This window comes from Xanthomonas sp. NCPPB 1325, from assembly GCF_041477645.2.
In the GTDB taxonomy this organism is placed as follows: domain Bacteria; phylum Pseudomonadota; class Gammaproteobacteria; order Xanthomonadales; family Xanthomonadaceae; genus Xanthomonas; species Xanthomonas cannabis.
Genome location: NZ_CM192985.1, coordinates 3,724,475 through 3,839,817, shown reverse-complemented (window position 1 = coordinate 3,839,817; position 115,343 = coordinate 3,724,475). Strand labels below are relative to the sequence as shown.

General features: G+C 65.2%; 85 protein-coding genes, 1 tRNA gene and 1 pseudogene (2 of these 87 running past the window's edge). 46 read left to right on the top strand and 41 right to left on the bottom strand.

Annotated features, from left to right (window positions below; genetic code table 11):
* The 3 genes from ACCQ10_RS16250 to ACCQ10_RS16240 all read right to left on the bottom strand — a co-directional run.
* Window positions 1–1,800, bottom strand: partial view of a TonB-dependent receptor gene (locus ACCQ10_RS16250; protein WP_372361279.1) — the 5' portion only. The gene continues 915 nt to the left of window position 1, outside the view; only the first 1,800 of its 2,715 coding nucleotides appear in the window; its start codon is at window positions 1,798–1,800; the stop codon falls past the left edge of the window.
* Window positions 1,801–1,931: 131 nt separating this feature from the next.
* The gene (locus ACCQ10_RS16245; RefSeq protein WP_372361278.1) at window positions 1,932–3,107 is read right to left on the bottom strand and encodes a phosphatidylinositol-specific phospholipase C1-like protein; all 1,176 of its coding nucleotides are present in this window, start codon (window positions 3,105–3,107) and stop codon (window positions 1,932–1,934) included.
* A gap of 135 nt (window positions 3,108–3,242) precedes the next feature.
* Complete coding sequence (locus ACCQ10_RS16240; protein WP_372361277.1) at window positions 3,243–5,201, bottom strand: acetyl-CoA hydrolase/transferase C-terminal domain-containing protein; 1,959 nt, start codon at window positions 5,199–5,201, stop codon at window positions 3,243–3,245.
* Window positions 5,202–5,338: 137 nt separating this feature from the next.
* On the opposite strand from ACCQ10_RS16240, the gene ACCQ10_RS16235 reads away from it, so the two are divergent.
* From ACCQ10_RS16235 to ACCQ10_RS16225, 3 genes are read left to right on the top strand one after another with little or no spacing between them, the layout of a single operon-like run.
* Window positions 5,339–5,704, top strand: coding sequence for a BlaI/MecI/CopY family transcriptional regulator (locus ACCQ10_RS16235; protein ID WP_372361276.1), 366 nt, complete (start codon window positions 5,339–5,341; stop codon window positions 5,702–5,704).
* A complete protein-coding gene (locus ACCQ10_RS16230) occupies window positions 5,694–6,980 on the top strand; it encodes a TonB family protein (protein WP_372361275.1) in 1,287 nt (428 codons plus the stop codon). The genes ACCQ10_RS16235 and ACCQ10_RS16230 overlap by 11 nt, the downstream gene beginning before the upstream one ends.
* Entirely contained in the window at window positions 6,977–7,558 is a 582-nt protein-coding gene (locus tag ACCQ10_RS16225) for a hypothetical protein (RefSeq protein ID WP_372361274.1), read from the top strand. The genes ACCQ10_RS16230 and ACCQ10_RS16225 overlap by 4 nt, the downstream gene beginning before the upstream one ends.
* Window positions 7,559–7,660: 102 nt before the next feature.
* Here the strand turns inward: ACCQ10_RS16225 and modC are convergent, their stop codons facing one another.
* The 8 genes from modC to ACCQ10_RS16185 all read right to left on the bottom strand — a co-directional run bounded on the left by modC (window position 7,661) and on the right by ACCQ10_RS16185 (window position 13,741).
* Window positions 7,661–8,275, bottom strand: coding sequence for a molybdenum ABC transporter ATP-binding protein (gene modC / locus ACCQ10_RS16220; RefSeq protein ID WP_039564329.1), 615 nt, complete (start codon window positions 8,273–8,275; stop codon window positions 7,661–7,663).
* Complete coding sequence (gene modB / locus ACCQ10_RS16215; protein ID WP_179455778.1) at window positions 8,275–8,961, bottom strand: molybdate ABC transporter permease subunit; 687 nt, start codon at window positions 8,959–8,961, stop codon at window positions 8,275–8,277. Before modB ends, modC begins: the two co-directional genes overlap by 1 nt.
* A 16-nt stretch (window positions 8,962–8,977) precedes the next feature.
* The gene (gene modA / locus ACCQ10_RS16210) at window positions 8,978–9,754 is read right to left on the bottom strand and encodes a molybdate ABC transporter substrate-binding protein (RefSeq protein ID WP_372361273.1); all 777 of its coding nucleotides are present in this window, start codon (window positions 9,752–9,754) and stop codon (window positions 8,978–8,980) included.
* 73 nt (window positions 9,755–9,827) lie between these two features.
* Window positions 9,828–10,652: an MBL fold metallo-hydrolase gene (locus tag ACCQ10_RS16205; protein WP_372361272.1), complete on the bottom strand. Its 825-nt coding sequence runs from the start codon at window positions 10,650–10,652 to the stop codon at window positions 9,828–9,830.
* A gap of 13 nt (window positions 10,653–10,665) precedes the next feature.
* A complete protein-coding gene (locus tag ACCQ10_RS16200; RefSeq protein ID WP_372363147.1) occupies window positions 10,666–11,439 on the bottom strand; it encodes a S1/P1 nuclease in 774 nt (257 codons plus the stop codon).
* Between the two features lie 126 nt (window positions 11,440–11,565).
* Window positions 11,566–12,180 (bottom strand): OmpW/AlkL family protein, encoded by a 615-nt coding sequence (locus ACCQ10_RS16195; protein ID WP_372361271.1) that lies wholly within the window; start codon window positions 12,178–12,180, stop codon window positions 11,566–11,568.
* Window positions 12,181–12,299: 119 nt separating this feature from the next.
* Window positions 12,300–12,923 carry an OmpW/AlkL family protein gene (locus tag ACCQ10_RS16190; RefSeq protein WP_372361270.1) on the bottom strand — a complete coding sequence of 208 codons (624 nt, stop codon included), beginning with the start codon at window positions 12,921–12,923 and terminating at the stop codon, window positions 12,300–12,302.
* A gap of 305 nt (window positions 12,924–13,228) precedes the next feature.
* Complete coding sequence (locus ACCQ10_RS16185; protein WP_372361269.1) at window positions 13,229–13,741, bottom strand: SgcJ/EcaC family oxidoreductase; 513 nt, start codon at window positions 13,739–13,741, stop codon at window positions 13,229–13,231.
* A gap of 429 nt (window positions 13,742–14,170) precedes the next feature.
* Here ACCQ10_RS16185 and gap point away from each other — a divergent pair, with 429 nt between their 5' ends.
* From gap to ACCQ10_RS16150, 7 genes are all read left to right on the top strand, one after another.
* Window positions 14,171–15,172 (top strand): type I glyceraldehyde-3-phosphate dehydrogenase, encoded by a 1,002-nt coding sequence (gap, locus tag ACCQ10_RS16180; RefSeq protein ID WP_039411059.1) that lies wholly within the window; start codon window positions 14,171–14,173, stop codon window positions 15,170–15,172.
* Window positions 15,173–15,511: 339 nt separating this feature from the next.
* Entirely contained in the window at window positions 15,512–18,367 is a 2,856-nt protein-coding gene (locus ACCQ10_RS16175) for a DUF2339 domain-containing protein (protein WP_372361268.1), read from the top strand.
* On the top strand, window positions 18,364–19,713 hold the full coding sequence (locus ACCQ10_RS16170) for a DUF3999 domain-containing protein (protein WP_372361267.1): 1,350 nt from the start codon (window positions 18,364–18,366) through the stop codon (window positions 19,711–19,713). The genes ACCQ10_RS16175 and ACCQ10_RS16170 overlap by 4 nt, the downstream gene beginning before the upstream one ends.
* A gap of 435 nt (window positions 19,714–20,148) precedes the next feature.
* Window positions 20,149–21,324, top strand: coding sequence for a phosphoglycerate kinase (locus ACCQ10_RS16165; protein WP_372361266.1), 1,176 nt, complete (start codon window positions 20,149–20,151; stop codon window positions 21,322–21,324).
* Window positions 21,321–21,968 carry an HAD-IA family hydrolase gene (locus ACCQ10_RS16160; RefSeq protein WP_166749189.1) on the top strand — a complete coding sequence of 216 codons (648 nt, stop codon included), beginning with the start codon at window positions 21,321–21,323 and terminating at the stop codon, window positions 21,966–21,968. The genes ACCQ10_RS16165 and ACCQ10_RS16160 overlap by 4 nt, the downstream gene beginning before the upstream one ends.
* 255 nt (window positions 21,969–22,223) lie before the next feature.
* Window positions 22,224–23,690, top strand: a complete 1,467-nt coding sequence (gene pyk, locus ACCQ10_RS16155) for a pyruvate kinase (protein ID WP_184438510.1) — start codon at window positions 22,224–22,226, stop codon at window positions 23,688–23,690.
* 660 nt (window positions 23,691–24,350) lie between these two features.
* Window positions 24,351–25,355 (top strand): class I fructose-bisphosphate aldolase, encoded by a 1,005-nt coding sequence (locus ACCQ10_RS16150; RefSeq protein ID WP_039411046.1) that lies wholly within the window; start codon window positions 24,351–24,353, stop codon window positions 25,353–25,355.
* Window positions 25,356–25,632: 277 nt separating this feature from the next.
* On the opposite strand, the gene ACCQ10_RS16145 is transcribed toward ACCQ10_RS16150, so the two are convergent.
* The 4 genes from ACCQ10_RS16145 to cobA form a co-directional block, all read right to left on the bottom strand.
* On the bottom strand, window positions 25,633–26,172 hold the full coding sequence (locus ACCQ10_RS16145) for an O-acetyl-ADP-ribose deacetylase (RefSeq protein ID WP_039411044.1): 540 nt from the start codon (window positions 26,170–26,172) through the stop codon (window positions 25,633–25,635).
* Window positions 26,173–26,439: 267 nt separating this feature from the next.
* Window positions 26,440–26,946, bottom strand: coding sequence for a methyltransferase family protein (locus tag ACCQ10_RS16140; RefSeq protein ID WP_039564334.1), 507 nt, complete (start codon window positions 26,944–26,946; stop codon window positions 26,440–26,442).
* Window positions 26,947–27,241: 295 nt separating this feature from the next.
* Entirely contained in the window at window positions 27,242–28,201 is a 960-nt protein-coding gene (cysK, locus tag ACCQ10_RS16135; protein ID WP_039415648.1) for a cysteine synthase A, read from the bottom strand.
* A gap of 16 nt (window positions 28,202–28,217) precedes the next feature.
* The gene (gene cobA, locus ACCQ10_RS16130) at window positions 28,218–29,423 is read right to left on the bottom strand and encodes a uroporphyrinogen-III C-methyltransferase (protein WP_372361265.1); all 1,206 of its coding nucleotides are present in this window, start codon (window positions 29,421–29,423) and stop codon (window positions 28,218–28,220) included.
* Window positions 29,424–29,585: 162 nt separating this feature from the next.
* Between cobA and ACCQ10_RS16125 the strand changes: the two genes are divergently transcribed.
* Together ACCQ10_RS16125 and ACCQ10_RS16120 are read left to right on the top strand one after the other, a co-directional pair.
* Entirely contained in the window at window positions 29,586–30,569 is a 984-nt protein-coding gene (locus ACCQ10_RS16125) for a LysR family transcriptional regulator (protein WP_039412418.1), read from the top strand.
* 8 nt (window positions 30,570–30,577) lie between these two features.
* The gene (locus ACCQ10_RS16120) at window positions 30,578–30,862 is read left to right on the top strand and encodes a hypothetical protein (protein ID WP_184556926.1); all 285 of its coding nucleotides are present in this window, start codon (window positions 30,578–30,580) and stop codon (window positions 30,860–30,862) included.
* Window positions 30,863–31,412: 550 nt separating this feature from the next.
* Here the strand turns inward: ACCQ10_RS16120 and ACCQ10_RS16115 are convergent.
* On the bottom strand, window positions 31,413–32,609 hold the full coding sequence (locus ACCQ10_RS16115; RefSeq protein WP_047693094.1) for a sensor histidine kinase: 1,197 nt from the start codon (window positions 32,607–32,609) through the stop codon (window positions 31,413–31,415).
* Window positions 32,610–32,933: 324 nt separating this feature from the next.
* On the opposite strand from ACCQ10_RS16115, the gene ACCQ10_RS16110 reads away from it, so the two are divergent.
* The 3 genes from ACCQ10_RS16110 to ACCQ10_RS16100 all read left to right on the top strand — a co-directional run bounded on the left by ACCQ10_RS16110 (window position 32,934) and on the right by ACCQ10_RS16100 (window position 37,155).
* Window positions 32,934–33,362: a DUF2946 family protein gene (locus tag ACCQ10_RS16110; protein WP_372361264.1), complete on the top strand. Its 429-nt coding sequence runs from the start codon at window positions 32,934–32,936 to the stop codon at window positions 33,360–33,362.
* Window positions 33,363–33,664: 302 nt separating this feature from the next.
* Window positions 33,665–35,692 (top strand): TonB-dependent receptor, encoded by a 2,028-nt coding sequence (locus ACCQ10_RS16105; protein WP_372361263.1) that lies wholly within the window; start codon window positions 33,665–33,667, stop codon window positions 35,690–35,692.
* Window positions 35,692–37,155: a PepSY-associated TM helix domain-containing protein gene (locus ACCQ10_RS16100; protein WP_372361262.1), complete on the top strand. Its 1,464-nt coding sequence runs from the start codon at window positions 35,692–35,694 to the stop codon at window positions 37,153–37,155. The genes ACCQ10_RS16105 and ACCQ10_RS16100 overlap by 1 nt, the downstream gene beginning before the upstream one ends.
* A 130-nt stretch (window positions 37,156–37,285) precedes the next feature.
* On the opposite strand, the gene ACCQ10_RS16095 is transcribed toward ACCQ10_RS16100, so the two are convergent.
* The 3 genes from ACCQ10_RS16095 to ACCQ10_RS16085 form a co-directional block, all read right to left on the bottom strand.
* Entirely contained in the window at window positions 37,286–38,011 is a 726-nt protein-coding gene (locus ACCQ10_RS16095) for a phosphoadenylyl-sulfate reductase (RefSeq protein WP_166744834.1), read from the bottom strand.
* Window positions 38,008–39,714, bottom strand: coding sequence for an assimilatory sulfite reductase (NADPH) hemoprotein subunit (gene cysI, locus ACCQ10_RS16090; protein WP_372361261.1), 1,707 nt, complete (start codon window positions 39,712–39,714; stop codon window positions 38,008–38,010). Before cysI ends, ACCQ10_RS16095 begins: the two co-directional genes overlap by 4 nt.
* Before the next feature lie 108 nt (window positions 39,715–39,822).
* Complete coding sequence (locus ACCQ10_RS16085; RefSeq protein WP_372361260.1) at window positions 39,823–41,670, bottom strand: assimilatory sulfite reductase (NADPH) flavoprotein subunit; 1,848 nt, start codon at window positions 41,668–41,670, stop codon at window positions 39,823–39,825.
* A gap of 179 nt (window positions 41,671–41,849) precedes the next feature.
* Here ACCQ10_RS16085 and cysD point away from each other — a divergent pair, with 179 nt between their 5' ends.
* The 7 genes from cysD to ACCQ10_RS16050 all read left to right on the top strand — a co-directional run bounded on the left by cysD (window position 41,850) and on the right by ACCQ10_RS16050 (window position 55,212).
* The gene (gene cysD, locus ACCQ10_RS16080) at window positions 41,850–42,758 is read left to right on the top strand and encodes a sulfate adenylyltransferase subunit CysD (RefSeq protein WP_372361259.1); all 909 of its coding nucleotides are present in this window, start codon (window positions 41,850–41,852) and stop codon (window positions 42,756–42,758) included.
* 62 nt (window positions 42,759–42,820) lie between these two features.
* Window positions 42,821–44,734: a sulfate adenylyltransferase subunit CysN gene (cysN, locus tag ACCQ10_RS16075; protein WP_372361258.1), complete on the top strand. Its 1,914-nt coding sequence runs from the start codon at window positions 42,821–42,823 to the stop codon at window positions 44,732–44,734.
* Window positions 44,735–44,986: 252 nt separating this feature from the next.
* Window positions 44,987–46,057, top strand: a complete 1,071-nt coding sequence (locus tag ACCQ10_RS16070) for an efflux RND transporter periplasmic adaptor subunit (protein ID WP_372361257.1) — start codon at window positions 44,987–44,989, stop codon at window positions 46,055–46,057.
* Window positions 46,054–49,179 (top strand): efflux RND transporter permease subunit, encoded by a 3,126-nt coding sequence (locus ACCQ10_RS16065; protein ID WP_372361256.1) that lies wholly within the window; start codon window positions 46,054–46,056, stop codon window positions 49,177–49,179. The genes ACCQ10_RS16070 and ACCQ10_RS16065 overlap by 4 nt, the downstream gene beginning before the upstream one ends.
* A 375-nt stretch (window positions 49,180–49,554) precedes the next feature.
* Window positions 49,555–52,230, top strand: coding sequence for a M1 family metallopeptidase (locus ACCQ10_RS16060; RefSeq protein WP_372361255.1), 2,676 nt, complete (start codon window positions 49,555–49,557; stop codon window positions 52,228–52,230).
* Window positions 52,231–52,783: 553 nt separating this feature from the next.
* Window positions 52,784–53,701 carry a TrmH family RNA methyltransferase gene (locus tag ACCQ10_RS16055; RefSeq protein ID WP_372361254.1) on the top strand — a complete coding sequence of 306 codons (918 nt, stop codon included), beginning with the start codon at window positions 52,784–52,786 and terminating at the stop codon, window positions 53,699–53,701.
* Window positions 53,701–55,212, top strand: coding sequence for a carboxylesterase/lipase family protein (locus tag ACCQ10_RS16050; protein WP_372361253.1), 1,512 nt, complete (start codon window positions 53,701–53,703; stop codon window positions 55,210–55,212). The genes ACCQ10_RS16055 and ACCQ10_RS16050 overlap by 1 nt, the downstream gene beginning before the upstream one ends.
* 41 nt (window positions 55,213–55,253) lie before the next feature.
* On the opposite strand, the gene ACCQ10_RS16045 is transcribed toward ACCQ10_RS16050, so the two are convergent.
* Window positions 55,254–56,600, bottom strand: coding sequence for a neprosin family prolyl endopeptidase (locus ACCQ10_RS16045; RefSeq protein WP_372361252.1), 1,347 nt, complete (start codon window positions 56,598–56,600; stop codon window positions 55,254–55,256).
* Window positions 56,601–57,123: 523 nt separating this feature from the next.
* Window positions 57,124–59,088 (bottom strand): glycoside hydrolase family 97 protein, encoded by a 1,965-nt coding sequence (locus ACCQ10_RS16040; protein WP_372361251.1) that lies wholly within the window; start codon window positions 59,086–59,088, stop codon window positions 57,124–57,126.
* A 218-nt stretch (window positions 59,089–59,306) separates the two neighbouring features.
* On the opposite strand from ACCQ10_RS16040, the gene ACCQ10_RS16035 reads away from it, so the two are divergent.
* From ACCQ10_RS16035 to ACCQ10_RS16025, 3 genes are all read left to right on the top strand, one after another.
* On the top strand, window positions 59,307–62,774 hold the full coding sequence (locus tag ACCQ10_RS16035) for a glycosyl hydrolase 2 galactose-binding domain-containing protein (protein ID WP_372361250.1): 3,468 nt from the start codon (window positions 59,307–59,309) through the stop codon (window positions 62,772–62,774).
* 143 nt (window positions 62,775–62,917) lie between these two features.
* A complete protein-coding gene (locus tag ACCQ10_RS16030; RefSeq protein ID WP_372361249.1) occupies window positions 62,918–65,854 on the top strand; it encodes a TonB-dependent receptor in 2,937 nt (978 codons plus the stop codon).
* A 758-nt stretch (window positions 65,855–66,612) separates the two neighbouring features.
* Window positions 66,613–68,244, top strand: a complete 1,632-nt coding sequence (locus ACCQ10_RS16025) for a glycoside hydrolase family 6 protein (RefSeq protein WP_506191976.1) — start codon at window positions 66,613–66,615, stop codon at window positions 68,242–68,244.
* Between the two features lie 388 nt (window positions 68,245–68,632).
* On the opposite strand, the gene ACCQ10_RS16020 is transcribed toward ACCQ10_RS16025, so the two are convergent.
* The 5 genes from ACCQ10_RS16020 to ACCQ10_RS16000 all read right to left on the bottom strand — a co-directional run bounded on the left by ACCQ10_RS16020 (window position 68,633) and on the right by ACCQ10_RS16000 (window position 72,968).
* Window positions 68,633–69,685, bottom strand: coding sequence for a LacI family DNA-binding transcriptional regulator (locus tag ACCQ10_RS16020; RefSeq protein WP_372361248.1), 1,053 nt, complete (start codon window positions 69,683–69,685; stop codon window positions 68,633–68,635).
* Window positions 69,686–69,737: 52 nt separating this feature from the next.
* Window positions 69,738–71,156 carry a M28 family peptidase gene (locus tag ACCQ10_RS16015; RefSeq protein ID WP_372361247.1) on the bottom strand — a complete coding sequence of 473 codons (1,419 nt, stop codon included), beginning with the start codon at window positions 71,154–71,156 and terminating at the stop codon, window positions 69,738–69,740.
* Window positions 71,157–71,263: 107 nt separating this feature from the next.
* On the bottom strand, window positions 71,264–71,695 hold the full coding sequence (gene mscL / locus ACCQ10_RS16010; RefSeq protein ID WP_372361246.1) for a large-conductance mechanosensitive channel protein MscL: 432 nt from the start codon (window positions 71,693–71,695) through the stop codon (window positions 71,264–71,266).
* Window positions 71,696–71,755: 60 nt separating this feature from the next.
* Window positions 71,756–72,469 carry a fumarylacetoacetate hydrolase family protein gene (locus tag ACCQ10_RS16005; RefSeq protein ID WP_372361245.1) on the bottom strand — a complete coding sequence of 238 codons (714 nt, stop codon included), beginning with the start codon at window positions 72,467–72,469 and terminating at the stop codon, window positions 71,756–71,758.
* Window positions 72,470–72,692: 223 nt separating this feature from the next.
* Window positions 72,693–72,968, bottom strand: a complete 276-nt coding sequence (locus tag ACCQ10_RS16000; protein WP_047693074.1) for a membrane protein — start codon at window positions 72,966–72,968, stop codon at window positions 72,693–72,695.
* A 252-nt stretch (window positions 72,969–73,220) separates the two neighbouring features.
* On the opposite strand from ACCQ10_RS16000, the gene ACCQ10_RS15995 reads away from it, so the two are divergent.
* Window positions 73,221–73,562 carry a Rieske (2Fe-2S) protein gene (locus tag ACCQ10_RS15995; protein WP_372361244.1) on the top strand — a complete coding sequence of 114 codons (342 nt, stop codon included), beginning with the start codon at window positions 73,221–73,223 and terminating at the stop codon, window positions 73,560–73,562.
* 158 nt (window positions 73,563–73,720) lie between these two features.
* Here the strand turns inward: ACCQ10_RS15995 and ACCQ10_RS15990 are convergent, their stop codons facing one another.
* The 4 genes from ACCQ10_RS15990 to thiS form a co-directional block, all read right to left on the bottom strand.
* The gene (locus ACCQ10_RS15990) at window positions 73,721–75,583 is read right to left on the bottom strand and encodes an SLC13 family permease (RefSeq protein ID WP_039405401.1); all 1,863 of its coding nucleotides are present in this window, start codon (window positions 75,581–75,583) and stop codon (window positions 73,721–73,723) included.
* A gap of 65 nt (window positions 75,584–75,648) precedes the next feature.
* Window positions 75,649–76,434 (bottom strand): tRNA (guanosine(46)-N7)-methyltransferase TrmB, encoded by a 786-nt coding sequence (trmB, locus tag ACCQ10_RS15985; protein WP_039405404.1) that lies wholly within the window; start codon window positions 76,432–76,434, stop codon window positions 75,649–75,651.
* Between the two features lie 252 nt (window positions 76,435–76,686).
* On the bottom strand, window positions 76,687–77,481 hold the full coding sequence (locus tag ACCQ10_RS15980; protein ID WP_372361243.1) for a thiazole synthase: 795 nt from the start codon (window positions 77,479–77,481) through the stop codon (window positions 76,687–76,689).
* A gap of 48 nt (window positions 77,482–77,529) precedes the next feature.
* On the bottom strand, window positions 77,530–77,730 hold the full coding sequence (gene thiS, locus ACCQ10_RS15975) for a sulfur carrier protein ThiS (RefSeq protein WP_039405410.1): 201 nt from the start codon (window positions 77,728–77,730) through the stop codon (window positions 77,530–77,532).
* Between the two features lie 155 nt (window positions 77,731–77,885).
* On the opposite strand from thiS, the gene ACCQ10_RS15970 reads away from it, so the two are divergent.
* The 5 genes from ACCQ10_RS15970 (at window position 77,886) to ACCQ10_RS15950 (ending at window position 82,134) form a co-directional block, all read left to right on the top strand.
* Window positions 77,886–79,703, top strand: coding sequence for an autotransporter outer membrane beta-barrel domain-containing protein (locus ACCQ10_RS15970; protein ID WP_506191965.1), 1,818 nt, complete (start codon window positions 77,886–77,888; stop codon window positions 79,701–79,703).
* 118 nt (window positions 79,704–79,821) lie between these two features.
* Window positions 79,822–79,895: transfer RNA gene (locus tag ACCQ10_RS15965), tRNA-Gly, on the top strand.
* A 406-nt stretch (window positions 79,896–80,301) separates the two neighbouring features.
* On the top strand, window positions 80,302–80,883 hold the full coding sequence (locus ACCQ10_RS15960; RefSeq protein WP_372361242.1) for an STN domain-containing protein: 582 nt from the start codon (window positions 80,302–80,304) through the stop codon (window positions 80,881–80,883).
* A 377-nt stretch (window positions 80,884–81,260) separates the two neighbouring features.
* Window positions 81,261–81,653, top strand: coding sequence for a hypothetical protein (locus ACCQ10_RS15955; protein ID WP_047693099.1), 393 nt, complete (start codon window positions 81,261–81,263; stop codon window positions 81,651–81,653).
* A gap of 88 nt (window positions 81,654–81,741) precedes the next feature.
* Window positions 81,742–82,134 (top strand): H-NS histone family protein, encoded by a 393-nt coding sequence (locus tag ACCQ10_RS15950; RefSeq protein ID WP_372361241.1) that lies wholly within the window; start codon window positions 81,742–81,744, stop codon window positions 82,132–82,134.
* A 355-nt stretch (window positions 82,135–82,489) separates the two neighbouring features.
* Here the strand turns inward: ACCQ10_RS15950 and glgX are convergent, their stop codons facing one another.
* On the bottom strand, window positions 82,490–84,622 hold the full coding sequence (glgX, locus tag ACCQ10_RS15945; protein ID WP_104579932.1) for a glycogen debranching protein GlgX: 2,133 nt from the start codon (window positions 84,620–84,622) through the stop codon (window positions 82,490–82,492).
* 498 nt (window positions 84,623–85,120) lie between these two features.
* On the opposite strand from glgX, the gene rimK reads away from it, so the two are divergent.
* The 3 genes from rimK to ACCQ10_RS15930 all read left to right on the top strand — a co-directional run bounded on the left by rimK (window position 85,121) and on the right by ACCQ10_RS15930 (window position 88,674).
* Complete coding sequence (gene rimK, locus ACCQ10_RS15940; protein WP_506191964.1) at window positions 85,121–85,996, top strand: 30S ribosomal protein S6--L-glutamate ligase; 876 nt, start codon at window positions 85,121–85,123, stop codon at window positions 85,994–85,996.
* Between the two features lie 676 nt (window positions 85,997–86,672).
* On the top strand, window positions 86,673–87,350 hold the full coding sequence (locus ACCQ10_RS15935) for a response regulator transcription factor (protein WP_003490678.1): 678 nt from the start codon (window positions 86,673–86,675) through the stop codon (window positions 87,348–87,350).
* Window positions 87,343–88,674, top strand: a complete 1,332-nt coding sequence (locus ACCQ10_RS15930; protein WP_047693007.1) for a sensor histidine kinase — start codon at window positions 87,343–87,345, stop codon at window positions 88,672–88,674. The genes ACCQ10_RS15935 and ACCQ10_RS15930 overlap by 8 nt, the downstream gene beginning before the upstream one ends.
* Before the next feature lie 100 nt (window positions 88,675–88,774).
* On the opposite strand, the gene ACCQ10_RS15925 is transcribed toward ACCQ10_RS15930, so the two are convergent.
* From ACCQ10_RS15925 to ACCQ10_RS15905, 5 genes are all read right to left on the bottom strand, one after another.
* A complete protein-coding gene (locus ACCQ10_RS15925; protein WP_372361239.1) occupies window positions 88,775–89,170 on the bottom strand; it encodes a SymE family type I addiction module toxin in 396 nt (131 codons plus the stop codon).
* Window positions 89,171–90,080: 910 nt separating this feature from the next.
* On the bottom strand, window positions 90,081–94,691 hold the full coding sequence (locus ACCQ10_RS15920) for an RHS repeat-associated core domain-containing protein (RefSeq protein WP_372361238.1): 4,611 nt from the start codon (window positions 94,689–94,691) through the stop codon (window positions 90,081–90,083).
* A 222-nt stretch (window positions 94,692–94,913) separates the two neighbouring features.
* Window positions 94,914–95,555 carry a dephospho-CoA kinase gene (gene coaE / locus ACCQ10_RS15915; RefSeq protein ID WP_372361237.1) on the bottom strand — a complete coding sequence of 214 codons (642 nt, stop codon included), beginning with the start codon at window positions 95,553–95,555 and terminating at the stop codon, window positions 94,914–94,916.
* A 13-nt stretch (window positions 95,556–95,568) separates the two neighbouring features.
* A complete protein-coding gene (locus ACCQ10_RS15910) occupies window positions 95,569–96,432 on the bottom strand; it encodes a prepilin peptidase (protein WP_372361236.1) in 864 nt (287 codons plus the stop codon).
* Window positions 96,433–96,438: 6 nt separating this feature from the next.
* Window positions 96,439–97,701 (bottom strand): type II secretion system F family protein, encoded by a 1,263-nt coding sequence (locus ACCQ10_RS15905; RefSeq protein ID WP_372361235.1) that lies wholly within the window; start codon window positions 97,699–97,701, stop codon window positions 96,439–96,441.
* Between the two features lie 325 nt (window positions 97,702–98,026).
* Here ACCQ10_RS15905 and ACCQ10_RS15900 point away from each other — a divergent pair, with 325 nt between their 5' ends.
* The 3 genes from ACCQ10_RS15900 to pilB all read left to right on the top strand — a co-directional run bounded on the left by ACCQ10_RS15900 (window position 98,027) and on the right by pilB (window position 100,875).
* Window positions 98,027–98,449, top strand: a complete 423-nt coding sequence (locus ACCQ10_RS15900; protein ID WP_323475831.1) for a pilin — start codon at window positions 98,027–98,029, stop codon at window positions 98,447–98,449.
* A gap of 132 nt (window positions 98,450–98,581) precedes the next feature.
* On the top strand, window positions 98,582–98,995 hold the full coding sequence (locus ACCQ10_RS15895) for a pilin (protein ID WP_372361234.1): 414 nt from the start codon (window positions 98,582–98,584) through the stop codon (window positions 98,993–98,995).
* A 149-nt stretch (window positions 98,996–99,144) separates the two neighbouring features.
* A complete protein-coding gene (pilB, locus tag ACCQ10_RS15890; RefSeq protein WP_506191963.1) occupies window positions 99,145–100,875 on the top strand; it encodes a type IV-A pilus assembly ATPase PilB in 1,731 nt (576 codons plus the stop codon).
* 175 nt (window positions 100,876–101,050) lie between these two features.
* Here the strand turns inward: pilB and ACCQ10_RS15885 are convergent, their stop codons facing one another.
* The 3 genes and pseudogenes from ACCQ10_RS15885 to ACCQ10_RS15875 form a co-directional block, all read right to left on the bottom strand.
* On the bottom strand, window positions 101,051–102,445 hold the full coding sequence (locus ACCQ10_RS15885) for a sigma-54-dependent transcriptional regulator (protein ID WP_372361233.1): 1,395 nt from the start codon (window positions 102,443–102,445) through the stop codon (window positions 101,051–101,053).
* Between the two features lie 283 nt (window positions 102,446–102,728).
* Window positions 102,729–102,908: pseudogene (locus ACCQ10_RS15880) on the bottom strand (hypothetical protein); the annotation flags it as partial.
* Window positions 102,909–102,993: 85 nt separating this feature from the next.
* The gene (locus tag ACCQ10_RS15875) at window positions 102,994–104,607 is read right to left on the bottom strand and encodes a sensor histidine kinase (protein ID WP_039405515.1); all 1,614 of its coding nucleotides are present in this window, start codon (window positions 104,605–104,607) and stop codon (window positions 102,994–102,996) included.
* Window positions 104,608–104,838: 231 nt separating this feature from the next.
* On the opposite strand from ACCQ10_RS15875, the gene sucC reads away from it, so the two are divergent.
* Genes sucC through ACCQ10_RS15850 form a run of 5 tightly spaced genes read left to right on the top strand, consistent with a single transcriptional unit; the run spans window position 104,839 to window position 110,061 of the window.
* Window positions 104,839–106,008, top strand: coding sequence for an ADP-forming succinate--CoA ligase subunit beta (sucC, locus tag ACCQ10_RS15870; RefSeq protein ID WP_039405518.1), 1,170 nt, complete (start codon window positions 104,839–104,841; stop codon window positions 106,006–106,008).
* 24 nt (window positions 106,009–106,032) lie between these two features.
* Entirely contained in the window at window positions 106,033–106,908 is an 876-nt protein-coding gene (gene sucD / locus ACCQ10_RS15865; protein WP_005921370.1) for a succinate--CoA ligase subunit alpha, read from the top strand.
* Between the two features lie 57 nt (window positions 106,909–106,965).
* Window positions 106,966–108,078, top strand: a complete 1,113-nt coding sequence (locus ACCQ10_RS15860; RefSeq protein ID WP_372361232.1) for a hypothetical protein — start codon at window positions 106,966–106,968, stop codon at window positions 108,076–108,078.
* The gene (locus tag ACCQ10_RS15855; RefSeq protein WP_372361231.1) at window positions 108,027–108,419 is read left to right on the top strand and encodes an endonuclease domain-containing protein; all 393 of its coding nucleotides are present in this window, start codon (window positions 108,027–108,029) and stop codon (window positions 108,417–108,419) included. The genes ACCQ10_RS15860 and ACCQ10_RS15855 overlap by 52 nt, the downstream gene beginning before the upstream one ends.
* A 1-nt stretch (window position 108,420) precedes the next feature.
* Complete coding sequence (locus ACCQ10_RS15850) at window positions 108,421–110,061, top strand: NAD+ synthase (protein ID WP_047695069.1); 1,641 nt, start codon at window positions 108,421–108,423, stop codon at window positions 110,059–110,061.
* Window positions 110,062–110,206: 145 nt separating this feature from the next.
* Here the strand turns inward: ACCQ10_RS15850 and ACCQ10_RS15845 are convergent, their stop codons facing one another.
* Window positions 110,207–111,088 carry an outer membrane protein assembly factor BamD gene (locus ACCQ10_RS15845; RefSeq protein ID WP_104579921.1) on the bottom strand — a complete coding sequence of 294 codons (882 nt, stop codon included), beginning with the start codon at window positions 111,086–111,088 and terminating at the stop codon, window positions 110,207–110,209.
* A gap of 120 nt (window positions 111,089–111,208) precedes the next feature.
* On the opposite strand from ACCQ10_RS15845, the gene rluD reads away from it, so the two are divergent.
* The 4 genes from rluD to ACCQ10_RS15825 are packed head-to-tail and all read left to right on the top strand — an operon-like array spanning window position 111,209 to window position 114,026.
* Complete coding sequence (rluD, locus tag ACCQ10_RS15840) at window positions 111,209–112,204, top strand: 23S rRNA pseudouridine(1911/1915/1917) synthase RluD (protein WP_039405553.1); 996 nt, start codon at window positions 111,209–111,211, stop codon at window positions 112,202–112,204.
* 1 nt (window position 112,205) lies between these two features.
* Window positions 112,206–113,018: a peptidoglycan editing factor PgeF gene (gene pgeF / locus ACCQ10_RS15835; RefSeq protein ID WP_372361230.1), complete on the top strand. Its 813-nt coding sequence runs from the start codon at window positions 112,206–112,208 to the stop codon at window positions 113,016–113,018.
* A 20-nt stretch (window positions 113,019–113,038) separates the two neighbouring features.
* Complete coding sequence (locus ACCQ10_RS15830; RefSeq protein ID WP_338121476.1) at window positions 113,039–113,545, top strand: DUF4166 domain-containing protein; 507 nt, start codon at window positions 113,039–113,041, stop codon at window positions 113,543–113,545.
* A gap of 58 nt (window positions 113,546–113,603) precedes the next feature.
* The gene (locus ACCQ10_RS15825) at window positions 113,604–114,026 is read left to right on the top strand and encodes a thiol-disulfide oxidoreductase DCC family protein (protein ID WP_372363143.1); all 423 of its coding nucleotides are present in this window, start codon (window positions 113,604–113,606) and stop codon (window positions 114,024–114,026) included.
* A 111-nt stretch (window positions 114,027–114,137) separates the two neighbouring features.
* Here the strand turns inward: ACCQ10_RS15825 and ACCQ10_RS15820 are convergent, their stop codons facing one another.
* On the bottom strand, window positions 114,138–115,343 hold the 3' portion of the coding sequence (locus ACCQ10_RS15820; protein ID WP_372361229.1) for a methyl-accepting chemotaxis protein. Its footprint extends 663 nt past the window's final position; the window shows 1,206 of its 1,869 coding nt (coding positions 664–1,869); its start codon lies off the right edge, out of view — the gene reads right to left on this strand; its stop codon occupies window positions 114,138–114,140.

Below are 115,343 nucleotides of genomic sequence, written 5' to 3'. Positions count from 1 at the left end.
GGTGACGCCATCGCCGCTGGACTGCCACGCATCGGCCGAGTAGCGGGTCAGTTCGTAACGCACGCCGGGCAGGATGCTCACCGAACCAAGGTGCAAGGCGGCCATCGCATAACCGGCGTAGATCGCCTCGGTGCTGGAGGTGGTGTTGGCGTTGTAGTCGTTGGCGGTGTAGCGGCCGGCGCCGTTCGGATCGTCGATGTATTTGTACGGCACGGCCTGGGCGCGCATCCAGCGGCGATCCAGCAGCTTGAACGGGCCGGCATAGTGGCCGTCGAATGCGTTGTAGGTCAGCCGCCCGGGGATCGCGCTCAGCGGCGGGCCGCCGGCGGTGGGGAATGCGTAATTGGGCCCGCCGAAATAGGGGCCGTTGGTGACGAAGTTGCCGTCCTTGTGGAAGAACGGATGATCGTACGCCTCCCGTGCCGAACGATCGGCCGACAGGCCCAGCTTGACGCTGTCCAGCACCGCACCGTCGGTGCGATAGGTGATGTCGGTGTGCGCATTGGCGCGGTTATCGTGGCTGCCGGCATCGTGGCCCTGCACCTTCCACAGCAATGACGAATCCAGGTCGTAGAAGAAGTCCTTCAAGGCCGGCGTGCTCGGGCCGATGCTCGGGTAGGTGGGGTCGCTGAGGTCGAAGGCGAAGCTGCCGGGAGTAAAGCCATACAGGCTGGCCGACACATAGTCCGGTCGATTGCGGGTGCCGCGGCCGAACGAGCTGCCGTAGTCGAGGCGCAGACGATCCCGGGTGGTCTGCCCGCCCAGCTGCAGCGTCGCCAGTGTCTCGTCGATGTCGTGGGTGTTGAAGTAGCCGCCGCGCACGGCGGTGGGCTGGGTGCGAACGGTCTCCAGGCGCGCGCTGGACTGATCCTGCTGGCCGGTGACGCCGTAGCTGCCATAGATGGCACGCGCATACAGGGCGCTGGTGTCGCCTTGCCAGTCCAGCGAGAGGCTGCCGCCGTAACGCTCGATCTGGCTGGTATAGAGGCTGTATTTGTAGCGGGTGCTGATCAACGGGCCGACGTTGCGCAGGTCGGTGGCGTCGGCAAGCGCCGGGTCGGCCGGAACGTATTTGCTGTTGGGCGCCGGGGCCTGCGCCATGTTGTTGTTCTTGCCGTAATACGCCGAGGCATACAGCCCGAACGCGTGCCCGTCGCCGAACATCCAGGCCAGCTCCTGCTGCACGGTGCCGCCGCCATCGGAACCGCCCAGATGCGAGGCCAATGCATTGAGCTGGCCGCGCGCGGTGGTCCTGGCATAGATATCCTGCGCGAAATCGAAGGCGTTCGGCGTGCGCATGTCGATGGCGCCGCCGATGGAATCGCCCGGCATATCGGGCGTGGGCGATTTGGACACCTGCACCGACTGGATGCCGAACGGCGCGAGCATGTTCAACGAGATCGCGCGCGTGGACGAGTCGGTTTCCGGCATGGCGAAGCCATTGAGCGTGTACGCGTTGTAGCTGGCGTCCATGCCGCGGATGCTGACGTAGGCATTTTCGCCGGTGGTGGCCTGGCCCAGATGCATGTCGCTGTAGGCCGACAAGCCCGGCATGTGCGAGACCACATCGGCGATGCCACCGGAAGGAATCGCGTCGATCTGCTGCTTGCTTATTACGCTGTTGACGCTGTTGGACAGGCGCTGCTCATTCAGCGATCCCGGCGCCGCGGCGTGGGTGGCTTGCACGTTGACCGAATCCAACGTGGTGGTGGTCAGCTCTGCAGCGTGTGCAAACGCTGGTGCGGAAAGCACCACGGCAATGGCACAGCTCAGGCGATGGAAGGGACGGAAAGACTGCATGCTGAGGGCTCGCGGAAGTGGGAAGGAGTGCCCGCATCTGGTGAACGGGCGCGGGCCTGGATCGCCGACGCCTTCCATTGCGACAGGTCTGATGCGTGGGGCAGCTGGCGCGTGTATGCGCGGTGCTGCGCTCACTGGCGCAGGTTGAGGCCGCTGCAGTGCACGCGCGGTCGCTGCGGATTACAGCGCGCCACCGCAGCGTGATCGAAGCGCACCACGTAGCCGTTATCGGCCGGCTCATTGATCGGGAAATCGGTACTGAGCAATTGCGCGCCGCTGGCCAGCATGGCATCGCGCCGGGAGGTGTCGTTGCGCTGCGCTTCTTTCAGGTCGGCATCGGTACGCGTACGCACCAGATAACCGGCCTTGACCAACTGCGCGATGTCATCGGCGGGGCCGTCGTTGCGCTCGACAAATGCCGCATCGTCCTCGCCCGGTACCGCGTTGGTGAAACACACGCGGCCGCGCAGCGATGGATGGCCGGGCAGGTAGCTGGCGCCTGCAGCGCGTTGGTCGAGCAGAAACACCACTTTGCCGCGCGCTTGATCCAACGACGGCCAGCCATGCGCGAGCACGCCTGCATTGAGGGTACGCGCGCTGCCCCGCACCTGATCGGGGCTGATGTACTCACCGGGCTGGAACACCGAGCGTAGTTCGGCATCCAGCGCATCCATCGCTTTTGTGTCGAACGGTTCGGGTTGCGTGGTGGGGAATGCCAGCGCTATCGGCGTCTGCTTGGTTTCCAGCAGGATGAAGATCGGCACATGACCCGGGTGCTGCTTCGACCAGGTGCGGATGTCCTGCAGGCAGGCAATCAACGGTTGGCAATTGCTGCGCTGGTCAAGATCCTGCACATGCATGACCTTGAAGCCCGGCGTCTCCATCACCCCGGCCGGCGCGCTTGCCGGTGCGGCCGGTAGTCCGGCTTTGGCGATCTGCGCGACGATGGACGGGTGCGCATAGCGCCCGCCCTGTGCATCGGCGAAGACGTCCAGCTCGAGTTGGCGCACGCCAGCGTCGAGTTGTTGCGTCAATGCGGGATGGCGGTAATCCAGTGCAGCAAACAGTGCCGGGTCCAGTTGCTTCAACACAGCCGCTTCGCTGGGTGCAAAGCCGGCGTGGTAGCTGTTGTGGCTGCCGATGTACTGCAGATCGGTGAGACGCGGCGCAGCTTGCGCGGCAACATTGCTCAGCACCAGCGCGGTGAAGAAGACGATACGCGTGGTGGTTCTTCGCTTCGCGCGCACCAGCTTCGGTTTGCGGGTGATGCCTGACGTGACAGCAGTAAAAGCGCCAAAAAGATGCATGCAGCACAGCCGGAAAGCGACGAGGTCGCCATCATCGCGGCCCAGCTTGACGCATCTCTTTCCGCAGTGTGTCCGTGATGCGTCAGGTCTTGCTGCAATCGGTTCGTGTCGTTTGCAACATCGTGACACTGTTTTTCATGGCGGGGCGGTCTGTTGCAGCGCATAGGTCAGCAACCGCGCCTGCACGCGGTCGCCCAGGCTGCGTGGCGCACGCAGCGCCATGCGTTGCAGGCAGGCAACATCATTCGCATCCGACGCTTTGCGTGGGAGCATTGCGCGGCACACCGTGGCGATTTTTCCGCCGGTGCCAGCTGTTGCGCATTTGAGCCAGCTCAATGCACGCAGCAGACGTTGCTCGATCTCGGTGAAGTCGCTGCCGAGCGGGTAATCGGGCAGGCTGCCGTCGCGTCGAAAAGGCGCCAGCGCCTGTTCCAGTGCCTGTGGCGTGTTGCGTTGCGCACGCGCGGGCAGCACCGGGTCGGTGCGCAGCTTGCGCGACTGTTTCGCCTGGGCAAGCAGCTCGTCCTGGAAGCGCGCATCGCAGATGGCGGCCATTTCCACCACGCAGTCCTGGTCGGTCTTGTGGCGCAGATCGGCGATGCCGTACTCAGTGATATAGAGGTCGCGCAGGTGGCGCGGGATAGTGGTGTGGCCGTAATTCCAGCGCACATTGCTGGCCGCATGTGTGCCGGTCTCGCGGGTGGAGCGCAGCATCAACGTGCTGCGTGCCTGCGGCAAGGCATGCGCCATCGCCACGAAGTTGTACTGCCCGCCCACGCCGGAGACCACGCGGCCATCGTCCAGGCCGTCGGACACCGCCGCGCCCAGCGCGGTGGCCATCATGCAGGAATTGAAGAAGCGCGCATCGTGGCGCTGCAAGCGCTCCAGCGCTTCATTGCCGCCGTAGAGCTGGTTGATCTGGCTGATGCGGCGCATGCCGATGGCAGCGCGCGTGACGGGCGGAAGGTCGCGCAGCCATTGATAGAAGTCCGGCGAGCCAAGATAGAACGCGCCATGCAGGAACTCGCCCTCCTGCGCCAGCCGCGCGTGGTCGGCAGCGTCGGCGCGGCCGTCGGCCATGCGCTGCATCAGCGGTAGATCGTCGTGCACCTTGCGGCGGATCACGCCACTGTCCACCAGTTGTTTGAAGCCTTCGTTGAGCATTTCGCTGCAGCCGTACAGGCCCACCTCAAACGGCGCCAGGCCACCGCTGGCGCGTACGGCAGGGTGCTGTTCCAGCTCCGGATCCAACGCCTGCAGCAGACGCCGATAGGTGGCGTTGTCGGTATGCCGCAGGACCAGCGCATGGCTCAGCGCGTCGGCCAGGGTGCCGATGCCGATCTGCAGCGTGCCGCCATCTCGTACCAGCGTGCTCGCATACAGGCCGATGGCGTAATCGACGCTGGTGACCGGCTGCCGCGGCAGCCCGAACAGCCGCGGCGACGGGCCGGGCAGGTCGATGACCAGGTCGAAGAACGCCGCATCCACCGCCGCCGTGCCGCCGATCCACGGCAGCTGTGGGTCCACTTCGGCCACCAGCAATGGACGCGGCAGGCCCAGCGCCTGCACCGCGTCCAGGGTGTCCTGGGTGATGTCGTTGTTGCACGACAACGACAGCCGCGCGCCGCCGGGTTCGCGTGCGACCTTCTGCACGATCAGGTTCGGCGCACGCTGTGCCACTGCCGCGGCGGCGTGGGTGTAATTGAGGCTGGTGTAGTCGGCCTGGGCCTGGCTGGAATGCAGCAACCCGCCGGACTGCATGTAGAACTCTTCCACCTGCACATGCGCGGGCAAGGCGTCGCGCAGCATCGCGTCCACATACGCCAGACGCGGGAACTCCTCGCCGAAGTGACGCGCAATGAACGGTGCGGCAAAACGCCCTTCCAGCCCCGCGCCCGGCCTGGGCGGGTTGAGCGAGAGCGCGGTGTACAGCGCCAGCGGCCGTGACGGGGTGTCCTTGAGTTGCGCGTACAGGGCGTTCAACAACCGGTGTGGTTTGCCGATGCCCAGTGGCGCGCCCACCCGGAGCGGGCCATCGATGCGTTGCAGGATCCGCTCCACGGCGGCGGACAGGCTGGTGAGGTGTTCGGTCATCGGTGCAGGGTAGCCGAGCCGATGGGAGAGCGCGTGTTGCAGAACCGGCGCGACAGCCGCACGCGATGGGCCTGGGTCAGCGCTTGACATGGGTTTCGTTTACGCGCGTAATCGCAAAAAATGACGGGCGTCATTGCATGGCGATCAGCGAGGCAGAGGCAGTGGTGATGCAGGTGCTGTGGGACCGCGCACCTCGGACCGCAGAAGAGGTAGTGGCGGCACTGGCAAGCACCGACTGGGCCGAGCCGACCATCAAGACCTTGCTCAACCGCCTGCTCACCAAGGGCGCCATCGCGGCGCAGAAGGACGGACGCAGATACCGTTACACCCCGGTGTTGCAGCGCGAGCACTGGGTGCAGCAGCAAAGCGAAGGATTGCTGCAGCGGTTGTTCGGCGGACGGGTAGCGCCGCTGGTGGCGCACTTCAGCGAGCGTGGAAAGCTCAGCGCGTCCGACATTGCCGAATTGAGGCGGCTGCTCAAGGAGTTGGACGATGAGTCTTGATCCCGTGCTGTGGCTGCGCACCGCGCTCTACACCACTGCAGCGCTGCTGGCCTGCCTGCTGCTGCGCCGGCCGCTGCGTGGCCGGCTCGGGGCAAGGGCCGCCTATGCACTCTGGGGCGCGGTGCCGCTGGCCCTGGTGGTGGCGTTGCTGCCAGGTCCCTCGATGGAGATGGCGCTGTTGAAGATGCCGGCGCTGGCGCCCGTGCCGGTTGCGGCGCATCCGGACGGGCAGGGGGCCGGCTGGCAGCGCATGTTGCTCAACGTGTGGCTGGCCGGTGCGCTGCTGACGGGCCTTTCCCTCTGGCGTGGACAGCGGCGTTTCGTGCGCAGCCTCGGGCCATTGCGTGCGCTGGACAGCACTGTGTGGGTTGCCACGCACGACGGCGGCCTTCCGGCGTCGCTGGGCATCTGGCGCCCGCGGATCGTGCTGCCGGGGGATTTCACCACGCGTTACAGCGCCGGGGAGCGTGCGTTGATCCTGGCGCACGAGCGCCTGCATCTGCGCCGCGGCGATCTGCATGCCAATCTGCTGGCCAGCGTGCTGCTCTGCCTCGGCTGGTTCCACCCCTTAGTGCATCTGGCATGGCGCGCATTTCGCCTGGATCAGGAGCTGGCCTGCGATGCAGCGGTTCTGGCACGCCATCCGGGCCAGCGCCGCCGCTATGCCGGTGCGATGCTCAAATGTCAGCTCGCCGGCAGCACCTCGCCGCTGGCCTGTCACTGGGCGGCGAGGCCTGCGTTGTTGCAGCGGCTGGCGGCCGTGCATGCGCCAGCGCCGGATGCGCGGCGTGCACGCCGGAACCTGCGCAGCGTGGTGGCGCTGACGCTTCTGGTCAGCGTCGGCGGCTGGTTGCTCCAGCCTGCGCCTGTGCAGGCCACGCGCGACCCTGCGGCTGCCTTCGACTACAGGACGATGCAGGCGCCGCGGTACCCGGCGAACGCGATCGCCGCCAATCTCGGTGGCGTTGTCGAACTGCAGATTGCGGTGAGCCCGCGTGGCGCGCCCGACCACATCGCCATCGTGCACAGCCGGCCCGCCGGCGTGTTCGATCAGGTGGTGCTGGAGGCCGCGCGTCACTGGCGCTTCCAGCCCGCGCTGGTGGATGGGCAGCCAGTGGCCGCGCAGATACGCGTGCCGGTGCGGTTCGATCCGGACCCGCCGGACCCGCCGGCCACTGACGCCGGTGCCGGCGGTGATGGTCGGCATGCTCCAGCGTCCGGGCGCCTTGCCGCCTGCGCGACAACCGGATGCGTACCGCAGGAGATGCGGCAATGAACGACCGGCGTGGGTGGTGGATTGTGGGTGTGCTGTTGATCAGCGGATGCGCCAGCCAGCCCGTGGCCGAGCCGCAGCGCAGCCAGCGCGAGGATTCGGTGGATCAGCGCATGTTGCCGTCGCAGTCGGGTGCGGGGAGCGCTTCCACCGCCTCCTACACGCTGTCGCAGACGCAGCGCTTTCGCATGCCACGCGCGCTGCGCAGCGAAACGCCGGCGCTGCCACCGGACTCGCCACGCCAGACCCTGCCGCCAACCACCGTGTGCGCGCATGTGATCCTGTCCGCCGACGGCGCCGTGCAACGCGTGGACCCGATGTCCGATCGCGACGAGTGCGCCGCCGGGCTGTTGCCGAGCAATGCGGATCTGATGCAGGCCGTACGCAGCACGGTGCAGCACTGGCAGTTCGTCCCGGCGGCCCTGTGTACGTACGCGCCCGGCGCGGCGCAACCGTCCGCCCTGGATGACTGCACCGGGGCGACTCGGCAGGAACCGGTGCCGGTCACGCTGTCGTTTGCGTTCACCTTCGAGGTGCGGCAGGGCAAGGTGAGCGTGCGTACCGGCAAGGTTGCACGGTGACGGCAACCTCTCGCAGGCATACGTCAGCCCGTGTTGCGTCGGTCTTCGGTGTGCGGATGCGTTACGCCGCCCTGCAACGGGTGGGTCTCCAGCCGGGGGCGCTCACGCCAGCACGTGCACGCTGTCGGCGATGCGCTGCACTTCGTCCGGGTTGTGGCTGACGTAGAGCATCGGCAGGCGGATTTCATCGCGCACGCGCTGCAGATAAGGGATCAGCTCTTCGCGACGTGCCTGGTCCAGCGCCGACAACGGTTCGTCGAACAACAGGATGGCCGGTTGCGACAGCAACGCACGCCCGATCGCCACCCGTTGCGCCTCGCCGCCGGACAGGTTGCGCGGCCGGCGCTGCAGCAGCGGCGCGATGCCGAGCAGGGCCACCACATCGTCGAACCCGAATGGCGCCGCCCCCCGTGCATGCCGGCCGTAGCGCAGGTTGCGCCGCACATCCAGGTGCGGGAACAGCCGCGCATCCTGGAACACGTAGCCGATCCGGCGTTTGTGCGTGGGCAGGTCCACGCCATGCCGGTCGTCGAACAGGCAGCGTCCATCGATGCGGATATGCCCGGCATGCGGGCGCACCAAGCCTGCGATCGCATTGAGCACGGTGGTCTTCCCGGCGCCGGACGGCCCCACCAGCGCCACCACCCGCGCCGCATCCTGGATGAGGATGTGCCGCCGGAACTGGCCGCGCTGCAGCTGCAGATCGATCTCCAGCATCAGTCCTCCTCACGCGGGTGCGGCCGCCGCACCAGCCATTCGGACAGCAGCAAGGCCGCCAGCGAAATCGCCAGCGCCACGCCGGCAAGACGCCACACGCCCGATTCCATGCCCGGCACCTGCATCAGGCCGTAGATGGCCGACGACAGGGTCTGCGTCTGGCCCGGAATATTGGAAACGAAGGTGATGGTGGCACCGAACTCACCCAGCGCCTTGGCAAAGGCCAGCACCATGCCGGCCACCAGGCCGGGCCAGGCCAGCGGCAAGGTGATGCTGAAGAACACCCGCCACGGGCCGGCGCCCAGCGTGGCGGCGGCCGCTTCCAGGCGGCGATCGGTGGCTTCGATCGACAGCCGGATCGCGCGCACCATCAACGGAAATCCCATCACCGCGCAGGCCAGCGCCGCACCGGTCCAGCGGAACGCGAACTGCACGCCGACGTGTTCCAGCAACCAGCTGCCGACCGGACCTTGCGTGCCCAGCAGGACCAGCAGCGCATACCCGGTCACCACCGGTGGCATCACCAACGGCAGATGCAACACCGCGTCCAGCACTGCCTTGCCCGGGAAACGCCGCCGTGCCAGCAGCCAGCCACAGGCAATCCCTGCCGGCAGGCTGGCCAGCGCGGCCACGCCGGCCACCTTCAGACTCAGGGCGATGGCGGTCAGCTCTTCCGGGGTGAACATCGACAAACGGTGCGCCTCAATCCTTCGGCAAGAAGCCGCGACGGGTGAAGATCGCCCGGGCAGGTGCGCTGCGCAGCCACTGCACGAACGCTGCCGTCTGCGGGTTGCGGCTGTTCTTCAGCGCGGCCACCGGATACACGATCGGCGCATGGCTGGCAGCGGGAAAGGTGGCCACCACGCGCACCTTGGGGTCGGCGCGCGCGTCCGAGCCATAGACGATGCCCAGCGGCGCCTCGCCGCGCGAGACCAGCATCAGTGCTGCCCGCACACTCTCCGACTCGGCCAGGTGCGCGCGCAGCGCGTCCCACTGGCCGAGCGTGCGCAGCGCGGCAGCGGCGTATTTGCCGGCCGGCACGCTGGTGGTCTGGCCGACCGCCATGCGCCCGTCCTTGCCCAACGCCTTGGCAATGCTGCCCGGCGTACGCAGATCCAGCTGCAGCTTGCTGGCGGCCGGTGCGATCAGTACCAGCGTGTTGCCCAGCAGATCGTGGCGTTGCGCCGGCGCGACCAGGCCGCGCTGTTGCAGATAGTCCATCCATTCCAGATCGGCCGAAAAAAACACATCCGCCGGCGCGCCCTGTTCGATCTGGCGTGCCAACGCCGAGCTCGCCGCGTACGACACGCGCACCGGCGTGCCGGTGGCCTTCTCGAACGCGGCCGCGGCCTCGTCCATCGATTCCTTCAGACTGGCCGCCGCAAACACCGTCACCGGCGCAGCTTGCGCAACGGCCAGTACGGGCAGGGCAAGCATCAGCACGCACAACGCGCGCTGCCAGAAACCGATCGTGCGCATGGGAAACTCCAGCAGGGGCAGACACCGATCATAGCGGCTGCGCCGTGACCGGCGTGGCGAACGCCAGCGAATGCTACCGAGCCAGATCGTCGCAGCGGCCGGCCTGCAGGTTGGCCTGCAAGGCCGGGCGGATCAGCCTGGGCTCTGGCAAGGTGGCATCGCGGGCCTGGCGCTGGGCCACGAAACTCTCGATATCCACGCCGTCGCGCACATGGATGTTGTTGCGCCGCTGCACACCGATGCTGGTTTCATGCGCCACGGCCCGACCACCGGGGCCATAGTCGTGGCAGACGAACACCCGCGTGTCGTCCGCCAGCGCGTACAGCCGCTGGATCGATGCATATAGTTGCCGTGCATCGCCGCCGGGGAAGTCGCAGCGTGCGGTTCCCGCGTCGGGCATGAACAGCGAGTCGCCGGGAAACAACGCATCGCCGATCAGGTACGCGATGCTGTCGCTGGTGTGCCCGGGCACGGCAATGACGCGTGCGGCGATGCCGCCGAGCATGAAACGCTCGTCATCGGCAAACAGATGATCGAACTGCGAGCCATCGGCACGGAAGTGCTGCGGCAGCGCATAGCGTGGTGCAAGCGTCTGCTGCACCTGGCGGATGCCTTCGCCGATCGCGATGCGCGCCTGCGGCCAGTGCTGCTTCAGCCACTGCGCTGCCGACAGGTGATCGGCATGTGCATGGGTTTCCAGCAGCCAGTGCAGGTGCCAGCCGCGCTGCCGGATGGCATCGGCAATGGCCTGCGCGGCACGGGTTTCGATGACGCCGCTGTCGGCTGCATAGTCCAGTGCCGGATCGATCACCGCGGCCGCGCCGGACGCCGGATCGGCGACCACGTAGGTGAAGGTGTTGCTCTCGGCATGGAAGAACGCAAGCACCTCGGGCTGCATCGGTGTCTCCAGGTCAGGGGGTGGCCAGTGCTGCGTTGAGCACGGCGGCCAATCGGTCGCCGGCCAGGCGCAGCTGTGTCTCGGCCATCGGTCGATAGGTGGCGATGTAGCTGGCCGGCAGGACGTGCGTAGCCGGATACACGCCCGGTGTCACGGCGATCCTGCACGAGGCCTGCGCCCACGCGGCGGCGGGCGGCGGCAGGACCGGCGACACGGCGGAGGCCGCGGGCAGGGCCAGCAGCCGTTGCAGGTAGTCCGCGTCGCCGAGGTGACGGTCGTTGAGCATGCCGCTGTCCCACAGCGCGTGCAGGTTGCTGCCCTTGCCATCGACCTGCAGCTGGAAGTCGTTGCCGCCCTTGTCGTGCGCGTAGCCGGCGTGCATGGGCTGATGGATATCGCCGATAAAATGCACCACGAACTTCAACGCCTGACGACGCACCTCCAGCGGCTGGCCGCGGTCGGCCAGCAGGGCGGTCTGCCGATCGAGTGCGGCGATCACGCAGTTGCCATCCGGGCAGTCGCGCGGCGGCGCATAACTGCAGTCGTGTTCGCCCAGGTTGACGTAATGCCACGGCCCGGAACGCTTGCCCAGGTCCGGGTCGTGCTCGCGCAATTCATCGGCCCAGGTCGCGACGCCATGCAAGGTCGCGTCGGGCTCGCCGGCAAGCAACTGCGCCACCTGCGCGCGTGCCTGCGGGCTCAGTTCGGTCTCGGCCACGCGTGCCACCAGGCGGTGCCCCTGCGGGCCCCAGGCGAACGCGGTGATGGGCTGGATCGCCGCGGTCAGCGCCACGGCAAGGACAACGAAAGCGGGGGAGAAGGTCTTCATCCCCCGATTGTACGCAACCACCCGGGACGGTTTGATGGCGGTTGCAGTCATGTCGCCGCCGCGCAATGGCGACGGCCCGCACGATCAGTAATAGACCAGGTAGGAGATGCCATAGGTCAGTGGATCGACCCGGGCCTTGCCCAGCCGTGCGCCGTTGACATCGACGTTGCTGCGCGAGTCGGTCCAGCGTGCGTCGATGCGCAGGCCGCTGCGCTCATCGAAGATGAAGTCCACACCGACGTGCGCGGTCGCGCCCACCGAATCACCGAAGCGCAACTCGCCGTTGCCGATGCCTTGCGCGGTGTCTTCGCCCACGAAGGCGGTGTAGTTGATGCCGACGCCCACGAACGGGGACACCGTGCCATAGCCGTTGATGTGGTACTGCAACAGCACGCTGGGCGGCACCGACCAGTAACTGCCCACCTTGCCGGCACCTTCCAGCTCGATGTCGTGCTTGCCTGCCACCGCCGCATGCACTTCGATTCCCAGATTGTTGCGCAGGAAGTATTCGTAGGTGAACGACAGCACAGGCGCGCCCTTGATCTCCCCGCGTGCACCGCCGAAGGTGCCGCTGTCTGACTTCGGCGAGACATAGCCGGCGCCGTAGCCGGTCGTCCAATGGCCGGCCGACTGTGCAAGAGCGGGAGTGGCCGAAGCGGCCAGTGCGATGGCGAGGGCGGTGCGGATGAACGTGCTCATGGAATCCCCGGTAGGTCGGACAGGCGTTCGACGTGACCGACCTGTCCGCAACTCCGGCGGTGGATGCACGTCCCTGGATCGCCAGTGTGCCAGAGATGCACCGCGCTTGCCGCCGTGACTCAGAAGCGGTGCACGTACGCCGCGCCATAGACCAGCGGATCGATGTTGACCGTGCCGATCCGGGTGCCATCGAGGCGGGCCTCGCTGTCGATGTCGATCCAGCGCACATTTACCCGCAGGGACCCGCGTTCGCTGAGTTTGACGTCCAGGCCCGCGTGCAGGGCCAGACCCCACGAATCGTCCAGCTCCAACTCGCTGCCGGCCAGCGCGCCGCGGGTGTCGGTGCTGAAGAAACGGGTGTAGTTGATGCCCGCGCCGAGGAAGGGCGACACCTTGCCCTGGCTATTGAAGTGGTACTGCAGCGACACCACCGGCGGCAGGTGCTTGGTGCTGCCGACGCGGCCCAGTCCACGCAGCGCGATGTCGTGCTCGAACGGCAGCGCGGCCAGGACCTCGATGCCGAGGTTGTCGGCGATGAAGTATTCGGCGGTGAAGGTCGGCTTGATGTCCTTGCCTACGTCTGCTTCCAGCGTGCCGCCAACCAGGCGGCCATTATCGGATTTGGGAGCGACCTGGTGGGCGCCGACGGCAACGGTCCAGTCGCCTTTGGATTGAGCCAGTGCGGGGACGCTGGCGAACGTGGCGGCCAGACCGGCGAGCAGGAGGGTAGAGCGCATGCGCATGGAAACTCTCGTTGTGTGCAGGGGATGGACGAAGTCTTGTGGGTTTGGCCCGGCGACGCCTTGATCCTGATCAAACCAGGACCGGTTGCGTGCGATGGATGCGCGCGTTGCCGGCGGTCAGGCCCCGGCTGCTGCGCTGCGTCGCAGGTGTGGCAGCAGCGCTTGTCGTGGAGGAGATCAAGCGCGCGCGGCGCATCGGGTGCGTCGTGCGCCGCGGGTCGCGCCACCGTCGGCAGGGGAGGTGTGCTGACGGTGGCGCGCGCCAGGGCGCAGGCAGCGGGTGGCGTGTCGCGATGCGCCCGCACTCACTTGGCCTTGGCGACCTTCGGTGTGTCCACTTCCGGCATCGCCGAGCTGTGGTGGTTGATGATCAGCCACTTGCCGTCGCGCTTTTCGTACACGAAGGTGTAGCGCGCCTGCACGTCGCTCTTCCTGCCGTCCTTGTCGGTCAGCGTGAAGGTGTAGACGCCAGCGTCTACGGCGCTGTCGTCATCGAGCACGCGCACGGTGCGGTAATTGACCACGCCCTTGGGCTTTTTGGCCAGGAACATCTCGAAGTACTTTTCGATCTGCGAGCGTGACGCGCGGACTTCGTTGGAGACCGTCGGCAGCAATACGCCATCGGGGGCATACAGGTCGGCCACCTTGTGCGGGTTGCCCGAGGCCAGGGCCGCGTTCCAGGTGTCGAACAGCGCAGCGACTTCGCGCGCTTCACCGTCGGCAGGCAGCGAAGCCTTTTCGGTGTAATGCATCACGCCAGCGGCCAGCGCCGGGGTGGCAGCCAACGCCAAAGCGACAGAGAACAGGGTGCGACGCATGGGGAATCTCCGTGTGGGTGAGTGGGTGCCTCAGCAGGCAGGGCCAGTATCGAAATCCACGGAGTGCCGAAATGCTGCTGGTCGGCATATGCCTGAATACGCTTCTCGGCATAGTTGGTTGAAAGGTAAGTTATTGGAAAACAAAGTAGACCGGTGCGTGGCGTGGTGCGCCTGCCTTGGTCATGCAAGCGGGCATCGTCAGGCCTGCTTGGCAGGCAGGTGGCCCGTCACCAACCGCATCCCGCGCCGGACCGTGCCGATCTCTACCGAACCAGAGCAGGCGTTGCCACCTCTGCTGCGGCTCTCCTTCCGTCTCCCCCTTCGCACTGTCAGCGTTGACGCGGCTGCACGGCCGTACCAGAAGGACGCTGCTAGAATGGCAGCCCCTTTCCATCCGCCGCGCTGTCGCGGCCGCAGGAGCTTGTGAACATGGCAATCAAGGTTGGCATCAACGGATTCGGTCGCATCGGACGCAACGTGCTGCGCTCTGCGGTGCAGAACTTCGCCAATGACATCGAGATCGTGGCCATCAATGACCTGCTCGAGCCCGACTACCTGGCCTACATGCTGCAGTACGACTCGGTGCACGGCCGCTTCAAGGCCGAGGTCTCGGTCGATGGCAACACGCTCATCGTCAACGGCAAGAAGATCCGCCTGACCCAGGAACGCGACCCGGCCAACCTCAAGTGGGACGCTGTCGGCGCCGACGTGGTGATCGAGTCCACCGGCCTGTTCCTGACCAAGGACACCGCGCAGAAGCACATCGATGCCGGCGCCAAGAAGGTGATCCTGTCGGCGCCGTCCAAGGACGACACCCCGATGTTCGTCTACGGCGTCAACGACAAGACCTACAACGGCGAAGCCATCGTCTCCAACGCCTCGTGCACCACCAACTGCCTGGCGCCGTTGGCCAAGGTCATCAACGACAAGTGGGGCATCAAGCGCGGCCTGATGACCACCGTGCATGCGGCGACCGCAACCCAGAAGACCGTGGACGGCCCGTCCAACAAGGATTGGCGCGGCGGCCGCGGCATTTTGGAAAACATCATTCCGTCCTCCACCGGCGCGGCCAAGGCCGTGGGCGTGGTGATTCCCGAGCTCAACAAGAAGCTCACCGGCATGAGCTTCCGCGTGCCGACCTCCGACGTTTCGGTGGTCGACCTCACCGTCGAACTGGAAAAGCCAGCCACCTACGCCGAGATCTGCGCCGAAGTGAAGGCACAGAGCGAAGGCGCGCTGAAGGGCGTGCTGGGGTATACCGAAGACAAGGTCGTAGCGACCGATTTCCGCGGCGAAACCTGCACCTCGGTGTTCGACGCTGACGCCGGCATCGCGCTGGACTCCACCTTCGTCAAGCTGGTGTCCTGGTACGACAACGAGTGGGGCTATTCCAACAAGTGCCTGGAAATGGTGCGGGTGGTTGCCAAGTAATCGGCCGTTTCCGATGCAATGAAAAAGCGCCTCCGGGCGCTTTTTTATTTGAAATTGATCTATTTGAAATTGACCCGTCCTGAATTGGCCTGACACCTTTTTCTTCTGGAAGAGGAATGTTCAATGCAATCAGAGATCAGGCGCAGCTAGCGGGGCTATTGGCTAGCCTTCGTGTTGTCAGTGGTCGACCACGTCGGGCGCGGGGGCTGACCTTCACGCGTAACGCCGCTGCTTGTCCACTCTCCAACCAGCGGCATGATCTGCAGATTGCTGCCCAGCCGCAGCCCGAGGCTGTATGGTTCGCGCATTCGGCTGGACGCCGGCTTGGGGATTGCTGCGTTGGAAACGATGATCGTGTTGGTGGCCCTGGTGCTGCTTGCCGTGCCGGTGGGTGTGGTGGTCGCGCTAATGTGGATTGCCGGGCTGCGGCGCCGGGTGGCGACGCTGGAGCAGCGGCTGGCGCAATGGCAAGCCGGGACTGGCGAGGGCGCGGATGCGCAAACGGATGCGTCCGTGGACGCGCAGGGCAGGGCGTGGGAGCAGCCCGGTGCAGCGCCCGATCTCGATTCCACTCTGAGTGCCGGTGCCTACACGGATGCACCTGGGTTCGGTAGGTCTGGCGCTGTTCGACAGGGCGACGGCGGGAGCGCACCTGCCGTTGCACATCTGCCTGCGGATCTGGGCGTGATTGATGCGGCTTCCAGGGCGGTGCCGCCCCCGTTGTCTGCGCAGGCCCCTGCAGATGCGACGGCACGCGGTGCGCTCTCGGCGTCGGCGTTGCCAAACCAGCACGCTCAGGCAACCCGGTCTCAACCTGCGCAACCGCAATCGCCGCAGTCACCCCCCATCCCGGCCGAGCCGGGCGCCGTCGCGCGCGCGGCCAGTGCGTTGAAGCGCTGGTTCACCGAGGGCAATGTGCCGGTCAAGGTCGGCATGCTGGTGTTGCTGGCCGGCGTGGCGTCGCTGCTGAAGTACGCCAGCGATCAGGGCTGGATGCGCATGCCGATCGAACTGCGCTTGGCCGGCATCAGCGTGCTTGCCTTGGCCGGGCTGGTCTTCGGCTGGAAGCAGCGCGGGCAGCGGCCGGGTTTTGCACTGGCATTGCAGGGCGGGTCGATCGGCGGTTTGTTGTTGACCGTGTTCGCCGCGTTCAAGCTGTATGGATTGCTCGGCGCAGGCCTGGCGATGGGCATCAGCGTGGTGCTGATTGCCGGCATGTGCGTGCTGGCGGTGCTGCAGGAGTCGCGCACGCTGGCCGTGTTGGGTGTGCTGGCCGGCTTCCTTGCGCCGATCTGGTTGTCCACCGGCAGCGGCAACCATGTCGCGCTGTTTTCGTATTACGCCGTGCTCAACGCCGGCATCGTGGCGATTGCATGGGCGCGGCCGTGGCGGGTGCTCAACCTGCTCGGATTCGCCTTCACCTTCGGCATCGCGACGTTGTGGGGCGCGCTGCAGTACACCCCGGCAAAGTTCGCCAGCACCGAGCCGTTCCTGCTGCTGTTCTTTGCCATCTATGTGGCCATTCCGGTGCTGCATGCGCGGCGTGGCGATGGTAGTGCGGGCAGGCTCATCGATGGCAGCCTGTTGTTCGGAACGCCGTTGGTTGCCTTTGCGTTGCAGGCACGCCTGCTGGACGGCGAGCGCCTGACACTGGCGTTGTGCGCGGTGGCGGTGGCCGGCATGTACGCCGGTCTGGCAACGTGGCTGCTGCGTCGTGCATCCACGCGCCTGCTTGGCGAGGCGCACGCGATGCTGGCGGTCGGTTTTGCGACATTGGCCGTGCCGTTGGCGTTGTCTGCGCGCGTCACCGCCAGCGTGTTTGCGCTGGAAGGCGCCGGGCTGTTGTGGTTGGGCCTGCGTCAGCGGCGGCGCATCTCGCAGGTCAGTGGCGTGGCGTTGCAACTGCTGGCCGCCGTTGGCGTGGCCTTCGGCGTGGACGCGTGGCGTAACGACGCCATGGCGGTGGCCAACGCCACCTGCATGAGCACCATGCTGCTGGCGGTTGCCGGCTGGGCCAGTGCCTGGTTCCTGCGCGATGCAGGACATCCGCGGCGTGCGCTGGTGGCGTATCTGTGGGGCCTGGGATGGTGGGTGCTGTGCGGCGTGCACGAGATCCTGCGCTTTGCCAGCGACCTGCGCAGCGAGCCGGACCTGCTGCTCGGCTTTGTCGCGCTCAGCGTGTGGCTGGCGGCCGAGGTGCACCGCCGTCGTCCGGCAGCGGCGCTGGTGTGGACGGTCATGGCCGGCCTGGCGCTGGCCGCGCCGCTGGCGCTGTGGCAGGACCATGCACACACGCAGCCGTTTGCGCACTGGGGTGCACTGGCCTGGTTGGGGTTTGCGCTGGCCGGCACGCGCGCGTTGTGGTGCCTGCGCATGCAGCCGGGCGCCGGCGCGATGCTCGCGCAGTTCATCTGGTGGTTGCTGTGGCCGATGGTGGCATCGTTGGGCATTGCCTGGCTGGCCGATGCCTTCGCGCTCGCCAATGGCTGGCGGTGCGCGTTGCTGGCAGCGCCGTGGCTGGCGGTGGCGGCGACCGCTCTGCTGCGCTGGCGCTGGCTGGCATGGCCACAAGGTGTGCGCTTCGATGCGGCCCGCACTGCCTTGCTGGGCTGCGTCCTTGCGGTGCTGGGGGTCGGCTGGTTGCTCGCATTGGTCGATCCGGTGAGCGCTGCGCCGCTGCCATGGGTGCCGTTGCTCAACCCGGCCGAACTTGCACAGCTGGCGGTGCTCGCGCTGGTTGCGCGCTGGGCATGGTCGGCCGCTGCGCCGTCGATGCTGCAGGCGCGGCGCGTCACTGCGCTCGGTGTATTGGGCTGGGTGTTGATCACCGGCAGTACGCTGCACAGCGTGCATCACTGGGGCGCGGTGCCGTGGGATGCCGCGCTGCTGGGTGCGACGGTGTCGCAGACCAGCCTCACCATCGTGTGGAGCGTACTGGGTGTGCTGGGCTGGGTGATCGGCTCGCGTCGCGGGCAGCGCGGGTTGTGGCTGGGCGGTGCGTTGTTGATGGGGCTGGTGCTGGCCAAGCTGGTGCTGGTCGATCGCCAGCATCTGGGCAATCTGCTCGGCATCGGTTCGTTCATGGCCTATGGCCTGTTGTGTACGGTGGTGGGGTATCTGGCGCCGGCGCCACCTCGTCCGGTGGTCGAGGAACGCGCCGTCGACAACGCTGACGCGGCAAGGGATCAGGCATGAGTACCAAACGGTGGGGATGGGTGTTGCTGGTGCCGCTGGTGGCGCAGGCGGCCGATGTGCGGCAGGACTATCGGCAGCAATGGCCGTTGCAGGTGGCCGGCTCCGACGCCGGGCTGTACCAGGTGAGGTTGAACGAGGCGGTGTATCGCAGTGCCGTCGACGCCGGGCTGCGCGATGTCGCCGTGATCGATGCACGTGGCGAAGAAATGCCGACCGCGCCGCTGGCCGCCGACGCCGCGCCGGCCGCAGCGCCACGTCGGCAGGGGTTGCCGTTGTTCGCGTTGCCCGAAGGTGCAGCGGCGGCCAATGGCGACCTGCAGCTCATCGCCGAGCGCGATGCCAGCGGTGCGGTGCGGCGGCTGGAGGGCCGCTTCGCCACTGGTGCGCCTGCGGCGCCCGGCAGTGGCGGCAGTTGGTTGCTCGATGCCAGCGCACTGCGCGACCGGCCGCGCGCGCTCTGGCTGGACTGGGCGGGCGAGACACCGGTGCAGGCCCGTCTGCGCGTGGAGGGCAGCGACGATCTGCGCACTTGGCGCGTGCTGGCCTCCGATGCCACCGTCATGGCGCTGGACAACCAGGCGCAGCGGCTGCAGCAGCGCCGCATCGCGCTGGAGCAGGGCGCACGCTACCTGCGTCTGGTGCCCGTGTCCGGCGCATTGCCGACACTTCGCAATGTCGAGGCAGAACTGGACGGGCGTACCGCACCCACCCCGCTGTCGTGGCTGGAGTTGCCGGGCACCCCACAGGACACGGGCGTGACCTACCGCATGCCCGGCCGCTTTCCCGTCACGCAGCTGGATGTCGGCGCGGGTCAGGCCGAGGCCGTGGAATGGACGGCGGACAGCCGCGATGCCGACGCCGCCGCCTGGCTGCGGCGGGCAGGGCCGTGGCTGGCGTATCGGCTTGGCACTGGCGCTTCGCCGCCGCAGCGGTTGCCCGCGCCGGTACGCGATCGTCAATGGCGCCTGGTGGCGGCACAGGGGCGCAGTGCGGCGGTTCCGAGCTTGCGGGTGGGCTACCAGCCGGAGCGGCTGATGTTTCTCGCCCAGGGCCAGCCCCCGTATGCGCTGGTGGCCGGCAGCGCACGCGTGCGACGCGGCGACGCACCGCTGGCGTCCATGCTGCAGGCGCTACGACGTGAACGCGGCGCACAGTGGCAGCCGGCCACGGTGCGCCTGGCTGCAGAGGCGCAGCCATTGGTAGGCGACGCAGCGCTGCAGCCCGCCACCACCCCGCGCGACTGGAAGCGCTGGCTGCTGTGGGCGCTGTTGATCGGCGGCGCGTTACTGGTGGGCGGCCTGGCGTTGAGCCTGCTGCGCACATCCGGCACCGATCGGCCGGCCTGATCCCTTGGCCAGATGCGGTTGCCGGCCGCGTCCGGGGTGCGGGTTTGCCGCATCGGGGCGAAGGCCGGACAATGGGCATCCCCCGTCGCCAAGGCAGCCGCATTGCCCGTCGTGTTCGACCGACCAGAGTTTGCGCCCTCCTCAGTTGCGGTGGCGCCCGCCCAGCGCACCGCCGGGTTGCGGTGCGGCGGGCCGATGCCGAGCCCTGATTGCCCGATCCCCGCCGCCAAGGCAGTCGCCTTGCCCGTGGTCTCCGAGCCACCGCCGTCGGCGTCTGCCGCACGTGCAATGGCGGCATTGTTGTGAACGACGGCGCCACGCCAAGCTGGCGCAGTAGCGCCATTCCTCCGCGCGCAGAGCATGTGCCAACGCGCGGCGCCGTGTACCAATCCGCAATCTCGATCCCCTAATCCCCAGACTCAGCGAGCCAAGCCCATGTCCATCGTCCGTATGACCGACCTCGATCTCTCCGGCAAGCGCGTGCTGATCCGCCAGGATCTCAACGTGCCGATCGACAACGGCCAGATCACCTCCGAACAGCGCATCACCGCCTCGGTGCCCACCATCAAGCTGGCGCTGGAAAAGGGCGCCGCGGTCATGGTCACCTCGCATCTGGGCCGGCCCAAGGAAGGCAGCTGGACCGAAGACGATTCGCTGGCGCCGGTGGCCGCGCGCCTGACCGCGCTGCTCGGCGTGGACGTGCCGCTGGTGCGCGACTGGGTCGACGGGGTGGAGGTGGCGCCGGGCCAGGTGGTGTTGCTGGAAAACTGCCGCATGAACGTCGGCGAAGGCAAGGACGACGAGACGCTGGCGCGCAAGTACGCCGCGCTGTGCGATGTGTTCGTGATGGATGCCTTCGGCACCGCGCATCGCGCGCAGGCCTCCACGCATGGCGTGATCCGCTTTGCGCCGGTCGCCGCCGGTGGCCCGCTGCTGATGGCCGAACTGGACGCGCTGGCCAAGGCGCTGGACAACCCGGCCAAGCCGTTGCTGGCGATCGTGGCCGGCAGCAAGGTCTCCACCAAGCTGGAGTTGTTGTCCAACCTGGTCAACAAGGTCGACCAGTTGATCGTCGGCGGCGGCATCGCCAACACCTTCATCGCCGCCGCCGGGCATGACGTCGGCAAGTCCTTGAACGAACCGGACCTGATCCCGACCGCCAACCAGATCGTGGCCGATGCCAAGACACGTGGCGCAGAGATTCCGCTGCCCACCGATGTGGTCGTCGCCAAGCAGTTCCTGCCCGATACCGAGGCCAGCGTGAAGTCGCTCGATGCGGTGGATGCGGACGATCTGATCCTGGACATCGGCCCGCAGACCGCGCAGCGCTACGCCGAGCTGATCGCCAATGCCGGCACCGTGGTGTGGAACGGGCCGGTGGGCGTGTTCGAATTAGAGCCCTTCAGCCACGGCACCGAAACGCTGGCACGTGCGATCGCCGGCTCCAAGGCGTTCTCGATCGCAGGCGGCGGCGACACCCTGGCGGCAGTGGACAAATACGACATCGCCCGGGACGTCACCTACATCTCCACCGGTGGCGGCGCGTTCCTGGAGTTCCTCGAAGGCAAGACCCTGCCGGCCGTGGCCGCGCTCGAGGCCCGCGGCAAGTGAGCGCAGCCACGCTGTTCTTCGATCTGGACGGCACCCTGGTCGATTCGGAGCCGGGCATCGTCGCCAGCATCGTGCATGCCTTCGATGAGATCGGGCAGCCGCGTCCCTCTGCGCAGACCTTGCGCGCCTGGATCGGCCCACCGCTGCGCGACAGTTTCACCGAGTGCTTTCCGGATGACCCGGCGCTGGTGCAGCGCGCGCTGGGCCTCTACCGCGCGCGCTACGACGCGGTGGGCTGGACCGAACTCAGTGTGTTCGACGACATCGGCGATGTGGTCACCGGCCTGCATCGCGCCGGTCATCGGCTGGCCGTGGTGACCTCCAAGAACGAACGCTACGCGCGGCGCATCGTCGAGCATCTGCCGTTCGGTGCGTGCTTCGACAACGTGATCGGCGCCAGCGAGGATGGCGAGCGCCGCTTCAAGCCCGACCTCATCGCCGAAGCGCTGCGCCGCCTGCAGATCGACAAGACCGGCTGCGTGATGATCGGCGACCGCCGGATGGATATCGAGGGCGCCAACCACCACGGCATTCACAGCATCGGCGTGTTGTGGGGCTTCGGTGACGAGGCCGAACTGCGTACTGCAGGTGCCGGCGCGATCGCGCAGACGCCGGCGCAACTGCGGCAGTTGATTAACGCGTGATCCGTGTGCGTCGGCCGTCGCGTTCGCTTGGTCGTTGCCGGCGCCTTGCACGGCGCGACCCGGCACGCAGCTCTTCACCGCCATCGGGTTAGGGTGGCGACCGCACACGTTGCCAGGCGCAACGTGTGCGTAGACGTACGTACTGTCCCGCACTGTCTGTAAGACATGCCGGAATAGGAGGGTGGCTATGCCGCAATGCCATCCTTGGTGCGTGACGTGTGTGTTAAGTTTCGCGGCTTTTACAGGGAGGCCATCATGAAAGAACGTCAACGCCGCACCAAGATCCTCGCCACCCTCGGACCGGCAACGGATGCGCCCGGGGTGCTGGATAAGCTGTTCAAGGCGGGCGTCAACGTGGTGCGCCTCAACTTCAGTCATGGCGATCCGTCCGGCCAGGCCAAGCGTGCTGCCGAAGTGCGTGCCGCCGCGGCACGCGTCGGTGCCGAGGTCGGCATCCTGGCTGACCTGCCGGGCCCGAAGATCCGCATCGAGCGCTTTGCCGAAGGCAAGATCAAGCTGGCCATGGGCGATCGCTTCGACCTGGTGGCCGACGCCAATGCACCGGCCGGTGATCAGCAGCAGGTGGGCGTCAGCTACCTGGGCCTGCCGCAGGACGTGACCGCAGGCGACGTGCTGCTGCTGGACGATGGCCTGGTGCAGTTGCAGGTCACCGACGTGCAGGGCACGCGCATCGTCACCACCGTGCTCAACGACGGCGTGCTGTCCGATCGCAAGGGCCTGAACAAGCAGGGCGGCGGCTTGTCGCTGGGCGCGTTGACCGAGCGCGACAAGGAGCTGATCGGCATCGTCGCCAAGATCGGCGTGGACTTCATCGCGGTGTCGTTCTGCCGTAATGCGCAGGACATGCACGACGCGCGGCAGATCGCCCAGCAGCACGGCTGCGATGCGCAGCTGGTCTCCAAGATCGAGCGCACCGAAGCGATCGAAAACCTGGTCGAAATCGTCGAAGCCTCCGACGTGGTGATGGTGGCGCGTGGCGATCTGGGCGTGGAAATCGGCGATGCCGAATTGCCGGGCCTGCAGAAGAAGATCATTCGCGAGTCGCTGGCGCAGAACAAGGTGGTGATCACTGCCACCCAGATGCTGCAGTCGATGGTCGAAAGCCCGATCCCGACCCGCGCCGAAGTGCTGGACGTGGCCAACGCGGTCATCGACGGCACCGATGCGGTGATGCTCTCGGCCGAAACCGCCGCCGGTGCGTATCCGGTGCGCGCGGTGGAAGCGATGGCGCGCATCTGTCTGGGTGCAGAGCATCAGTTCGAGTTCGATACCGATTTCGAAGCAGCGCAACGCAACCTGCAGCGTGCCGACCAGGCCATCGCCATGGCGACCATGTTCCTGTCCGAGCACATCGGCCTGGGCGGCGTGGTGGCGTTGACCGAATCCGGCGGCACGCCGCGCTTCCTGTCGCGCTTCCGTTCCAACATGCCGATCTACGCCTTCACCCGTCACGACGGCGCGCGTCGCCAGATGGCGATGATGCGCGGCGTGTTCCCGATCAGCTTCGACAGCCGCGGCCTGACCCCGCGCGAAGCCGCGCGTGCGGCGATCCGCCTGCTGGTGGAAAACGAGCGCATGGGGCCTGGCGACCGCGTGGTGTTCACCAGTGGCGAGCACATGGAAATGCACGGCGCCACCAACACGCTGCGCCTGCTGGAAGTGGGCGAAGACGGCCGCGCCACCGGCCTGGGCGAGCTGTAATCCCCCTTGACGGTACCCGGCGCATGACCTGAGCCGGAAGACGTGACACACGACGGCGGCCCCAGGGCCGCCGTTGTGCTGTGTGGAGATGCCGGGCGCGGGTAAATGCTTGGCCTGGGTCCGGCGGGTTGCTCAACGGCCGGATCCGGCGACTGCCCGGCCAGCGCACGATCGCCGCCGCGCTGCGTCATGGTGTTGATACCGCGCGCCATAAGTTTCACAAGGTGATGCATGCCCACGACGGCGATTCCGTTTCCCGCTCGTCGACGGAACGGAACGGAGCGAACGTGAACGACACGCGGTGTGACCGGATAGGTGACGAAGAGGGTGAGCTTCGTCGTGACGTGAGTAGCCATGCCGCAGGCAGCTCCATGCAACGGGCCAACACCCATAACGCAATCAACGCATGCGTGGTGCTGGTCGGCCGCGCCGCCGCACGTTGTTGGTGCCATGCATCACAGCAAGCAACAAGCTGCACGACATGCTCAGCTTCAACGATTCCCGATTCCCGATTCCCGATTCCCGATTCCCACATGCGAGCGGTGCCACACATCCCGTCATGCGCGCATGGTGTAATCGGTTGCAGGCATTCCGTGAAGGAATGTGTACGACTTTCGTCGCTATACTTTCGTTCTCCCCCGCAGCTGCCACAGGAACTACATGAGCATCGAACAGCTTGCCGAAACCGCCCAGGCCATGGTCGCCCCGGGCAAGGGCATCATCGCCATCGACGAGTCGACCAGCACGATCGCAAAGCGTTTTGCCAGCGTCGGCATCGAGAACATCGAAGAAAACCGTCGCGCCTACCGCGAACTGCTGCTGACCACGCCCAAGCTGAGCGATTACATCTCCGGCGCCATCCTGTTCGACGAGACCATCCGTCAGAAGACCAAGGACGGCGTGCCGTTCGCCAAGTACATGGCCGAGCACGGCATCATCCCGGGCATCAAGGTCGACAAGGGCGCGCAGCCGCTGGCCGGCATGCCGGGCGAGCTGGTCACCGAAGGTCTGGATGGCCTGCGCGCACGTCTTGAGGAGTACTACACGCTGGGTGCACGGTTCGCCAAGTGGCGTGCGGTCATCAACATCGGCGAAGACATTCCCTCCGGCACCTGCATCGAGGCCAACTCGCATGCGTTGGCGCGTTATGCGGCGCTGTGTCAGGAACAGGGCCTGGTGCCGATGGTCGAGCCGGAAGTGATCATGGACGGCGACCACGACATCGAGACCTGCTACGAAGTGACCGAAGCCACGCTGCGCTCGCTGTTTGGCGCGCTGTATGAGCAGAACGTCGTGCTCGAAGGCACCATCCTGAAGGCCTCGATGGTCATCTCCGGCAAGGGCTGCGAAGAGCAGGCCAGTGTCGAGGAAGTGGCCGAGTCCACCGTGATGTGCCTGAAGTCGACCGTGCCGGCGATCCTGCCGGGCATCGTGTTCCTGTCCGGCGGCCAGACCGACGAGCAGTCCACCGCGCACCTCAACGAGATGCACCAGCTTGGCAACCTGCCGTGGCCGCTGAGCTTCTCCTACGGTCGCGCCATGCAGCAGGCGGCACTGAAGCTGTGGGCCAAGGACATGACCGGCAACTTCGCCAAGGCGCAGCAGATCATTTATGAGCGCGCCAAGGAAAACGGCCTGGCTGCACTGGGCAAGTGGAAGGGCTGATCGGCTGATCGCGGCTGCAAGGCCGGGTCAAACCCAGGCATGAAGACGCCGGCAGCGATGCCGGCGTTTTTATTGGGCGTCGATGGCAATGCATCGGCTGGTCGGGTGAGCAGGCCGCGCAGCGGCGGTGGGCGGCGCTTCAAATGCGGCGGCGTGACCGGCGCGAAGCATTGGCGTGCCGAGCATCCGCCGCCGGCCGGGCTTGCAGCCTGATGCATGGACTCAAACGCAACGGGCGCCTTGCGGCGCCCCTCAGTGCACTGCGCGTCTCGTGGCGTCAGGCCGCTGCGGTCTCCTGCGTTGCCAATGCCTGCTGATAGGCCTTGTAGGTGGCGTCGTTATAGGCCACCAGCACGATGTGCTTGGGCACCTTGTGCGAGCGCTGCCAGTCGCGTGTCTCGGTGACCGCGATGCGTGCGGCCTGATGCAGCGGATAGCCGTAGATGCCGCAGCTGATCGCCGGGAATGCGATCGAGTGCAGCAGCATCTGCTCGGCAAGCTTGAGCGACTGCCAATAGCAGTTGGCCAGCTGTTCCGGTTCGTTGTGCTTGCCGTCGCGCCACACCGGGCCCACGGTATGAAACACGTGACGCGCCTTCAGGTTGAAACCGTCGGTGACGCGGATTTCGCCGGTAGGGCAGCGCACGCCCGGGCGTACCTGCGGCAGGGCTTCGCAGGCCTGCAGCAAACCCGGGCCGGCAGCGCGATGGATGGCGCCATCCACGCCACCACCGCCCAGCAGTGATTCGTTGGCGGCGTTGACGATGACGTCAACGTCGAGTTCGGTGATGTCGCCTTGCCAGACTTCGATTTTCATGGCGAGATAGTTATGGGATTTGAATGATGAACGCGTGATGGGGATCAGGCGCTGCGGAGCCCCACGCTAGCGGCCATTCATCTCATCGGCTGCGACCACGCCTGACCTCGCGAACCCTGCGGCAGGCGCACGCGAAATCGGGCGATCCAGGCGGCTTTGCGCTGCCGTCGATTGGAACAATTTATCGCCGATGCGCAACGGTCCGGGATCTGCACGGTCGCCCGGCGAGGGGATGGCGCGGCTCCACGCCAGCCTGCGTGCCGCCGTTCAGAGCCAGCGGCGGACGCGCGCGCAGTAGTCGGTGTAATGGCGGCCGAATTCTGCGCGCAGACGCGCCTCTTCGAAGGGAATGACGTACAGCCGCAATGCGAGCCACGGCAGTGGCACCAGCGCGACCGCCCACAGCAGCCCAAGCTGCAGGCACAGGCCGACATAGCTCAGCACCAGCGCCAGGTACATCGGGTTGCGGGTGAAGCGATATGGGCCGTCCAGCACCAGGCGTGATGGATGGCCGCTCGGCATGATGGTGGTGCGCCGACGTGCGAACAGGATGAAGCAGCTCACCGCCAGCGCCAGGCCGAGGCAGGCGATGACGCCTCCGGCCAGTTCGATCCATGCCAGTGGCGTGGGAGCGGGCAGGGGGAGCTCCAGCGCGTCCTGCAGCCACGCGCCCAGACCCAGGGCAAGCGCGAAGTGCACCGGCGAGGTCATCTTCACCAGCCATGGCGCCCGCGAGGCGCGGGTGTCGCTGTGTCCATACGGCTGGTTGCTCACGCATCTCTCCCTACATCACGGCCGTCATCCTAACGTTTCCTTGACATGGGCGGGAGTGCGGGCAGTCGAAGCTGTGACCCAGAAAGCCAGACAGTCGATCCAACGAGCAGATCGCGTACGTCGACGCCTTTTACTGTCCCGCTTTCCCGGTCCCGCGGTTCCCCCCGTTCCCTCCGTTCCCCATTCCCCGGGTCCCGGGTCCCGGGTCCCGGGTCCCGAGTCCCGAGTCCCGAGTCCCAAACAAAGAAGGCCGCGCATCCACGCGGCCTCCATTTCGCGACCTTCTCGTGACCGATCAGGGCAGGCCAGCCAGCCAGTCGTCGTCGGAGCCTTCGTTGATGTCGGCGAACAGCGGCGTGGAGAAATAGCGCTCGCCGGTGTCGGGCAGCATGGCCAGGATCACCGCGCCGGGCACCGCGCCTTCTGCCACGCGTAGCGCAGTGGCGACGGTGGCGCCGCCGGAGATGCCGGTGAAGATGCCTTCTTCGGCGGCCAGGCGGCGCGCCACGGTGATGGCGTCGGTGTCTTCCACGCTGAGCACCTCGTGGGCGACCTCGCGGTTGAGCACCTCGGGCACGAAGTCGGGCGTCCAGCCCTGGATCTTGTGCGGCTTCCAGTCCTGGCCCTGCAGCAGCGCCGCGCCGGCCGGCTCGGTGGCGGTGATGCGCACTTCCGGGCGGGCCACGCGCAGCACTTCGCCTACGCCGGTGAGGGTGCCGCCGGTGCCCCAGCCGGTGACGAAATGGTCGAGCCGGTGGCCGGCGAAGTCGCGCAGGATTTCGGCGGCGGTGGTGTTGCGGTGGTAGGCCGGGTTGGCCGGATTGGCGAACTGGCTGGCGAGGAACCAGCCGTGCTGTTCGGCCAGTTCCTTCGCTTTACGCACCATGCCGCTGCCGCGCTCGGCGGCGGGGGTCAGGATCACCTTGGCGCCATAGGCGCGCATCAGTTTGCGGCGTTCGATGGAGAAGGTTTCCACCATGGTGGCCACGAACTTGTAGCCGCGTGCGGCGGCGACCATGGCCAACGCCACGCCGGTGTTGCCGGAGGTGGCTTCAACGATCGTGTCGCCGGGCTTGAGCAGGCCGCGCTGCTCGGCGTCCAGGATGATGGCCAGCGCCAGGCGGTCCTTGACCGAGCCGCCCGGATTGAACGATTCCACCTTGACGTAGAGGGTGACGTTGTCCGGAGCGAGGCGGTTGAGTTTGACCACCGGGGTGCGGCCGATGGTGTCGAGGATGTTGTCGTACAGGGCCATGGGGTCTCCGTCGGAATCAGGCTGCGTGGGCCAGTGTGGGCGTATCGGGCGTTGCGATGGGTGAGTGCGGCGGCGCGGCGTGCAGCGGGGCGCCGCCGTACCAGTGCAGGGACTGCGCCAGCGCGGTGACCTCGCCCAGGATCAGCAGGGCCGGAGCCTGCACGGTGTACTGCCGTGCGGTGGCGGCCAGGGTGGCGAGCGACCCGGTGATCACCCGCTGCTGCGGGCGCGAGCCATTCTCGACCAGGGCAAATGGCGTGCCCGGCGCGCGGCCGGCCTGCAGCAGGCGCTGCTGGATGCCTTCCAGGCCGGCCACGCCCATGTAGAAGGCCAGGGTCTGGCGCTCCTGGCCCAGCGCCTGCCAGTCCAGGGTGTCCAGCGAATCCTTGCAGTGGGCGGTGATCAGGCGCAGCGACTGCGCATGGTCGCGGTGGGTGAGCGGAATGCCCGCGTAGGCGGCGCAGGCGAGCGCGGCGGTGATGCCGGGCACTACCTGGAAGCCGATGCCGTGGTCGCGCAGGAATTCCAGCTCTTCGCCGCCCCGGCCGAACACGAACGGGTCGCCGCCCTTCAGGCGGACCACCCGCCGCCCCGCGCGGGCGTGCTCCAGCATCAGCACGTGGATCTGCTCCTGCCGGGTGCTATGGCCTTGCGCGGCCTTGCCGACCTCCACGCGCAGCGCATCGCGACGGGCCAGGCGCAGGATCTGCGGGCTGACCAGACGGTCGTACAGCACCACCTCGGCCTGCCGGAGCGCGCGCAGGGCATTGCGGGTGAGCAGGCCGGGGTCGCCAGGGCCGGCACCTACCAGCGTCACGCTGCCGGGGGACGGCGTGGCAGGGCGGGTGGGCTGCATCGGGGACGGTGCCGGGGGGGACGCCGACGCGGCGGGCACCACGCGATGGGTCAGCAGGCGGTGGCTGCTGGCCGCTGCGCACAACGCCGCGTTGAGCTCCGGCAGGTCGCTGGCGGCAATGGTGAGCCACAGCGGGGCGGTGTCGGGCTGCAGCAGCCACGCCGGGTCGAACGGGCCGGGCAGCCAGCGGATCCGGCCGGCGCGCGTCCACTGTTGCAACTGCGGGGTCAGTTGCGGCGCGCCCACCAACGGCGAGGCGCCGGCCTGCAACAGCTGGGCAGTAGCACGTTCGGCATCGACGCCGCCGCCAACCACCAGGACGGCACGGCCATGCAGGTCGGCAAGGAACGGAAACGCAGAGGTCACGGCCGGGGTATCGAAGGGGAGGGCCAGACCGTAACGCCGGCATATAGCCGTCGGAAATGACTTCATACACCCTGAAAATAGCGTTCGGTTATAAGCTGGCCACTGGAACTCCTCTACAGTCGAAGTCCTTGTAGCGCCTCGCGCTTTTTTGGATATAAGCCCATGACGCTGACCCAACTTCGCTATCTGGTCGCCATTGCCGATGCCGAGCTGAACATCACGCTGGCCGCTGCGCGCGTGCACGCGACCCAGCCCGGTCTGTCCAAGCAACTCAAGCAGCTGGAAGACGAGCTCGGCTTCTTGTTGTTCGTGCGCAAGGGGCGCAGCCTGGACGCGGTCACGCCGGCCGGGGTGGAAGTGATCGAGCGCGCGCGCGCGGTGCTGTCGGAGGCCAACAACATCCGCACCTATGCCGCCAACCAGCGCCGGGAGAGCCAGGGCCAGCTGACCTTGACCACCACCCACACCCAGGCGCGCTTCGTGCTGCCGCCGGCGGTGGCGCAGATCAAGCACGCCTACCCGCAGGTGAGCGTGCACCTGCAGCAGGCCGCCGAGAGCGCGGCGCTGGACTTGCTCAGCCAGGGCGATGCGGATATCGCGGTGGTCAGCACCGCCGGCGGCGAGCCCAGTGCCGGCATCGCGGTGCCGCTGTACCGCTGGCGGAGGCTGGTGGTGGTGCCACGCGGGCATGCACTGGACAACCCGCGTACTGCGCCGGACATGCAGGCGCTGTCCGCGCATCCGTTGATCAGTTACGAGTCTTCCACCCGGCCGGGCTCGTCGCTGCAGCGGGCGTTTGCGCAGGTGGGGCTGGAACCGAGCATCGCGCTGACCGCGCTGGATGCCGACCTGATCAAGACCTATGTGCGCGCCGGGCTGGGTGTGGGCCTGGTGGCGGAAATGGCAGTCAACGCCTTCGACGAAGATTTGCGCGCCTGGCCGGCGCCTGCGCCGATCGCCGAATGCATCGCCTGGGCGGTCTTGCCGCGCGACCGGGTGCTGCGCGACTACGCGCTGGACCTGGTGCACGTGTTGGCGCCGCAGATCGACAAGCGCGATTTGCGCCGCGTGCTGGACGGCAACCAGGCGCCCAACTGGCCGCTGCCGCCAACCTGGGAATCGCTGACCCAGACCATCACCAGTTGAGCCGCGCGATGAGCGAGCCCGTGCGTCCCCCGCTCAGCAGACTGTGGTCGCCCGACCCGGACGGCGGCATGTCGCTGCAGGTCTCGGCCAACATCGACGGCCGCGAGCATGCGGCGTTGACGGTGCTGGCCGACCCGCAGGACGAATCGCTGTGGGTGGCGCTGCAGGTTGACGGCAGGACCGTGCAGATCCCGCTGGCGGCGCTGCGTCAGGTGCTGGAAGTGGCGGCAGACGAAGTGCACTCGGCGCAGTGGTTTGCCGATCAGGACGATGTGGATCCGTTCGGGGTGTGAAGGCGTAGCCAGGCAGTCCGGACCGATGGAGCCCGTGCCGCATCCGCTCGTTTGCGGACGCGTTGTGCACCGTTGTTGTTGTGCTCGCCACATGCGAACGCGTGCTGCATTGCAGCGTGGGCCGGAACCGATTTATTCAATCGAATCAGGGCGATACGCGAGCGACTCAACGCAGTGCCTCGCGCGCTGTCGGTGATTCTCCCTACACGTGTCAGGGCCGTCTGGCCGGCGTCGCTGGCCTCCATCAAGTTGGGCGTGGCGCTGTCGTAAACAGTGATAGCAACCATGTCACGACACCTCCGAACGTCTAGGGGTGGACGGCGCAGGACCGGCGATGCAGACATCGCCTCACCGGTCCGACTCAGCGGTGTCGTCGATGGGTTGCTAGCGCTGTCGCATCACTGTTGCGCGAGGCTGCGCACACAGCGGCTGGCGCACCCGGGTCCCTGGGGAGAGACCTGGCGTGTTTGGCGGCGGATCCGGGTCGGGAGCTCGGGTCCGCCTTTTTTTGCCAGGCCAGCGGAACGCGCATCGCTCGGCGCGTAATGCGTCAGGCCAGCGGAATGCGCACCGAGAAACAGGTGCCGCCTTCCGAGCGCGGACGCACCGTCACCTCGCAGCCCAGCGTCTCGGCGGTGCGATGCACGATCCACAGCCCGATGCCCAGACCATCGCTACGCGGGTCGGCCTGGCGGAACGCCTGAAACACCTGCTCTGGCTGCTCCAGATTCAGGCCGATGCCGCTGTCGATGATTTCCACCACCGCGTAACCGGGGCGACGACGGGTGCCGACCAGCACGCGTCCGCGTTCGGTGTACTTGATGGCATTGCCGACCAGGTTGCCGATCAGGGTGGTCAGCAGGGTCGGGTGGCTGCGCACGCGCAGCGAGGTCGGCACGTGACGCAGCGCCAGGCACTTGTCGCTGGCCTGCTGGCGCCACACGCCCAGCACCGAGTGCAGCACGTCTTCCAGCTGCAACGCTTGCAGGTCCGGCATCGCTGCCTTGCTGGCGGCGGCCAGCGTGGCCAGTTCGTCCAGGCTGCGCCCGACCAGGCTGATCGCATCGCGCGCGGTCACCAGGGTGGGGATGGAATCGACGTTGGCGTGCCGGCGCATCTTGTCGATGGCGTAGGCGGCGGTGCGCAGCGGGGTCTTCAGGTCGTGCCCGGCAATGGCCATCAGCCGGCTGCGGTAGCGGTCGGATTCTTCGGCGATCAGCAGCGCACGGCGCAGTTCCAGCTGCGCCATGGTCTGGCGCGCGAGCGCACGCAGCGCTTCGACCTGTTCGTCGGTGAGCTCGCGCGGTTGCCGGTCGAGCACGCAGACCGTGCCCAGCGGCAGGCCATCGGGCGTCTTCAGCAAGGCACCCGCATAGAAGTACAGCGGGGCGTCGCCGGTAACCAGCGGGTTGCGCGCAAAGCGCGTGTCCTGACGCGTGTCGGGCACCACCAGCACGTCGTTGTCGAGCAGCGCATGCGCGCACATCGACTTGAACAAGGGGGTCTCGCGCTCGCCCATGCCGAGCTCGCTCTTGAACCACTGGCGGTCGGCGTCGACCAGGCTGATCAGCGCGATCGGGGTCTGGCAGATGATCGACGCCAGCCGGGTGATGTCCTCGAAAGCCGCTTCGCGTGGCGTATCGAGAATGCCGTAGCTACGTAGCGCCTGGAGCCGAAGCGCTTCGCTCGGCGGCTTGGGCGCGCAGGGCAGTGGCTCAGCCGCTGGTTCGGACAGGACGGTACTCATGCGCGCGCAGGATGAATGGGATGACACGCAAGCATAGGGCATGGCCGTGCGCAGCACGCATCGCCAGCGCGTTGCACCAGCAAAATTGTGATTGCCGGCCTGGACAAGGCGGCGCATGTGAGCATTAGGTGAGGGCTGCACTGGCTGGACCGGCACTCGCATGCCGGTTCCCGAAGTGCCGACCCCCGGCGGGTCAGTGCAGCGGCTGGGGCGGGATCGCGCGATGCATGTCCTGGCGGCACGGGCATGAGAAGGGGTGCGACATCTGGTCGCGCACCGGCCGCCACCATCGCTCCAGGAGAGAGGGCGGCTTACACTGCGGCGATGCTGCATACCGTCCGTCGCCATCGCCTGTTGCACCTGCTTGCCTGCCTGGCGGTGGCACTGATGCTGGTGGCCCCGCTGGTCAGCCGCTGGAACCAGGTGCGCACCTCCGAACCGATGTGCACCAGCGGACCGGCGCTCGATACTGTCGCCGCGCAGCATGCCGGCCATCTGCCGACCCAGCACGCCGGCCACTCGCAGCACGGCTCTGCAGCCAGCCATCGGGTGGGAGACCAGGATGCCGGCCTGCATGGTGAAGCCTGCGATTACTGCGTGCTGGCGGCACGCCTGCTGCCCTGGCTGGCGCTGCTGGTGCTCTGCCTGCTGCGGGTTCTGCCATCGCCCACGCCGGGGCACACCCGCCTGTCGGCATGGTCGGCATGGCGCTGGACAGCGCTTGGGGCACGCGGGCCGCCGCTGTCCGCATGAGCCCGGGAGCAACTGACGCCGCCTAACGGATCGCCGTCAGGTCTACGCGTCGAGTGCGTCAACGATGCTGGGCTGCCCGCTCGAGGCGTGTCCGGTTCGCGCGCCAGCCAGCATCAAACGCAGGCGTGTCGTCGGGTTGCTCCCCACCCATTGCGGGTCTTCGTTGTGCTGTGTCTTGCAGGCAGCGTTGTGCGCCCACGCGCACCCGACGGAGCACGCGTCCTCATTGAATGGAGCCGGTGCCCGCCGTCTTGCGGCGGCGCGCGGCTGCAGTGCCGTGGTGTCACGGCAAAGGGTTGGTCATGCAATGGCGATTGTTGAAGACGTTCTGGTATGTGCCGTCATTGGCGCTGGTGTGGGCGCCTGCCTGCGATGCGCAAGCGCAGGATGCGGCATTGACGCTGGGCCAGGTGCAGGTGCGCGAACACGCCCAGCGCAACCCGGGTACGGCGCGCGTGCTGAGTTCGGTGGATGTGATCGGCGGTGAGCTGCTGCACGATCAGCACGTGGATTACAGCTGGGAGCTGCTGATGCGCGCGCCCGGTGTGCAGGTCACCCAGTTCCGCATGGGCACCGATGCGGGGCGGTTTTCGTTCCGGGGCTTCAATGGCGAAGGGCGGATCAATGCGGTCAAGCTGCTGATCGACGGCATTCCCAGCAACGACAACGCCGGTGGCATGCCGTATCTGGACGCGGTGTTTCCGCAGGACATCAGCGCCATCGAGATCGTGCGCGGCACCAACGACGCGCGCTACGGGTTGAACGCGATTGCCGGCAGCGTGGACGTGCTGACCCGCATCGGTGGCAACGATGGCCGTCTGAGCATCACCGGCGGCGGCTTCGGTGCGCGCGAGGTCCAGCTGGGCAAAGGCATCGAGCGTGGTGCCTGGAGCCAGAACTACGTACTGGCCTGGCGCGACTCCGACGGGTATCGCGATCATGCCGATGCGCGCAAACGCAGCGTGGCCGGCAAGTGGTTCTACACCGACCCGGACGGCGCATTCCGTGCCGGGCTCACCACGCGCTACTACGACAACCAGGCGCTGGAAGCCGGCTACCTGGACGCCGCCACCGCACGTGTGGCGCCGCGCAGTTCGCCGGGCTATGCGCAGGACGACCGTAGCGCGCGTCGCGTTCGTCAGACCGCGTTGCACGCCGACGGTGAGCTCGGCGCGCAGGCGCAGTGGAGCGCCAAGGCCTACCGGAACGACTACCGCAACCAGCGCTGGGTGCGATTTTCCGCTGCCGGCCTGCAACAGGAGCGCGATACCGATGAAACCCATCGCGGCCTGCTGCTGCGGGGCAACTGGCAGCCTGAGGGGGGCGTGTGGAACGCTGCACTGGAAGCCGGGGTGGACGCGCAGTGGCAGGACAATCAGTCGCAGCGGTATCGCACCGTAGCCCGCGTACGCGGCGCGCAGTTGCGCAACTGGGATTACGACCTGCGCACACATGGTGCGTATGTGCAGGCGGTGCTGACGCCGGTGGCGCGCTTGCAGCTGGTGCCGGGGTATCGCATCGATCGCGTCGATGGCCAGTTGCACGACGTGCTTGCCGGATTCGTCGCGCCCACCTACGACTACGGCACCATCAAGCAACCCAAGTTCAGTGCCAGCTACCGCGTGGGTAAGCAGAGCAGTGTGTATGCGAACTGGGGGCGCACCTTCCAGATTGGCAGCGGCGATGGCGCTTACCGTCGCCAGCCCGGCAATCTGGGACCGTCGATCAACGACGGCTGGGAGACCGGCTTCAAGTTCGCACCGTCGGCGATCCTGGACGGGCGCCTGGCGTATTGGGAGCAACGCGCCTCCGGTGAGGTTGCGACCATTCTGGGTGTGAATGGCGTGGCGAGTGTGGGCGATGTGGCCAATGTCGGTCGCACGCTGCGGCGCGGTTGGGATGCCCAGCTCAACCTGCAGCCGGCCGAACACTGGCGTGCATGGGTGTCGTATTCGCGCCAGAAGGCCAGCATCGCCACGCCCGATCCGAGCGCGCCTGCCACGCGCGGCAAGGAGATCGAGAACGTGCCGCACTGGTTGGCCACCGCCGGGCTGGAATGGCAGGTCAGTGCGGCGGTGCAGTTGAGCGCCTGGGGCAATGCGCAGGGCGACTACTACCTGGAGCGCAGCAACACCCTGGGCCGTACCGGTGGCTACGCCTTGCTCAATCTGGGCGCGCGCTGGACTGTGGACGCCCGTAATGCACTCAGCCTGCAGCTGCGCAATGCCACCGATCGCGCGTACGTGTATGCGTGGTACGACAGCGGCAGCTCCGGCTACTCGCCGGGCGATGGTCGTGTGCTGTCGCTGTCATGGGACTGGAGCTTCTGATGCATGCACCCACGGCTGATGGCGACGTGATCGAGGCGCGCAAGGACCGCCGCTGGCGCTTCTATCGCGCAGTGTGGCGCTGGCATTTCTATGCCGGACTGCTGGTGCTGCCTTTCATCATCTGGCTGGCGGTGACCGGGGCTGCGTTTTTGTATCAGGAGGCGATCGATCGCAGCGTGCACCATGATCTGAAGGTGGTTGCGGTCGGCGCTGCGCGCAAGCCTGCACAGCAGTTGGTTGCTGCTGCACAAGACCGCTACGGCGGCAGGTTGTTCGTGTACACCACGCCCACGCGGGCAGATGCCAGTGCCGAGGTCGGCTTGGTGGATGCGCGCGGCGTGCGGCAGGTGGTGTATGTCGATCCATATCGTGCACGCGTGCTGGGCGCCTTGCCGGAGCACGGCACGCTGAGCTGGACGATCCGCCGGTTGCACAGCCTTGCGTTGGTCGGGCCGTTAGCGCGTGGAGTGATCGAAATGGCCGCCGGTTGGGCGATCGTGCTGGTGCTCACCGGTGTGTATCTGTGGTGGCCGCGTGGGCGCCGCGGTGGCGTGATCAGTGTGCGTGGCAAGCCAAGGCAACGGCTGTTCTGGCGCGACCTGCATGCGGTGACCGGTGCGGGCGTTGGCGCAGTGCTGTTGTTTCTGGCGCTGACCGGCATGCCGTGGTCGTGGCTATGGGGCGCGCAGGTCAATCGCTGGGCCAATGGGCATGATTTCGGCTATCCGGCCGGGCTGCGCGTGCAGCAGCCGATGTCGCAGCAGCGGCTCACCGACAGTGGCGACACTGCGTGGTCGCTGCGGCAGGCGCGTCTGCCGGAATCGGTGTTGCCCGAGCAAGGCTCCGCCGGACTGGACAAGGGGGTGCAACACGCGCACTCGGCTGATAGCGAGCACGCAGCTCACGGCGGCGCGGGCAGTGTGGCTGCGCCCGGGCACAGGGCAATCGGGTTGGACGCGGCAATGGCGCGCTTCGACGCACGCGGCATCGCGCCGGGTTACAGCGTGGCGCCTCCGCGGGGTGCCACCGGCGTGTACACCGCCTCTGTGTATCCGGCCGATCTGCAGCGGCAGCGGGTGATTCACCTGGATCAATACAGCGGTGCGGTACTGCTGGACATGCGCTATCGCGACTACGGGCCGTTGGCCAAGCTGCTGGAATGGGGCATCAATGTGCACCTGGGGCAACAGTACGGCACTGCCAACCAGCTGATCCTGTTGGCTGCCTGCATCGCGATCGTGTTGTTATGCGTCAGCGCGGCGGTGATGTGGTGGAAGCGTCGCCCGAGCGGCGGGTTGGGCGTGCCACCGTTGCCGGCCGATCCCCGCACACTGCGCGGCGTGATGGTGCTACTGGTGGTGTGCGGGCTGATCTTCCCGTTGGTCGGGCTGTCGTTGCTGTTGATGTGGCTGTTCGACCGTCATTGGATGCAGCGCGATCACAGACGTTTTACGGCGCCATGAGGAGTCCCGCGCCACTGTCATGGTGCTGCGTATCGGCTCACGCGCAAACGCACTCCATGACGTGTCCACCGAAAGAGTGCAGGCGGCGTAGCGCCCGCAACCTGCAGAACAAGGCGTGATTGCGCGGAGCTCAGATATCCTCGTGGATGCCGCACTCGCGCTTGAGTCCGAAGAAGCGGGTGTCTTCTTCGCGCATGCCCGGTTCCCAGCGACGCGTGGTGTGGAAGTCGCCGATCGACACATAACCCTGTTCCCACAGTGGGTGATACGGCAGGTCGTGCGCCTGCAGGTATTGCCACACGTCGCGGTCGGTCCAGTCGGCGATCGGGCTGACCTTGTAGCGCTCGCCGCGCTTCTGCACGATCGGCGTCTGCGCGCGTCCGCCGGACTGGCTGCGGCGCAGGCCGGTGAACCAGGTGCCCACGTTGAGTTCGTCCAAGGCACGGCGCATCGGTTCGACCTTGCGCAGATTGTTGTATTGGTCGATGCCGACCATGCCCTGTTCCCACAGCCGGCCATGACGGGCTTCCATCCAGGCGCGGCTGACCAGCGGGCGATAGACCTTGAGGTTGAGCTTGAGCCGGTCGGTCAGGGCATCGGCAAAACGGTAGGTCTCCGGGAACAGGTAACCGGTATCGATCAGGATGACCGGGATGTCCGGGCGCTGCTGGGTCAGCAGATGCAGCGTGACCGCCGATTGCGCGCCAAAGCTCGACGACAGCGCCGCCTCCTGCGGGCCGTGCTGCAACGCCCAGGCCACGCGCTCGTCGGCACGCAGGCCTTCCAGTTGCACGTTGAGCGTTTCCAGGTCGTCCAATGCGGAAGACGTGTTCGATGCGGCAGGCAGCGCAGTCATGCGAGCAATTCCAGGTCGAGGTGACGGTGCGTGGGGTAAGGCGGCAGCGCGATCAGGCCGCTGCGGTGCAGGAAATCGCCGAAGCCTTCATCGTTGGATTGGTCGCGCTCGGCGGCGTAGCGCGCTAGTAACGGGTCCAAGGCGGCCAGGATGTCTGCTTCGGTGATGTTTTCGCGGTACAAGGTGTTGAGGCGCTGGCCGCGGCGGTCGCCACCCAGCATCAGGTTGTAGCGGCCGGGTGCCTTGCCCACCAGCGCGATCTCGGCCAGATACGGGCGCGAACAGCCGTTGGGGCAACCGGAGAGACGCAGCACGATCGGTGTCTGGGTCAGCCCGTGTTGTTGCAGCAGCGGCAGCAATGCAGCGCTGAAATCGGGCAGATAGCGCTCGGCCTCGGTCATTGCCAGGCCACAGGTGGGCAGCGCCACGCAGGCCATCGCGCCGCGCGCCAGGGCGCTGGCGGCCTGGTTGCCGGCATCCAGCGCGTACTGCGCCACCAGCGCATCGACGCGTGCGCGCTCGCTCGCCAGCACGCCGGCGATCACCAGGTTCTGGTTGGGCGTCATGCGGAACTCGCCAACGTTCAATTGCGCAATCGCACGCAGCCCGCTCAGATGCGCTGCCGTTTCGGTATCGGCAATGCGGCCGGCCGGCAGCGACAGGGTCAGGTGGCACAGCCCGTCTTCGCCTTCGACCCAGCCATAGCGGTCGCCGTTGTGGTCGAACGCGAACGGCTGCGCCGGCTGCAGCGCAAAGCCGGCGCGGCGTTCGATCTCGGCCACGATGGTGTCCAGGCCATGATCGTCGATGGTGTACTTGAAGCGTGCGCGCTTGCGCACTGCGCGGTTGCCGAGGTCCCGTTGTGTGGTGACCACTGCGGTGGCGATATCGAGCAATTGATCGCGGGTCACAAAGCCAATCACGTTGGCCACGCGCGGCCAGGTCTCGGTGTCGCCGTGCGAGGCGCCCATGCCGCCGCCGATGCTCACGTTATAGCCCAGCAACTGCCCATCGCGCAGGATGGCGATGAAGCCCAGATCGTTGGCGAACACGTCCACATCGTTGAGCGGCGGCGCGGCGAAGCCGATCTTGAATTTGCGCGGCAGGTAACGGTCGCCATAGATCGGCTCGTCCTCGCTGCCGGAGCCGGACACGCGCTCTTCGTCCAGCCAGATTTCGTAATACGCCCGTGTATTGGGCAACAGATGCTCGGACACGCGCGCGGCATCGGCGTACAGCGTGGCGTGCGCCTTTGAGAGCAGCGGGTTCGCCGCCACCTGCACGTTGCGATTGACATCGCCGCAAGCCGCCAGCGTATCGATCAAGGTGGCATTGATGGCCTGCATGGTCGCCTTGAGCTCGCGCTTGATCACGCCATGGAACTGGAACGCCTGGCGCGTGGTGATGCGCAGCGAATGATTGGCATACCGGGTGGCGATGCCGTCCAGTGCCAGCCACTGCGTGGGCGAAATCACCCCGCCCGGCGTGCGCGTGCGGATCATGAACTGATACGCCGGCTCGAGCTTTTGCCGACGCCGCTCGTCACGGATATCGCGGTCGTCCTGCTGGTAGCTGCCGTGATACTTGATCAGGGTCTGATCGTCCTCACGCAACGCCCCGGTCACCGCATCGGCCAGGCTCTGCTCCAGCGACCCACGCAGGCGACGGCTTTCGGATTTGATGTCTTCGACGGAGTGAGTCATGGGAATCGGGAGTCGGGAATGGGGATTCGTAGAAAGCGGGTCGGTCTGCCAGGAGAGCTCAGTTGCGGGCAGTACCGAATCCCGATTCCGCAATCCCGATTCCCGGCATTAATAGACATCGCGCGCATAGCGCCCCTCCACCTGTAGTTGCGTGAGGTACGCGGCGGCGTCCTCGGCGCTGCGTGCGCCGTGGGTGGTGACGATGTCCAGCAGCGTGGCGTGGACGTCCTTGCCCATGCCGATGGCGCCGCAGACATACAGATGTGCGCCGCCCTGCAGCCAGGCATAGACCTCGGCGCCGCGCGCGCGCAGGCGGTGCTGCACATAGACCTTTTCGGCTTGGTCGCGCGAGAACGCCAGGTCCAGGGCGTGCAGCTCACCGCGTTGCAGCGCCTGCTGCCACTCGGCCTGATACAGGAAATCGGTATTGAAATGCTGGGCGCCGAAGAACAACCAGTTACGGCCCCGGGCGCCGGTTTCGGCGCGTTCCTGCACAAAGGCGCGGAAGGGCGCCACGCCGGTGCCCGGGCCGATCATCAGGATGTCGCGATCGGTGTCGGCCGGCACGCGGAAGCGTTCGTTGGGTTCGATATAGACCGGCGCGGTCTCACCCTCGGCGAGCGCGGCGAGAAAGCCGCTGGCCGACCCCAGATGCGCATGCCCATGGGCCTGGTAGTTGAGTTCGTCCACGGCCAGATGCACTTCATCACCCACGCGCTTGCGGCTGGAGGCGATGGAATACAGGCGGGGAGCAAGTGGACGCAACGCGGCCAGCAGGCCGGCGTGGTCCCAATCCGCCGGCCAGCGCCGCAGCACGTCGATCACTTGATGATCGGAGAGCAACGACGCCAGGCCGGCAGTCTGGGTAGGGGCCAGCAGCGCCTGCAGATCGGCTGCAGCGGCGCGCTCGGCATGGGCGGTGAGGAATGGCCGCGACAGCTTGGTCAGTTCGCGTCGGGTGGCCAGCCACTCGTGCAAGGCCAGCGTCTCGTCGCCGACGGTGACGGCGGCACCACCGTCCAGCTGCAGGCTGTGCAGTAGCGCATCCACCAGCGCCGGCGGATTGCGGTGGACGATGCCCAGGGCATCGCCGGGCTCGTAACTCAGGCCGCTGCCGTCCAGCGAGAACTCCAGATGCCGCACGCGCTTGCCGGGCTGCGCATAGACACGAAAGCCCGGGCCCTTGAAGTCACGCCCGCTGATGATCTGGTTGGCCAGTACCTCGGCGGCAAACGGATGCTGGTGCGACCACGCCGGGGCAGCGGGGCTGCTGCGCAGCGGGGTGATCGTGGCCGTGTGCGGCGCGCTCTTGAGCTGCTCGCGTGCATGCTTGAGCGCCTGCACGCGCCAGGGGGCGGCGATGCTGTCGATGTCCAGGTCGGCCTCGCCACGCGGCTGCACGCGGCTGGCGCCGAGCTCGGCCAGGCGCTCATCGATGCGCCGCGCAATGCCGCAGAAGTCTGCATAGCTGGAATCGCCCAGGCCCAGCACGGCGTATTTCAGCTCGGGCAGCTTCGGCGCGCGGCGGCCGGTCACAAACTCCACCAGGCCGATCGCATCGTCCGGCGGGTCGCCTTCGCCCTGGGTGCTGATCACCACATACAGCAGGCGCTCGTTGGCCAGCTCGCGGGTGGGGTAGGCGTCTGCGCGCAGCAGGCGCACGCTGAGCCCGGCGGCCTCGGCGTCGGCAGCCAGTTGCTCGGCCTGGCGGCGGGCGTTGCCGGTCTGGCTGCCGTAGATCACGGTCAGGCGTTGGCCTTCCTGGGCGATTGCTTGGGCTTGCCCGCCCGGCAGCACCGCCAGCGAACGCGGCGGGTGGCCCTGCGCCAGCCCGGCGGCATAGCCGGACAACCACCACAGCGCCGCGGCATCCAGGCCGTCGACCAACCGGTCCAGCAGCGCCTTGCGCTCGTCGGGCAAGGGGCTGGGCGGTAGCGCGGAGCTGGCGGCAGTCATTCGGGTCCGGGGGCTTTGATGAGACCGACGATGTTAGAGAAGCGTTGCGGCGACCAGAAAGGAGCAGCCGTTATCGTGTTATGCCAGCCGCTTATTTCGGGCTGGCATAAGGCCGGGACACACTGCGGCGCCTTGGCCTACCATCGATTGGCGAGCCTGCCGATCCCGACGACACCCCGATGACCCTGCTGCCGCTGTCCCATCTCGACCGGCTCGAAGCCGAAAGCATCCACATCCTGCGCGAAGTCGCCGCCGAGTTCCGGACCCCGGTGATGCTGTATTCGGTCGGCAAGGACAGCTCGGTGCTGCTGCATCTGCTGCTCAAGGCGTTCGCGCCGTCGCCGCCGCCGATCCCGCTGCTGCACGTGGACACGCGCTGGAAGTTCCGCGAGATGATCGCCTTCCGCGACCGCCGCGCCGCCGAAACCGGTGTGGACCTGCGCGTGCACATCAATCCCGACGGCATCGCCCAGGACATCGGCCCGATCAGCCATGGCGCGGCGGTACACACCGACATCATGAAGACCCAGGGCCTGAAGCAGGCGCTGGAGCAGGGCGGCTTCGATGCGGCGATCGGCGGGGCGCGGCGCGATGAGGAGAAATCGCGGGCCAAGGAGCGGGTGTTCTCGTTCCGCAATGCGCGCCATCGCTGGGACCCGAAGAACCAGCGCCCCGAGCTATGGAATCTGTACAACGCGCGCACCAGGCCCGGTGAGAGTGTGCGCGTGTTTCCGCTGTCCAACTGGACCGAGCTGGATATCTGGCTCTACATCTACCGCGAAAGGATCCCGGTGGTGCCGCTGTATTTCGCCGCGCCGCGCCCGGTGGTGGAGCGCGACGGCGCGCTGATCCTGGTCGACGACGCGCGCCTGCCGCTGCACCCGGGCGAAACCCCGCAGCTGCGTTCGGTGCGCTTTCGCACGCTGGGCTGCTACCCGCTCACCGGCGCGATCGAGTCCAGCGCCGACACCCTGGAAGCGGTGATCGCCGAAATGCTGGTCAGCACCAGCTCCGAGCGCCAGGGCCGCATGATCGACCACGCACCGGGCGCATCGATGGAACAGAAAAAGCTTGAGGGGTATTTTTGATGGGCAGTGAATGGGGAATCGGGAATGGGGAATCGCAACAGCGGTTGCCGGCAAACGTCACCATGGAAGAGGACGCCTTTGCGATTCCCGATTCCCGACTCCCGATTCCCGGCAGCATCGCGGCCTACCTCCAGCAGCACGAATCCAAGCCGCTGCTGCGCTTCATCACCTGCGGCAGCGTGGATGACGGCAAGAGCACGCTGATCGGGCGGTTGCTGTATGACAGCAAGCGCTTGTTCGACGATCAGCTGGCGGCGCTGGAAAGCGACAGCCGGCGGCATGGCACGCAGGGCGGGGGTATCGATTACGCGCTGCTGATGGACGGGCTGGCGGCCGAGCGCGAACAGGGCATCACCATCGATGTGGCGTACCGCTATTTCGATACCGACCAGCGCAAGTTCATCGTGGCCGATTGCCCCGGGCACGAGCAGTACACGCGCAATATGGCCACCGGCGCATCGACCGCCGATGTGGCGGTGGTGCTGGTGGATGCGCGCAAGGGCCTGCTGGCGCAGACCCGCAGGCATAGCTACATCGTGTCCTTGCTGGGCATCCGGCATGTGGTGCTGGCGGTCAACAAGATGGACCTGGTGGACTACGACGCGCAGGTGTTTGCCGGCATTGCCGAAGGCTATCGCGCGCTGGCCGCGCAGCTGGGCATCGCCGATGTGCAGTGCATTCCGCTCTCGGCGCTGGCTGGCGAAAATCTGTCCAGCGCCTCGACGCGGATGCCGTGGTACCAGGGCCCGCCGCTGTTGCAGCATCTTGAAACCGTGCAGCTGGAGCCGCCGGAAGCCGGCAGCGGCTTGCGGCTGCCGGTGCAGTGGGTCAATCGCGCCAACTCGCAGTTCCGCGGCTATGCGGGCACGATTGCCGCCGGTCAGGTGCGTGTGGGCGATGCGGTGGTGGTGGTGCCGTCCGGGCGCCGCACGCAGGTGGCGAGCGTGCTCGATGCCAACGGGGAGGTGGACAGCGCACGCGCCGGGCAGGCAGTGACGCTGACCTTGCGCGACGAGATCGACATCAGCCGCGGCGACATCATTGCCGCCATCGACGACCCGCCCGAAGTGGCCGACCAGTTTGCTGCGCATCTGCTGTGGATGGACGATGCCGCGCTGCTGCCGGGCCGCCCGTACTGGCTCAAGATCGGCACCCGCACGGTCACCGTGAGCATCAGCGAGATCAAGCACAAGGTCGATGTGAATACGCAGGAGCGGCTGGCCGCCAAGCGGCTGGAGCTCAACGAAGTGGGCTACTGCAACCTGGCGCTGGACGAACCCATCGCGTTCTCGCCGTATGCACGCAACCGGGTGCTCGGTGGCTTCATCCTGATCGACCGGCAAAGCAATGCCACGGTGGCGGCCGGCACGCTGGAATTTGCGTTGCGCCGCGCCGGCAACGTGCATTGGCAGCATCTGGATGTAGACCGCAGCGCACGTGCGCGCATCAAGGGGCAGGCGCCGCGCGTGCTGTGGTTCACCGGCCTGTCGGGTGCGGGCAAATCCACCGTTGCCAATCTGGTCGACAAGCGCCTGCACGCCCTGGGCTACCACACCTTCATCCTGGACGGCGACAACGTGCGCCACGGGCTCAACCGCGATCTGGGCTTCACCGACGAAGACCGCGTGGAAAACATCCGCCGGGTGGCCGAGGTGGCGCGGCTGATGGCAGACGCGGGGCTGATCGTGCTGGTGAGTTTCATCTCGCCGTTCCGCGCCGAGCGGCAACTGGCGCGCGAGCGCTTCGACGCGGGTGAGTTCGTCGAAGTGTTCGTGGACGTGCCGCTGGCCGTTGCCGAGGCGCGCGACGTGAAGGGGCTGTACCGCAAGGCCCGTGCCGGGCAGATCCCCAATTTCACCGGGATCGACTCGCCCTACGAGGCGCCCGAAACGCCGGAGATCCATCTTCACGCCGATGGTGAGAATGTAGAGGCGCTGGCGCGCCACGTGCTCGAGTTTCTGGGGCTGGAGCGCTGAGCGCGGGCATCAGGGCGCTGCAAGCGGCCTCCGGCACGTCATGGGATTGGCACAGAACCGGCAGTACATTGCCGCCCGGTTCTGCGCCAGCCTGGCTCGCAGGGGGTCGCACGCGGCATCGATGACTGCGCTGGCCAGCGCATCGTGGCGGCGACGGCAAGGGTCGTTGGTCATGGTGCAAAGCGCGCCCTTTCTGTCAACGCATGGCGGCCAGGTCGGTAAACTTTCGAGGTACCCCGCCAGGATGTTCTGATGCTTGTTCTGCCCAGCGCGCGCCACTGCGTCGCGCTCTTGTTGGCCGTGTGGCTGTCCGGTTGCGCCCGTCAGGCGAGTGCGCCGGCGGTGGCCAAGCCGATTCCGGTAGTGGTGCAGCCGGTTGCGGTGCAGCCGTGGAATTCCACCGTGCAATCGATCGCTACCGTGCGTGCGCGCGAATCGGTGGCGCTCACTGCCGCGGTGAGCGATGTGGTGGAGCAGGTGTATTTCGACAGCGGCGATGAGGTCAAGGCCGGGCAGTTGCTGCTGCGGCTGCGTGGCAATTCGCAGCAGGCGGCGTTGACCGCCGCGCAGGCCACCTTCGAAGAAACCGACCAGCTGTACAGGCGTCAGTTGAGCCTGGTTGGCCAGCAGCTGGTCGCCAAGTCCACCGTCGATACGCAACGCGCGCTGCGCGATGCGGCGCAGGCGCGCGTGCAGCAGATGCGTGCGGAGATCACCGACCGCGAGGTCCGCGCGCCGTTCGCGGGCGTGCTTGGCATCCGCCAGATCAGTCCGGGGTCGTTGATCACCTCCAGCACGGTGATCGCCACGCTGGACGATGTGGCGCGCATGTACGTGGACTTCCAGGTGCCGGAATCGCAGTTCGGTCTGGTGCAGCTCGGCAACGTGGTGAACGGCACGGCGGCCGCTTACCCGGGCGCGCGCTTCGACGGTGAGGTGGCGGCGATCGATTCGCGTATCGACGAAACCACTCGCTCGGTGACGGTGCGTGCGGATTTCCCCAATGACGACCGGCGCCTGCGCCCGGGCATGCTGCTGGATGTGCGGCTGTTCCAGCCGGCGCGGCAGGCGGTGGTGATTCCGGAAATTGCGGTGGTGCAGGTGGGGCGCGAGTCGTATGTGTTCCGGGTCAAGCCCGACAGCAGCGTGGAGCGCGCCGATGTGCGCCTGGGCGAGCGCCGCGATGGCAAGGTGGAGATCCTGGAGGGCGTCAAGGCCGGCGAGCGCATCGTGGTGGATGGCACCGGCAAGCTGCGTCCCGGGCTGAAGGTGGTCGACCAGGCCGCGCCCGCCTCGATGCGCCCGCAGGCCGCCGCACAATGAAGCTCTCCGACCTGTCCATTACCCGCCCGGTGATGGCGGTGGTGATGAGCCTGCTGCTGATCGTGCTGGGGGTGATGTCGTTCACCCGCCTCACCTTGCGCGAGCTGCCGGCGATCGACCCGCCCATCGTCTCGGTGGACGTGGAATACACCGGCGCCTCGGCGGCGGTGGTGGAAAGCCGCATCACCCAGGTGCTGGAAGACGCGCTGGCCGGCATCGAGGGCATCGAGACCATCGAGGCGCGCAGCCGCAATGGCTCCTCCGACATCAGCATCGAGTTCGTGCAGTCGCGCGATGTGGAAGCCGCTGCCAACGACGTGCGCGATGCGGTGAGCCGCGTGTCCGACCGCATGCCCGACCAGGCGCGCCCGCCGGAAATCTCCAAGGTCGAAGCCGACGCCGACCCCATCCTGTGGCTCAACATGAGCTCCAGCACGATGGACACGCTGCAGCTGTCCGACTACGCCGAGCGCTACGTGGTGGACCGCTTCTCCAGCCTGGATGGCGTGGCACAGGTGCGGATCGGCGGGCGCCAGCGCTATGCGATGCGCATCTGGCTCGACCGCGACCAGCTGGCCGCACGCGCGCTCACCGTGGCCGATGTCGAGGCTGCGCTGGAAAACGAAAACGTCGAGCTGCCGGCCGGCAGCATCGAATCGGCGCAGCGCGATTTCACCCTGCGGGTGGAGCGCAGTTATCTGAAGCCGGAAGACTTTGCCAAGCTGCCGCTCAGCAAGGGCGAGGGCGGCTATGTGGTGCGGTTGGGCGACGTGGCCAAAGTCGAGCTGACCTCGGCCGAACGCCGCGCGTATTTCCAGAGCAACGGTGTGCCCAACGTGGGCCTGGGTATCGTGCGCAACTCCACCGCCAACGCGCTGGACGTCGCCCGCGAGGCGCGCGCGCAAGCGGAGGAAGTGCAGAAATCGCTGCCGCAGGGCACCAACATCTTTGTCGCCTTCGACACCACCACCTTCATCGATGCGGCCGTGGAGCGCGTGTACCACACGCTGGTCGAAGCGGTGGTGCTGGTGCTGGTGGTGATCTGGGTCTTTCTGGGTAGCGCACGCGCGGCATTGATTCCGGCGGTGACGGTGCCGGTGTGTCTGATCGCCGCGTTCATCGCGCTGTACGCGTTCGATTTTTCGATCAACCTGCTCACCCTGCTGGCGCTGGTGCTGTGCATCGGGCTGGTGGTGGACGACGCCATCGTGGTGGTGGAAAACATCCAGCGCCGCATCGACCTGGGCGAGCCGCCGCTGGTGGCGGCCAAGCGCGGCACCGGGCAGGTGGCATTCGCGGTGATTGCGACCACGGCGGTGCTGGTGGCGGTATTCCTGCCGGTCGGCTTTCTGGAAGGCAACACCGGGCGCCTGTTCCGTGAATTGGCGGTGGCATTGGCGGCGGCGGTGGCGATCTCGGCCTTCGTGGCGCTGACGCTGACGCCGATGATGTCGTCCAAGCTGCTGCGCTCGCATCGCGTGGCCAAGCCCAATCGCTTCCATCAGTGGTTCGACGGGCGCATGCAGACGGTGTCCGGTGCGTATGGGCGCTCGCTGGAGCGGCACGTGCACCGCACCTGGATCTTCGCGCTGTTGATGCTGTTGGCGCTTGGCGCAAGCGCATGGCTGATGAGCCGCATTCCTTCCGAACTGGCGCCGGCCGAAGACCGCGGCAACTTCCAGATCATGATCGACGGCCCCGAGGGCGCCGGTTTCGATTACACCGTGGGGCAGATGCATCAGGTCGAAGACATCCTGCGCCCCTACGTGGGCCTGGACAAACCCATCGTACGCGCCAACCCGCGCGTGCCCGGCGGCTTTGGCAGCAGCGAGGAAATGCACACCGGCCGCGTCAGCGTGTTCCTGCAGGACTGGGAAAAACGCACCCGCCCGACCACCGAGGTGGCCGATGAGCTGCAGCAAAAACTCAACGTGCTCAGCGGCGTGCGTGCGCGTACGCAGGTCAGCGGTGGGCTGGTGCGTAGCCGTGGCCAACCGTTCCAGATGGTGCTCGGTGGCCCGGATTACGCAGAAATCGCGCAGTGGCGCGATCGCATCCTGCAGCGCATGGAGGCCAATCCCGGTTTGGTCGGGCCGGATTCGGATTACAAGGAAACCCGCCCGCAGATGCGCGTGAATATCGACCGCCTGCGTGCGGCCGACCTGGGCGTGCCGGTGACGGCCATCGGTGGCGCGCTGGAAGCGATGATGGGCTCGCGGCGCGTCACCACCTTCGTCGACAACGGCGAGGAGTACGACGTCATGCTGCAGGCCGGGCGCGAAGGCCGCATGTCGCCGGAAGACCTCACCGCCATCCGCGTACGCTCCAGCCGCGGCGAACTGATTCCGTTGTCCAACCTGGTCACGCTCAGCGAAGTGGCCGAGGCCGGCACCCTGAACCGCTTCAACCGGCTGCGTGCAATCACCATCACCGCCGGTCTGGCGCCGGGTTACCCGTTGGGTGATGCCATCGCCTGGGCGCAACAGGCCGCACAGGAAGAACTGCCCGAATACGCGCAGCTGGACTGGAAGGGCGAATCGCGCGAGTACCAGCAATCCGGCAGTGCGGTGTTGCTGACCTTTGGCATGGCCTTGCTGGTGGTGTATCTGGTGCTGGCTGCGCAGTTCGAAAGTTTTGCGCATCCACTGGTGATCATGCTCACCGTGCCGCTGGCGGTGCTGGGTGCGTTGGTCGGCTTGTGGGTCACCGGCGGCACGCTCAATCTGTTCAGTCAGATCGGCATCGTGATGCTGGTGGGCCTGGCGGCCAAGAACGGCATCCTGATCGTGGAATTCGCCAACCAGTTGCGCGACGAAGGCCGCAGCGTGCACCAGGCCATTGTCGAATCCGCCTCGGTGCGGCTGCGCCCGATCCTGATGACCTCCATCGCCACCGTGGTGGGTGCCATCCCGCTGGTGGTGGCGGGCGGGCCCGGCTCGGCCAGCCGCGCCACCATCGGTGTGGTGGTGATCTTCGGGGTGTCGCTGTCCACGCTGCTGTCGCTGTATGTGGTGCCGGCGTTCTACAGCTTGATTGCCCCGTACACCAAGTCGCCGGAAGCGCTGGCTCGCCAGCTGGAAACCCTGGAAGCGGACACCCCATCGGTGGGCGGGCACGCGTAGCGTGCGTGGTCACGCTGCACGGCCGCACGTTGGGTGCGGTTGTGCAGGGCGGTCATGCCACCTGCATGCGAATGCCGGTCTGCGCGCTGGTGCCCAGCGCCAGCATCACGCCGTGACACGCAGCGGTGCCAAGGCCGCGCAGACAAGCTGTTCTTGCGGAGCTACGTTGGTTGCTGTACCGGTTGCAGCGGCATCTTCAGGTGCACAGGCCGCTGGCCGCCACGGCACGATGCGACCGCCATCGTTGCCACTGCGGGCAGGCAGCCGGCGCCTGCCCACCCGCAGCGGCCGTCCCGCCCATCCAATGACTAAGGTCACATGACACGCATGCCCGGCTGTGATCGACTTCGGCGGTTACCCTGACCGGAATTGCCCATGCGTCGTCTTGCCTGTCTGCTCGCTCCTTCCCTTCTTGCGCTGTGCTGCGGCAGTGCGCTGGCGCAAACGTCCGGCGAGACAGTGCCCAATGGGCGCCTGCCGACCTGGGCGGTACCCGAGCGCTACAGCCTGTCGTTCAAGATCGATCCGGAGCAAACGCAGTTCAGTGGCCGCACCACCATTCGCGTGCAGCTCAAGCAGGCGTCCGATCACCTGTGGCTGCATGGCAAGGAACTGGTGGTCAGCAAGGCCACGGTCAAGCCCGGCAAGGGCAAGCCGCTGACCGCGCGCTACGTGCAGGCCGATGCACAAACCGGTGTAGTGCGCCTGGACTTCGGCCGTACGCTGCAGCCGCAGACGCTCACCGTGGACATCAGCTATAGCGCGCCGCTCAATCAGCAGCTGCAGGGCCTGTATCAGGTGAAGTACCAGGGCAACGCCTATGCGATGACGCAGATGGAGCCGATCAGCGCGCGCTACGCGTTCCCCGGCTTCGACGAGCCGGCGTTCAAGACGCCGTTCGACCTGAGCCTGACCGTGCCCAGCGACGACCAGGCGCTGGCCAACACCATCGCCACCTCGACCAAGCCGGCCGGCAAGGGCTGGAAGACGGTGACCTTTGCGCCCACCGTGCCGCTGCCCACCTATCTGGTGGCCTACGCGGCCGGTCCCTGGGATGTGGTGGATGTGCCGGCCATGCCGGCCACCCCGCAGCGCCCCACGGCCACGCCGTTGCGCGGTATCGCCGCCAAGGGGCAGGGCCCGCGCATCACGCCCGCACTGGACCAGACCCCGGCCATCATCGCTGCGCTGGAGGACTACTACGCGTTCGGGTATCCGTTCGACAAGCTCGATCTGGTCGCCGCCCCGGATTTCAGTGCCGGCGCGATGGAGAACCCGGGGTTTGTCACCTTCCGCGATTGGCTGTTGCTGTTGGACAAGGACTCGCCTGCAGTGAACGTGCAGCGTTCCTTCAACACCAACGCGCATGAGCTGGCGCATCAATGGACCGGCGATGCCGTGACCATGGCGTGGTGGGACGACCTGTGGCTCAACGAGGCCTTCGCCACCTGGATGCAGCAGAAGATCACCATGCAGCTGCATCCGGAATACCACGCCAACCTGGACCGGATCGGCGGTGCGCAATATGCGATGAACAACGACAGCCTGGTCAGTGCGCGCAAGATCCGCCAGCCGATCACCGGCAATGGCGATATCGAAACCGCCTTCGACGGCATCACCTACCAGAAGGGTGCGGCAGTGCTGGCGATGTTCGAAGCCTTCGTCGGCGAGGATGTGTTCCGCGAGGGCATGCGCGCCTATATCGCCAAGCACAAGTTTGCCAACGCCACCGCCGACGACCTGGTCGATGCGATCGCCGAAGCAGCCGGCAAGGGCGCCGATTTCAAGGCCGCCTTCCGCAGCTTCCTCAATCAGCCGGGCGTGCCGTACCTGCAGACCCAGGTGGCCCGCGAGGGCGGCAAGACCGTGGTGAAGCTGCAGCAGCAGCGCTACCTGCCGCTTGGCTCGGCCGGCTCCACCGCGCAGCAGTGGGGCGTGCCGGTGTGCGTGAAGTACGGCAAGGAGAAGAACCAGGTCGGCACTGCCTGCCAGCTGCTGGACAGCGCCAGCGGCAGCATCGTGCTGGAAGGCGCCAGCAAGAACACCTGGGTCTTCCCGAACGCGCGTGGCGCCGGCTATTACCGTTTCAGTCTGCCGAAGAAGCAGCTGGCCGCACTGGGCAAGCAGATCGGCCAGCTCGACGACAGCGAGCAGCTTGCCTATGCCGATGCGATCGACGCGGCGTACCGCCATGGCGATGCCGACAGCGATGCAGTGCTGGCAGCGATCAAGCAGCTGGCGCCGTCCGCATCGGCCGATGTGTCCACCGCGCTGGTGGACCGCTTGGTGTGGATCTGGCAGTACCAGGCCAGCACCGAGGCGCAGCGCAGCGCCTTGCGCAAGGTGGCCGAGCAGGCCTACCTGCCGCGCCTGCGTCAGTTGGGTTACACGCGGCGCAGTGGCGAGTCGGTCGACGACGTCGCGTTGCGGAGCGCGTTGACCAGCCTGTTCGGTTTGCGCCTGCAGACGCCGGAGGTGCGCAAGGCCTTGCTCGCCCAGGGCGACGCCGTGCTGGCCGGCAGCGACGGGGCGCTGCAGTTCTCCGCGGCCAATCCCGACCTGCTCGGCAGCGCACTGTCGGTGACCGTGCAGGAACGTGGCGCGGCCGCGGTGAATGCCTTGATCGCCGCGCTGCGCACGCATGCCGACCCGGCGCAGCGCAACGCGATGATCGATGGGCTGGGCGCGGTGCAGGACCCGGCGCTGCTCAAGCAGGTACGGGATTTCGCGCTCACCGATGCGATCAAGGTCGGCGAGATGAAGAGCCTGCTGCGGCGTGGCCACGCCGAGCAGGCCTCGCATGCGTCAATGTGGCCCTGGTTCACCGCCAACTTCGACCGTATCGTGCAGCGCAGCGGTTCGTTCGACGGCGGCGGCTTGCCGGCACTGGCTGCCAGCGGCGGCTGCAGCAGCGAGGAAGCCGACCGCCTGGAGGCCTTCTTCAAGCCGCGGCTGGCCACCCTCAGCGGCGCCGACCGCGGCCTGGCCCAGACCGGCGAAACCATCCGCCTCTGCGCCGCGCTCCAGCAGGCGCAGACCGCCAAGCGCTGAGTTGCGGCGTGCGTCTGGTGTGCGCAGTATCGGCGGTGTCGATACTGCGCAGGCCACGGCCAACCCGATGCATGGCGGTACGTCCAGAACAGGGCGAGCGCCGCTTCTCGGCCGAGTGTTGCACGCGCGTGATTGCGGTCTGCAGCAGGCAGATCGGCCTGCCTGAGTGCAGCTGACAAAAAAACCGCGCTCACCACAAGGCGGGCGCGGCTGGTGCTGGCGCGGCATATTGCACTGCGTAGAGTGCGGTTGCTGCGCGCCGTCCACACCACCAGACGACTGCTCGCCAGGTGTGTTAGCCGCTCCACCAAGGGCACGCCGAAGCTGCGTGCGTTTCGTCTCCTCGGCAGCGTTCCTCTACAGGACGGCAAGACGTCCGCAGTGGCTCAGCCCGGCCGCCGTATACGCCCTATCGCGTCGGTGGCTTACCATCGTCGTCACTCTTCCTGCGGCTGCGGCCCTGCCGGTGCTGCAGCACGACCAACACCACACTGCGGAAGGGGCCGAAAAACCTGATCCGCACTGCAAGCAACACCCACATCTGGATACGACGATGACACAGCACGATGGACGCGGCCCACGGCCGCCACGCGATGGCGGCTCCGGCGCCTCGCACAACCCGTGGGGCCGCGCCGCGCCGCGCACATCTGCACCGCGCAGTCCCGCACCCCGCGCGCCGGCCCAGCATACGCCCGCCACCGCGGCACCTGCCCCTGCGGCAAGCGGCAACGCGCGCGAGGTGCGGCTATACGGCATCAACGCCGTGCAGGCCGTGTTCAAGGCGCGCCCGCAAGCCATCCGCAAGCTCTATCTGAGCGAGGCGCGGATTCCGCAGTTCAAGGCCTTGCTGGCCTGGTGCGTGGCCGAGCGTATCGGCTATCGCGTGGTGGAAGACGCCGATCTCAGCAAGCTGGCCGCCAGTGCGCACCATGAAGGCGTGGTGGCCGAGGTGCTGCGCGTGGCGCCGCAACCGCTGCAGGAGTGGCTGGCCGCGTTGCCGCCGGGCCCGATGCTGGCGCTGTGGCTGGATGGCGTGGGCAACCCGCACAACTTCGGCGCGATCCTGCGCTCGTCCGCGCATTTCGGTGTCGGCGGCTTGCTGCTGCCGGCCGGTTCCACGCTGGGGTTGTCCGGCGCTGCGGCACGCGTGGCCGAAGGCGGTGCCGAAGCGGTGCCGCTGGTGCAGTTGCCCGACACCGCGCAGGCGCTGACCCAGTTGCGGCACGCCGGGTTTGCGGTGGCCGCCACACTCGTCGATGGCGGCCAGGACGTGTTCGCTGCCAGCCTGCCGCAGCGCCTGGTGTACGTGATGGGAGCGGAAAGCGAGGGCATGGACCGCCAGTTCGCGCGCGACTGCGATCTGCAGCTGTCCATCGGCGGCAGCGGCAAGGTCGAAAGTCTCAACGTGGCCTCGGCCACCGCTGTCTTCCAGGCCGCCTGGCGTGCCCGTGTGATCACCGGAGATCTCTGATGCGTGTGTCTGCCTGGCTACTGGCTGCTACTTGCGTTATCACCGGCAGCGCCGCTGCTGCCACGGCGCCTACGCCTGCCGCACCACCGGACGTGCGCACCGATCACGGTGTGGTGCGCGGCCAGTGGCAGGACGACGGCAGCGCGGTGTTCCGCAAGATTCCGTTCGCCGCACCGCCGCTGGGCGCGTTGCGCTGGCGGCCGCCGCAACCGGCGGCCGCCTGGACACAGGTACGCGACGCCACCCAGGCGGCCACGCCGTGCGTGCAGCCGGCGCTGGGCTGGAACGACGCGATGGCCAGGCGCGGCAGCGAAGACTGCCTGTACGTGGAAGTGCAGACCCCTGCGTTGCATCCGGCCAAGCCCTTGCCGGTGTTCGTGTGGATCCATGGTGGCGCCAACGTGGCTGGCGGCGCCGATGGGCATCTGCCCACCAACCTCGTCGCGCAAGACATGCTGGTGGTGACGCTGCAATACCGGCTGGGCGCGCTGGGATTCCTGTCGCTGCCGGAATTGCGCGATGGCGACAACGAGGCCGCCGGCAATTACGCCCTGCTCGATCAGATCGCCGCGCTGCGCTGGGTGCGCGACAACATCGCGCAGTTTGGCGGCGACCCGGCGCGGGTGACCATCGCCGGGCAATCGGCCGGTGGCCAGGACGTGGGCCTGCTGATGCTCAGCCCGCTGTCACGCGGCCTGTTTTCTGGTGCGATCGAACAGAGCGGCACCGCCGGGTTCGGCTTGCCGGCACGCAGCCTGGAGGACAACCGTGCGGTGGGCGTTGCCATCGCCAAACGCGCAGGCATCGAAGATCCGGCAACGCGCCTGGATCAACTGCGCGCGCTGCCGGTGGAACAGTTGCTCAAGGCCGGGCAGGGCGTGGACGTGCCGGCGCTGGACGACGACGGCTACATCTGGCTGCAGGCGGTGGTCGATGGCCGCGTGCTGCCGCGTGCACCGGCCGAGCTGCTGGCAAGTGGCGCACAGGCCAAGGTGCCGCTGCTGATCGGCTACGTGGTGCAGGAGCTCACCTACGGTGGCGAGCAGGGCGCGCAGGCGCGTCTGCGCCGCGACTATCCCGAGCGTGCCGATGCGGTGCTGCAGGCGCAGCGCGCGCACGCGGCGCAGCGTGCTGCGCGGCAGGGCAATGCGGCGATGCAGCTGTCCACCGATCTCACCTTCCGTTGCCCGGCAGTAACGGTGGCCCAGCACCAGGCCGCTCTCGGCGTGCCGGTGTGGCATTACGTGTTCGACACGGCTGCACCCGGCGCGCAGGTCACGCACAGCGCCGAGTTGCCGTTCCTGTTCAAGAATCTGCCGGTCGGCAAGCCGCCAGTGTCGCTGCAGCGCTACTGGGCTGCCTTCGTGCAGCGCGGTAACCCGAATGCCAAGGGCTTGCCTGCCTGGCCGGCGTTTGCGCCCACGCATGCGGCATTGCAGTTCGATGCGCAGGGCGTGCAGCCGATCAAGGATGCGCGCCCTGCCGTGTGTGCAGGGGTGGATTTGCCGTAGCCGATCGCGCGCACTGCTGCAGTGCGCGCGACCGCTTCACCTCAGCGTGCGCAGCCCGGGCCACCGAAATAGAAGCCGCCGTTCTGCATCTCCGGCGACAGGCTGGTGCGCGACACACCGCTGCCCAATGCGTACGGATAGCTGTACCCGGCCAGTGCCAGCGTGTAGCAGGCAGGCTGCTCGACGTTGAGCGATGACAGGCGCTGTGCCGGCCGGGTGGCCATGCCGGCATCGCGGTAGAAGTGGTTGGCCTGAAAGGCTGCCTGGCGGTAACCGGCAGACGCGAACCGGCCACTGCCCATCGGTGCGCTCGGGCGGCCGTCCCAGGTCGAAATCTCGCCACCCGCGGAAATGAAGATGTTGGCGCTGCCTTCGGCAATGTCGCCCGCGTAGAGGTCGGCCTTGTAGTAACCGATCCATTCGCCATTCAAGCCGAACCACCAGTACCCATCGGCATTGCGCTGGAATTCCACGTGCAACATGGCCTGTTTGCCGCCTGCGCTGCTGAAGCCGCCGGCCGGTGCCGCACCGAGCACGTTTGCGCTGCTGACCTGCACGAAGTCCGCGCAGTCCAGGTTGTGGCAACCGGTGGTGAGGTAGCCATCCTGGGTGGAATAGATGAACAGGATCGGCGTGTTGCCCCAGCCGGCGCCTGGCTGGGTCTGCCAGCCGGCCTCCAATGTCTGGATCTGCCCCTGCCGGGTATAACCCCCCAACCAGATCTGACTGATCGACTGCGCATCGTTGGCACGCACGGCCGGGACCCAGGTGTTGAGATCGGCGCCGGCACCGGTGACCGGCGAGCCGGCGGTATCCAGATAGATGGTGGAGTAGTAATGCACCACCGACGCGGCCTGCTGCTCGGCTGGTGCGACGAGTGCGCGGGTAGGCTCGGTGATGCGCGGTGTGGTGCCGCGCAGGAAGTCCTGCAGCGTCGCATGCTTGCTGATGTCGGCCAGGCCGATGCGTGCCAGCGGCACACTGCCGGCATCGCAGTGCGGCGCCGCATCCAGCGCAGCGCCGCTGCTGACACCGGCAGCGATGGTCGGCGGCAAGGCGGGCGTGCTGCCATCGCGCAAGGCAGGTTGCTGCGCACGCGGGATGCAATCGAACACCGCCTTGCCCTGACGCACACTGCGCAAGACGGTCAGCCCGTTGTAGCGATTGAACAGATAGCGTTGCATCTGTGCGAAGGCGACAGGGTCCTTGACCTTTGCCGCAGGCGCGCGGTTGGCGTAGCTGAGCTGCGCCTGCGCATCCAGAAATTGCTTGAACTCCGGTGTCACCAGCGGAAACGCACGCGATGCCGCGGCAGCGGCGCGTTGTGCAGCGAGATGCGGCTTGGCGGCAGTGCGTGCGGTGGCAGGGGTGTTCAGGAGTGGCGGCATCACCGCGTCGATGCGTTGGTCATCGGCCACTGAGGTGGAGGGCGCCAGGAGCGTGCCTGCGGGGCTGGCCTGAGCGCTCGTGCAAATGACAAGCGCAGCAATGGCGCGGCCGATCGACATCGGTCGCTTGGAACGGAAGGTCATCAGTGTCTTTCCTGGGGCCGGAGCGAGACAGCGTGCATGCGGCGAACCATGCGCACCGTGCCATCACCATCGCAGGGACAGACCGCAAGACGGTGGTCGGCGCAGGCCTGCGGTGAAGGCCCGCGCATACTAGGTTATCTATTTTTCAAAAGTCTCCGGGCGTCTTCCATTGCGTGACATCAGGCACGCGCCAAGCGTAATGCGCTAAGCGGATGCAGATCGCCGGAGGCAGTGCAACGCTGCCTGGCACGAGCGGCGCGCCAACCCCTCTCGCGGCGGGAGAGGGGTTGGTTGTGTGCATGTTCCAGGTGATCACGTGTCTTGATCTGCGGGCAGGGGACGCAGCGCAGATCACTGCGCGTTGAGCGCAACGCGCTGGCTACTGCTTGTGCAGCCGTACCGCTGCGCCGCCGCTGGCAGCCAGCGCCAATTCCAGGGTGTCGTTGCGGGTGAGTGTGCGGGTGTCGATCCGCACGTCGGTCGGGGCCTGGCCGTCGGCATAGATCGTCGCCGTCCAGCTGCCTTTGCCCAGGAACGACAGCGGCAGGGTCAGCGTGCGTGCCTGTTCGTTGGTCATCGCGCCCACATACCAGTCCTTGCCGCTGCGCCGCGCCAATGCGATGTGCTCGCCGATCGCGCCGTCCAGCGCACGCGTTTCGTCCCAGCTTGCAGGCACATCGCGCAGGAATTGCGCGGCCGGCACGTTTTCGTATTGCTCCGGGCTGTCGGCCACCACCGCGAACGGGCTTTCGTACACCACATACATCGCCAGCTGCTGCGCACGCGTGGTCATGACCTGCGGTGCAATGTGCTGCATCTTGAATTCGGCCGGGCGCACATTGCGGAAGCCGCCCGGGGTGTAGTCCATCGGCCCGAGCAACATGCGCGTAAACGGCAGCGTGAGGTTATGCGTGGCGGTGATGCGGGTGGTCCACTTGTTGTATTCCGCGCCCAGCACGCCTTCCTGGGTCAGATAGTTGGGATAGGTGCGGGCCAGGCCGGTCGGGTGATACGCACCGTGCAGATCCACCAGCAGCTTGTGCTCGGCAGCCTTGCTCAGCAGGCGATGGTAGAAGTCCACCATCTGCTGATCGTCGCGGTCCATGAAGTCGACCTTGATGCCCTTGATGCCGAGTTGCTGGTACCACGCCAGTGCGTCGTCCATGTGTGCATCGAGCGCACGCCAATGTGCCCACAGCCACAGGCCGACATCGCGCTTGCGCGCATAGCTGACCAGACCCGGTAGATCCAGTTGCGCCACCGGCCGGCGGATATCGGCGTCTGCGTTGTATTGGCCATCGCCGGTGCTGCCGTAATACCAGCCGTCATCGATCAGCATGTATTGCAGCTTCAACTGCTGTGCGTGGTCGATATAGCGCTGGATCGTGGCGGTATTCATGCCCGGATTGGCCACCCCGCTGGCCAGACTGCCCGACCACCAGTCCCATGCCGATTTACCGGCGCGGACCCAACTTGCATCAAAGGCAGGTGGTGGATTCAACGCGGAAATCAGGTTGGATTCGATCAGGCTGGCAGGCGTGTCGCCCAGCATGATCACCCGCCACGGCGTTGCGAAATCGCGCCCCTTGGCGTCGATGCTGACCGCCAGCCTGGGGTTGTCCAACTGTGGCGACAACCTGGCCGAGACGCCCAGGCTGCCATCGGCGCGGCCAGCGAGGTAGAGCCCGGCGTAATCGCGCAGGTTCGCCTCGGCAATCGCCAGCGTGGTGCCTTTGGCATCGGTCTGGCAGACCAGCGGCAACTCGAGCAGGTTGTGCGGGCGCAATCTGGACGCAGCGATGGCGTCGTACTCGCCCTCGTGGCTGGTTCCGAACCGGCCCAGATTCAAGCTCCAACATGGGTAGTCGCGTGGAAACGCAAAGCTGGTGAGTTCGTCGCGAATGCGCACCTCGCCAGCGGCTGGCAATACGTAACGCAGTGCCACACCGTCGTCGTACGCGCGTAGTTCGATGGTGAGCCGGCGTTGCTGTCGATCGGACAAGTGCACACGCAGCGCGCGGTAGTGATCGCGGCCCTGCTGTGTCTTGCCGACCGGCAAGGCAAACCGGCTGTCATGCGTTTCGGTGGTGCTGTCTTGCACGCGCATGTCGCTGCCGAGTTTGCCGGCGTTGCCCAGATCCAATCCGAGCGGTGCGTCGTCGAGCACCAACGTGTTGCGGTACAGCACGCGATAGCTGGGCACGCCGCCCTCGCGCAGGGTGAATTCCACTTCGGTACGTGCGTCGGGCGATTGCACGCGCAGGCGCTGCGCGGTTGCGGGCGTTGCGATCAACCACAGCAATGCGCATGCCGCCGGTAGTGCGGACTGGATCAGGTTTCGCATGAGTCCCTCCTCCTGGGAGCGCCAACCCTAACGCAGAAAGGTTGTCGTCGATATCACCTTGGGGTAACGTTACCTCGCACCATGGCCGCTGAAACAGGGGCGGCAGCCACGGGCTGCATCACCAAGCGCGAGCGACGCACTGTCCGGATGGACGCTGGTCGGTTGCACGGACGTGGTGTGCACCGTTGCGTGGCAGTAGAGCTTGGGAGAGGCCTCTAATGCTGATGGTTCGCAAGGCGTTCCGCCGTGGAGCGCTGTGGTTGTTGTGTGGTTGCATGAGCTGGACTGCAGTGGAGGCTGCGCCCGCCGATGCGAATCCGCCGGGGCCTTACGATGTCCGCGTGCTCGCGGGCGGGATGGGGCTGGCAAAGAAGCTCGCCGCCGATGCACCGCTGCTGGCCGCCAACGCGGACTGGAGCCTGTCGGCGTGGATACGCCCATCGCGCGCGAGCACCGGGCCGGCCCTGATTGCCGGTGTCGGCGATCCCAAGGATGCAGGCCGCTACTTCGCGATCGATGCCGGCAAGCTCGGCTTCGTGCAGGGTGCCGATAGCGTGCTGCGCAGCAAGCAGGCGCTACGCCCAGGCGAGTGGACGCAGGTGGCCGCCGTCGCCCGTGGCGGGCGTCTGACGCTGTACGCCAACGGCCGCCAGGTTGCCAGCGGTGCCGCCCGGCAACGTGCAGTGGCGCCGGTGCTGATGTTCGGCCCGCGCGAGCAACCGGCCGCCTACACGCAGCACTTCGGTGGCGAGATCGCCGGCTTCACCGCGCAGGCGCAGGCACTGGAGGCGGCCGCCGTCGCGCAGCTGGCCGCACAGACGCCGGACCCGGCGCTGCAGCGCTTCGAGGATGCATCGCCGGCGTGGCAGGTACAGGTCAAGCAAATGGCCGGGCAGTTGGCGCCACAGGCGCCCGCAACGTTGCCGCGCAGTGCAGCGGCGTTTTCTGCGCCGGTGGCCAAGCCGGTGCCGAACGCTCCGGCCTTGCAGCCGCTGGATGCCACTGCCTGGCGGGTAGGCGCGTGGCAACTGGCAGCCGCGCCGGATCTCGGGCCCGCCACCGGCGCCACGTTGTCGCGTGGCGATACGGCCGTTGGCGGCGCCTGGCGTGTGGCCACGGTACCGGGCACGGTGCTCACCACGTTGGTCGATCGCGGCGTGTATCCGGATCCGGATATCGGCCTCAACAACATGGCCATTCCCGAATCGCTGAGCCGGCAGGACTGGTGGTACCGCAGCAGTTTCGATCTGCCCGCCGACGCGCAAGGCAAGCGGCTGGAGCTGCTGTTCAACGGCATCAACTATGCCGGCGAAATCTGGGTCAACGGCACGCAGGTCGGGCGCACGCGCGGTGCATTTGCACGCGGTCGCTTCGATGTCAGCAAGCAGCTCAGGCCCGGCCGCAATGTCGTCGCAGTGCGCGTATCGCCACCGCCGCATCCGGGCATTGCGCATGAGCAGTCGATGACCGCCGGCGTTGGCGAAAACGGCGGCGTGCAGGCGCTGGACGGACCCACCTTCATCGCCAGCGAGGGCTGGGACTGGATTCCGGCCGTGCGCGACCGTAACGCCGGTTTGTGGCAGGACGTGCAGCTGCATGCCACCGGGCCGGTCACCATCGGCGATACCCAGGTGGTCACCACGCGCCTGGCACCGGATCATCGTCGCGCCGAGCTCGAAGTCAGCGTGCCGCTGCGCAACGACGGTGCTGCGCCCGTGCAGGGCACCGTGCAGTTGGCCATTGGCGATGTGCGCATCCAGCGCGAGGTCAACGTGCCGGCAGGCGGCACCACGCTCAAGCTCAGCGCCGCCGACACCCCGCAGTTGATCATCGCCAACCCACGCCTGTGGTGGCCCAACGGCTATGGCGAGCCGGCGCTGTACACCCTGCAGGTGGGGGTGGAGGTTGCCGGTGCACGTTCGGACACGCAGCAGTTGCGCTTCGGCATTCGCGAGGTCACCTACGAGTTGTCGCTGTTCGATGAGGATGGCGCGCTGCGGCGGGTGCTGGTGGATTTCAACAAGGCGCGTTTGCGTGGCGAGCGCATTGTGGATGCGCGCCACAGCGCGATCCGTCCCGTGCCCGGTGGCGATGCGCAATCGTTCTATCCCGGGGCCGCCGTGTCGCCGGCGGTCACACCACTGAAGGACGATGCGCTGACACCGTACCTGGCCCTGCGCATCAATGGCGTGCGCATCGCCGTCAAGGGCGGCAACTGGGGCATGGACGATTGGCGCAAGCGCGTATCGCGCGAGCGGCTGGAACCGTACTTCCGGCTGCAGCGCGACGCGCATTTCAATGTGGTGCGCAACTGGGTGGGGCAGAACACCCAGAGCAGCTTCTTCGATCTGGCCGACGAGTACGGCATGTTGGTGCTCAACGACTTCTGGCAGTCCACCCAGAACTACAACATGGAGCCGGCCGACGCGGCGCTATTCCTTGACAACGCGGCCGAGGTGATCAAGCGTTTCCGCAATCACCCGTCCATCGTGCTGTGGTTCGGCCGCAACGAAGGCGTGCCCGCGCCGATCCTCAACGAAGGCCTGGACAAGCTCGTGGCCGAACTTGACGGCACGCGCTGGTACACCGGCAGTTCCAATCAGGTCAATCTGCAAGGCAGCGGCCCGTACAACTACCGCGAGCCGGTGGGCTACTTCAATGCATTGGCGCAGGGCTTTTCGGTAGAGGTGGGCACGCCATCGTTTTCCACCCTGGAGTCGTTCAAGGCCTCAGTCCCGGCAGTGGGCGATCAGTGGCCGATCAGCGATGCCTGGGCGTACCACGACTGGCACCAGTCCGGTAATGGCGACACCGCCAGCTTCATGCGCTCGCTCACCGACAAGCTTGGTGCGCCCACCAGCCTGGAAGACTTCGAGCGCAAGGCGCAGCTGCTCAACTACGACACCCATCGTGCCATCTTCGAAGGCTTCAACGCGCAGCTGTGGACCAAGAACAGCGGGCGCCTGCTGTGGATGAGCCATCCCGCCTGGCCCAGCAACATGTGGCAGATCTACAGCCACGATTACGACACCCATGCCGCCTACTACGGTGTGCGCAACGCGGCTGAGATGCTGCATGTGCAGATGAACCTGCCGGGTCACGAGGTGGTGGTGGTCAACAACGCCACCGACCCGGTGCGCGGCTTGCGGGTACGGGCGGAGATCTATGGCACCAACGGTGCGCTGCTGCAGCAACGCGAACAAGCGGTCGATGCCGCCGCTGTTGCGGTCTCGGCACCGGTGATGCAGCTGGCGCCGTTGCTCAAGGACACCCACGGGCTGGGCTTTGTGCGCTTGCAGTTGCTCGATCGTGATGCGGTGGTGCGTTCGCGCAACTTCTATTGGGTGGCGCGCGATGCGGCTGCCATGCGCGGCCTGGATGCGCTGGCCGCGGTACCGGTGCAGCTCACCACGCGGCTGGAAGACGGCGCAGAGCCGGTGTTGCGTGCCACCGTGCGCAACCCCTCGCAGCAGGTGGCGCTCAACACCAAGTTGACCCTGGTGGATGCGCAAGGCCAACGCATCCTGCCGGCGTACTACAGCGACAACTACCTGAGCCTGGTACCGGGCGAGCAGCGCGAGGTGGAGATCCGCGGGCCATCGGCCGCCACCTTGCGTAACGCCACGCTGCAGGTGCGCGGCTGGAATGTCGAACCCTCAACCGGCGCTGCGAGCGGGCTTCCGTAGCCGCGCCGATAGCTTGCCACGCCGTGCGCGCTGCACGGCGTTTGCACTGGCGCGTCACCCGGCGTGCCAGCCAACACCGCAGTGCCCCCCCGGCATTGCCATTCGAAACGGTCGTGGATTGTCGTCATCCCTGGGAGGGGACCATGAACAAGCTGCATCGCAGTACCCGCCACACCCCGCTGGCCGCCGCGCTCGCGGTTGCACTCACCCTGGCGGCTGCACAGGCCGCCGCGCAGGACGCCGGTAGCACCCCGGGCGTCACCGAGTTGGACAAGGTAATGGTCAAGGGCGTGCGTGGCGCGCAGGCCGAGGCCATCGAGAACAAGCGCACCGCTGCGCAGATCATCGATTCGATCTCGGCCGAAGACATCGGCAAGCTGCCCGACGTCACCATCACCGACTCGCTGCAGCGCGTGCCCGGCGTCCAGATCCGGCGCTCGGCCGGCGAGGGCTCGCAGCTCAATATCCGCGGTATGCCGCAGGTGCAGACCACCATGAACGGCGAGCTGTATCTGAGCGCCGGTGGCGGTGACCAGTTCGGCCAGCCCAACATCGGTCGCGCGCAGCCGGACTTTGTCGATATTCCGCCGACGTTGTTCAGTGGTGTGGACGTCATCAAGTCGCCCACCGCCGCCGATCTGGATGGCGGCATCAGCGGCACCGTCTCGCTGAAGACGCGTCGCCCGTTCGATCTGCCCGAAGGCTGGACCTTCAGCGGCCAGGCCGAGGGCTCCTACGGCGATCGCGTGCAGGAGCTCAACGAGCTGTACTCGGGCCTGGCCAGCTTCCGGACCGAGCGCTGGGGCGCCTTGCTGGCGGTGTCGTATTCCGATGCCACGCTGGAGAACAAGCACCCCAGCGTGTATTCCAACGGCGCGCAGAAGTCCACCGAGCAGAACGTGGGCTTCGACTTCAATGGCGATGGCCGCATCGGCAGCAATACCGATCCGTCCAACCTGCCGCGCGATTACTTCTACAACTGGGTGGCGACGGAGCTGGACAACCGCAGCACCGATCGCCAGCGTACCGGCGTCAACGGGTCGTTCCAGTTCAACATCAACGACTCGTGGACGGTGCTGGCCGATGCGGCCTACACCAAGCTCGAAGACCAGGACACCTCGGTGGCCGCGCAGCTGCACACCGGCTGGGCGACCAACCAGTTGCAACCGGGGTCGGTGGTCGATTCCAACGGTGTGCTCGAATACGGCCAGTTCCGCTACAACCGGTTCCAGGCGCACTCGATGGCCGGCGTTGCCGATTCGGATTCGCTCAATACCAATCTGGAACTGCGTTTCGACGATGGCGGCCCGTTCCGTGCATCGTTCCGCTGGGTGCACGGCGATGCGCAGCGCACCTACGACGAAGCGCGTGCCGATGCGGTGGTGACGCGCGGCGACCAGATCACGCGTGCCGGTGGTGTCACCCAATGGGCCAATGCCAATGGCCTGCCCACGGTGGATGCCTCGGTGGATTTCCGTGGCACCTACCCGGCGGTCAACCTCGGCACCGACGTGTCCAACCCGGACAATTGGCAGCTGATGTCCACCTGGGCGCAGGGCAACAAGATCGAAGCGACGATGGACGCCTTCCGCGCCGACGGCACCTTCGAGTTCGATGAAGGCGTGGTGCGCGGCTTCCAGTTCGGCATTCGCTATGGCGAGCGCGAGGTCAAGCTGGACACCTATCGGTACCTGTCGCCGGTGTCCACCAGCTGCGCCGATCCCAACCGTTCGCTGTATTACTTCAAGGACCCGCTGATCGTGGACACCTGCAGCGGTGTCTCGGAAGCGCGCCTGCTGCCGTTCAATTCGATTCCCGGCTACTGGGCGTACTTCAACGACTTCGATCCGCTCAAGGTCACCGGCCTGGGCAGCCAGGGCTTGCCGGCAATCAACCCGCAGGTCATGAAGGACCCGGTGGCGTATCTCAACAGCCTGTACCCCGGCAATGTGGCGTACCAGCAGGCCGCCGACTCGTACAAGGTCGCCGAGAAGAGCACTGCGGCGTATTTTCTTGCGAACCTGGAAGGCGGAACAGGCAGTGCGGTGCCGTGGACGGCCAACATCGGCGCACGCATCGTGCAGACCAAGCTGGCGATCGATCAATACCTGAGCAGCGGCAATGTGTTTATCGGCAACGTGGAATGGAATGGCGTCAGCCCGGCGATCGGGACCAACCGCTTGAATCGTCAGTACACCGACGTGCTGCCCACCGCCAACCTATCGCTGGACATCACCGACGCGCAGAAGCTGCGCTTTGCCTACAACAAGGCTGTCGCGCGTCAGGACCTGCCCGATCTGGGGCGCGGCCTGGTGAGCTTCTATGCCGTCAACGGCACACCGCCGCGCAACCCGGCGCTGCCCTCCGATGCGGTGCTGTTCCTCAACGGACGCTCGGGTAACCCGGATCTGGATCCGTACCGCGCCACCAACTACAACGCCTCGTGGGAATGGTATTTCTCCGACGCGTCGTTGATCAGCGTGGGTGCCTTCCTCATCGATGTGAAGTCGTTCCCGACCACGGTGACCAACATCGAGCCCCAGCCCGACGCCGATGGCGTGGTGCGGCTGGGCGGCCCGGTGGAGCGCATCGTCAACGGCGGTGGCGGCAAGATCAAGGGTTTCGAAATCGGCTACCAGCAGGCGTTCGACTTCCTGCCGGGCTGGTTGAGCGGGTTCGGCACCAACATCAACTACACCTTCTCCGACGCCGACACCGACAACACCGATATCGAAGGCAATACGTTGCCCATCGGCGACAACTCCAAGCATCAGGCCAACGCGGTGTTGTGGTACCAGAAGGACAAGTTGCAGGCGCGTGTGGCCTATAACTGGCGCAGCAAGCGCTTCAGCCAGGTCAACAGCGGTGCGTGGGGCGATGAGCTGGCCATCTGGAACGACGACGTCGGCTACCTGGACGCCTCCTTCAGTTACGACGTCAACGATCACCTGACGCTCTACGCGCAAGCCACCAACCTCACCGGTGAAAGTGAGCGGCGTTACGCGCAGTGGACCAACCACTATTACGACCAGAACATCTTCGAGCGTCGTTACTATGCCGGCCTGCGTCTGCGCTTCTGATGTGACGGTTTGATGCGATGTACCAATGTGCGACACGGCGCACCCCTGCGCCGTGTCGCACATGGTTTTCTGTTTCTCCCTCTCCAAGCGGTCATTGCGCTTTCTTCCCGTCACCGGTTTGCCGGTGTTGCAGTACGCCCGACGGCAACGTTGGGTACCCTCCCATTCGGCCGCATCGTCGGGAAGCGATGTGGCCGTTTTTTTTGTGCGTGATGGCACATCCATTTGTGTAGTACTGCCTGCTGTTGAAACTCGGTCGCGGGCAGTGGCTGGATCTGTGTGCAACCGCAATGTTTGACGATTGCTTATGCTTGTTATGCAGCGTAGTTTCCGCATGGCGAACCCGACCCCCCGGTTCGCAGGCACAGCGTTCCATGCTGATCGCTCATTCGCTCCCTGGAGATACTCCGCACATCACGGTGGCCAGCATCGCAAGGATGATCGCGTTGCGAGCGCGCTAGCCGCCAAATCCGAGGTCTTGGGTGCTGTCCTCAGAGACAAACAGGCCATTGGCCTGCGTCTCTGCCTGGGCATCATCAACGTAATGCCATGCAAATGCTCTTCGGCGGGACGCCGACGGAGCGTGTTTGAGTGGCTCCAGCTATCTCCGATGGGTGCCCCGACAAAGGAAGAACGCAAGCCAAAGACAGGCAGTGCTGCAGTGAATCGGCATAAACACCATCCAATAAAACCAGGTGAATATCATGAATTCCAGCAAGGGCATCCATCGTCACGTCAAGCGCGCCATGGCGTTATCGCTGTTGGCATTGAACCCGATGGTCGTGGCGACGGTCTGCGCGCAGGCCCACGTCGATAATCCATTCGTTGGTGCCACCGGTTATGTCAATCCGGATTACGCCAAGAAAGTCGATGCATCGATCGCGAAGATAAAGGGCGTTCCGTTGAAGGCCAAGATGGGCGTGGTCAAAACCCTGCCGACCGCAGTGTGGCTCGATCGTATCGCGGCAATCGCCGGTGGTTCGCAAAATGCCGGGCGGCTCGGTCTGAGGGGGCATCTGGATGCGGCGCTGGCGCAGAAAAAGGCCAATACGCCGATCACTGCCAGCTTCGTCATTTACGATCTACCCGGACGCGATTGCCATGCACTGGCGTCCAATGGTGAATTGCCGCTCACGCCCGCCGCGCTGGAGCGTTACAAGAAGGAATATATCGATGTGATCGCGGCCATCTTCGCCGATCCCAAATACAAAGATATTCGTATCGTCAATGTCATCGAGCCCGACAGCCTGCCCAATCTGGTCACTAATTTGAATGACATGCGCTGCGCGCTTGCCAATTCGACCGGAATCTACGAAGAAGGCATCAAGTACGCGCTGAATAAACTGCACGCGATACCCAATACCTACAATTATCTGGATATCGGCCACTCCGGCTGGCTGGGCTGGGACAGCAACCGCGGTCCGTCCATCTCGCTGTATACCCGCGTGGTGCAAGGGACGAGTGCGGGTCTGGCAAGCGTGGATGGCTTCGTCACCAATACCGCCAACACCACGCCGCTGAATGAGCCGAATCTGCCCAATCCCGAGTTGAGCGTGAATGGTCAGCCGATCAAGTCGGCGAAATTCTACGAATGGAATCCGTATTTCGACGAGACCGATTTCACCCAGGCCCTGTACAACGGATTTGTCAGCGCGGGTTGGCCCAGCACGATCGGCTTCATCATCGATACCGGCCGCAACGGCTGGGGTGGTCCGAATCGCCCCACCAGCGCCTTCGGTAGCGACATCAATTCGTACGTCAATACCGGCCGCGTCGATCGCCGCCTGCATCGCGGCAACTGGTGCAATCAAAGTGGCGCGGGCATCGGCGCGCTTCCGACCGCCGCGCCGGGCCCGCACCTGGACGCGTATGCCTGGGTCAAGCCGCCGGGCGAGTCCGATGGGTCCAGCACCCTGATTCCGAACAACGAGGGCAAGGGCTTCGATCGCATGTGCGACCCCACGTACACCACGGGCGATGGCGTGTTGACCGGCGCGCTCGCCGGTGCGCCGATCTCCGGTGCGTGGTTCCATAACCAGTTCATCGAACTGGTGAACAACGCGTACCCGGTCATCGCAACTGCCAGCACCGCGGTGGCCACCGCGGCACCGGTCGCCGCGCCGAGCGCAACGCGCGGCCTCACCGCCGCCGTCGGCGACAGCCGGGTCAGGCTGAGCTGGTCGCCAGTGGCCGGCGCGACCAGCTACACGGTGCAGCGGCGTGCCGGTGGAGCCGGTGCATTCACTACGGTGGGGGCCAATGTCGCAGCGGCATCGTATGTCGATCAGTCGGTCAGCAATGGCGCCGACTACGACTATGTGGTGACTGCAAACAGCGCGGCAGGAGCGAGCGCCCCGTCAGCTGTCGTGCGAGCCAAGCCGAACAGGTGACGCGGCAGGCGCACGCAGCGTGCCCGCATCGCCGATCGTGAGGTCTGCGATGGCGTCCACTGCAAGGGTGCTACCGCTGTGTCGCTGATGTTGTGTAAATGTCCCCGGCAGCCACGCGGCTGCCGGGGATACCGCAGGTGCGGTTGGCCCGTTACTTCGCTCGATCGGTGGTCTGTCTGCGCATAGACCGAGTAGGAGGCGCTACGGATCAACGCCGTACCGATTCTTTCTGTGTCTCTACGAAATTAGCCATACCGCGCTAATGACGCCTTGCTCGCAAATTCATTGGCATGTGTCGCCACGAAGGCCAGCGCGATGATTCCGGGCAGCAGTATCTTCTTCGATGACATTGCGTCGCTGCGGCGCGCGCGCACTGCCGGTGCAGTGGCTATCCCTTTGGCGGCGCAGCCGTCGAACCGCGTTTGACCAGGGTGTATTTCATCACCTGATGCACCCCGTGGGCGGCATCGCCCTTGCGCCGTTGCCGAATGGCGTCGGCAAGCAACGACACCGCCGCACGGCCCATCGCGGTGACCGGTTGATGCACGGTGGTGAGTTCCGGCCAGATGGTGGTGGCGACCGGTGTGTCGTCGAAGCCGGCCACCGACACGTCTTCGGGCACGCGCAGGCCCAGACCATGCGCCACCGCCACCGCTGCGGCAGCCATGTCGTCGTTGCTGCAAAAGACCGCAGTGGGTGGGTGCGGCTGCGCCAGCAGGCTACGCGCTGCGAGCAGACCGGAGTGGTAGGTAAACAGCCCGTCGGCGATCAACGCGTCGGTGATCGGCAGGCCGGCGGCCTGCAGGCTGTCCAGATATCCGTTGGCGCGCAGCGCGCTTGGGGTGTGTTTCGGGTCGCCCTTGATCAGCGCGATACGACGATGCCCGAGCTCGATCAGGTGCGCGACGATGGCGCGTGCGGCCTGATAGTCGTCGATGCGCACCGAGCTGATTTGCGCCATCGGCGCGCCGCTGGCCACGGCCACCACCGGGATGCCGCGCGCATCCAGTTCGGCAATGGTCTGCCGCGAATCGCACAGTGGCGGCGGCAGGATCACCCCATCCACGCCGGCGGCGAGCAGGCGTTCGGTCGCTGCGCGCTGGCTGCGGATGGCGCCGCATTTTTCCACCAGCACCTGGCTGCCATTGAGGCTGCTCTGCTCCAGCAGCCCGAGCATGAATTGATTGAGGTAGGCCGCACTGGGATTGCTGTACAGCACGCCGATGCGCAACAGGCCGCTGGTACGCAGCGAGCGGCCTGCAAGATTGGGGCGGTAGCCTAGCGCCTGCACCGACGCTTCCACGCGCGTGCGCATGTCCTGGCCGACATGCGGATGCCGGTTGATCACGCGCGATGCGGTCATCGGCGACACGCCTGCATGTTTGGCGACGTCCAGCAACGTCGCCGCGTTGTTTGCACTGCGTTGCCGCTTGGCCACCATCGTGTGTGCTCGTCCTGGAGTAGAAACGCCAACGCCGCGCTGCGTTCCCAGATTACTCGTTCGGCGGTTGCACAGACTTTGCGCGGCTGCCGAAATCGCCATCTGCCTCGGCTGCCAGATAGGCGAACACGGTGTAGGCGGCCACGTTCTGCGCAAGCGCCTTCGGGTCGATCTTGTCCAGCGTGTCGTCGGCGGTGTGGTGCAGGTCGAAGTAATCGGTGCCGTCCTGCGCCAGCCAGGCCCAGGCGCCGCCCTTGGCGGAAATCGGCCCCACATCCGGACCGGGGCCGCCCTTGTCCGGCGCATACGCGATGCCCAGTGGTGCCAGCACCTCGGCAATCTGCTTGGTCGCGGCACGCGAGTCGTCCGGGGCGGCAGAGCCGGTGTTGAACGCATAGATGCGCCCGGCGCCGAAGTCGCTCTCTGCGCCAATCTGATGCAGCGCCAGGTCCTTGGCGTTCCTGCCGTGCGCGGCGGCATACGCCTTGCCGCCGTACAGGCCTTGCTCCTCGTTGGCAAAGGCCACGACACGAATCGTGCGCTTGGGTGCCTGCTTGAGCTGGCCGATCAGGTGGCCGGCAGCCATGGTGATCGCCACGCCGGCACCGTCGTCGATCGCACCTGTGCCCAGATCCCACGAATCCAGATGCCCGCCGATCACCACCACTTCCTTGGGCTTGCTGCGCCCGGTGATCTCGCCGATGACGTTGTACGAGGTGGCCGTGCCGTCCCAGCCGCAGTCCAGCGCCAGCCGCAGGCGCGTCGTGCCCAGCGCAGCGAGGCGAGCCAGTTGGTTGGCATCGGGTACCGACAGCGCCGCGGCCGGCACCGGCGTCAGGCCCTCATCGAAACGGGTGATGCCGGTATGCGGCACGCGGTGCGAGTCGGTGCCGGCCGAGCGCATCACAAATCCAATTGCGCCCTTGCGAATCGCTTCCGACGGTCCTTTGCTGCGCACGGCACCGCCATTGCCGTAATCCTTGCCGTCGCGCGCCTTGACCATCTGGTAATCGACGAATGCGATCTTGCCGGCCAGCGATCCGGCCGGCGCGGCCTGCAGCGCGGCCAGGTTTTCAAACCGCACCACCTCGCCTTCGACCGTGCCGCCGGGGCTGCCGCCCAGCGCGGTCACGGTCAGTGGCTGCGCGTGCGCGCCGACGACCGCCGCATGTTCGCTGCGGCGTTCCCACTTGGGAAAGCTCACCGGCTCGGTCCACACCTTGTCGAAGCCCAGCGACTGGAACTTGGCCTTGGCCCAGGCCACCGCACGCGGATCTGCTTCGCCGCCGGCAATGCGCGGGCCCACTTCGGTGGTGAGCGATTGCACCACCGCAAAGCCGGTGTCATCGGCCAGGGCCTGCTCGCGCAACTGCGCCGCGGTGCGCAATGCGCTGTCGGGAATGCTGGTCTGTGCGGCGAGCGCGCAGGAGCAGGCGAGTAGGGCAGAGATGGCAACAGCGAGGCGACGCATGCAGGACGCTCCAACGACGAGGGGACCCTGAGCTTATCAGCGCAAGGTCCCCGGTCGGCGTGCGAAAAGTCATCCCTGCGCGCGAAGCGCGCGTTGGTTGCGTCCGCTTACGGCGCGCCCGGCGTCTTCAGCGTGTCGGTCTTGAGCGAGTCGCGAATCTCGCGCAGCAGCAGCACTTCTTCGCTCGGGCCCTTGGGCGCGTCGGGCTTGCGATGGCTCAGGCGGTTGATCAGCTTGACCACCAGGAAGATCGCAAACGCGATGATCACGAACTGCACCACGGTGTTGATGAAATCACCATAGCCGACCACCACGGCCGGAATCTCCTTGCCGGTGGCATCCACTTCCGCAGGCTTGAGCACCCACGCCAGGCGCGAGAAATCCACATTGCCGATGGCCCAACCGATCGGCGGCATGATGATCTTTTCCACCAACGCGGTGACGATCTTGCCGAACGCCGCACCGATGACCACACCGACAGCCAGGTCGATGACATTGCCGCGCATCGCGAATTGCTTGAATTCGCTGACCATTCCCATATCGCACTCCTGATGCGGTCGCGGACCAACTGCCGCGGCCCGATCGTAGCCCGGCCGATGTCAGCCCGCGATGATGCCGTGGCGTTCGGCGACGTTTTCCAGGCGAGCACTGAACTGGTCGCCCGGCAGCAGCGGGCCGACGCCGGCCGGCGTGCCCATGAAGATCAGGTCGCCCGCGCGCAGTGCATACAGCTTGGACAGCTCGTGCAAAATCTCCGGCACGTTCCAGATCATCTGGTCCAGCAACGATTGCTGGCGCACCTGTCCGTTGACCTCCAGCGACAGATTCAGCGCCTCCAGCGCGCCGACTTCGCCGGCATGCACCAACTCGCTGACCGGTGCGGAATGGTCGAAGCCTTTCGCGATATCCCACGGCAGGCCCTTGGCCTTGGCAGCGGCCTGCAGATCGCGGCGGGTCAGATCCAGGCCCACGCCATAACCGTAGATCAGGCGTTCGGCCTGTTCCACCGGCAATTCGCCCTCAGGTGCATCGCTGCCGAGTGCCACCACCAGCTCCACCTCGTGATGCAGCTCCCTGGTGCCGGGCGGGTAGGGGATCTGGTCGCCGTGACCGACCACGACGGCATCGGCAGGCTTCATGAAAAAGGTCGGCTGACCGCGTTCGGCCTTGGACGCCGGCGCGCTGGCGCCCATCTCGCGCGCGTGGTCGGCGAAGTTACGCCCCACGCAATAGATGCGGTGCACCGGAAAGCTGCCGCCACCCACCACCGGAATGCGCGGAACATCGGCGGCGGGAATCACATCGTGGGTCATGCGCGCATCCTCGAACGGGGGACGCGTGAGTCTAGCCGCTTGGCTGTGTACGACGGAACCTTCACTGCTGAAGCGCGCGTGGACGACCGCCCGCACCGCGAGGACCCGACATGTTCAGGCCCGCAATGCAGATCGGCATGTGCGAGCACATGCCGATGCAGGTAGCGGGGTTTCATTCCCGCGGCGAGACGCTGCGGGATGTACAGCACAAGCGTCTGGGCACTCAGTGCGACATCGGCAACGCGGGCTTGCGTACCACGCGGTACTCGGCGTCGACCACGCGCGCCTGCTGCGGGGGGCTACGGTGCGACTTGCTCAAGACCTTCCAGGCAATACCGCCCAGTATCATGGCCGCGCCGACAAACACGCTGAAGAAGATCAGCACCGCAAGAATCGCCAGGCCTGCCAGGCCGGCAGCAACGCGCACCAATGGGTGACGCGGCTTGCGGGGCGCAAACAGGGAATGGAGGTTGCCGTATTGGAACAAGCGTGCAGGCATGGCGGTGGGCTGCCGGGCAGGAAACAAGCGCGAAGTATCGTTGCGGTTTCATGTCATTGAGTGAAAACTTCGTTAATCCAACGCCAGTTTTGTTAAACGCATCACATGCGGCGCGCTGACCGAGGTCTGCGTTAGCCAAGGTGTATGGGTGACCGCCCGGTCCTGCGGTCACTCACGCCCGGCAGGCAGCGCGCCGACGCGCGCGCAGTCGCATGCCACAATCGGCGGCCACTCCTCACTCTTTCAAGGTCTATGTCCTCGTCTTCCTGGGCCACACGCATCGCGTTGACGCAGATTCCCGATGCCGGAGTGCTGGAAGTCGAAGCAGCGTTGGGCGAGGGCACCGAGTCGCTGGTGGTGTATCGCCAGGGCCTGCAGGTGCGCGCGTGGTTGAACATCTGCCCGCACGCCGGCCGCCGGCTGGACTGGGCGCCGGGGCAGTTCCTCACGACCAAAGATGGTCACCTGGTCTGCGCAGCCCATGGCGCGGCGTTCGAGCTTGATGCCGGCGAATGCATCAGCGGGCCCTGTCGCGGGCAGTCGCTGGTAGCGGTGCCGGTGCGCGTCGAGGGCGAGCAGGTGGTACTGGGGTAGCGCTGTACCAGGTGCGTGAGCGCCGGCAACTGGCGCACGCAGGGATGCGCCGCTGCATTGCAATGCTGTTCGACGCGACGGTGCCGCGCAGTAGGCGCTACTGCGGGCTTGCCTTCGATATGCCGGCGCCATCGAAGCCGAGCGCCAGCATCATGGCTCTAACGCGCCGCCCACCAGAACATCAGGTTGATCATCGACACCATCACCACGATGTAAATCAGCGACAACGGTGCGCCCACGCGCCACAGCTCGCGCGGTTGATAGTTGGCCGGGCCGGCCACCATCGAGATCACCGGGTTGGAGGCGGTCATCAGATTGTTGGATGCCGACAACGCCACGATCAGCGCAAACGCCGTCGGGTTGCCATTGGCGGCCAGCGCCAGATTCACCGCAATCGGCACCATCACGATGGTCGCACCCACATGGCTGATCACCAGCGAGAACGCGGTGGTGAGCAAGGCCAGGCTGATTTCCAGCGCCCACACCGGAATGCCTTCGGGCAGCCGGTCGATGGTGTGGCCGGCCACCCAGGCCGCAGTGCCGCTGCTGTCCATCGCCCAGCCGAGCGGGATCAGCCCGGCCATCATGAAGATGGTCTTCCAGTTGATCGAGGCGTAGGCCTCGTCCATGCGCAGCACGCCGCTGACCAGCATGCAGGCCACGCCGGTCATCAGCGTCAGCGCCACCGGCAGGCGCGAGGTCAGTGCGATCAAGATGGTGAAGGCAAAGATCGCCATCGCGATCTTGAACTTGTGCGGGCGCTGCTCGCCTTTCGGGAAGTCGGTGACCGGCACGAAATCGCGGCTTTCCGCCGCCTGCGCCAGGTCCTGCCAGATGCTGTGGAACACCAGCATGTCGCCGGCGCGCAGCGGCACGTTGCGTACGTCCTCGCGGATGACCTGCTTGTCGCGGTTGATCGCCAGCAGGCTGATGCCGGCCTGCTTGCGCAGCCGCAGCTCGCCGGCACTCTTGCCGATCAACCGCGAGTTGGGCGGGATCAGCGCCTCGGAAATGCCTGCAAGACTGGGGTTGAACAGGTCGCCCAGGTTGCGCAGCCGCGAGGACATGCGCAGGAAGTGGTTCTGCGCAAAATCGTTCACCTCCTGGCGCGGCCCCATGGCGCCGAGCACGCTGCCCACCCAGATGCGCATGTCCGCCGGTGGGGCCAGGCGGGTGTCGTTGCCGGTCTTCAGGGCCAGCAGCAACGGCGCGTCATGGATGGCCTCGGCCTCGCCAAGGGTCATGCCGACCAAGGGGCTTTCGGCGGTCACGGTGAGTTCGAACACGTCGCCATCGATGCCGTAGGTCTTGGCGAAATAGCTTTCGGTGCGCGAGGGCGTGACGCCTTCGTTGATCAGGCGTTCTTCTTCGATCAGCTTGCGGTCGCCGTAGAAGCGGAAGTACAGCAATGCGGCGATCAGCAGCGCCACACCGATCGGCAATGGCGCAAACATGGTCAACGGTTCGATGCTCGCCATGCCCGAGGGCAGGTTGTTGTTGGCCGAGACCAGCAGGTCGTTGAGCAGGATCAGCGGCGAATTACCCACCATGGTGAGCGCGCCGCCCATCACGATCGCCGCGGCGATCGGCAACAACATGCGCTGCAGGGTGAGCCCGGTACGCGCGGCCAGCCGCGACGCGACCGGCAGATACAGGGCCATCACCGACGGGTTCTGCATGAACGACGAATTCAAGCCGGAGATGGCCAGCGTCATCATCATCAGGCGCTGCTCGCTGCCGTGCGAACGCCGCAACAGCCAGCTGGCCAGCCGGTTCAATGCACCGGTGCGCTCCAGCCCCGCGCCAAGGATGGTGGTGGCGATGATGCTCATCACCGCATTACCGGAAAAACCACCGAACAGTTCTTCCGGTGCCACCAACCCGGTGACGCCGAGCACCACCAGCACGATCAAGGCCACTACGTCGGCGCGGATGCGCTCGAACAGAAACATCGCCATCGTGAAACCGACCAGCCCGAGGACGAGCTTCATATCGTTGGTCAGCGTCAGCGCGGTGTCCATTGGGGGCCGGGAATGGGGAGTCGGGAATGGGGAATTGGCAGAGCGAAAAATGCTGACGCTGTGGGTTACCCGGGCGACGCGGGCATCTGCCCTTGCGATTCCCGATTCCCGATTCCCCATTCCCGGTCATAAACCAGATCCCACACGCCGTGCCCAAGCTTCTGGCCGCGGGTTTCGAAGTGGGTCTGCGGGCGCCAGGCGGGGCGTTCGACGTGGCCGCGCGGGCCGGCGCGGTTGACCAGGCCCGGTGTGGCGTCGAGCACGTCCCACATCTGTTCGGCGTAGTCGGCCCAGTCGGTGGCCGCGTGCAGGCGGCCACCCTCGCGCAGCTTGCGCACCACCAGCTGCACGAACGCCGGCTGGATCAGGCGACGCTTGTTGTGGCGCTTCTTGTGCCACGGGTCGGGGAAATAGATGCGCACCTCGTCCAGTGCGCCATCAGCGATCTCGTGTTCCAGCACTTCCACCGCATCGTGGTGATACAGGCGCACATGCGTGCTGCCGTCCTCGTCCAGCGCGTTGAGCAGACGGCCCACACCCGGCGCGTGCACTTCGATGCCGATGTAATCGCGGCTGGGGTCCTGCTGCGCGGCGAAGCGCAACGCCGCGCCATTGCCGAAGCCGATTTCCAGCACCTTGGGCGCGTCGCGTCCGAACGTGGCAGCCAGATCGCGCGGGGCGCCGGTGTAGTCCAGCCCGAAACGCGGCCATAACTCGTCAAACGCACGCTGCTGCGCCGGCGTGAAGCGGCCCTGGCGCAGCACGAAGCTGCGCACCTGCCGGCGGCCTTCTTCGATGGTGAAAGGTTTGGGCGGCATCTTCGCGCCGTCGCTGGTGAAAGGGTCAGTCATGAATTAAGTCATCGACGAAACGAATGCCCCTCTCCCACCGGGCCGAGGAGGCACAGTTTGCGCGCCATGGGCGCGCGTGCCTGGGAGCGCCCGCGACGCAGGCGCGGGCCGGGGCGCGGAGCGGGGGTTGGGGGTGAGGGTACGGCGTGAGGGGGACGCCCGCAGCAACGCGGGATCTGGCAGCGGTCATATCCGGCACGCCGCACTGCCGATCATTGCGCCTCGGCCGCAATGTCAACGCAGACCACCGACTCATCCAATCACACCATCCACCGGGCTCGATGCCGATGCATAGCGCTTGCGCGGAATCCGCCCGGCCAGAAACGCTTCGCGCCCGGCCTCGATCGCCTTGCGCATCGCGCTGGCCATCAGGATCGGGTCGCGCGCGCCGGCAATGGCGGTGTTCATCAACACGCCGTCGCAGCCCAGCTCCATCGCGATCGCCGCGTCTGAGGCGGTGCCTACGCCTGCGTCGACAATGATCGGCACCTTGGCGTTCTCGATGATTTCCAGCAGGTTGTACTTGTTCTGGATACCCAGGCCGGAGCCGATCGGCGCGGCCAGCGGCATCACCGCTACGCAGCCGATCTCTTCCAAGCGCTTGGCCAGGATCGGATCGTCGGAGGTATAGACCATCACCTCGAAGCCATCGGCCACCAGCTGCTCGGCGGCCTTGAGCGTCTGCACCACATCCGGATACAGCGTGCGCTCGTCGCCCAGCACTTCCAGCTTGGTGAGGTTATGGCCGTCCAGCAGCTCGCGCGCCAGCCGGCAGGTGCGCACCGCGTCGTCGGCGGTGTAGCAGCCGGCGGTGTTGGGCAGCAGCGTGTAGCGCTCCGGCGGCAGCACGTCGAGCAGGCTGGGCGCGTTGGGGTCCTGGCCGATGTTCACCCGGCGGATGGCCACCGTCACGATCTCGGCCGCGGCGGCCTCGGTGGCCAGGCGGGTCTCGTCCAGATCCTTGAACTTGCCGGTGCCGGTCAGCAGGCGCGAGCGATAGCGTTTGCCGGCGATGACCAGCGCATCAGAGGGGGCGTGATTCGTCATGCGGCAATTATCACCGATCGGGCGCGGATGCGCCGGCCGCGCGGGGCATCAACCGCCGCCCAACGCGTGCACGATCTCCACCACATCGCCCTCGCGCAACACATGCTCGGCGTGCCGCCCGCGCGACACGATTTCGCCGTTGACCTCCACTGCCACGCGTCGCTGGGTCAGGCCTTCCTGTTCCAGCAGGGCGGCCAGCGGCAGGTGGTCGGGGAGCGTGCGCGGGGCGCCGTTGAGTTGAATGTTCATGTCATCATTGTTGCATCGCGCGCCATCGGGGCGCGCGTTTTTGCGTTATGCGGCGATGCAGCGTGAGCGCGGGCGGCGAGGGTGAAACCATTGCCATTCGCCGGCGTACGTATGCAGGCCGGTCCGGTCCCATCCACTTTCAAGCAGGCACTCCCATGGCTTCAACACTTCGCCCGATCCGCTCCCTGATGGCGGTCGCCATCGCTATCGCGGCCACCCCGGCCATGGCCGAGCAGGCCTTCGACCAGACCGTGTTCTTCGGTGACAGCCTCACCGACAGTGGCTACTACACCCCGTTGCTGCCGGCTGCTTCGCGCCCGGTCACCGGCAAGTTCACCACCAACCCGGGCTGGGTGTGGGCCGAATATGTCGGCGACCACTTCGGCACCAACGCAGCGCCCAACGGCAATGGCCAGACCGGCGACAATTACGCTGCCGGCGGCGCGCGCATCCAGGCCAGCTCGGTCAGCGCACTCGGCGCCGCGCCGTCGGTGACCAGCCAGATCAACACCTATCTCACCGCCAATGGCGGCCGCGCCAACCCGAACGCGCTGTACAGCGTGTGGGGTGGCGCCAACGACCTGTTGGCCGCAGCTACCGTGCCGGCACAGGCACAGGCCATCATTGGCAGCGCGGTCACCGCCCAGGTGGGCGCCGTGGCCACGCTGCAGACTGCCGGCGCGCGCTACGTGATGGTGCCGACCATTCCCGATATCGGCATCACCCCGCGCTTCCGCGCCGGCGGCGCAGCCGCCATGGCCCAGGGCACCGCAGCGGCCACCACCTACAACACCGCGCTGTTCAACGGCCTGCAATCGGCCGGCCTGCGCGTGATCCCGCTCGACACCTTCCACATGCTGCAGGAAATCGTCGCCGCGCCGGGCACCTTCGGCTTCACCAACGTCACCAACACCGCCTGCAACCCGGCACTGCAACTGCCGGCCTGCAACCCGACCAGCCTGGTCGCCGCCAACGCACCGACCACCTATGTCTTCGCCGACGGCATCCACCCGACCACGGCGGTGCACCAGATCTTGGGCGAGTACGCGATTTCGCTGCTGGAAGCGCCGCGCCTGCAGCAGGTGCTCACGCACTCGGCGCAGGCCGGTGGTCGCGCCCGTGCCGATCAGGTGGCCTGGCATCTGGACGGCAAGCCGGACGCCGACGGGCTGCGCTGGTGGGGCAGCGTGCGCGGCGACATGCAGCGCTACGACCACGCCGACCTGTACGACGGCATGGCCCCGGCCGGCCTGTTCGGCGTGGATTGGACGGCCGGCGACCTGGTGTTCGGCGGCTTTGCCGGCTTCGGCCACATGGACGCGGACTTCGGCAACCGCAACGGCAGCTTCAAGCAGGACGACACCACCCTGGGCGGCTTCTTCGGCTGGTACACCGGCCCGGTGTGGGTCAACGCCCAGGTCAGCTACAGCTGGCTGAGCTACGACGTGGACCGTGAAGTGCAGCTGGGGCCAGCGACCCGCGTGCACAGCGGTTCGCCGGACGGCAGCAATCTCACCGCCGCGCTCAACGCCGGCTATTCGCTGGGCGAAGGCAACGTCAAGTACGGCCCGGTGGCCGGCCTGACCTGGCAGAAGATCAAGCTCGACGGCTATACCGAAAGCGACGCCAGTGCCACCGCGCTGGGCTATGCCGACCAGGATATCGACTCGCTGGTCGGCCGCGTCGGCTTCCAGGTGCGCCTGGACGGCGCCGCGATCAAGCCGTACCTCCAGGCGACCTACGACCACGAGTTCAAGGACGGTGGCGAAGCCAGCGCCTGGCTGCAGTCGATGCCGGAAGTGGGCATGTACACCGTTCCGGGCCAGAACTTCGACCGCAACTACGCCACCGTGGTGCTGGGCGCCCGCACCGGCCTGTGGGGCCTGCAGAGCAACGTCGGCCTGAGCACCACCACCGCCCAGCGCAGTGCCCGCGATGCGACGCTGTTCGTGAACTTCAGCGGCAATTTCTGAGCCACGCCGAACCGCTGCAGGCAGCACCTTGCAAGACACGAGGGCCGGGCAACCGGCCCTCGTCACGTCTGCGCATTGCGCCCGGTGCCTACACCCGCCTAAACTCTCCTAACGCCGTGCGGGCGTAGCTCAATGGTAGAGCTGTAGCTTCCCAAGCTACTGACGTGGGTTCGATTCCCATCGCCCGCTCCACTGCCGCAATGGCGTGTGGTTGGGTCATCGACATTCCCTTGAAGATCTTTGGTTGCCACCGACGTAGGCGTGCGCCGCACGCTGCATGGTCGAGCTGTGGCTGACGTCACCGAGACTCTTGCAAGGGAGTCATCGAAACGTATCGGCGCCGTCGTCCGGCGTGCTCGCGGGCCAGGCCGCCCTTGCCGCCTGCTGTCATCGCAAAGTTCCGGGAGCGCAGGATTTCGTCCGGCATGGATCGGGGCATCTGGCGCGTGGCTTGAGGCAGTGCGCGTCCGGGGCTGGGTGGTCGGGCTTCCGGCCTGAGCAGCGCGTAGGCGCAGGCCAACCACGTCATCGGCGATCTCCGCACCCTGGCGGCGGGGCGCGGTTGATTCCGGTTCCGTTCGGAGTGGAGCGTCTAGCGTTGGCCTCGCACGGATGTCCGTGTGTTTCGGGTGCTGTCATGTCTGCTGTTCGCCGTCGCTTGTCCTCGATCGTCATTGCAGTGGGTGCTGTTATGTGTGCCGGGCCGGTCATGGCTGCCTGCCAGCCTGGGCCGTTTACGCTTGCGCTGTCGGCGCAGCGGCTGGACGAACGATTGCAGGATCTGGCCCACCAGGCGGGATGCGCGGTGGAGGTGGATCCCTCGCTGCTGCAGGACAAGCGCGTGCAGGCCTTGAGTGGAACCTTCACCGCCGATCAGGCATTCATCCAATCGGTCCGCGGGAGCGGTCTGGAGGCGGACTATGCCAGCGATCACTGGCGCGTCAATCGCGCGCAACAGCTGTATTTTGCCGAGCGTGTCGAGACCTTGCAGAGCGCGATTACAGATGCGCGCAAGAGCAACGCGATTACCGGGCGCCAGGCAAAAACCATGAACGCGCAACTATCGAAGATGGCGGTGGAGGTTCCCAAGCTTGTCCGTCAGCAGGGTTTTCTGAGCGCAGCCGAGCGCGCCTCCTACGAGCGCACCTTGAAGGAGATCGAAAAGGTCCTGCAGGGCTGAGGTCGGGCGCAGCGAAGATGTGCGCCGCGGTCAGTCGGGGGCAGATTGGCGGCCCCTTTGGTCCTTCGAGGTTCAGATGCCCGTGGCCCGTCCATGCGCACTGGGTGGCGATGACGCTGGCAGAGCTGCGCGCGGATCGTGCTGGTGCGTTTTCGCTTGCGAGCGGGTCGCTGCGTTATGGCCCGGCGTTGTGCCATCCGGGCATGATGCGTGTATCGCACATCCCGTCGAACGAGTTGCAATGACGACGATTGCAGGCGGTTTTCCCGGTAAAAATGGCACTACAGCTTCGTCATTTCCTTCCTGGCAGTCAGGAAGCTCCTGATTGAGCAAGCGCGAGTTGGCAGCCATAGTGTCCCCATCATTTGGCGGTCACCATGACAACGACTCATTCACAGCTGGTTGGTGCGCTGATCAAGGGCATGCGTCGCGCCGAGTCCGCGCAGGCGGCCTCGATCGCCCACCGCCCGGGCCTGCCGGCGAAGGCCAGCATCCCGGGCACGCCTGATACTGCCGGCAAGGTGCTCGAGATGTTCAAGCTCGACCCCGAACAGATTCGCCACATGGGGCTGATCGGGGTGGAAGAATTGGGCGAAACGGTCTGCCACGCGTGGTCGATCAACGCCGGTCAGCTGGACCGGGTGGTGCAATGGTTCACCGCCCCCCGGGTGGAGTTTGTCGGCAAGCATTGCAGCGAGCTGATTCGCGCCGGACGCATCGGGCCGGTGCTGACCATGGCCCGTGAACACGCTTTGCTGCGGCATGGCTGAGCGCAAGTCGACCCGGAAAGGGCCGGGCGCTTTACGCTGGACGGCATAGCGGCAATACTCGTTGACCCGCCCAACCTCAGTTTTGTCAATGCGCCAGGTTCCGCCCGCTTCATCCTCAGCTGCCGCCAAAGCCCAATTGCTGGAAGAGCTGCGCAAGCTTGAGCAGGAAGAAGCTCAGCTCAAGTATGCCCAGACCCTGGAAGCCTTCGACCAGGTGGTCGACGTGCTGACCCAGTTCGGCAGCCGGTTCAATGCAAAGCAGAAATCCCAGATCGCCTCGCTGGCCATGACCGGCAAGTCCAAGGGGCCGCTGACCTCCACCGGTGAAGTGGCCCCCAAATACTGGCTTCCGCACTCGGGCGAGACCTGGTCCGGGCGTGGCCGCACCCCGCGGGCGTTCAAGGCGTGGGAAGGCACCAGTTCCTACAAGGAATGGAAGTCCAAGCATCCGGACAAGCGTTTTCCGCTGTATCCGGGTTGAGTCTTCAGGCAACCGGATAGCGGATTCGTCGAACACGTCCTGGCTTGCGGCGGTCTTCACCGTTGCGTATGCAGGGCCCTGTGGGTGTCGTTACGCAATACGCGTGTTGCCCCATCGGCGCTGGGGAAGTGGCTTGGCGATTGCATCAGCGCATGGATTGGGATGTACATCATTCGCGCATCGATGATGCGCGGCTGTGCAATGCCGCTCTGGCCAGGTTCGAAGCCGGATGACTAACGTTGGATCGTGCGTGAGCGGTTAGCTGACCAGCTCCAGAGCCTTATGACCGCCCCGCGCATAAAAAAGCTCGCTGCCCACCTCCCGGCAGACAGCGAGCCACATCAGCAAGCGCGCTTTACTGGTCGCTCTTGCACTCGAACACCGAAACGCTGCGCGGCGGCGCCAGGAATTCGCTGGCGCCTGCCGGCATCATGTCCACCTCCAGCGCTTCGTCGGTCGACAGCACCAGCTTCCAGTGCACCGGCTCGTCGGTGGAGGGCAGGGTGAAGGTCACGCCCTCGTGGTAGGCATTGATCACGATCAACAAGGTGTCGTCGTTGGCCAACTCCTTGACGCCGGAGGTCTGCGCCTTGCCTTCCAGGAGCAAACCGACCGAACGCGCGCCCGCGTCGGTCCAGTGCGCATCCTCCATCTCGGTGCCGCCAGGGTTGAGCCAGGTGAGATCGCGCAGGCCGGCTTCTTCGTTGTATTGCCCGTTGAGGAAGCGGCCACGCGACAGGATCGGGTAGCGTTTGCGCAGCCGGGTCAATGCCTTGACGAAGTCGGTAAGACGGCCGTCGGTGGGATCGTTTTCCCAGTCCAGCCAGGTGATTTCATTGTCCTGGCAATACGTGTTGTTGTTGCCGCCTTGCGACTGCGCACGCTCGTCGCCGGCCAGCATCATCGGCGTGCCCTGCGACAACAGCAGCGTTGCCAGCAGATTCTTCATCTGCCGCTCGCGGATCTGCAGGATGTCGGCGTTGTCGGTCTCGCCTTCTTCGCCGTAGTTGCACGAGCCATCGTTGGACGAGCCGTCGCGATTGTCTTCGCCGTTGTCGATGTTGTGCTTCTCGTTGTAGCTGACCAGGTCGCGCAAGGTGAAGCCGTCATGCGCGGTGATGAAGTTGACCGACGCCCACGGGCGGCGACCCCGGCGGTCGAACAGGTCGGCCGAGCCGGTAAAGCGGGTGGCAAATTCGGCCAGCTTGCCGTCTTCGCCTTTCCAGAATTCGCGCGCGTTGTCGCGGAACTTGTCGTTCCACTCCGACCAGCCCGGCGGGAAGTGGCCCACCTGGTACCCGCCCGGGCCACAGTCCCACGGCTCGGCAATCAGCTTGACCTCCGACAGCAGCGGGTCCTGGTTGCAGGCATCCAGGAAGCCGCCGCGTTGGTCGAACCCGCTCGGCTCGCGCCCGAGGATGGTGGCCAGGTCGAAACGGAAACCGTCCACGTGCATCTCGCCGGCCCAGTAGCGCAGCGAATCGTTGACGAACTGGATCACCCGCGAATTGCTCAGATTCAGCGTATTGCCGGTGCCGGTGTCGTTGATGTAGTAGCGCTTGTCTTCGGCAAGGCGGTAGTAGCTGGCGTTGTCGATACCCTTGAACGAGAGTGTCGGACCCAGCTCGCTGCCTTCTGCGGTGTGGTTGTAGACCACGTCCAGGATCACTTCCAGGCCTTGCTTGTGCATGGCCTTGACCATGTCGCGGAATTCATCGCGATGGCCGCTGGAGAGGTAGCGCGACTTCAGTGCGAAGAAGCCGATGGTGTTGTAGCCCCAGTAGTTACGCAGGCCCTTGTCCAGCAGATGCTGGTCGTCCAGGTAGGCGTGCACCGGCAGCAGTTCGACCGCGGTGATACCCAGGTCCTTGATATACTGCAGCACTTGCGGCTGCGCCAGGCCGGCGAACGTGCCACGTACCGCTTCGGGCACCTGCGGGTTGCGCATGGTGTAGCCGCGCACGTGGGTTTCGTAGATGACCGTCTCGTTCCACGGCTTGAGCAGGCGTGCATCGTCGCCCCAATCGTAGGTGTCTTCGACCACCACGCACTTGGGCATGAAAGGCGCGCTGTCACGTTCATCGAAGCTCAGGTCGCCGTCCGGGTGGCCGACGGTGTAGCCATAGAGCTCGTCGGCCCAGATCAGGTCACCTTCCAGCTCACGCGCATACGGGTCGAGCAGCAGCTTGTTGTGGTTGAAGCGATGGCCTTCGGTCGGCTCGTATGGGCCATGCACGCGGTAGCCGTAGCGCTGACCGGGTTTGGCATCGGGCAGGTAGCCATGCCAGATTTCGTTGGTGTATTCGGGAAGGTCAACGCGGGTTTCGTTGCCTTGTTCGTCGAACAGGCAAAGTTCCACACGTGTGGCATGCGCGGAGAAAAGCGCAAAGTTGGTGCCCTTGCCATCGAAGACGGCGCCGCGGGGGAACGGGCGCCCCTGACGGATGCGGGAGGGATTGGCATAAGCCGCGCTTGCTGGACGTCGCATGGAGAGTCTCGGGTGCGCCGGCATGCCGGCATTGAGGAGACTCAAGCATTGCGGTTTCAACTGTGCAAAACGCGTTACGGCAATACGGGTGCGGCGTGAGGGCGGGCCTCGAGGCCGTGCGTCGTCAAAGACATTGTTGCGCCGTGGAGCGGTGGCGCTCGCTTGTGCGTCTTCGATGGCAGCCGCAAGCGAGCAGGCGACGCACGATGCGCCGCGACCGGCAATGCGCCAGCTCGACCGAGTCCAGGGGCGCGTGCTGCTTGAGCGCTGCGCGCGCGCCCTGCTAGCATCGATCCGGTTGAGGCTGCGCAGCGTTTGCGTTGCTGCAACACCGCCGAAGCGCTTGTGCGTTTCCATCCTCGGGGCCGTCGCATACCGGGTCACGCGGCGCGAGCAGGGCATTGCATCCTGCTCGCGTGCGACCGGCAGATGCGTGGACTTGGGTCACCTCGTCATCAGACTCCGACCATGTCCAGGCCGCGCCGTGTCCCTGCTGCGATGAAAATCGCCATTCTTTCGCGCAACAGCAAGTTGTACTCGACCCGGCGGCTCATCGAAGCCGCACGCAAGCGTGGTCACACCGTGCGCATCCTTGACCCGCTGCGCTGCTACATGCGCATCGCTGCCGACGGTTTCAGCCTGCACTACAAGGGCAAGCCGATCACCGGGTTCGATGCGGTGATCCCACGCATCGGCGCCTCGGTGACGCGCTACGCCACTGCGGTGCTGCGCCAACTCGAATTCATGGGCACCTACACGCCCAATCCCTCCGACGCCATCCTGCGTTCGCGCGACAAATTGCGTGCACACCAGCTGCTGGCCGCGCAGGGCATCGACATGCCGGTCACTGTGTTCGGCGACAACCCCGACGATACCCAGGACCTGTTGTCCATGCTCGGCCCGCCGCCGCATGTGGTGAAGTTGAACGAAGGCGCCCAGGGCGCCGGGGTGATCCTTACCGAAAAGGCCAGCGCATCGCGCGGCGTGGTCGAGGCACTGCGTGGGCTCTATGCCAACTTCATCGTGCAGGAGTTCATCGGCGAAGCCGACGGTGCGGACCTGCGCTGCTTCGTGGTCGGCGACCGGGTCGTTGCGGCCATGCGCCGGCAGGCGGCCGAGGGCGACTTCCGCTCCAACCTGCACTTGGGCGGGACCGCTGCAGTGGCGCAGGCCACCGAGCAGGAGCAGGAGGTCGCGGTCCGCTCGGCGCGTGCGCTGGGCCTGGCGGTGGCCGGGGTCGACCTCATTCGCTCCAAACGCGGTCCGCTGGTGCTCGAGGTCAATTCCACCCCCGGGCTGGAGGGCGTGGAAGGGGTCTGTGGCGTCGATGTGGCGGCGGCGATCATCCAGTACCTGGAGCAGTCGGTCCATTGATCTGCCCCCGCGGGCTTATCGAAAATTTAACTAAAACCTAATCCTTCGCTCGCTAGCCTCTGCCAACCGTGGCTCCGCTCTCGGCAGTGACGGTGATCGGGATGAACTTTTGGCCCAAGTGCGGTGTCGCACTTGGGCCTTTTTGTGGATGGCTTGCTGCTCCGGAGGTTCGCGTCTACATTTCCCAATTGTTAAATCCGGTCAGACGCAGGGAAGGGTCGTATGGCGAGGCAATTGAACGTGTTACCGCCGTGCGCGCGATCAGCGCGCATCGCGTCGGTGTTGCCGACCGCGCAGGCACCCTGCCGGCTGCGGGTAAGGCACAGGCATAGCGACAGGGAGCAGGCAGGTAATGGCTCCGATGTCAGTCAGGAACAGCGCGCTAAGGTAGCGGGGTGCTCGGTCGGAGTGGGAGCGGTACTGGTAGCGCAGCCGGAGCGACAGGAGCTGCAGCCAAACCAGCCGACAGCCACCTGCAACCCTCCGGAGCTCGTCACCCGAATTTTTTCCAGGGCAAGCGAAGATGGCCGGCAGAACGCTGGCACGAGCGAGCACCTGGTGTGCAGATGAGTACGAAGCAGTGCATGACGCTCGCCTGGCGTGCAGTCTGACCACTGTGAATGACACGATATTTCTCGGCGCCAGCGCTAAAAACAGTTTAACGAATGAGGTTCCAGTGCGAATTCTAGTGATTGAAGACAACAGCGATATCGCCGCCAACCTGGGCGATTATCTCGAAGACCGTGGACACACCGTGGACTTCGCCGCCGATGGCGTGACCGGCTTGCACCTGGCCGTGGTGCACGAGTTCGACGCCATCGTGCTGGATCTCAACCTGCCCGGAATGGACGGCATCGAAGTCTGCCGCAAGCTGCGCAACGAAGCACGCAAGCAGACCCCGGTGCTGATGCTCACCGCGCGCGACTCGCTGGACAACAAGCTGGCCGGCTTCGACTCCGGCGCGGACGACTACCTGATCAAGCCGTTCGCGCTGCAGGAAGTGGAAGTGCGCCTCAACGCACTGTCGCGTCGCGGCAAGGGCGTGCACACCCGCGTGCTGGAAACCGGCGATCTGGAATACAACTTGGACACGCTGGAAGTGCGCCGCCGCGGCAAGCTGCTGCAGCTCAACCCGACCGCGCTGAAGATCCTGCAGGCGTTGATGGAAGCTTCGCCGGCCGTGGTCACCCGCCAGGAGCTGGAAACCCGCGTCTGGGGTGAAGAGCTGCCGGATTCGGACTCGTTGCGCGTGCATATCCATGGCCTGCGTGCGGTGGTCGACAAGCCCTTCGACGTGCCGATGATCCAGACCCGTCACGGCATCGGCTACCGCATCGCGTCGCCCGATGCCTGAACGTACAAGCGCGCGCCCGGCGCGCAGACGTGGCCGCTACCGGCGGCGCCTGCGTAGCCGCATCATCCTGTCGTTCGTGTTGTTGGGCTTCTGCCTGACCACACTGTTCGCCTTCGCCACCAACTGGGCACGCGTGCGCGTGGAAAACCAGTTGGTCGAAGACGTGATGAACCGCAACATCGACGCATTCGCGCAGCGGTTCTATTCGGACCCGCTGCAAAATCCGGATCTGCCGGTGCAGCAGATGCGTGGGCGCGTGGTCAAGAGCGACAAGTTCGAAGCGCTGCGCCTCGAGCAGCCGGAGTGGTACCAGTTTCCCGATGGCATCCATACCATTTCCGGCGTGGACGAAAACGGCAATGCGTACTCGTACAAACTGGCGGTGCGCAAGACGCCCAGCGAGTGGTTCTTCCTTGCCTATGACATGACCCAGACGCTCAAGGGCGAGATCCAGCTCAAGCGCACCTTGATGCTGTCGGTGCTGGTGTTCAGCGGGTTTTCGCTATTGATCGGCTGGTGGTCGGCGTCCAAGGTGATGCGCCCGGTGTCGGACCTAGCCGCACGCCTGCGCGCCTACCGCGGCGGCACCAGCGAGCCCAAGCCGCTGGCCGCGCATTTCCCCGATGACGAAGTGGGCCAGCTCGCCGAGGCGCTGGACGATTACTCCGCGCGCCTCACCGAGGTGGTGCAACGCGACCGCGAGTTCAATGCCGATGTCAGCCATGAACTGCGTACCCCGCTGGCAGTGATCCGCGGCGCCACCGAACTGCTGCTCACCAAGCCCAATCTCGACGAAAAGGTGCTGCAGCGGCTGCAGCGCATCCAGCGCGCCGAACAGCAATGTAGTGACCTGATCGGCTCGCTCCTGTTGCTCTCGCGCAACGAACGCGGGCAGGGCAGCAGCAACGTGGCCAAGGTAGCCGAACAACTGATCGACGCGCACCGCGCCCAGCTCGGCGGCAAACCACTGGAGTTGCTGCTGGAAGGCGAACGCGACCTGGTCATCGACGCCCCCGAATCTGCCCTGTCGGTGGCGCTGGGCAACCTGATCGGCAACGCGGTCAAATACACCCAGGACGGCCAAGTGCGCGTGCGCGTATTGGCCGATGCCGTCGAGGTGATCGACTCCGGCCCCGGCCTGAGCGAAGAAGACGCCGCCAAGCTGTTCCAGCGCGGCTACCGCGGCACCCACGCCGGCCACTCGCAGGGCGGCGGCATCGGCCTGTCGATCGTCAGCCGCCTGTGCGACCTGTACGGCTGGCGCGTCAGCGTGCGCCCAGGCCAGGAGCGCGGCGTCATCGCCACACTGGCCTTCCATCGCTGACCAACCACCCGCACATCCGTAGGAGCGCACCGGGCGCGACAGCCTTACCCATAGCGCCCAAGGCAGCGCCTCCAGCCAACAACCGTACCCAAAACATAGTTCAGCGCTCGATCACCGTCACCACCAGTTCGCCCTCACGTGCAGTGATCTGCAGCTTGCAGCCAACCGCAAACCCCAACTGCTCCAGCCACAGCCCGCGCAGGCGGACGCTGGGAATCCGCTGGCTACGTGGCCGGCCCGGTTCTGCATCGTAGAACGCGTACCCCACGGTGCAGCGCGTGGGCTTACGCGGCTTGCGAGGCGGGCGTGGCGGAATGTCATCCGGATGGGGCGCGGGCGGGTGATCGAAGGCGAGGTTGTCCACATCGAACGTTGGCGACGGTACTAGCCGTACGGGCTGCGGAGCTGTTGCCGGTTTGGTCGCTCGCTTGGCGGTAGCGGTGCGTTTAGCGTGCGGTTTGGAGCGCTTTGTGATCGGTGGCTGCACCCGGCTCATCGCCTCACCTCCGCCAGCGCCATGGAGCGACGATGCCCACCTATCTGCACTCTCGATACATTTGCCATGACAATGCCTCCTTCGAAGAACAGGCACCGTCGCCGGCTGGCGACGGGATGTCGGGAGGTTAGAAACCGTGCATAGTCGGCGGGCGTATTCCTCCCGAAGGAGTGTTGTATTAGCCGCCCTCCCGACGCAGAAATCGCGTCGGCTTGTACCTGCAGGCAGGCACAAAAAACCCACCGGTTTGACGGGGGTGGGTACCGCTATGCACGGAGTTTCTACGCTCCTTGAGGTGGAGATTGCTACTGGTTGTTTGGGATGTCAACTGCGCAAAATGAGTGGAGTAGGATCAGATGAAAAGTAAGCTTTGTCGTACCAGCGGTCAGGGCAAATATCCTGATCGTGCGATCCGTTGCGATGTTTATCCGCAAAAGAGCTCCTGAAGGTTCTCAAGTTCAGCTCGCTGCGCGCAACCGCGAACAGTGTGGCCGACTACGGATATGGATATGGATTTTTCTGTTCTCCGAACTATCCTTTATTTTATTTTGACTGGGTGTCGCAGCTGCTGAAATCAGCTTTAGGCCTTTCGCTCCAGTTGTTTCCAGTTACAGTGCTAAAACAGAGGTGGTAGCAACCTCCGCCTACCTTATGTCCATCCGGACTGGATTGGCAGGTGATCAGACAATCGGCAGAAGGGGTGCACTCTTTCTTGAGTAAGTTAATTTCACACTTCTCAATGTCGGAGAGTTGTCTTCTGGCAATGGCCTGGCAATTATGAAATTTTCCAAGATCGCCATAATCGCTGCCCGCGCTAATTTGCGTGGGCGGTTCGATGTCACCTCGCCCACACGCCGTTGTTAGCATGGATATGCTGCCCGTAAAAAAGATAAGTAGGTACTTGAAAATATTATTCAAAGGCAGATCCGCAGCCAAAGCATTTTTGCTGCAAGTATCTAGCGACGCCCTCGTAGTTTTGCTGAAGGCTAAGCGAAAGTGGGCTGCCAAGTACCAAGTGCACAGCTTCATGGGCGATGACTGAGGCCATTGAGCAGCATCCTGCTCCTGAGAAGATAGCATTGCCGATGCCGATAGCATTTGGGTCCAAATTTGGATTTGCATAACCGCATGTTCCGACAGAGTTATCACGATAGATGGTGGCGAACATCACTTTGGAGATTACCTCCGCCTTCTGCGACTCGGTTATTTTGTAAGGGTTGCCCGGATCGCAATCTTCTACATTGCACCTTTGCAGCTTTGCAATCGCCTCGGCCCGGGCAAGCTCCTTGTGATTTTCGAATCTATAGCCAGGTCCTGGGGTTCCCAGCAAGCCGTTCCGATCCAGAGAGTTGATCGGATTGGCCGCTACGTAGCTATATGCGCTTGTCCCGCCTTTCAATCCAATGAGATCACTCTGCCCATACCGCCCGGTAGTAGAGTCATAGTCCCGGAAGTAGTTCTGATTCAACCCGCTCGCCGCATCAAACCGCTGCCCCGGAAAGCGCATATCCAACACCAACGCCGCACCATCCCCATCAGGATCCTGATTCGGCGCGGTGTTGCCGAAGGCTTCGCCCTTCAAGCTCCACGTCCACACCGCTACATCGCGGGTCGAGTCGATCACCACGCGCGGGCTGCCCAGGTGATCGGGTTCGATGTAGTGCAGTGTGTTGGCGTTGACCAGCAGGCCGACCGGGAGGTCGTCCAGCCAGATCGCCTGCTGCTTGGGCGCGCCGTTGGTGTCGTAGTCGCCCAGCCAGTGGCCCGCTTTATCGTAGAGCGTGTAGGTGTTGGTGGTGCCGAGGAAGCGGCGCACCTGTTCCCCTCGGCCGTTGTAGCGGTAGTTCATGGTCACCGCGCCAGCGCGGCGGGCCTGGGTCATGCGGCCGGTGGTGTCGTAGGTGTACTGGCGGGCGGTGCCGCCGATGGCGGTGGTGTTGCCGGTGGCGTCGTATGTACGTGCCACGCCGGCCACTGCGCTCAGGCGATGGCTGTCGGCTGGGTAGGTGTAACTCTGCGTTGCCGCGCCGACCTTGGAGCTGAGGCGGTTGCCGGTGGCGTCGTAGCTGTAGCCGTCGATCAGCGTGCCGGTGCTGCCGTCCTTGAGGCCGGTCAGGCGGCCCAGGGCATCGTAGCCCAGGCCGATCTCCGGCGTGGGATTGCCGGCGGGCGTCAGCGCGGTGAGATTACCGACCGGGTCGAAACCGAAGCCCACGTCCAGCCCGCCCGGGCGGGTGTCCTGGATTGCCTGCGGGCGGTAGTCCAGATCGTAGCGGCGGGCGAGGGTGCGGCCATTGCCGTAGGTCCAGCCGGCAGCTGGGCCGAACGGGTAGTAGCTGGCGTTGCCCAATAGCACCTGCCGGCTGCCGCCTGCCGGTGTCACGCCGACCTCGGTGGTCTGGCCTTGGGTGTTGCGCACGTAATCGACCACTGCCCCGTCGGGATAGGTCATGCGGCGCAACTGGCCGCCGACGGTGTAGTCGTAGCGCAGCACCAGCGCGGTGCCGTTGCTGGTCTGCACCTTGCGCACCAAGTCGCCGAAGCGGTTGTAGCAGTATTGGGTGATCGCACCACCGTCCTGCATGCGGGTCAGGCGCCCGATGGAGAAGGTCTCCCCGCTGGTACAGGCGGTTTGCGTCACGTCATAGGTATAGGTGACGTTGAGGCTGGTGATGGGGTAGGTGACCTTGTTCAGGCGATTGAGCGCGTCGTAGCCGTAAGCCGTGGTGTTGCCACGCGCATCGGTCTGGGTGGCGCGGTTGCCGGCGCTGTCGTAGGTATAGCTGGTGACGCCCGTGTCCGGGCTGGTGAGCTTCACCAGATCGCCGAAGCCGTTGTACTCGTAGGTGGTGTCCAGGCCCTTGGGGTCGGTGACCTTGGTCAGGTTGTCGAGCGCGTCGTAGTCGAATGTGGTGTTGGCCTCGATGCCGGCCACATCCTGCAGCGTGCGCGAGAGGCGATTGAGCGGGTCGTACTCGCTCTGCGTCGCGGTTGCCAGCGCATCGGTCACCTTGGTGGCATTGCCGTTGGCGTCGTACTCGAAGTCGGTCGGATCGCTGCCCGCTGTGGCCTGCGTCTTGAGCTGGCCGAGCTGGTTGTAGACGCGCGAGAGCGTGCGCTTCAACGTGCCGGACGCATCGGTGGTGTCGTCCTTGATGCGGTTGCCGGCGTTGTCCAGTGTGTAGTGGACGGTATTGCCCGCGTTGTCAGTGATGTCGGTCAGCCGATGTGCAGCGTCGTAGGTGAAGGCAGTGAACGCACCATCGGGCTGTGTGACCTGCTTGACCAGGCCGGTGGGCCAATAGTCGATGCGGGTAATGCGGTCATCGGCCTCGCTGGACGCGTCGCTTCCGCGCACCTTGGTGGCGGTCAGCCAACCGCGCGGGTGATAGGTGTAGTCGGTAACGATGCCGTTGGCGTCCTTGATGGACAGCGGGCGGCCGGCGCCGTCGTAGGCAAGATATTCGGTCACGCGTCCTAGTGCGTTGGTGACTTTTTGCAGGTCGCCTTTGCGATGCTGGCAAACAGTTGGTGCTGTGGCGCAGGTTGAGTCATCGCTTAGGTAGTAGCTATAACTGGTGCTGTCGGCAGTATCTGCACGCGGGCCGTCGCTCGACAACAATAGGCCGGGTAAAAGGCAGGTGCCTGCGGCGACAGCATCGTCTTCGCAATAGCGGCGTGTCGCGACGCGAGCCGCGGCTAACGGATCAGTTTGCGATACTGTCAGCGTCTGGCCTCGATCGTTGTATGCCCAAAGCGTCGTGGCTACTGTTAGTCCCGAAAAATCTTGAACTGACCGCTTGATCGGGACCTGCAAATTGTGGTCCCACATGGTAGATGTCGTGTGCTTGAATTTCCCATTATTACTGGATTCTATTTTTTTGCTTAATAGTCCGTCTTTTGAGTAAGTATAACGAGTCTCGGTCCCTAGAAAATCTATTGAGGAATCAGTGAATCCATTTGCATCATACGTGACTGTTTTTCCAGTTGCACAAGACGTACAGCTGGCAGTCTGGGATACCAGCTTGCTAACTCCATTAATTAATCTAAAGCTAATTTTTTCCGTTTTGCCTAGCGGATAAGTGATCTCTGTTGAAGAACCCTGCTCGCCATCTTTTGTGTAGTTGTAGCTAATTAAGGCAGTTGCTCCGGAATTTACGGCTGGCGAAAGGTTTGACTGCGTTACACGCTTGGTCGCATAGTCGTAACGATGCCAGGAATACCAGCCGCCTGACTCATCAAATATCTTAAATCCCGGGTCATAAGTATCGTTGAATTCGTATTTGATCGATGTTCCGTCTTGGTGGATTACTTCGGTTAAGGAATCTTTTGGAGAATAATATTGAAATTTTATTTTCTCTCCATCAGGAAGTATGGCGTGGCTTATATGGAGTGAGGGCAGGTAATAGAGTATCAGTTGGCGGCCTTGTGAATCGCTGGCTAATATTTTCCTATTTCTGGCGTCCCTGGAAATCGATACCTTATCGCCATTTGAGTGAAGGATTTCAATTAAATTCCCATTCTCGTCGTAACGCTCTTTGTCCGTCCCTCTGTGTAGCGTCCAGGTCCCGGTCTCATCGGCCATCAGCTTGGCTTGAAGTTGTCCACTCAAGCTATGGACCTGAATCCCGTTGCGGTCAAAGTAAAGTTTTTCACCATCGGGTCGCGTGGCTATTGCGGATATGGAGGGGGAGTTGACGACCGTGTCTATCCTCATGCCATAGTTGAAGTGCCAGGAGCTACTGAAATTGGGTTCGGGGATTCGCGACTGGCCTTGATCAATATAATCGGTTGTTGGCGAATAGGTGCGTTCAAGGCGTAGAGGGCCTGAGCCTGAAACGAAATCAACTTCTTTCCTTATTTGGCCGCCTGATTCAGGGAGGACCGGGTTATTGATCGGGCACGTATTGTCCTTATGGTTAAAGCAGCCGATCCAATTTCCCGAGGCATCCAATAGTGCTTCAAAGCCAATAGGACATCTTAGAGTCCTGTCTTTTCTAGCAACAAATGCGATCTGTCCACCCGGGGTGGAGCATTGGCCTTTGCTATCCCTTGAGCTTCCGGAGACAGTGATTAATCTCAGGTCACTAATGAGTTGGCCTTGCTGGTATTGAGGGCTGCCGCTCCAGCAGAGAAAATCTTGTTGAGACGTCTGACCCCAGCCGGAATCGACGGTCGATTCAGCTGGACATCCTGTACGTTCTGCATAGTAATTTTCGGACAATGGAACAATATTGGACTCGTTTGTCGTGGAGTCTCCGCCCTCGCATTCGGGACTTGCATAAAGTCCTTTGTACACGCCGCCGCGTGCTCTACACCACGCCGCATAAGCCGCTACACTTGCGCCCATTCGATCACAGAGCATGTACTCCCAATTGTCAGCGTGCTCAGTACAAACCTTCTTTCCGCCTTGGCTTGTACATTGTGAATCCTGAGCTTGAACCTCGAGGTAGGGTGCTAATAGAGATGAGACGCATAGGAAGGAAATAATAAATTTAAAATTCGGAAATGATTTGGTCATCAGAAAGTCCTTTTATCTTGAACCGAAATGGGCAGGTTGTCAGCCCTCAGTAAGGTTTGCGCTAACACGATTTTTTCCATAAAGAGAAGTCTGGCGTTAGTGCCGGTCTTTTCTCTTTTAACATCGGTATGCGGCGAACAGGAGAGCGTCGATGCTTGTCCCGGGCAACGGATCGTACCCAGCTTATCTCATAGGAGTGAACAGGGCAGATTTAGCCGCTCATCAAGAATGCGAAAGTGATACGGGTTTGTCACGCTTAGCCAAGGCGCGTACGCGATAGTCCTCATCTAGATTGGCCGACGTTTCCCTCAGATCTTCCGCATGACCATCATTGCTCACGACATCATCTGCAATCGCTGCTCGCTGTTCTCGCGAAGCTTGTGCGGCGATCATACGATCGGCCAGTCCAGGTGTAATGCCGTCGCGTTGCATCAGTCGGGCGTATTGCAGCGCGACCGGGGCATCGACAACCAGGATGCGGTCCAGCCAGGGATAAGTCACCCGCCCGCCGGCTTCGGTGAGCAGTGGGATGGCGACGATGGCGTAGAGGCCGTCGGCGGTCACTGCCGCATGTTGCAGCTCGGCCCGGATCGCAGGGTGGGTGATCGCTTCGAGCGCCCGCCGTTGCGTTGCGTCGGCGAAGACGATCTGGCGCAGGGCTTGGCGGTCCAGCGTTCCGCCCGACGATAGGATGCTTTTGCCAAATCGGTCCACGATGGCATCGAGTATGGGACCAGGCGCGACCACCTGCCGCGCAACCACATCTGCATCGATCACCGGCACACCGAGCTTCTCAAACTCGGCGGCGAGGGCGCTCTTGCCGGAGGCAATGCCGCCAGTGAGGCCGACGATGAAGTCGCTCATCGTCGTTCCCCGGTCAACGCAGGCCTGCAAAGTGCAGGTAGCCGTTTACCAGATCGTTGCCCCAGAAGAACACTACCCAGCCGGCGATCGCCAGATAAGGGCCAAACGGAATGGGGGTGGCGCGGTCACGGCCCTTGGCGACCAGCCAGATGGAGCCGAGGATGGCACCGACCAGCGAGGAGATCAGGATGATCGGCAGGATGCCTTTCAGCCCGCACCACGCGCCAAGCGCGGCCAGCAACTTGAAGTCGCCGTGGCCCATGCCTTCCTTGCCGGTGAGCTGCTTGAACAGCCACCACACCGTCCACAGCGACACATAGCCGACCGCAGCGCCCAGCAGGGCAGGCTTGGCCGGCATGTACAGGTTGTCCATCGAGCCTACCAGGCCCAGCCACATCAGCGGCAGGGTCAATTGGTCAGGCAGCAGTTTGTGGCGCAGGTCGATGCCCGACATCGCCACCAGGAAACAGCTCAGCACGATCGCGCCGAAGCCCTGCCAGCCGAAGCCGAATCGCCAAACGCTGGCCACGCACAGGATCGAGGTCAGCAACTCCACCAGCGGATACTGGATGGAGATCGGCTTGCCGCTGTAGCGCGACTTGCCGCGCAGCATTAACCAACTGAAGAGCGGGATGTTCTCCCACCACTTGAGCTTGTCGCCGGTGACCGGGTCGTGCGAGGGCTCCACCACAATTCCCGGCGGCGGCGGCTCGTAGATGTCCGGCAGCTCCAGGATCTCGCGCGCATCGCGCCGCCACTGCCACTCCATGCGCTTGGGCAAGCGCAGGATCACCACGTTCAGGAAGCTGCCGATCAGCAGTCCCAGTCCGGCCGCGGCAGGAAAGCCGAGACCGGGATGCTGGTCGAGAAATGCCATTGCGTCTTATCCCACCACTGCGCCGAGTTTGAAGATCGGAAGATACATGCCGATGACCATGCCGCCTACGACAGTGCCGATGAATACCATGATCATAGGCTCTAAGAGACTGCTTAAAGCGTCAACGGCGTTATTAACTTCCTGTTCGAAGTACTCCGCCACTTTGAATAACATAGTATCAAGTGCGCCAGCTTCTTCGCCGATTGCGGTCATTTGGATTACCATATGAGGGAAGATATTGACCTGTTTCATCGCCATGTTCACAGGGTAGCCAACAGATACGTCATCTCGCATGCGTAACACGGCCTCCTCATAAACTTTATTTCCGGTTGCGCCCGCGACTATGCCTAACCCCTCGACCAAAGGCACGCCAGCTTTAAAGGTGACAGCAGTTGTGCGAGCAAATCGGGCGATCGAGCTGTTATGCATGATTTGGCCAATCACAGGAACCTTCAAGAGCAGGCGATCCATCCCGTGTTGCATACTTGGGGAGCGCTTATAAGCAAAGATGAACCCTACTGCGGAGCCCCCAATGATTAATAGCATGAGCCACCAATAACTGACCGTAAAGCGTGATGCGGTCACGATCATTTGGGTGAATGCAGGTAGTTCTGCACCGAAACCTTTGAACACCTCTTCAAACTGGGGTACAACGAAAATAAGTAAGATTGCGCTAACGATTAGCGCCACTGCAACGACCATGGCCGGATAGAAAAGTGCTTTTTTAATCTTCCCCTTTAGCGCTTCAATATTTTCTTTATATGTTGCAACAGTGTCAAGAACTGTCTCAAGAACGCCAGCTCCCTCACCTGCACGAACAAGATTTCGGTAAAGTTCGTCGAATTGAACAGGGTGCTTACTGATGGCTTCGTGGAGTGATGAGCCTCCTTCAATATCGGTCCGTATTTGAGAAACCAATTGTTTCATGCGGGGGTTTTTGTGCCCCTCACCTATTATTTCCAATGAGCTAACAATAGGCACGCCCGACTTCATCATTGTTGCCATCTGACGACTAAAGAAAGATATGTCTTTAGCGGTAACTTTTTTACCAGCGGCGCCAAAAAGCGGCTTGGGTTTAGGTTTCACTACACTAGGAGTGATCCCCTGTCGACGAAGTTCTGCGCGCAACAAATTCATGTTGCGTGCAGATTGTTCGCCTTTCATCTTGATGCCGCGTTTGTCCGTCCCTTCCCAAATGAAAAGCAGCAGCTGGCTTGTACTTCTGTCCACTGGCTGCGACCTCTTGACGACACTGCGAGTAGCTGACATTGGTAGTTCCCCTTGGCCATCCCCAGGCCTACGTGAGTGACATGGTAGCGGGTTTCTGGTTGTAACCATACGCAGGCGCCACGAGTAGGGCGCCCCAAGCAAGAAGATGACCTGCCTAGGAGGTGCGAGTGACGCTAGACGTCACATTGTGTGTGATGTCGCAGTGTCGAACATTCGTCTACAGCCTAGGCAGATGCTCTTCTCGATGGCACTGAAGAACGTTACGCCAGTTTGGCATGTAACTTGCTTGCTCATGGTGCGTGGCAACCCGCCTGATCTGCATGGTGCTCGTCAGGGTGTACTTTAAACCTTTGAAGGATTAAAAATGAACAAGCAACAAGGTTTTACCCTTATTGAATTGATGATCGTTGTGGCGATCATTGCTATTCTGGCAGCTATCGCTTTGCCTGCATATCAAGACTATACGATCCGCGCACGCGTCTCTGAGGCTGCCGTGCTTGCTTCGGGTGCTAAAACTACCGTTGCTGAGAACATCGCAAATAACGGCGGAACAATAGCTGCCGGCGCATGTCTTGGCGTCGATACCACCGCGCCAGCAACCACTAATGTCGCTAGCGTTACCTGTGGCGCCAACAGCGGGGCGATTGCAATTACCACGACTGCTAAGGCCGGTGCAGTTACCTTGACCTTCACTCCGCAGCCTGCTGCCGGTATTGCTGGTACTAAGTGGACCTGTGTTGCGACCGGAGGTAAGGCGGCTTACTATCCGGCTGAATGCCGTAGTTAATTAATTATTTTTATTCGTTAAAGAATTAGTACTTATCTTGAGCAAAGGCCTCAATTCATTGAGGCCTTTGCCTTTCGGGTTGACGAATGAATTGCTAGAAGGGATTGGTGGGAAATACTTCTGGAGAGTGATGTGAGGCGCAATTTTGGATTTACTCTAATAGAGTTGATGATAGTAGTTGCGATCGTAGCAATTACCGCATCAATTGCCTTGCCCGCCTATCAGGATTATGTGATACGCGCTCGTGTAGCTGAGGCTGTTGTTTTGCTCAGTGGCGCAAAAGCGCTAGTAACTGAGAACATAAATAATGAGAATTTATTGGCGGAGTCTGCTTGTAACGGTGTCTCCGGTGCTGCTCCAGCTACTTCCAATGTAAGTAGTTTTACATGCAGTGGCAATGGAGTTTTGACCGTTCAAACTACAGCTAAGGCCGGGGCTGTTACCATTACATTATTGCCTGCATATGTGCAGGAGGAGCCTGTAAGGTGGAGGTGTGTGCGTACAGAAGGTGCAATAAAATACGTGCCTCCTGAGTGCAGAAATTAGTTGTTCAGAATTCAGTATTTCTAGTTTTTTAAAATGGCCGTTAAATTGAATAAGGCTGTATGAAATTCTTTGAGTTTTAAGGTGGTAAATTTTTTTCCTGTGATGATTCTCGTAATTAATTATTTTATTGAATGGGGCTCCTGGATAACATGAACATTGTTGCCGCCAATCTAGTGGGAATTACGGGGATAGCTCGACGGTTAGTTCAAGACGGTGTGCTTGACGAAGTTAATGCTCGCGCAGCAATGGATCAGGCTGCTTCGGCGAAAGTTCCATTACCACAGTGGTTTGCTGAGAAGAAGCTAGTTTCAGCCGCTCAGCTGGCTGCAGCCAATGCAGTCGAGTTCGGTATGCCGCTGATGGATGTGTCGGTGTTCGACGCCAATCAGAACGCGGTCAAGCTAGTCAGTGAAGAGTTGCTCCAGAAGCACCAGGTGCTGCCGCTGTTCAAGCGCGGCAACCGGTTGTTCGTGGGGGTGAGCAACCCGACCCAGACCCGGGCGCTGGACGACATCAAGTTCCATACCAATTTGGTGGTCGAGCCGATCCTGGTCGATGAGGACCAGATCCGCCGTACCTTGGAGCAGTGGCAGGCCAGCAACGCATCGTTGGGCGCGTCTCTCGGAGACGATGATGACGACATGGGCGACCTGGACGTGTCGGCCGGGGACGAGGACATGGGTGCCGGCGGGGATTCCGGGGTTGATGCCAAGGGCGACGACACGCCGGTGGTGAAGTTCGTCAACAAGGTGCTGGTGGATGCGATCAGGCGGGGAGCCTCGGACATCCATTTCGAGCCATATGAAGACGACTACCGGGTGCGCTTGCGCATCGATGGCTTGTTGAAGAATGTGGCCAAGGCGCCGGTAAAGTTGAACCAGCGCATCGCGGCGCGTTTGAAGGTGATGTCGCAGCTGGATATCGCCGAGAAGCGGGTACCGCAGGACGGGCGCATCAAGCTCAATCTGTCCAAGACCAAGCAGATCGACTTCCGTGTCAGCACCTTGCCGACGCTGTTTGGCGAAAAGGTGGTGCTGCGTATCCTGGATGCCAGTGCGGCCAAGCTGGGCATCGAGAAGTTGGGTTACGAGGCGGATCAGCAGAAGCTGTTCCTGGATGCGATCCATAAGCCCTACGGCATGGTGCTGGTGACCGGGCCGACCGGCTCGGGTAAGACGGTGTCGTTGTATACGGCGCTGGGTATCCTCAACGATGAGACGCGGAATATTTCCACGGCCGAGGATCCGGTCGAAATTCGCTTGCCCGGTGTGAATCAGGTGCAGCAGAACGTCAAGCGCGGCATGACCTTTGCCGCGGCATTGCGCTCGTTCCTGCGTCAGGACCCGGACATCATCATGGTCGGCGAAATCCGCGACCTCGAAACGGCCGAGATTGCGATCAAGGCGGCGCAGACCGGTCACATGGTGCTGTCCACGCTGCATACCAACGATGCGCCACAGACCATCGCGCGCTTGATGAACATGGGGATTGCGCCTTACAACATCACCTCGTCGGTGACCCTGGTCATTGCGCAGCGTCTGGCGCGGCGGTTGTGCAATCACTGCAAGCGCAAGTCGACGTTGCCGGAGCATGCACTGCTGGCGGAAGGCTTTACGCCGGAGCAGGTTGCGAACATCGAGCTCTATGAGGCGGTTGGTTGCGACGAGTGCACCGAGGGCTACAAGGGCCGTACCGGTATCTACCAGGTGATGCCGATGACCGACGAGATTGGCGCCATTGTGCTGGAAGGCGGCAATGCCATGCAGATCGCCGAGGCCGCGCAGAAGATCGGTATCCGCGATCTGCGGCAGTCTGCATTGATGAAGGCTGCGCACGGGGTGACCAGCCTGGCTGAGATCAATCGGGTGACCAAGGACTGAGCGCCCTCATCCGCCCTTCGGGCACCTTCTCCCGCAGGCGGGAGAAGGGCATGTAGTTTGCTTTGCATTGCGGGTTGGTGGTGCTTTGAGCTGCCTCGTGCAGTTTCTTGCGCCGACGTGGAAGGGCTGATCGGCGGGGGAATTTCCCGATTCCCGATTCCCAATCCCGGCTTCTCTACTCCATCCCCAACTTCTTCAACTTGTAGCGCAACGCCCGAAACGTGATACCCAGCTGCGCGGCGGTCTTGGTCTTGTTCCAGCGGTTTTCTTCCAGCGCTTTCTGGATCGCGGCGCGCTCAAGTTGCTCGATGTAGGAGGGCAGTGCGGCGGACGCCGGGTCGATGTCGTGGACGGCTTCGCGCGGTTCGACCGCGGCGCTGCCGGGGGCGGCGGCGAGGCGGTGGCCGCCGTGGGCGGGCAGGCGCAGGTCGCTGGCGCTGATCTGGTCGTCTTCGGCCAGGGCCAGGGCGCGTTCGAGGATGTTTTCCAGCTCGCGCACGTTGCCGGGGAAGCCGTACTGGTCCAGCGCGTCGAGCGCCGAGGGCGTCAGCAGCGGGATCGGGCGGCCATGGCTGTGCGCCAGCCGGGCGATGATGGCGGCGGCCAGTTGCGGCAGGTCGCCACCGCGTTCGCGCAGTGGTGGGACGCGCAGTTCGATCACGTTGATGCGGTAGTACAGGTCGTGACGGAAGCGGCCGTCGGAGACCAGGTCGCCCAGGTCCTTGTGGGTGGCAGACAGGATGCGGACGTCCACCAGGGTTTCGCCCGAGGCGCCGACCGGGCGCACCGACTTTTCCTGGATCGCGCGTAACAGCTTGACCTGCATCTGCAGCGGCAGCTCGGCCACTTCGTCCAGGAACAGCGTGCCGCCGTGTGCGGCCTGGAACAGGCCCGGCTTGTCGGCATGTGCGCCGGTGAAGCTGCCTTTCTTGTGGCCGAAGAACTCGCTTTCCATCAATTCGGCCGGGATGGCGCCGCAGTTGACCGGCACAAAGGGGCCGGCCGCCCGCGCGCCCTGCTCGTGGATGGTGCGCGCCACTAGCTCCTTGCCCACGCCCGATTCGCCGACGATATAGACCGGCGCCTGGCTGCGCGCCACCTTGCCGATGGTGGCGCGCAGGCTTTCCATCGCGGTCGAATCGCCCAGCAAGCGGCTGGCCTGTTCCGGTGGCGGCGGTGGCGGGGCGGGGCGGTCGCGGTTGTTCAATTCCAGCGCGTGCTTGACCAGGCCACGCAACACGCCGATGTCCACCGGCTTGCTCACGAAGTCGAAGGCGCCGGCCTTCAGCGCTTCCACGGCCAGGTCCATGCTGCCGAAGGCGGTGATCATCGCCACCGGGGTCTGCGGGTAGTGCCTGGCGATTTCGGTGACCAGTTCGATGCCGTTGCCGTCGGGCAACCGCATGTCGGTCAGGCACAGGTCGTACGGGTTGTTGGCCAGTAACTCGCGCGCTTCGGCCAGGTTGGCGGCGGTGCTGATGCGCAGGCCCATGCGGCCCAGGGTGAGAACAAGCAACTCGCGGATATCTCGCTCGTCATCGACAACCAGGGCGCTTTTGGGTTCGTTCATCCTGCGCACGATAGCCCAGCGCGATGACAATCGACAATTGCCGCGCCCCTCGGGCACAACGATTCACTTGGTGCACGCAGCTCGACTGCGCTTCATCGCTGTGAGACTCGGCGGCGGCGTGGGCAGCGTATGCGGAGCGTTCGCGGCGGAAGAGCTGGTGCTTTCCAACGCTGGGTCAGTCCACCTCCGCAAGGGACGTGCGGACGTGAGCCATTTCAGGCTTCACCACTCGGGCCGGACCTGTGTCGCGCGATGCCGCGCGGTGAGCGCTGACTCTGCTCGTTGGCCCAATCATCGCCTCGCGGATGCGCCGGAACTGGGTGCGCCACACGCGCTGCAACTTGCGCGAGCTGCGCTCGGGCGGCGGCGCTTCGGCCATGGTCTGGCGCAGCGAGAGGTGCGGCCATCGCTGCAGCTCACATGCCCAACGCGGCAAGGTGTAGTCATCGTTTGCGGCCATCGACGCCTGCGGCACTGACGATGCCCGGCACTGCGAACCAGCCAATCCCGCCAGCCGGATGTGCGCATGTCGCTCCTTACCGTCCTGCTTATTTCCCGAGCAAGCCGTTGGGCGCCTGCAGGACGATCCGGAAACAGGCGCCGCCACCCGGCACCGAGACATAGTCCAGTTGTGCCTGGTTGGCGCGGCACAGCTCCTGGGCGATGTACAGGCCCAGCCCGGTGCCATGTTCGGAGGTGGTGTAGAACGGGCGGAACAGTTGTGCGGCAACGGTTTCCGGAATGCCCGGGCCGCGGTCGATCACGTCGATCACTGCGGTGCGCTCCAGGCGTTCGACGCGCAGCTTCACTCGCGCCGGTTCGTCCATCACCCGGCCGTACTTGAGGGCGTTGTGGACCAGGGCAGTGAGGATCTGGTGCAGATGCTTGGGGTCGACCAGGGCATGCACCGAACTGCCCTGGATGCTGGCTTCCAGGATGTCGGTTTCCATTGATAGCGTCTGCCGGTACTCGACCACGAAGCGACGCACGAACGCGGCCAGGTCCAGATTCTCCGGGCTGGCGCGTTCGCGCCGTGCCAGGCCGAGCACGCTTTCGACGATGCCGTTGGTGCGTTGGCATTGCTGGTGGATGATCTGCAGCAGCCGGCGGTCGGCGTCGCCGATGTCCGGCGATTCTTCCAGCAGCTGGGAGGCGTAGCTGATCGCCGCCAGCGGGTTGCGGATTTCGTGCGCCAGGCTGGCAGAGAAGCGGCCCATCGCCGACAGGGTCAGCGATTCGGCGCGGCGCGAGACCACCGTGGCATCGTCCAGGAACACCAGCACCAGGTCGCTGTCGGCCAGCAGGCGGACGAAACGTGGCTGCACCTCGGGGCGGTCGGCGCCGAGCTGCAGTGGCGCTTCCTCCTGTCGCCAGCCGCTGCGCCAGCGTTGCAGCCGGCGCGCCAGTTCCGGGGTGAGCGCGGCCAGCGACAGGTCGGTCGGTGCCTTGCGCTGGTCGCCATCGCCCAGCAGCGCCAGTGCGGCTTCGTTGGCCAGGCTGATGTGATTGTGCGCATCCACCACCAGCACGCCGGTACGCATGCGCCGGATGATCAACTCGTTGATCTCGTACAGATTGGCGACCTGCGCGCCGCGTTCTTCGGCCAGCACCTGGTTGCTGCGCGCGCGCGAGGCGATCTGCTCGCAGATGAAGGCCACCGCGACGTAGCTGGTGGCGAACATGGCCAGTTCGGCCAGCGGCCGCGTGGCGCCGCCGCCTTCGAGCAACGTCCACAGGTATTCGAGCACCATGCCGCTGCTGGCGAGCACCGCGATGCCCATGCCGTAACGCAGCCGCAGCAGGATCGAGGCGGCCGCCACGTTGAACAGCAGCATCATCGCGATGCCCGCACTGGCACCAGGCAAGGCATGCGTGGCCAGGGTCGCGGCCAGGATATCGGCGATCACCGCACACAGGACGGTGGCGGTCAGCCGGCGTTCGTTGCGGCCCCAGAACAGGAGCGGAATGGCCAGGCACAGGTAGCCGATCGCCACCGCCGCGCCCAGCCGGGGGTAGCGCGGCTCCGGGATGGCGTCGGAGAGGGGGCTGAACACCAGCGCGGCGATCAGGCCGGCCACCAGCACCCGGTATAGCGAGAAGAAGTACAGCTCGCGCTGCGGCGCGGACTGGATCCGGTCGATGAGCGATGCGCTGGATGCCAAGCCGATTCCCCGCCGTAACAAGCCGCGAGTATAGGCAGGTGCGGCGGCATGCACAGCGTGTGCGCACATTGCCGGGCGGCGCGCAAGTCTGCGATTGCTCGGCCAATTCCGGCGAATTTTGCGCCGCACGGCGTGGTCGGCCACAATAGGCGGCCCGTTCGCGTCCCATGACGTGCCGCCTAGGCGGACTGCGTTGCACGCAGCGGTCGTTTCCTTTTCCCACGGTGACGCATGAATTTCCACGAATACCAGTCAAAACAGCTGCTTGCCGAGTACGGCATCCCCGTTCCGGCCGGCAAGGTCGCGGCGACCCCGGACGAAGCGGTTGAAGTCGCCAATTCCCTGGGCCAGGGCCCCTGGATGGTGAAAGCGCAGATCCACGCGGGCGGCCGCGGCAAGGCTGGCGGCGTCAAGTTCTGCAAGACCACCGACGATGTGAAGGCCGCAGCGGCCAAGATGCTCGGCACCAAGATGTCGACCTACCAGACCGCCGGCGTCGAGCTGCCGATCAACCTGGTGCTGGTGACCACCGCCGGCGAGATCGTCAAGGAGCTGTACCTGTCGATCCTGGTCGACCGCGGCACCAAGACCATCACCTATATCGCCTCGTCCGAGGGTGGTGTGGAGATCGAGCAGGTGGCGGCCGAAACGCCGGAGCTGATCCACTCGCTCAACGTCGATTTCGTCGAAGGCGTGCAGGGCTATCACGGCCGCGATTTCGGCTTCAAGCTCGGCCTGAACGCCAAGCAGGCCGGCCAGTTCGCCAGCATCATGGTGAACCTGTACCGCCTGTTCAACGAAAAGGACCTGGCGCTGGTTGAAATCAACCCGCTGGCGATCCTGGACGACGGCAACCTGTACGCGCTGGACGGCAAGTTCGACAGCGACGACAACGCCGCGTTCCGTCAGAAGCAGCTGGTCGCCATGCGTGACAAGACGCAGGAAGACGAGACCGAAGTGACCGCTTCGGAACTGGACATCAACTACGTCACCATGGACGGCAACATCGGTTGCATGGTCAACGGCGCAGGCCTGGCCATGGCCACCATGGACGTCATCAAGCTCAATGGCGGCGAGCCGGCGAACTTCCTGGACGTGGGCGGCGGTGCCAACAAGCAGCGCGTCATCGAAGCGTTCAAGCTGATCCTGTCCTCGGACAAGGTCGAAGGCATCTTCGTCAACATCTTCGGCGGCATTGTCCGCTGCGACATGATTGCCGAAGGCATCATCGCCGCGGTCAAGGAAGTGGGCGTCAAGGTTCCGGTCGTGGTGCGCCTGGAAGGCACCAACGTGGAAGAAGGCAAGCAGCTGCTGCGCGACAGCGGCATGGCCATCATCCCGGCCGACAACATCAACGACGGTGCCAAGAAGGTCGTCGAAGCTGTCAAGAACGCCGCCTGATTCACGACACCGAAGGAACTATCCATGTCCGTTTTGATTAACAAGAACACCAAGGTGATCGTGCAGGGCTTCACCGGCCAGCAGGGCACCTTCCACGCCACTCAGATGGTCGAGTACGGCACCCAGGTCGTTGGCGGCGTGACGCCCGGCAAGGGCGGCACCACCCATATCAACCTGCCCGTGTTCAACACCGTCGCCGATGCGGTCGAGGCCACCGGCGCCGATGCATCGGTGATCTACGTGCCGCCGCCGTATGCGGCCGACGCGATCCTGGAAGCGGCTGCGGCCGGCATCAAGGTCATCGTGTGCATCACTGAAGGCATCCCGGTGCTGGACATGCTGCGCGTCAAGAACGTGCTGACCCGCTCGCATCCGGACACCGTGCTGATCGGGCCGAACTGCCCCGGCGTGATCACCCCGGGCGAGTGCAAGATCGGCATCATGCCGGGCCACATCCACAAGCCGGGCAAGATCGGCATCGTGTCGCGTTCGGGCACGCTGACCTATGAAGCGGTCAAGCAGACCACCGAAGTGGGCCTGGGCCAGAGCACCTGCATCGGCATCGGTGGCGACCCGATCAACGGCCTGAACTTCGTCGACTGCCTCAAGCTGTTCAACGAAGACCCGCAGACCGAAGGCATCATCATGGTCGGCGAAATCGGCGGCGACGCCGAGGAAGCCGGTGCCGAGTACATCAAGAACCACGTCAAGAAGCCGGTCGTCGGCTTCATCGCCGGTGCCTCGGCGCCGGCCGGCAAGCGCATGGGCCACGCCGGTGCGATTGCATCGGGCGGCAAGGGCACTGCCGAAGGCAAGTTCGCGGCGATGGAAGCCGCCGGCGTCAAGACCGTCCGTTCGCCGGGCGATCTGGGTGCGGCGATCGCTGCGCTGGTGAAGTAAGCACGTCCCGCGCGCGTACGCGTGTGAGCGTTAGAGGCCGCCTTCGGGCGGCCTTTTTTGTGGGTGTTTGGAAGCGTTCCCTCATCCGCCCTTCGGGCACCTTCTCCCGCAGGCGGGAGAAGGGAGCAACAGCAACAGCAACGGCAACAGCAACGGCAACAGCAAGAGCAACAGCAAGAGCAACAGCAACAGCAAGAGCAACAGCAAGAGCAACAGCAAGAGCAACAGCAAGAGCAACAGCAAGAGCAACAGCAAGAGCAACAGCAAGAGCAACAGCAAGAGCAACAGCAACAGCAAGAGCAACAGCAAGAGCAACAGCAACAGCAAGAGCAACAGCAAGAGCAACAGCAAGAGCAACAGCAAGAGCAACAGCAACAGCAACAGCAACAGCAAGAGCAACAGCAACAGCAACAGCAAGAGCAACAGCAAGAGCAACAGCAAGAGCAACAGCAAGAGCAACAGCAGGAGCAACAGCAGGAGCAACAGCAGGAGCAAGAGCAGGAGCAAGAGCAGGAGCAAGAGCAGGAGCAAGAGCAGGAGCAGGAGCAAGAGCAAGAGCAAGAGCAACAGCAAGAGCAACAGCAACAGCAACAGCAACAGCAAGAGCAACAGCAAGAGCAACAGCAAGAGCAACAGCAAGAGCAACAGCAGGAGCAACAGCAGGAGCAACAGCAGGAGCAAGAGCAGGAGCAAGAGCAGGAGCAAGAGCAGGAGCAAGAGCAGGAGCAAGAGCAGGAGCAGGAGCAAGAGCAAGAGCAAGAGCAGGAGCAAGAGCAGGAGCAGGAGCAGGAGCAGGAGCAGGAGCAGGAGCAAGAGCAGGAGCAGGAGCAAGAGCAGGAGCAAGAGCAGGAGCAGGAGCAGGAGCAGGAGCCCGGTCATGTTCTCAAGCACGCCAGGTTTGTCGTTCCCCGGCAAATCGACGGAGCACACCGCGGTCAGGCAACTGCCGCTGCCCAAGCCCCCGCCGGCTGCGACACCCCCTCTCCCGCTTGCGGGAGAGGGGTAGGGGTGAGGGCAGCCTCCCACGCGGCGATCTCCCACGCCAAAGCGCCATCAACACCGATAGCGCCATCCGGGCGGTGCAAGCCACCTTGGCCATCCTCCTGCCGGAAATGTCCATGCGCCACGCCGCCAAGACCGGATTCGCCAAGCACCTGCGCCGTGAAATGACCGCCGCCGAGCGCGCGCTTTGGTATCGGTTGCGAGATCGACGCCTGCTCGGCTTCAAGTTCCGGCGTCAGTTTCCGGTAGGGCCCTATATCGTCGATTTCGTCTGCCTCGCCCGGGCATTGATCGTCGAAATCGACGGTAGCCAGCACCTGCTGCCCGACGCGGACGCCACGCGCGATGCCTTCCTCCACCGCGAGGGCTTCCAGGTGCTGCGCTTCTGGAATAATGCAGTTCTGGCCAGCGGCGACGACGTCTGCGAGATGATCGCGCGGGGTCTGCTTGCGGCTCGTTCCTCCCTTCCCGCTTCCGTGCTTCGGAAAACACACGCACAAGGCCGTTGACATGTCCCAGACGCTCCGCATCGCCATGGCCCAGTTCGACTTCCCGGTCGGCGCGGTGGCCCAGAACACCGATCGCATCATCGACTTCATCGCAGCCGCACGCGACGAGTTCGATGCGGATATCGTGCTGTTTCCCGAACTGGCGATCAGCGGCTACCCGCCGGAAGACCTGCTGCTGCGTCCCGGGTTCCTGGCGCATTGCGAGCAGGCGCTGGCGCGGATCGCCGCCGCCACGCGCGGCATCGTGGCGGTGGTCGGCTGGCCGCAGAGTGCCGGCAGCGTGGTCTATAACGCGGCCAGCGTGTTGCGCGACGGGCGCATCGAGGCGACCTACCGCAAGCGCGAGTTGCCCAACTATGCGGTGTTCGACGAGCGCCGCTACTTCGACGTGGATCCGGATGGCGACAGCTGCGTGGTCACGGTCAAGGGCGTGCAGGTGGGCGTGGTGATCTGCGAGGACCTGTGGTTCGCCGAGCCGCTGGCCAAGACGGTGCAGGCCGGCGCCGAGCTGGTGCTGGTGCCCAACGCCTCGCCGTACGAGCGCGGCAAGCACGCCCAGCGCGATGCGCTGCTGGCCGAGCGCACCCGCGAGAGCGGGGCCGCGATTGCCTACCTCAACGTGGTCGGTGGACAGGATGCGCTGGTGTTCGACGGCGCGTCGGTGGTGGCCGATGGCAACGGTACCGTGCACCCGGCCGCTGCCGCGTTTGTGGATCAATGGCTGGTGGTGGACTACGCGGCCGGCGAGCGCAGCTTCACCCCGGTGGTGTGGGTGGACGACGGCGACGAAAGCATGGACGCGCTGGCGTGGCGTGCGGTGGTGCGCGGGCTGCAGGACTATTGCCGCAAGAACGGCTTCAGCAAGGTGTGGCTGGGCCTGTCCGGCGGCATCGATTCGGCGCTGGTGCTGGCGATGGCGGTGGATGCGCTGGGCGGGGAGAACGTGACCGCGGTGCGGCTGCCCTCGCGTTATACTGCCAACCTGTCCAACGATCTTGCCGACGAGCAATGTCGCGCGCTGGGCGTCAAGCTGGAAACCATCGCGATCGAGCCGGCGTTCGAGGGGCTGCTCGCCGCGCTGGGGCCGATGTTCGAGGGCACCCAGCCGGACATCACCGAAGAAAATCTGCAGTCGCGCAGCCGCGGCGTGATCCTGATGGCGTTGTCCAACAAGTTCGGCGGGCTGTTGCTGACCACCGGCAACAAGAGCGAATACGCGGTGGGCTACGCCACCATCTACGGCGACATGTGCGGTGGCTATGCCCCGCTCAAGGACCTGTACAAGACCGAAGTGTTTGGCCTGGCCAAGTGGCGCAATACCGTAGGCGGGGCGCCGGTGATTCCGCCGGCGGTGATCGCGCGCCCGCCCTCGGCCGAGCTGCGCGACAACCAGACCGACCAGGATTCATTGCCGCCGTACGACGTGCTGGACGGCATCCTGTACCGCTATGTCGATCAGGAGCAGTCGCGCGATGACATCGTCGCCGCCGGATACGCGGCCGACACGGTGGAGCACGTGCTACGCCTGGTGCGGCTCAACGAATGGAAGCGCCATCAGGCCGCGCCTGGCCCGAAGGTGTCGCGGCGTGCGTTCGGGCGCGAGCGGCGCTACCCGATCACCAACGGCTATAGCGGGCAGTAACGCTCCCAAGGCCCCGTTGCGGCAATGTCGTAGAACTGGTTGCCGGCGCGCGCGTGGCGGCGGCCTCCCTCACGCCGGCAGGACCTGCCCAATAAACAAGGGGCCTTGCGGCCCCTTGTTGTGCTTCACGCGACGGTCGAAGATCTCAGTCGCGATTCATCTGTGCATTGCGCTGTCCGGTGGCTGCGGACTTCTCGCCGGCAAACGGGTTGAGCTTGCGGATGGCCCAGGGGTACTTCGGCCAGTTGCCGGTCAGCCACGGGTGCTGCGGGCTGTTGAGCTCGAGCACGCGGCGTGCGTCGGCGGCCAGGGTCTTGTTGCCCAGGTGCGTGTAGGCCTCGGCCAGCACGGCGACCGCATCGTATTGATAGGCGCTCTGCGGGTAGGTTTCCAGCAGGTAGTTGGCACGGCCGGCCGCCGACACCCACGCGTTGCGGCGCAGGTAGTACAGCGCGTTGTCCAGCTCATGCTGGGCGAAGATGTCGCGCAGCTCGATCATGCGCTTGCGCGCATCGGCGGCGTAACGGCTGTTCGGGTAGCGGTCGGTGACGGTGTTGAAATCGTTGTAGGCCTGCTGCGGCGAGGACAGGTCGCGGCGGCTCGGGTCCAGCGACCACACCCGGCGCAGGAATACCGTGTCGCGGTTGCTGTTGGCCAGCCCGCGCAGGTAGTACAGATACGAGATGTTGCGATGGGTCGGGTAGGTCCGGATGAAGCGGTCGACGCTGGAAACGGTGTCGTCGTGCTTGCCGGCCTTGTACTGCGCGTAGGCGGTTTCGATCATCGCCTGCTCGGTGTAGGGCCCATACGGGTACTGGGCGATCAGCCGCTTGTAGCTGGCTTCGGCGCCGGCCCAGTTGCCTTTCTCCATCAGACCATGGCCCTTGCCATAGAGCTGCTCGACCGGCATGCCCTCGTCGGGATTCTTGTCCTTGGCGCCGCGGTGGCAGCCGGTGACGACGAACGCCATGACCAGCATGAGGGCAATCAGGCGCGCAGGCGCGGAAAACGTGGACCGTCGGATCATGGGTCTGGGCAGGACGCATCAGGAAAACGAAAGCGCGATGATAGCCTAGTGGCCTGTCCGGCGACTGACTCCTGCCGCCCGGACCCCCAAATTCCCGTTTTTGCCCGAGTGCCCGTGTCCATGTCCGACCCCTCCGCCGACTTCACCGACCCGTCCATCCGTCAGGCCACCGTGCCCGACAGCGCCGCAGGGCGCCGTTTCGATGCGGTGCTGGCCGAGCTGTTTCCCGAATTCTCGCGCTCGCGGCTGGCCGAGTGGATCAAGTCCGGCGATGCGTTGCTGGATGGCGAAATGGCGCGTCCGCGGGACAGCCTGCGCGGCGGCGAGAGCGTGCAGCTGCAGGTGGTACTGGAAACCCAGACCCACGCCGCGCCGCAGGACATCCCGCTGAACGTGTTGTACGAGGACGACCAGGTGCTGGTGATCGACAAGCCGGCCGGCCTGGTCGTGCATCCGGGCGCGGGCAACCCGGACGGCACCCTGGTCAATGCGCTGCTGTTCCGCGACCCGGCGCTGTCGGCGGTGCCGCGCGCCGGTGTGGTGCACCGCCTGGACAAGGACACCAGCGGTGTGATGGTGGTCGCCCGCACCGTGCAGGCGCAGACCGCGTTGGTGGAGCAGCTGTCCGCGCGCGATGTGCATCGCCAGTATCTGGCGGTGGTGGTCGGTGCGCTGGTGTCCGGCGGCACCGCCAATGCGCCGATCGACCGCCATCCGCGCGATCGCCTGAAGATGGCCGTGCGCGACGATGGCCGCGATGCGGTCACCCACTACCGCCTGCGCGAGCGCTTCCGGGCGCACACCGCGCTGGAATGCCGTCTGGAAACCGGGCGCACCCATCAGATCCGTGTGCACATGGCCCACCTGAAATCGCCGATCGTCGGCGACCCGCTGTACGGCGGCGCGCTCAAGCTGCCCAAGGGCGCCACCGACGCGCTGGTGCACGAGCTGCGGACCTTCAAGCGGCAGGCGTTGCACGCCGAAACCCTGGAATTCCTGCATCCGGTCAGCGGCCAACCGGTGCGCGCCACCGCGCCGGTGCCGGCCGATCTGCAGCGCCTGATGACCGCCCTGCGCGAGGACAGCGCACGCGCGGCCGAACTGGCGCGTCGCTGACGTGACCGTGTCCGCCCCGTTCGTCCTGCCCGCCGACTGGCCGGCGCCCCCACGCATCCGGGCCCTGACCACCTTGCGCTACGGCCTGGGCGAATCGGTGCCCCCGTTCGACACGCTCAATCTGGGCAACCGCAGCAGTGCCCAGGGCGATGCGCCCGAGCGGGTGGAACGCAATCGGGCGCTGCTGGCGGATGCGCTGGCCTTGCCCAGCGCGCCGTGGTGGTTGCGGCAGGTGCACGGTGTCGAGGTCTTGCGGGTGGAGACGCCACCGCCCGGGTTGGTGGGGCAGGCAGGCGGCGGCGATGCAGTGCCGGGCGCGCACGAGCCCAGCGCCGATGCGGCGGTGACCGCGGTGCCGGGCGTGGTGCTGGCGATCCTGACCGCCGATTGCCTGCCGGTGGTACTGGCTGCGCGGGATGGCAGCGAGGTGGCTGCCGCCCACGCGGGGTGGCGCGGGCTGGCCGACGGCATGCTGGGGCGCAGCGTGGCCGCCATGCGCACGCCGGCAGCACAGGTCATGGCGTGGCTGGGACCGGCGGCAGGGCCAGACATGTACGAGATCGGCGAAGACGTGTTCCACGCCTTCGTCGGCGACGACGCGCAGGCGCAGGTGGCGTTTGTCGCGACCCGTCCGGGCCATTGGCGGGTGGATCTGTATGCGCTTGCGCGGCAGCGCCTGCAGCGTGCCGGCGTGCCGGCTGCGGCGATTCATGGCGGCGGGCTGTGCACCATTGCCGATGCCGGGCGCTTTTTTTCGCATCGCCGCGATCGCCGCAGCGGGCGCATGGCCACGCTGGCCTGGATCGCGCCCTGAGTACGCCACTGTTCGCGCAGGTGCTGGGCCAGGCCGCATTCGCGCAACTGCCCGCGCCGGTGCGTGCGCTGCATTCGGTGCAGCAGCGGCAGACCTTCGCCGGAAGGGCGCAGATCCAGCGCGGGCGCCATGCCCTGGTGCCGTTGCTGGCGCTGCTGAGCCGCTTGCCACGCAGCGGCACGGTCGCGGTGGACGTGGAGTTTCTGGTCGATGCGCAGGGCGAGCGCTGGCATCGCCGGTTTGACGGCCTGCCGATGCATTCGAGGTTATGGCGGCATGGCCGCGCACTGCGCGAGCACCTTGGCGCGGTCCGGTTCGAGTTCGCGCTGCACGCCGATGCCGATGCGTTGTACTGGCAGGCGACCGGCGTGTGGGCGTTTGGCTGGATTCCGCTGCCTGCACGCTGGTTCGAGCAGGTGCGCTGCCGCGAGCATGCCGACACCGGCCGCTACGGATTTTTCGTCGACGTGCACCTGCCGCTGGTGGGGCCGTTCATTCGCTACGAGGGCTGGCTTGAACCGCGTTGATCCACCGGGCGTTGAACGCGCCCACCTGGAGCCGGCGTGCCCGGAGCCGCCTCGTGGAGTGCCGCAAGGCGAGGAGCCACGCGCTGCGCCCGCAACCATCGTGTTCGATGGCGTGTGCCTGCTCTGCAACGGCTGGGTCAAATTTCTGTTGCGCCACGATCGACGCGGGCGCTATCGCTTCGCGGCGATGCAGGGCCAGGCCGGGCGCGCGTTGTTGCAGCAGCACGGGCTGGATCCGGACGACCCGCTGTCGTTCTTGCTGGTGGATGCCGACGGTGCCTGGACCGACAGCGACGCGATCGTGCGGGTGCTGTCCGGGCTGGGCGGCTTCTGGCGGCTGGCCACGGTGGTGCGCGTGCTGCCGCGCGGTGTGCGCGACATCGGCTACCGCCTGATCGCACGCAACCGCTACCGCTGGTTCGGTCGCACCGAACACTGCATGCTGCCGACCCCGCAGCAGCGCGAGCGGTTTCTGGACTAGCGCCCCAGCTAGGTGTAGGAGCGCACCTGGGCGCGAGCGGGCATTATCGATAAAGCTCCGTCGCGCCCGGGTGCGCTCCTGCGGTGATTCTGCGCTTGGGGTGACGGCGGCTTACGCGGCTGCGTGTTTGAAGCTTGCGCGCACTGCTTTCGGGTTGCCGCCGTGCGTGGCTTGCAGGCGGAAGATCGACACCGCATCGGCCAGTTCCACTGCCTGCTCTTCCAGGCTGCGCGCGGCAGCGGTGGCTTCTTCCACCAGCGCGGCATTGCGTTGGGTCACTTCGTCCAGCTGCGCCACGGTGCGGTTGACCTGCTCGATGCCGCTGGACTGCTCGGCGCTGGCCGAGGTGATCTCGCTCATGATGTCGGTGACGTGTTGGACCGAACCGACGATCTCGCGCATGGTCGCGCCGGCGCGGTGCACCAGGCCCGAGCCCAGTTCCACCTTGTCGGTGGAGTCGGCGATCAGCGTCTTGATCTCCTTGGCGGCATCGGCCGAGCGCCGCGCCAGGGCACGCACTTCCGAGGCCACCACCGCAAAGCCGCGGCCCTGTTCGCCGGCGCGCGCGGCTTCCACCGCGGCGTTGAGCGCCAGAATATTGGTCTGGAACGCGATGCCGTCGATGACGCCGATGATCTCGCCGATCTTGCGCGAGGCGGTGCTGATCTGGCTCATGGTGGCGACCACGTCGTCCATCACCTGGCCGCCGCTCTGGGCGACGTCACCGGTGCCCACGACCAGGCGATTGGCCTGCAGCGCGCTTTCGGCATTCTGCTTCACTGTGGAGGTGAGCTCCTCCATGGAGCTGGCGGTTTCTTCCAGGTTGGCGGCCTGTTGTTCGGTGCGCTCGGACAGGTCGGTATTGCCGGCGGCGATTTCCACCGCGGCCTGGCGGATGGTGTCGGACGCGGTCTGGATGCCGCCGATGATCTCGGTCAGGCGGCTTACGGTCTGATTGGTGTCGTCGCGCAGGCGCGCAAAGATGCCGTGCGCGTCGCCCTCCACGCGCTGGGTGAGGTCGCCTTCGGCCAGCGCGCCGATCACGCGCGCCAACGCGGCCAGGTGGGTTTCCACCGAGTCGTAGATGCGGTTGATGCCCTGGGCCAGCGACAGCAGCACGCCGTCCATGCCGTCGATCTGCATGCGCCGGCTGAAATCGCCGGCTGCGGCGGCATCGATGATCTGGATCAGCGCCTGCTCGGCGTTGACCTGTGCGGTGACGTCCATCCACTGCGCAATGGTGCCGAGCTTGGTGCCGTCGGCCGCGATGATCGGGCTGTACACGAAGTCGATCTGACGGCCGAAGAACGGCGCACG

Bases quoted from the DNA above. Each gene is read 5' to 3' on its own strand.
- ACCQ10_RS16060 (WP_372361255.1), top strand. From the start codon at position 49,555: ATGCGTCGTCTTGCCTGTCTGCTCGCTCCTTCCCTTCTTGCGCTGTGC.
- gap (WP_039411059.1), top strand. From the start codon at position 14,171: ATGGCAATCAAGGTTGGCATCAACGGATTCGGTCGCATCGGACGCAAC.
- modC (WP_039564329.1), bottom strand. From the start codon at position 8,275: ATGCTGGAGATCGATCTGCAGCTGCAGCGCGGCCAGTTCCGGCGGCAC.
- ACCQ10_RS16045 (WP_372361252.1), bottom strand. From the start codon at position 56,600: ATGCCGCCACTCCTGAACACCCCTGCCACCGCACGCACTGCCGCCAAG.
- ACCQ10_RS15885 (WP_372361233.1), bottom strand. From the start codon at position 102,445: ATGAACGAACCCAAAAGCGCCCTGGTTGTCGATGACGAGCGAGATATC.
- ACCQ10_RS16100 (WP_372361262.1), top strand. From the start codon at position 35,692: ATGCATGCACCCACGGCTGATGGCGACGTGATCGAGGCGCGCAAGGAC.
- ACCQ10_RS16240 (WP_372361277.1), bottom strand. From the start codon at position 5,201: ATGACCGAACACCTCACCAGCCTGTCCGCCGCCGTGGAGCGGATCCTG.
- sucC (WP_039405518.1), top strand. From the start codon at position 104,839: ATGAATTTCCACGAATACCAGTCAAAACAGCTGCTTGCCGAGTACGGC.
- ACCQ10_RS16205 (WP_372361272.1), bottom strand. From the start codon at position 10,652: ATGCAGCCCGAGGTGCTTGCGTTCTTCCATGCCGAGAGCAACACCTTC.
- glgX (WP_104579932.1), bottom strand. From the start codon at position 84,622: ATGCGACGTCCAGCAAGCGCGGCTTATGCCAATCCCTCCCGCATCCGT.
- ACCQ10_RS16235 (WP_372361276.1), top strand. From the start codon at position 5,339: ATGGCGATCAGCGAGGCAGAGGCAGTGGTGATGCAGGTGCTGTGGGAC.
- ACCQ10_RS15850 (WP_047695069.1), top strand. From the start codon at position 108,421: ATGTCCCAGACGCTCCGCATCGCCATGGCCCAGTTCGACTTCCCGGTC.
- ACCQ10_RS16115 (WP_047693094.1), bottom strand. From the start codon at position 32,609: ATGAGTACCGTCCTGTCCGAACCAGCGGCTGAGCCACTGCCCTGCGCG.
- thiS (WP_039405410.1), bottom strand. From the start codon at position 77,730: ATGAACATTCAACTCAACGGCGCCCCGCGCACGCTCCCCGACCACCTG.
- ACCQ10_RS15990 (WP_039405401.1), bottom strand. From the start codon at position 75,583: ATGGACACCGCGCTGACGCTGACCAACGATATGAAGCTCGTCCTCGGG.
- ACCQ10_RS16070 (WP_372361257.1), top strand. From the start codon at position 44,987: ATGCTTGTTCTGCCCAGCGCGCGCCACTGCGTCGCGCTCTTGTTGGCC.
- ACCQ10_RS15995 (WP_372361244.1), top strand. From the start codon at position 73,221: ATGTCCTCGTCTTCCTGGGCCACACGCATCGCGTTGACGCAGATTCCC.
- ACCQ10_RS16035 (WP_372361250.1), top strand. From the start codon at position 59,307: ATGCTGATGGTTCGCAAGGCGTTCCGCCGTGGAGCGCTGTGGTTGTTG.
- ACCQ10_RS16050 (WP_372361253.1), top strand. From the start codon at position 53,701: ATGCGTGTGTCTGCCTGGCTACTGGCTGCTACTTGCGTTATCACCGGC.
- ACCQ10_RS16055 (WP_372361254.1), top strand. From the start codon at position 52,784: ATGACACAGCACGATGGACGCGGCCCACGGCCGCCACGCGATGGCGGC.
- ACCQ10_RS16020 (WP_372361248.1), bottom strand. From the start codon at position 69,685: ATGGTGGCCAAGCGGCAACGCAGTGCAAACAACGCGGCGACGTTGCTG.
- ACCQ10_RS16095 (WP_166744834.1), bottom strand. From the start codon at position 38,011: ATGACTGCGCTGCCTGCCGCATCGAACACGTCTTCCGCATTGGACGAC.
- ACCQ10_RS15905 (WP_372361235.1), bottom strand. From the start codon at position 97,701: ATGTCAGCTACTCGCAGTGTCGTCAAGAGGTCGCAGCCAGTGGACAGA.
- ACCQ10_RS16110 (WP_372361264.1), top strand. From the start codon at position 32,934: ATGCTGCATACCGTCCGTCGCCATCGCCTGTTGCACCTGCTTGCCTGC.
- ACCQ10_RS16000 (WP_047693074.1), bottom strand. From the start codon at position 72,968: ATGCCTGCACGCTTGTTCCAATACGGCAACCTCCATTCCCTGTTTGCG.
- ACCQ10_RS16225 (WP_372361274.1), top strand. From the start codon at position 6,977: ATGAACGACCGGCGTGGGTGGTGGATTGTGGGTGTGCTGTTGATCAGC.
- ACCQ10_RS16170 (WP_372361267.1), top strand. From the start codon at position 18,364: ATGAGTACCAAACGGTGGGGATGGGTGTTGCTGGTGCCGCTGGTGGCG.
- coaE (WP_372361237.1), bottom strand. From the start codon at position 95,555: ATGAGCGACTTCATCGTCGGCCTCACTGGCGGCATTGCCTCCGGCAAG.
- rimK (WP_506191964.1), top strand. From the start codon at position 85,121: ATGAAAATCGCCATTCTTTCGCGCAACAGCAAGTTGTACTCGACCCGG.
- pilB (WP_506191963.1), top strand. From the start codon at position 99,145: ATGAACATTGTTGCCGCCAATCTAGTGGGAATTACGGGGATAGCTCGA.
- ACCQ10_RS16145 (WP_039411044.1), bottom strand. From the start codon at position 26,172: ATGAAAATCGAAGTCTGGCAAGGCGACATCACCGAACTCGACGTTGAC.
- sucD (WP_005921370.1), top strand. From the start codon at position 106,033: ATGTCCGTTTTGATTAACAAGAACACCAAGGTGATCGTGCAGGGCTTC.
- ACCQ10_RS15970 (WP_506191965.1), top strand. From the start codon at position 77,886: ATGGCTTCAACACTTCGCCCGATCCGCTCCCTGATGGCGGTCGCCATC.
- ACCQ10_RS16040 (WP_372361251.1), bottom strand. From the start codon at position 59,088: ATGCGAAACCTGATCCAGTCCGCACTACCGGCGGCATGCGCATTGCTG.
- ACCQ10_RS15910 (WP_372361236.1), bottom strand. From the start codon at position 96,432: ATGGCATTTCTCGACCAGCATCCCGGTCTCGGCTTTCCTGCCGCGGCC.
- trmB (WP_039405404.1), bottom strand. From the start codon at position 76,434: ATGACTGACCCTTTCACCAGCGACGGCGCGAAGATGCCGCCCAAACCT.
- ACCQ10_RS15950 (WP_372361241.1), top strand. From the start codon at position 81,742: ATGCGCCAGGTTCCGCCCGCTTCATCCTCAGCTGCCGCCAAAGCCCAA.
- ACCQ10_RS16120 (WP_184556926.1), top strand. From the start codon at position 30,578: ATGAGCGAGCCCGTGCGTCCCCCGCTCAGCAGACTGTGGTCGCCCGAC.
- cysD (WP_372361259.1), top strand. From the start codon at position 41,850: ATGACCCTGCTGCCGCTGTCCCATCTCGACCGGCTCGAAGCCGAAAGC.
- ACCQ10_RS16105 (WP_372361263.1), top strand. From the start codon at position 33,665: ATGCAATGGCGATTGTTGAAGACGTTCTGGTATGTGCCGTCATTGGCG.
- ACCQ10_RS16185 (WP_372361269.1), bottom strand. From the start codon at position 13,741: ATGCGTCGCACCCTGTTCTCTGTCGCTTTGGCGTTGGCTGCCACCCCG.
- ACCQ10_RS15855 (WP_372361231.1), top strand. From the start codon at position 108,027: ATGCGCCACGCCGCCAAGACCGGATTCGCCAAGCACCTGCGCCGTGAA.
- pyk (WP_184438510.1), top strand. From the start codon at position 22,224: ATGAAAGAACGTCAACGCCGCACCAAGATCCTCGCCACCCTCGGACCG.
- cysN (WP_372361258.1), top strand. From the start codon at position 42,821: ATGGAAGAGGACGCCTTTGCGATTCCCGATTCCCGACTCCCGATTCCC.
- ACCQ10_RS16005 (WP_372361245.1), bottom strand. From the start codon at position 72,469: ATGACCCACGATGTGATTCCCGCCGCCGATGTTCCGCGCATTCCGGTG.
- ACCQ10_RS16085 (WP_372361260.1), bottom strand. From the start codon at position 41,670: ATGACTGCCGCCAGCTCCGCGCTACCGCCCAGCCCCTTGCCCGACGAG.
- ACCQ10_RS15925 (WP_372361239.1), bottom strand. From the start codon at position 89,170: ATGAGCCGGGTGCAGCCACCGATCACAAAGCGCTCCAAACCGCACGCT.
- modB (WP_179455778.1), bottom strand. From the start codon at position 8,961: ATGTTCACCCCGGAAGAGCTGACCGCCATCGCCCTGAGTCTGAAGGTG.
- ACCQ10_RS16015 (WP_372361247.1), bottom strand. From the start codon at position 71,156: ATGCGTCGCCTCGCTGTTGCCATCTCTGCCCTACTCGCCTGCTCCTGC.
- ACCQ10_RS16245 (WP_372361278.1), bottom strand. From the start codon at position 3,107: ATGCATCTTTTTGGCGCTTTTACTGCTGTCACGTCAGGCATCACCCGC.
- ACCQ10_RS16065 (WP_372361256.1), top strand. From the start codon at position 46,054: ATGAAGCTCTCCGACCTGTCCATTACCCGCCCGGTGATGGCGGTGGTG.
- rluD (WP_039405553.1), top strand. From the start codon at position 111,209: ATGTCCGACCCCTCCGCCGACTTCACCGACCCGTCCATCCGTCAGGCC.
- ACCQ10_RS15930 (WP_047693007.1), top strand. From the start codon at position 87,343: ATGCCTGAACGTACAAGCGCGCGCCCGGCGCGCAGACGTGGCCGCTAC.
- ACCQ10_RS15920 (WP_372361238.1), bottom strand. From the start codon at position 94,691: ATGACCAAATCATTTCCGAATTTTAAATTTATTATTTCCTTCCTATGC.
- ACCQ10_RS15955 (WP_047693099.1), top strand. From the start codon at position 81,261: ATGACAACGACTCATTCACAGCTGGTTGGTGCGCTGATCAAGGGCATG.
- ACCQ10_RS15900 (WP_323475831.1), top strand. From the start codon at position 98,027: ATGAACAAGCAACAAGGTTTTACCCTTATTGAATTGATGATCGTTGTG.
- cysK (WP_039415648.1), bottom strand. From the start codon at position 28,201: ATGGCCCTGTACGACAACATCCTCGACACCATCGGCCGCACCCCGGTG.
- ACCQ10_RS15845 (WP_104579921.1), bottom strand. From the start codon at position 111,088: ATGATCCGACGGTCCACGTTTTCCGCGCCTGCGCGCCTGATTGCCCTC.
- ACCQ10_RS16230 (WP_372361275.1), top strand. From the start codon at position 5,694: ATGAGTCTTGATCCCGTGCTGTGGCTGCGCACCGCGCTCTACACCACT.
- cysI (WP_372361261.1), bottom strand. From the start codon at position 39,714: ATGACTCACTCCGTCGAAGACATCAAATCCGAAAGCCGTCGCCTGCGT.
- ACCQ10_RS16165 (WP_372361266.1), top strand. From the start codon at position 20,149: ATGTCCATCGTCCGTATGACCGACCTCGATCTCTCCGGCAAGCGCGTG.
- ACCQ10_RS16195 (WP_372361271.1), bottom strand. From the start codon at position 12,180: ATGAGCACGTTCATCCGCACCGCCCTCGCCATCGCACTGGCCGCTTCG.
- ACCQ10_RS16125 (WP_039412418.1), top strand. From the start codon at position 29,586: ATGACGCTGACCCAACTTCGCTATCTGGTCGCCATTGCCGATGCCGAG.
- ACCQ10_RS16030 (WP_372361249.1), top strand. From the start codon at position 62,918: ATGAACAAGCTGCATCGCAGTACCCGCCACACCCCGCTGGCCGCCGCG.
- ACCQ10_RS15980 (WP_372361243.1), bottom strand. From the start codon at position 77,481: ATGACGAATCACGCCCCCTCTGATGCGCTGGTCATCGCCGGCAAACGC.
- ACCQ10_RS16150 (WP_039411046.1), top strand. From the start codon at position 24,351: ATGAGCATCGAACAGCTTGCCGAAACCGCCCAGGCCATGGTCGCCCCG.
- modA (WP_372361273.1), bottom strand. From the start codon at position 9,754: ATGCGCACGATCGGTTTCTGGCAGCGCGCGTTGTGCGTGCTGATGCTT.
- mscL (WP_372361246.1), bottom strand. From the start codon at position 71,695: ATGGGAATGGTCAGCGAATTCAAGCAATTCGCGATGCGCGGCAATGTC.
- ACCQ10_RS16190 (WP_372361270.1), bottom strand. From the start codon at position 12,923: ATGCGCATGCGCTCTACCCTCCTGCTCGCCGGTCTGGCCGCCACGTTC.